The organism is Streptomyces sp. NPDC043861 (assembly GCF_056435905.1).
The window spans coordinates 41,337-153,979 of sequence record NZ_JBWKDP010000011.1 but is presented as its reverse complement, the minus strand read 5'-3'; the positions used below and the strand labels follow the sequence as shown (position 1 = coordinate 153,979).

Below are 112,643 nucleotides of genomic sequence, written 5' to 3'. Positions count from 1 at the left end.
AGCAACCCGCGGGACTCGTAGTAGCGCAGAGTGCGGGTCGTGGTCCCCGCCCGCTCCGCCAGCTCGCCGATGCGCATGTCCTCGACCGTATTCCTTGACGTCGGGGGCAAGGAAAGCCCCCATCGCAGGCGGATTCCCGTCCCCCGGCTCGATTCTGCCGAGGGCTGAGCGCTGAGGGCTGTCCCGCACTCCCTGGTGGATCGGCGCGCGGCGTCGGATGCGTGGGGTCTCTCCGGGCCCGCCAGGGCCGAGGGGAAGCAGCGCAAGGCGAAGGGGTGTCCTCGTACCGGGCGTATTCGGGCACTCCGACAACACGGCGTGGAGGTGCCCCGCGGAGCCGGTGGAGTGCCGTGGCTGTCGTTGTGCGCCTGCCGGGGATCGCGGGACAGCCCTTAGGATCACCTGATGAGATCATCACGGGCGGACGTGCATCACTCGGTCTCGACGTGGCAACAGCCGTGCCCACCGGCGGCTTCGGCCGAGCGCAGCGCGCTCGTCGAGGACGTCGCCAGGCGCATCCAGGCACTCGGCCCGGGCCGACTGCTGGTGGGCATCGACGGCTTCACCGCCGCCGGGAAGACGAGCTTCGGGCACGAACTCGCCGAGTGGCTGGGCCATGCCGGACGTCCGGCACTCCGAGCCACCCTCGACGACTTCAAGAACCCCTGGAAGGACCGGCACCTGTACGACCGGGAGTCGGGCGAGGGCTACTACCGCAACGCCTACGACTACGAGTCGGCCCGGCGTCTGATGCTGGACCCCTGCCGTTCGCCGGATGCGGTGTCCTGTGCCCTGTGCAGCATCGACCCGTTGACACAGCTGGACCATTCCACGGAGACCGCACCGCTCGCCGCGGACACGGTGCTGATCGTGGACGGGATCTTCGCGTTCCGGCCCGGGATCGACGAGTACTGGGACTTCCGCATCTGGCTGCAGATCGACGCCGAACTCTCCGTCCGGCGGGGCGCCGAGCGCGACCAGAACTGGGCCGGGTCCGATGCGGAGTCGATCCACCGGGACAGATATCTCGTGGCGGAGCAGATCTATCTGCGGGAGGTCGACCCGCTGCCCAGGATGGACGTCGTCATCGACAACTCGGACTTCGCCCGTCCGCGCCTGCTGACCTCCTGAAGCGGCGCGGACCGTCCGGTCAGCGCTCCGCCGGCAGCACCGGTTTGTGCCCCACAGGCGACGAGAGCACGATCGACGTCGTCGTGCGCCCGAGCGCAGAGGTCTGTTCCAGGACGCCCTCGAGGTGCTCCGTGTCCGTCACGGCGACCTTGAGGATCCAGCAGTCCTCGCCGACGACATGGTGGGCCTCGATGACCTCCGGGCGGGAGAGCAGCTCCAGGGTCCTGGGGTGCTTCAGGGTGTAGCCGGCGTGCGGGTTCACCCTGATGAAGGCCTGGATGCCGTAGCCGAGCCGGGCCGGGGAGACATGGGCGCCGTAGCCGGTGATCGCGCCGCACGCCTCCAGTCTGCGCACGCGCTCGGCGACGGCGGCGGGACTCAGCCGCACCTGCCGTCCCAGCTCGCTCAGTTTGATCCGGCCGTCGCTCTGGACGAGCTCCAGAATCTGGCGGTCCACCCGGTCGTAGGCGACCGCCGATGTTTCGTCGGCGGCAGTGCGCAGATGCCGTGGTTCTTTCGGTGTGGCGGCCGTAACTCCCATGTCTCCCCCTTCAGCGCGCGGCCCGTCAACGTAACACTGATGGAGCTGACGGGAAGCGCCGGGAATTCGAGAAGGAGTCGGCATGCGTGACGTGTGTGTCATCGGCGGAAACCGCTATTTCGGGAAGAGGCTCATCCAGCGGCTGCTGAATGCGGGAATGCATGTCACCGTCGTCAATCGCGGTTCCTCCGCGGCGCCCGACGGTGCCGTTCATCTCGTTGCCGACCGCGACGACGAGGCGGGCCTGACGGCGGCGCTCGGCTCGCGCACCTTCGACGTGGTGGTCGACCAGGTCTGCTACACCCCGCGTCAGGCGGAGATCGCCCGACGGGTCTTCGCCGGCCGCACGCGCCGCTATGTGATGACGTCGACGGTCGAGGTGTACGAACACGAGGACTCCGAGGGCCTGGTCCGCGAGGAGGCCGTCGATCCGCGTGGCATCGTGGCCGATCCCGGACTGCCGTGGGACGACACGGATTTCCTGGATGCGCACTACGGAGAGGGCAAGCGCCAGGCGGAAGCGGTGTTCGCGCGCGAGCCCGCGTTCCCGTTCGCGGCGGTAAGGGTGGCCCATGTACTGGGCGGTGACGACGACTTCACCGGCAGGCTGGACCACTATGCGGAGCGCATCCGGGCGGGGGAGCCGATCGCGGTGCCTCTCGTGAACCGTTCGGCGACCTATGTGTACGTCGAGGAGATCGCCGCGTTCCTGGAGTGGGCCGCGGGCGCGGAATTCACCGGCCCGGTGAACGCGGCGTCCCACGGGCGGCTCACCACGGCCGACATCTGCGCACAGGTGGTGGCCGTGACCGGCGGCACGGTGGAGTTCCGTCCGGTGGAGTCGGGTGCGCTCTCGCCGTTCTCCTTCGACCGCTCGTACGGAATGGACAATTCCCTGGCCGAGGAACTCGGATTCCGCTTCGGCCGCAGTACGGAGTGGCTGGGGCGGGCCGTTGCCGAGACGGTGGGCGCACGTCACGGCGAGGAGGCACGGTGACGACGGTGACGCGGTCGATCGGTGATGTGCGGGTGGGGGCGATCGGCCTGGGGGCGATGCCTCTGTCCATCGAGGGGCGTCCGGACGAGGCACGGGCGATCGCCACGATCCATGCGGCGCTCGACGCGGGCGTCACGCTGGTCGACACGGCCGACTCGTACCATCCACCCGGCGAGGAGCCGGGCGCGGGCGAGCTGCTCGTTGCGCGGGCCCTCGCCGCGTACGGAGGAGACACCGACGGGATTCTGGTCGCCACCAAGGGAGGACGGGGGCGGACGGCCGACGGTGGGTGGTCCGTCGACGGGGATCCGCGCCACCTCAAGCGCGCCGCCGAGGCGTCCGCCAAGCGGCTCGGAGTCTCTGCCATCGGGCTCTACCAGCTGCACAAGCCGGATCCGGCGGTTCCCTACGCCGATTCGCTGGGTGCGATCCGCGAGTTGCTCGACGCGGGCACCGTCCGGCTGGCGGGGATCTCCAACGCCGACACCACACAGATCGGGCAGGCCAGCGAAATCCTCGGTGACCGCCTGGTGTCGGTGCAGAACCGGTACTCCCCCGCCGTCCGGGACAGTGAGGCGGAGCTGCGCCTCTGCGCGGGACTGGGGCTGGCGTTCCTGCCCTGGAGCCCGCTCGGCGGGATCTCCCGCAGCTCGCTGGACGGGGCTTCGGGGCAGGGCGCGGACCCGGCGTTCGCAGGCTTCCACCGGGTGGCGCGGGAGCTCGGAGTGAGCCCGCAGCGGGTGGCGCTGGCCTGGCTGTTGGCGAAGTCCCCCACGGTGATCCCCATCCCGGGGGCGAGCAGACCGGAGTCGGTGCGCGACTCCGCGGCTGCCGGCGAACTCGTGCTGAACGAGCGGGAGCTGGCGCTGCTCGACGGAGGGTGAGAAGCGGGCGAAGTACCGCCGGGGCGGCACCGGACGACATCGGCCGGTGCCGCCAACTGCGTTGAGCATTCATGAAGTTAAGGATGCCAAGCCATTGACGGCTGCCCTGTCTCCATCTACAAAACCCTTTGAGAGCGCTCTCAAGACCCCCTCGGCACCATCCTCACCGGAGGTGTTCCTTGAGCACGAGCCGCAGCAGAACCTCCCCCCGCACCCGCATCCCCCTGTTCACCGCCCTCCTCGCCGTGACCGTCGCCCTGGCCGGATTCCTTTCCGTCACGGGCGCGGGGACGGCGCGCGGGGCGGTGCCCCCCGCCCCCGGCTGGAACCTGCAGTGGAGCGACGACTTCACCGGTCCGAACCGGGCCCTGCCCTCCGCGGCCGACTGGCAGATCGACACCGGGCACAACTATCCTGGCGGACCTGCCAATTGGGGCACGGGCGAGATCCAGAACTACACGTCCAGCCCCGACAACCTCTCGCTCGACGGCAACGGCAATCTCCGGATCACCCCGCTCCGCGACGGCGCGGGAAACTGGACCTCCGCCCGCGTGGAGACCCGTCGCGCCGACTTCAAGGCCCCGGCCGGCGGCACGCTCCGCATCGAGGGCCGGATCCAGATGCCGAATGTGACCGGTGACGCCGCCCTCGGCTACTGGCCGGCGTTCTGGGCCCTGGGTGCGCCGTACCGGGGCAGCTACTGGAACTGGCCGGGCATCGGCGAGTTCGACATCATGGAGAACGTCAACGGCATCAACTCCGTCTGGGGAGTGCTCCACTGCGGAGTGAACCCCGGCGGCCCCTGCAACGAGACGACGGGCATCGGTGCCAGCCGTACCTGCCCAGGCGCCAGCTGCCAGTCCGCGTTCCACACCTACCGTTTCGAGTGGGACCGGTCCGTGTCCCCCAACGAGCTGCGCTGGTACGTGGACGACCAGCTCTTCCACAGCGTGAACCAGAACCGGGTGGACGCGGGAACCTGGGCGAACATGACGGAGCACGCCGGTTACTTCATCCTCCTCAACGTCGCGATCGGCGGCGCCTTCCCCGACGCGCTGGCCGGGCGGACCCCGACGGCCGCGACCGTGCCCGGCCGCCCCATGCTCGTCGACTACGTCGCCGTCTGGACACGCGGTGGCGGCACTACGCCCCCTCCGGACCCGAGCGAGCCGCCGCCGTCCGGCTCCTCACAGCTGTATCTGCGCACGGGCGGCGGTGCGGGTGACGCGACGGCGTCGGCCTCCACGGTCACACTCGCCCCGGCGGGCGGAGCCAATCACGACGGAACCCCGCACAGTCCGCAGGTCTTCACGTCCGGCCCGGTCACACGTGCCTACAACGGCGGCGCGACACAGTTCGACCTGTTGGTGGACGCGGGGACAACGGTCGCCAACGGGCAGCAGATCAGGGTGAGTTACGACCGCACGGGCGACGGTACCTGGGACCGCACGGAGACCTTCCACTACTTCGCCACCGATCCGGTTCCGGGCTACGAGCACTACACACAGGCGAGAGGCCTGCGGTCGGCCACCGGAACGCACGGCGATCTGACCGGCGGCAAGGTGCGGGTCGAGGTGTGGAACGCGATCGGCAACGGCAGCAGCACGCTGGGAACCGGCAACCAGTCCGTCGTCCGCATCCCGTTCGGCTGACGAGGAGGCAGGACCCATGACACCTCTGTTACGCCGCGTGCTGGCGGGCATGGCCACGGCACTGCTGCTGGCCACGGCGGCGTGCACGACGGACCGCGCCGGCCCGGGCGGCGACGACGGGCACGGCGGCCACGCCCGACCGGCCGGAACCGGCCACGGGGCGCACGCGTACACGTACACCAGGGCCCAGGCGGCGGCGATCGCCGCTCAGGCCGCGGCCCCGCTGCGGGGGAGCGAGTTCCGCGCGGACTGCTTCTCCAGCCACCGGCGCGGCGACGACCCGATCGTCTTCCCCGGCCAGGCGGGACGCTCGCACATCCACGAGTTCTACGGGAACAGGACGGCGAACGCCTCGTCGACACTGCAGTCGCTGAGCGCGGGCACCACCAACTGCACCCCGCAGACGGACCTTTCCTCCTATTGGACACCCACCCTCTTCCAGCACGGAGCCCCCGTGGCCCCCGAGCGGGTCACCGTCTACTACCAGGGCATCACCGACCGCACCCGCGCCGTCGCCCACCCGCGAGGGCTGCGCTATGTCGTCGGCAACGCCCTGGCCACCTCACCCGACCAGAATCCGGCCGCGCGCTGGTCCTGCGTCGGCCGGCCCGAGTCCAGCCGGGACTTCATGAACTGCCCGCCCGGCCACAAGCTCGAGAACTACCTGGACTTCCCGACCTGCTGGGACGGGAAGAACCTGGACAGCACCAACCACCGCGACCACATGGCGTACGCGGTGGGGCAGAGCTGTCCGCCGACCCATCCCGTCGTCGTACCGCGCCTGGAGCTCCTGATCACCTGGCCGGTCACCGGCGGCGGACTCGCCCTCGCGGGCACCCGGGGCGGGGTGAACGTCACGGACGCACCCGGCTACACCTTCCACGGCGACTTCTTCAACGCCTGGGACCAGGCGGAGCTGGAGCGCCGGGTGCGTGACTGCATCGTGGCGGGCTACATCTGCGGGACGGACGGACGACCGATCCAGCAGTGAGTCACGTCCGCGCGGCGGGAGCAGCGCGGCGGGGCGCCGGGCCGGACACCGGACCCGGCGAACTCGCCGCGCTGTGCGCCGCACGGGGTCTGCGGCCCGCCGGCCAGGAGACGGCCGGCGGGGGTCAGGCGCCGGGTTCCCGGAAGTCGACCGGCTTCTTCGTGGCCGCGTCGATGTCCTCCGGGCTGATCAGGGGAACCGCTCTGGAGGTGACCGCTCCGGTGGCGCGCACCGCGATGGACGTGGCGACCATGGAGACCTCGTCGGGCATGTCGACGACGACATAGAGATCGTCGTCACCGAAGGCGAAGTACATCCATTCGAGGGTCCCCCCGCAGGACCTGATGGTCCGTTCCACCGCTTCCCTGCGGCCCGTTCCGCCCTCGGTGAGCAGGCCTTTGGTGCCCTCGGCCGTATAGCTGGCCTGGACCATGTACTTCGGCATGTCCGTCTCCCGTGTCCCGTGCGCCGCCGGGTGCGGCCACGGTTTCACCCTTGGGCACCGGGCGCGGTTCGGCCATCCAGAGGCCGCCGGGCGGGGGCTCGGACGGGTGCGTCGCGGGCGAGGGCTCGGACGTCCCGGGACGGGGGCTCAGCCGCGGCCGCGCAGATCGGTCGCCGTCGTGCCCGTGCGGTTGCGGAGCAGCAGGCGCAGGGTTCCCGGGTTCTCGTAGCCGACGCGTCGGGCGATGACGGGAAGCGGCAGGGAGGTCGTGCGCAGCAGATGGCTCGCCTGCTCGACGCGCAGATCCTGGACGAAACGGACCGGGGTGGTGCCCAGCGTCCGGGACACCGCCCGCTGCAGGGTGCGTTCGCTGATGCCGAGCGCGCGGGCGGCCTCGGACACGACGAGCGGCTCGTGCAGGTGCTCGCGGGCCCAGCGCTCGAAGGCGGAGACGGTCGGGTCGCTCTGGGCGAGCGCGGCGGGGATGGTGTACGCGGCCTGGGACGGGCGGTCGTCGATCACGAGGTACCGCGAGACGAGATCGGCGAGGGCGGGACTGGCCGTGCGGACCACCGAAAGGGCGAGGTCGAGATGGGAGAAGGCCGCACCCGCGGTGGTGATGCCCCCGGACACCGTGACCATGGAGGTCTCGTCGAGACGGACGGCCGGGTAGCGGGCCCGGAAGACGGGCGAGAGCCACCAGCTGGTCGTTGCCCGCTCCCCGTCGAGCACTCCGGACTCGGCGAGCAGGAAGGTGCCCGTACAGGCGGAGGCGATCGGTGTCCGCGCGGCCCGGATCTCGGCGAGGAGACCACGGGCGGGGCGGGTCGCGCTCCCGGAGACGTACGAGATCAGCGCCTCCGGGCGGCGCTCGGTGACGGCGGGCACGATCAGCAGGTCGCTGTCGTCCACGGTGCCGACCGGCTCGGTGGGCACCGTATGACCCACTCCGGTGCTGACACGACGGCGGAAGCCGACCGTGCGGATGTCCCACTCGGGCGGTGGTTGCGGGATTTCCCCCCGCATCGCATTGGCGGAGTGGAGTACGTCGAGGATCGCGGACAGGCCTGAGCCGAATACGCCGTCCAGCGCGAGAACCGCCACCTTCATGTCGGGAATCGTATCAACCGCGTCGGATACGACACTCGCTCCCGTTCGGCCGCCGCTCCTACATTCGGTGCATGAGCACAGACACCAGCCGCGAGCAGACGCATACGGCGACCCGGTCCCGTACGCACACCTGGGGCGCGCCCGTACGTCCGGACGCCGAGATCCTGAGGATGACCGGGCGGGAGATCCTCCAGGCCGCGATCGACGGCCGTTTCCCGGCCGCACCGATCATGAGCACCCTCGGATTCGGCTTCGTGGAGGTCGGCGACGGGCTCGCGGTCTTCGAGACCGAGCACGGTGAGCACCTCTACAACCCGATGGGCAGTGTCCACGGCGGCTATCTCGCGGCGGTGATGGACGCGGCGCTCGGCTCGGCGGTGATGAGCCGGCTGCCCGCCGGCTCCACGTACACGACGACGCAGATCAATCTGAATCTGATCCGGCCGGTCTTCGCGGGGACCCCGCCGCTGCGCGTCATCGGCACGACCCTGCACGTCGGGCGGACGACGGCGACGGCCGAGGCGCGCGCGGTCGGGATCGAGGACGGAAAGCTGTACGCGCACGGGACCACGACATGCGCGGTGTTCTCCTTCCCGGTGGACTGAACACGTGCGGCCCCGGCGGGAGGCCGGGGCCGCACAGCGGCGGTGCTCAGACCTTCACCGCCGCCGTCCCGTCCGCAGCCGTCTCCCGCTGCTCCGGTACGCCGGCGGGGGCACCGCCGGCCGGTGCGTGATCGTCCACGAGGGTCTTCTCGTCGAACGGCACACGGCCCGCGAGGACCTCCGCCACCCGCTTCTTGTCGATCTCCTTCGTCCAGGTGCCGACGAGGACCGTGGCGACCGCGTTGCCCGCGAAGTTGGTGAGGGCGCGGGCCTCGCTCATGAAGCGGTCGATGCCGACGATGAGGCCGACGCCGTCGACCAGTTCGGGACGGTGCGACTGCAGGCCGCCGGCCAGGGTCGCCAGTCCCGCGCCGGTCACGCCCGCCGCACCCTTCGACGCGATGATCATGAAGACGAGGAGCGAGACCTGCTCGCCGAGCGACAGCGGGTTGCCCATCGCCTCGGCGACGAACAGCGAAGCCATCGTCAGATAGATCGCGGTGCCGTCGAGGTTGAAGGAGTAGCCGGTCGGAACCGTGATGCCGACGACGGGCTTCGAGACACCCAGGTGCTCCATCTTGGCGATGAGGCGCGGCAGCGCCGACTCCGACGAGGAGGTGGAGAGGATCAGCAGGAACTCGCGGCCCAGGTACTTCAGCAGCGCGAGCAGGTTCACCCCGGCGACCAGGCGCAGCAGCGTGCCCAGGACGACGAAGACGAAGACGGCACAGGTGATGTAGAAGCCGATCATGATGACCGCGAGCGACTTCAGGGCGTCCAGACCGGTCTCGCCGACCACCGCCGCGATCGCTCCGAAGGCACCGACCGGAGCCACCCACATGATCATGGCGAGGATACGGAAGACCAGTCGCTGAATGTGCCCGATACCGCGCAGCACCGGCTCGCCGGCAGGACCCATCGCCTGCAGCGCGAAGCCCGCCAGCAACGCCACGAGCAGTGTCTGCAGCACCTCGCCCTCGGTGAAGGCGGAGACCAGCGTCGTCGGGATGACACCGAGGAGGAAGTCCGCGGTGCCCTCGCTCGCACCGGCCGCCTGCTTCTCGCCCGCCGCCTTGACCGCCTCGGTGAGCTGCAGTCCCGAGCCCGGGTCGAGGATGTTGCCCACGATCAGTCCGATGGCGAGCGCCACGGTGGACATGACCAGGAAGTAGCCGAGGGCGAGGCCGCCGACCGCGCCGACCTTGGCGGCCTTGCGGACGGAACCGACACCGAGCACGATCGTGCAGAAGATGATCGGCGAGATCATCATCTTGATCAGGTTGACGAAGCCCGTGCCGATCGGCTTGAGCTCGACGGCGACCGAGGGGGCGGCGAAGCCCACGACGATGCCGAGGACGACGGCACCGATGACGGCGAGATACAGATAGTGGGTGCGGTCCCGCCTTGCGGCTGCTGGTGGGGTTGCCACAGGGATTCCTCCTCGGCTGTCGAACGTCCACGTCCCGTGTGGACTGCCGCGACTATCCATCACCCTGTGACGCCGGTCACCCTTGCGTACGTTTCGTTCACACGAAATCGGGCGTGCACACTTACGCCATGCACATACCGCGCCCCCGGAGCCTCGCCGGCCAGCTCTTCACGATGCAGGTCGTGCTGGTCGCCGCGATCGTGGCCGGGTGCGCCGTCTTCGCCTATCTCACCGACCGCTCGCAGGCGGAGGAGACCGCACGGCGGCAGTCGACGGCGACCGCGACCGCGGTGGCGGACTCGCCGTCGGTGGTGGCTGCCGTACGGTCCGAGGACCCGTCGGCGGTGCTGCAGCCGTACGCCGAGCGGCTGCGGAAGGACACGGGCGTCACCTTTGTGGTGATCATGGCGCCGGACGGGACCCGGTGGACTCATCCGGAGCCGGACGAGATCGGGCGTACGTATCTGGGGCACACGGACGAGGCGCTGCGCGGGCGCACGTTCTCGGAGACGCACCTGGGAGTGCTCGGGCCCTCGGTCCGGACGGTGGCCCCGGTGCGGGACGGTGACCGGATCGTGGCACTGGTCAGCGCTGGCATCACCATCGACAGGATCAGCGAACAGGTGCGCAAGCAGGTGACGGCGCTGCTGGGCATGGCGGGAGCGGCACTGCTGCTCGGCGGAGCCGGCACGTATGTGATCAATGCAAGGCTGCGGCGGCACACGCACGGGATGAACGCGGCGGAGCTCAGCCGGATGCACGACTACCACCAGGCCACGCTGCACGCGGTGCGCGAGGGTCTGCTGATGCTCGACGGACGGCGGCGGGTCGCCCTGATCAACGACGGCGCGCGCGCATTGCTGGGGCTGGACACGGAGGTGGTGGGGCGCGGCGCCGACGAACTCGGCCTGCCGCCCGGACTCACCGGCGCCCTGCTGGCGAGCGAGCCGCGGGTGGACGAGCTGCATCTGACCGCGGACCGGGTGCTCGTCGTCTCCACCCAGCCGGTGATCGGCGGCGAACGCCGGGGCACGGTCGTGACCCTGCGCGACCACACCGAACTCCAGTCGCTCACCGGCGAACTCGACTCCGAGCGCGGCTTCACCCAGGCCCTGCGCGCCCAGGCCCACGAGGCCGCGAACCGCCTCCACACCGTGGTCTCCCTCATCGAACTCGGCCGTACCGACGAGGCGGTCCGGTTCGCCACCGCTGAGCTGGAGCTGGCGCAGGCCCTCACGGACCGGGTGGTCACCGCAGTCGCCGAGCCCGTTCTGGCCGCGCTCCTGCTGGGCAAGGCGGCCCAGGCCAACGAGAGCGGTGTGGAGCTGGTCCTGGCGGACGACAGCCGCATCGACGACGGCGTCCTGCCCCCCTGGCTCACGCCGCGCGACCTCGTCACCGTCCTCGGCAATCTGATCGACAACGCGGTCGAGGCCGCTTCGGCGCAGCCGGACGCGAGCGACGAGGTAGCCGGCGCTGGCGCGGCAGTGCCCGCCCCACGGGCCCCGGAGTCCGGACCGCGGGTCACCGTCACCGCCCGCACCGATGAGGGCGAGCTCGTCCTCCGCGTCGGGGACAGCGGCCCCGGGGTGCGCCCGGGGGACGTGCAGGCCGTGTTCGAGCGCGGGTGGTCGACGCGGGGACCCGGCCGGGGTCTGGGGCTGGCGCTGGTCCGGCAGGCCGCGCACCGGGGACGGGGGACCGTGGAAGTGGACCAAGGACCGGACGGCGGCGCCGAGTTCACGGTGCGTCTGCCGCTGCACGCCCCGGAGGTGAGCGCATGACCGCGCCGACCGGACCGCGGGGGCCGGAAGGTCCCCTCCCGGAGAGACGCACGACCGCATGGGCGCGGGCACACACCCGGGAGGTGGGTCCATGACAGCCGCCGACAGTTCCCGCATCCGTGTGCTCGTCGTCGAGGACGACCCCGTCGCCGCCGACGCCCATGCCCTGTACGTCGGTCGCGTGCCCGGGTTCACCGTCGCTTCGGTGGCGCACTCGCGGGCCGCGGCGCACCGGGTCCTGGAGCGCACGCCCGTGGATCTGATCCTGCTGGACCTCTACCTGCCGGACGGGCACGGGCTCCAGCTCCTGCGCTCACTGCGCGCCGCGGGCCACTCGGCGGACGTCATCGCCGTCACATCCGCCCGGGACCTGGCGGTCGTCCGCGAGGGCGTGTCGCTCGGGGTCGTCCAGTACGTCCTGAAGCCCTTCACCTTCGCCACCCTCCGCGACCGCCTTGTCCGCTACGCCGAGTTCCGCGCCACCGCGGGCGAGGCCTCGGGCCAGGACGAAGTGGACCGGGCGCTCGCCACCCTGCGCACGCCCCGGCCCGCGGCCCTGCCGAAGGGCCTCAGCGCGCCCACTCTGGAGGCTGTGACCAGGACGCTCCGTGACGCACCCGGCGGGGTCACCGCGGCCGAGGCCGGGGCCGAGGTCGGGATCTCGCGGATCACCGCGCGCCGCTATCTCGAGCATCTGGTGACGGAGGGCCGAGCCGACCGCAGCCCGCAGTACGGGCAGATCGGACGTCCCGAGCTCCAGTACCGCTGGATCAGCTCGGGCCGCTGACGAAGCCGGCCGCCTGCCGGACGCGTCGCTGGTTGCAGCCGGGCGGGCCGGGCGGGCCGGGCGGGCGAACAATTCGGGACCATGACCGATTCTGGACGTTCCTACGAGGATCACCGTCTGGCGAACGAACCGTAGCCAGAACGGACGATTCACTCCTACCGTGTGCGCGTGCACCCGACCCCGCCTTTCAACGCCCCTGCCGCCCGCCGTCTGCGCGAGGCGCTGGGCATGGCTCCCGGCCATGTCGCCTACGGTCTGCAGGCCCAGTACGGACTCAGCGTCAACGCGGACACGGTGGTCGCCTGGGAACGGGGGCACCGGGCACCGACCTCCCGAGAACTGACGGCATTGGCGGGGGTGCTGTGGTGTGCGCCCGGCGATCTGCTGGGCGTCGCCCGGACCCTGCGCGAGCACCGGATCGCCCGTGCCGTCACCGTGGAGGACCTGGCCCGCCGGGTCGGCATGGAAGCCTCCGCGTACCGCAGGATGGAGGAGTCGGACGACTGGCGCGGCAACGAGCGTCAGACCGCGGCGCTCGCCGTGGCCCTCTCGCTCTCGCCGCGTGAACTGGTCGCCGCCACGGGGCGGAACGACGAATTCGCGGAACTGCTCCGCAGCGCGGCGACGACCCGCTGGCAGGCGTACGTACGTCCGGTCGCCAAGCTGCTTCCGATGCCGAAGCGGCGCCTCGAGTACGTGCTCCAGCAGCTGCACTCGGACTACCAGGCGCGCATGGTCACCACGTCCAGCTGGGGCGCTTCGGGTGGATCGGGCGAGGCGGGCAGGGAGTTCCTGGACGAGGTGGTCGACCGCTTCTGGGAGCTCACGGCGGGACAGCGGTGACCCGGACCCGGAAGCGGTCGTCGGGAAGGTGATCGACCGGACCCCGACCGCGGGAACGGGACAGGCCGACACCGGGCGCGGCTGCCGGGGAAGCGATGCGACCAGGACCCCTCGGTGAAGGCGTTCCGGGTGCGTCGCGACGAACTCCCCGAACGGCTCCGCCGGTTGTCCCGGGACGGTGTGCACGAACGGCGGCACACGGCCATCCGCACCGCTGTGGATCTTCTCGTCGGGACCGGCGCGTACGACGGCTGACTCCGCCGGGATGCCCGGGGTGGTGTTGCGGGATGCGGGTTCGGCAACCTCAGGGACGGGCAGGCGCGTTGCCGATCGCACCGCTCAACTCAACGGTCGCGTCCCGCAATCGCCCGCGCGCAGCGGAGCCGGGGTACCGGCACCGCTGCCGCAGGGGAAGGGGAGCCCTTGATCGTCCAGGGCGGGCCGCCGGGGCTCGCGGCCCCGTCCGGCCCGCGGGCACCGTCCGGCGTCCGCTCAGAAGACCGATTCCGCCTCGGACATCCGGTCCCCCGGCACCGTCTTCAAGCGTGTCACCGCATCCGCCAACGGCACGAGGGTGACCTGTGTGCCCCGCAGCGCCGTCATCTTGCCGAAGTCACCGTCATGGGCGGCCTCCACCGCATGCCAGCCGAAGCGGGTCGCGAGCACGCGGTCGTACGCGGTCGGGACACCACCCCTCTGGACATGACCGAGAATCACCGGCCGGGCCTCCTTGCCGAGCCGGCGCTCGAGTTCCACGGCGAGCTGGTTGCCGATGCCCTGGAAGCGCTCATGGCCGAACTGGTCGATCGCACCCTTCTCGTACGCCATGGATCCCTCGGCGGGGTGCGCGCCCTCTGCGACGCAGATGACCGCGAACTTCTTGCCGCGGGCGAAGCGCTCCTCGACCATCTTCACCAGGTCGTCGACCTGGAAAGGCCGCTCGGGCAGGCAGATGCCATGGGCTCCTCCCGCCATTCCGGACTCCAGGGCGATCCAGCCGGCGTGCCGGCCCATGACCTCCACGACCATGACGCGCTGGTGCGACTCGGCGGTCGTCTTCAGGCGGTCGATCGCTTCGGTGGCCACCGTGACGGCCGTGTCGAAACCGAAGGTGCGATCGGTCGAGGAGATGTCGTTGTCGATGGTCTTCGGTACGCCGACCACGGGCATCCCGGCCTCGGCGAGCAGCCGCGCGGCGGTCAGAGTGCCCTCGCCGCCGATCGGGATGAGCACGTCGATGCCGTAACGGCGCGCCAACTCCTCGCAGTTCTCGGCAGCTTCGCGCAGCCGGGAGCGTTCGAGCCGGGCCGAGCCCAGGATCGTGCCGCCGCGGGCGAGTATGCCGCTCACCGTGTTGAGGTCGAGGGGGCGGTAGTGGCCGTCGAGGAGGCCTTTGAACCCGTCCTCGAAGCCGATGATTTCATCGCCGTAGCCGGTCACGGCCCGGTGCACGACCGACCGGATCACTGCGTTCAGGCCGGGACAGTCGCCGCCTGCGGTGAGAACTCCGATGCGCATCGTGCTGTGTCTCCTGCTCGCCGGTGATACATGTGAGCGATTTCGATTCTCACACGCCGAGCAGGGGCCGCGCCCTTCCGGCAGGTCATTGGTCGCCCTCCGCACGCAGCGGGCGCCCTACCCACGTCCAGAGGTATTGTCAAGGGGGCGGCGTCACCCCGTGGGAGTTTTTTCGGGTACGCGAGATTGACCTTTCGGGTGCCCGAACGCGGCCTCTCGTGCCACCGGCCCGACGGCCCTGTGGCACGGCACGGCACCGACGGACGGCTGGGGGCCGGGACAGGGGGCGACCCCTCGGAGGTCGACTCCGGGGGGCTCGGCACCGGGGGCGCGCCTCGCAGGACGCACCGCACACGACACCGACACACGACAGGGAGAGCACGCGTGGCACGCAGCGTGTACGTGACCGGGATCGACCGTGGAGACGGCCGGCAGGTGGTCGAACTGGGGGTCATGGAGCTCCTGACCCGGCAGGTCGACCGCGTGGGGGTGTTCCGGCCCCTGGTGCACGATGGGCCCGACCGTCTGTTCGACCTTCTGCGTGTGCGCTACCGGCTCGCCCAGGACCCGGCGTCCGTGTACGGCATGCACTACGACGAGGCCGCCGCGCTGCAGGCCGAGAAGGGCCCCGACGAGCTGGTCTCCCGGTTGGTCGAACGCTTCCTCACGGTGGCACGCGAGTACGAGGTCGTCCTCGTGCTCGGCACGGACTTCCATGCCACCCAGCTCCCCGACGAGCTTGCGCTGAACGCCCGGCTGGCCAATGAATTCGGCGCCTCGGTGATACCCGTGGTGGGAGGCAAGGACCAGACCGCCGAGTCCGTGAGGGCGGAGACACGCAACGCCCACCGCGCGTACGAGGTCCTGGGCTGCGACATCCTCGCCATGGTCGTCAACCGGGTGGCTCCGGAGGACCGCGAGGCGATCGCCGAACGGCTCGCGGCCCGTGTTCCCGTTCCCTGTTACGTCCTCCCCGACGAGCCCGCACTCGCCGCGCCCACGGTCGCCCAGGTCACCAACGCCCTGGGGGCCACCGTGCTGCTCGGGGACGACTCGGGGCTCGCGCGGGACGCGCTGAACTTCGTGTTCGGCGGCGCGATGCTGCCGAACCTGCTGAAGGCCCTGACCCCCGGCTGCATGGTGGTCACTCCCGGTGACCGTGCCGATCTCGTGGTCGGCGCGCTCGCCGCGCACTCCGCGGGGACCCCGCCCATCGCCGGCCTGCTGCTCACCCTCGACGAGCGTCCCGCCGACTCGATCCTGGCCCTGGCCGCGCGGCTCGCGCCCGGCACACCGGTGATCTCGGTGCCCGGCGGATCGTTCCCCACGGCGGCGGAACTCTTCGCGATGGAGGGGAAGCTGAACGCAGCAACCCCACGCAAGGCGGAGACCGCCATCGGACTCTTCGAGCGCCATGTCGACGCGGCGGGTCTGCTCGCCCGGGTCGAGGTGGCACGGACCGGCCGCGTCACCCCGATGATGTTCGAGCACGACCTGCTGGAACAGGCCCGTGCGCACCGGCGCCGCGTGGTGCTGCCCGAGGGCACCGAGGAGCGGGTCCTGCGGGCAGCCGACGTACTGCTGCGTCGGGACGTCTGCGACCTCACGCTGCTCGGCGACGCCGACGTGATCCGCAAGAAGGCCGCCGACCTCGGCATCGACCTCGAGGCCGTCCAGCTGATCGACCCTGCCACCTCCGAGCTGCGCCAGCGCTTCGCCGAGCGGTACGCACAGCTGCGGGCCCACCGGGGTGTGACGGTGGAGCTGGCGTACGACGTGGTGGCGGACGTGAACTACTTCGGCACCCTGATGGTGCAGGAGGGCCTGGCCGACGGCATGGTCTCGGGCTCGGTCCACTCCACCGCGGCGACCATCCGTCCGGCCTTCGAGATCATCAAGACCAAACCGGAAGCCTCGATCGTCTCCTCGGTCTTCTTCATGTGCCTGGCCGACAAGGTGCTGGTGTACGGCGACTGTGCGGTCAACCCGGACCCGGACGCCGAGCAGCTCGCGGACATCGCCGTGCAGTCGGCGGCCACGGCGGCCCGCTTCGGCGTCGAGCCGCGGATCGCGATGCTGTCGTACTCCACCGGGACGTCCGGCTCCGGCGCGGACGTGGACAAGGTGCGCGAGGCCACCAAGCTGGTGCGTGAGCGCCGTCCCGAACTGAAGATCGAAGGCCCGATCCAGTACGACGCGGCGGTCGCACCGTCGGTCGCGGCGACCAAGCTGCCGGACTCCGAGGTGGCAGGACAGGCGACCGTGCTGGTCTTCCCGGACCTGAACACCGGCAACAACACCTACAAGGCCGTGCAGCGTTCGGCCGGGGCAGTGGCCGTGGGCCCGGTGCTGCAGGGCCTGCGCAAGCCGGTCAACGACCTCTCGCGCGGCGCACTGGTCAGCGACATCGTCAACACGGTCGCGATCACCGCGATCCAGTCCCAGGGTCAGGAGCTCCCCGTATGACCGCCTCCCGTACCGGTGGCGCCCCGGCCACCGCCACCCGCGTTCTCGTCCTCAACTCCGGTTCCTCGTCGGTGAAGTACCAGCTGCTCGACATGCGCGCCGGCTCCCGGCTCGCCGTGGGCCTCGTCGAACGGATCGGCGAGCGGACGTCACGGCTGGCGCACACACCACTGGCCGGCGGTGCCGGGAAGCGTGAACGCAGCGGCCCCATCGCGGACCATGCCGCGGCCCTCAAGGCGGTCGCCGAGGAGCTGGCCCAGGACGGGCTCGGGCTCGACTCCCCCGAACTGGCCGCGATCGGCCACCGGGTGGTGCACGGCGGGCTGAGGTTCACGGCGCCCACCGTGATCACCGACGAGGTGCTGGCGGAGATCGAGCGCCTGGTCCCGGTCGCACCGCTGCACAATCCGGCGAACATCACCGGCATCCGCACCGCCCGGACGCTGCGCCCCGACCTGCCGCAGGTGGCGGTCTTCGACACGGCGTTCCACACGACCATGCCGGAGTACGCGGCCCGGTACGCGATCGACGTCGAGACGGCGGACGCGCACCGGATCCGCCGATACGGCTTCCACGGCACCTCGCACGCCTACGTCTCGCGCAGGGCCGCCGAGCTGCTGGGCAGGGCGCCCGAGGACGTCAATGTCATCGTGCTCCACCTGGGCAACGGCGCCTCGGCGTCGGCGGTCGCGGGCGGCCGGTGCATCGACACCTCGATGGGACTGACCCCGCTGGAGGGGCTGGTCATGGGTACGCGGTCCGGCGACATCGACCCCGCGGTCACCTTCCATCTCATGCGGGTGGCGGGCATGGACACCGACGAGATCGACGTACTCCTCAACAAGAAGAGCGGCCTGGTCGGGCTGTGCGGCGACAACGACATGCGCGAGATACGGCGGCGCGTCGACGAGGGCGACCGGCAGGCACAGCTCGCCTTCGAGATCTACATCCACCGGCTGAAGAAGTACATCGGTGCCTACTACGCCGTCCTCGGCCGGGTGGACGCGGTCGTGTTCACGGCGGGGGTCGGCGAGAACGCGGCTCCGGTGCGGGAGGCTGCCATCGCCGGTCTGGAGGAGCTGGGCCTGGTGGTGGACGCGGAGCTGAACGCCGTACGGTCGGACGAGCCACGGCTCGTTTCGCCGGACCGTGCGCGGGTGGCGGTCGCGGTGGTGCCGACGGACGAGGAACTGGAGATCGCGCAGCAGACCTTTGCCCTCGTCACGGAGGCGCCCGACGGAGGACCCCACGGAAACTCCGACGAAATATCCGACGAAATATCCACCGAACAGGCTCACGCCTGAGCGCCTGGGCGCCCATTTGTACTTTCCGCCGGACGGAATATTCCGCCGAGAAACAAACCGATAGGATCCGCCTTATGCGCCGTTCCAAAATCGTCTGCACACTGGGCCCCGCCGTCGACTCCTACGAGCAGCTGAAAGCGCTCATCGAGGCCGGCATGAACGTGGCCCGTTTCAACATGAGCCACGGGACCCAGGCAGAGCACCAGGAGCGGTACGACCGTCTCCGCAGGGCGGTGGCGGACACCGGCCGCCCCGTCGGCGTGCTCGCCGACCTCCAGGGCCCCAAGATCCGTCTGGAGACATTCGCCGAGGGGCCGGTCGAACTGGTCCGCGGCGACGAGTTCACGATCACCACAGAGGACGTACCCGGTGACAAGTCCATCTGCGGCACGACGTACAAGGGCCTGCCCGGGGACGTCTCCAAGGGCGACCAGGTCCTGATCAACGACGGCAACGTCGAATTGCGGGTCGTCGAGATCGAGGGCCCGCGGGTGAAGGCGATCGTCGTCGAGGGCGGTGTCATCTCCGACCACAAGGGCATCAACCTGCCCGGTGCGGCCGTCAATGTCCCGGCCCTGTCCGAGAAGGACGTCGAGGACCTGCGCTTCGCGCTGCGGATGGGCTGCGACCTGGTCGCACTGTCCTTCGTGCGCGACGCCAATGACGTCAAGGACGTCCACAAGGTGATGGACGAGGAGGGCCGCCGGGTCCCCGTCATCGCCAAGGTGGAGAAGCCGCAGGCCGTCGAGAACATGGCGGACGTCGTCATGGCCTTCGACGGTGTGATGGTGGCCCGCGGCGACCTGGCCGTCGAGTACCCGCTCGAGAGGGTCCCGATGGTGCAGAAGCGGCTCATCGAGCTGTGCCGCCGCAATGCCAAGCCGGTGATCGTCGCGACCCAGATGATGGAGTCGATGATCACCAACTCGCGTCCGACCCGCGCCGAGGCGTCCGACGTCGCCAATGCGATCCTGGACGGCGCGGACGCGGTGATGCTGTCGGCGGAGTCGAGCGTCGGCGCGTACCCGATCGAGACGGTCAAGACGATGTCCAAGATCGTCACCGCCGCGGAGGAGGAACTCCTCTCCAAGGGCCTCCAGCCCCTGGTCCCCGGCAAGAAGCCGCGCACTCAGGGCGGTTCGGTCGCCCGCGCCGCCTGCGAGATCGCCGACTTCCTCGGCGGCCGGGCACTGGTCGCCTTCACCCAGTCCGGCGACACGGCCCGCCGGCTGTCCCGCTACCGCGCCCAGCAGCCGATCCTGGCCTTCACGACCGAGGAGTCGACCCGGAACCAGCTGACCCTGAGCTGGGGCGTGGAGCCGTTCATCGCCCCGTTCGTGGAGACCACGGACGCGATGGTCGACCTGGTGGACGCGGCACTGCTGCAGCTCCAGCGCTTCAACGAGGGCGACGTCATGATCATCACTGCGGGCTCCCCTCCGGGCGTGCCCGGCACGACGAACATGGTGCGGGTGCACCACCTGGGCGGCGACAAGCGCGGCTGACGTCTCCGAAGCACGACGAGGGCGGTGTCCCGGTTCCCGCGAACCGGGGCACCGCCCTCCGGCCTTCGGTGTGGCCGCGTTTCCCTACGCCAGTTCTCCCGCCGGGTCGATCTCCTGGCCCCGTGAGTCCCGGATCCGCATGACGCCCGGCCCCTCCTGGGTCAGGACCAGCACGCCGATCCGGTGCTCCACCGAGCTCGGCACCTCGGATTCGGCGAACTCGACCTCGATCCAGTCCCCCGGCTCGAGGACGGTCATCCCGCCCCAGATCTCGAAGTAGACCCTCAACTGCTGCTCGCCGGCGTAAAAGCGAAGGGTGTTCATCAGACGGTGCCCCCGTATTCGAGCGGTCGCTCCACAACGACATCCTTATCATCGGAGGACATCCGGCCTGCAGGGAAGGCGCGGAAATCGTCGACGGCAGCCGAGATCTCCCCTGAATTGCGCAGCATGCCGGGGCAGTTGGAACAATGCCTCGGAATGCCGCCCGCCCCGGACCCGATGACGGCCACGTCCGCCGGGACGTCTGCCGGGGCCGAACTCCGCTCGGCACAGGCCCTGCCCCTCCTGCCGAGGGCCGTCACCGAGGAACGGGACGGCGCCCTCGCGTCCGGGCGTTGTGGGCGAAGTCCTCGGACGCGTCCCGGGACCGGAGCGGGATGCCTGGGTCCAGGTCCTCGTCTTCGCCGCCGCGCTCGCACACGCGCCTTCGGCGAGCGCAGGGCGCAGAAGCCGGACGTACTGGAGGCGATCCGGTCCGGCGGCATCACCGCGACCACGATCCCCGGAACGGTCGACGGCTGGACCGACCGGCTTCGGCTGCACGCTGCCGGCGCCTCCCGGAACACCGACGTCCTGCATCTGCTCTCCGAACGCGGCGGGACCGAAACGCGTCAGGCACACGGCCCGTGAAGCACTTCGCCGACGCGAGGCAGCCGTGGGCCGCGTCGCCCGCGCGCGCCAGGGCCGCCGGGGCCGCGAGAACCGGGGGCGCCGCCCGCCGCACCGGGTGCCGGTCGGACGGCGAAGCGCCCGGACACGAAACTGCGGGCCGCACCGCCCCGAAGGTGCGGCCGCCTCGCGGCGACCGGTCGCAACCCGGGAGACGGGCACCCCATGACTGTGGGCCGCACCCCCGACGGGGGTGCGGCCCACAGCCTTCTGCGGCTCCCGGAAAGTCGTTGTGCGCTAGCCGGTGATGAAGTTGCGCAGCCCGGGCACGCTCAGCGTGCCGCCGAACTGGCCGGCCTGGGTGACCTTCACGTCCGTGAAGAACGCGAACGGTACGTTCAGCGGCGGCGGGGTCTTCGGGCTGAAGGTGACCGGGATGAGCCCGAAGAGGTTGCCCTTCAGCTCCTCCGTGTACATCGTCACCGTGCCGTTGCGGATGGTCGACGTCGAGCCCTTGGCCGCCTGGACGTGAGCGGTCTTGCCCTCGGGGTAGACGACCAGCTGGTGCAGGTCCTTGATGTCCACCGACGAGGCGGTGAACTTCAGCACCTTCTTGATCTTGCCGCTGCCCGTCTTGACCTCGACGATGCCCTTGTAGTCGAGCCCGCTCAGGGTGAGCTTGGAGCTCTCCAGCCGCCAGGGGTCGTCCGGCAGCAGCGGGATTCCCGGCTCCAGGTCGGCTGCGGCGAGGGCCTCCGGGTCTGCGGTCGGGCACGGGAAGCGCGGCTTGCCGTCGGCGCCTTCCGGGATGTCCTCGTCCTTGACCGGGTCGAGGCCCTTGACCTTGTCGTCCAGCTCCTCGACCTCGGCACCGGCCTTGTCCGCCGCGTCCTTGATGGCGTCCTTGGCCGTGTCCGTGGTCCCCTCGGCCTTGTCCTCCGTCCCGTCCTCGTCCTTGGACTCGGCGGGCTCGGCCGGGGCATCGCCGGACGGCTTCGAGGGCTCGTCCGAGGGCTCCTCCGAGGGCTTCTCGGCAGGCTCCTCGGCCGGCGCCTCGGAGGGCTCGGCGGCGTCGCCGGACGGCGTGGCCGCCGGCTCCTCGTCGGGGCCGTCGAAGATGTCCTTGATCGCGTCGCCGATACCCAGCGGGTCGAGCGGGTTCCTGGTCTCGCTGGGCTCCGGGGCCGGAGCCTGCTGACCGGCCGCCTCACCGGCGGACCCGGCGTCCGAGTCCGACCCGGACCCGGCGTCGGAGTCGTCCGCGGACTCCGAGGCCGACGGGCTCTCGCCCGGCTCGGGCTTCTGCTCCTCGTCACCCGACGAACCGCTCGCGGACGGGTCCGGCTTCCCGGACTCCTCCTCCGACGGCTTCTCGGACGGCTTCGCCGACTCCGAGGCGGAAGGCTTCTCGGACTCGCTGGGCTCGTCCGAGCGCGTCACACAGGGCCCCGGGGCGAAAGGGAGGTCCTTGCTGTCGTCGGCCAGCGCGAGCTTCGGGGTCAGCCCCATACCGACGAACACAGCGGTGGGCATGGCGGCTATCGCCATCGCCTTGCCGGCGGGTATCTGCAGCTTGGTGAACAGGCCTCTTCGGGGAGCCGCGTGCCGCGGCCCCTTTCTCGCCTGCCGGTCGTGGCTGCCGTCCGTCGCCGGCTGTGATTCGTCACCCCGCACTGTTCCTCCCGCCATCGGCGTGGGCAGTCGTCTTCGTCATGCTCGGGCCGTCCCCGAACTGCGGGCCGGGCACCAGGGGAACGCCGGCCTCTTCCTGCGGGGCCGGAGCCTGGGAAGACTCCGCAGTGCCCTCGGCCGGCTCGGCGGGCTTCCCGGGCGCCCAGGAGATGGAGAGCGCGCCACCGATCAGGGCGAACAGGAAACCGATCACAAAGCCACCGATATTGGAGACCGGGATCGACACCAGTGCCAGCAGAATCGCGGCAACACCGGCGAATACCCTGACAATGTGGTGGAACCACATCGTCAGACCCAGCGTCACCAGCAGTACGCCGATGATCAGCGAACCTGCACCCGCCGTGGTCGCCATGGCCAGCGTGAGATGGCCGATCTTGAGGCTTGCATACGGGAAGTAGGCAATCGGCACTCCGCCGATGATGGTGAACAGGCCGGCCCAGAAGGGCCGCCGGCCCCGCCAGTCGCGGAAGCGGCGTCGGATGACGCGGAGGTAGTGCTCGTTCTGCTGCCCCGGAGACTCGGCGCTCATGGAAAACAGCTCCCTGGAACCGGTGTTGCTGTGAAAAGAAGTTGGGGTCGGGCGAGCGGGGGCGCGAAGGGCGTTCCCCGCCCGCCCGGGCGAGTGCTTAGTAGCACTCCTTGACGCCCTTGTGCAGCTTCATGCTGAGGCCGCTCAGCTTGAAGGTGCCGGCAGTGGTCGCCCACGCCGTCTGCTTGACGTTCGTCAGCTTGGCCTTCTTGGCGCGCTGGGCGAAGCCATAGGGGTTGGCGGGCACCTTGCTGCCGGGCTGGATGCCGGGCTTGTTGGCCGGGTCGCCCGCCGCGACGCCGATGTCGATGTTGCTGAACTCGGCGTCGGCCTCGAGCTCTTCGACGTCCAGGTAAAGGTTTGTCGCATCGACCGGGGTGCCCTTGCCACCGGCACGCAGCTCCAGGCTGACGCTGCCGAAGATCGGCACGTCGGGAGTGACGACCGACTGGCACATGTTGGTGATCGTCGCGTGACTGAACGACGACACGGCGACCGGGTGGGCCGTCTTGTTGCCCTTGAGGTCGGTGCCCGTCGCGAGGCTTCCGTACTGGAAGAAGTCCTCACCGTTCAGCTCACTGGCCGTCACCTTGAAGCTCTGGCCGGAGACGCTGAACGACGCGGCCAGCGCACCCTGCGCCAGGGCGACGCCTATCGCGGCCGTAGCAGCCACGGACGGCACCATGACGACCGCGAACCGCTTCCATCTGGTCCCACCACGAACCTGGGACATATCTGTTCCTCCTTCTCGGACGTACATCTCCGAGTACGGACCGAGGAGGTCCGTCCTGGGATGGGAGAAGTGCTACGTCCTCGGGAAGGAGAGCGCCGTGCGAACAGGCGCGAGCAGCGTCCGAACCACCGGCGTTCACCCCCGAGCGACAACCACTGGCCACGCCTTCGCGCAACCTCGATGGACAGGCCCTGCCGGTCGGGCAGGAACCCCCCTGTCCACGGCCGGCGCCTCTGCCGCCGGCCCACTCGGTGGGGACCCAGGACCGCGAACGCGGCTGGCTGCCGGGCTGGTGCGGTGATGGACCGAGCGTGGCCGATCGTGGTGCATTACGAGCCGGGGCACAAGGGGGTTCGTTACTCGCTAGTAACGGACCGATAACCACGCCACGACACCGCGATGTCACCCGGCCACACAGGGTGCCTCAGTGGTGTGCAAAAGAGGGGGATATTGACGACAAAAACCGGACAGAACAACGAGGTTGATTTACTGCGAGTAACAGCGGCCGCGTTTACCAAGTTTTGGTAAAGCGCGGCCGCACTTTGTCACTCTGTCGCCAAATCGGCGACCTCTCCGGCTCTGCGGGACGGCGCCGTCAGAACAGCACCCGGGCCAGCGCGGTCCGCGCCTTGGCCACCCTCGGGTCGTCCGGACCGATCACCTCGAACAGCTCCAGCAGCCGCAGCCGGGCGGCATCGCGGTCATCGCCCGCCGTGCGACGGACGGTGTCGATCAGCCGGTCGAAGGCGTCCTCGACATGACCGCCGACCAGATCCAGGTCGGCCACGGCGATCTGCGCCTGCACATCGTCCGGCTCGTCCGCGGCGGCCTTGCGCACGACCGCTTGGTCCATGCCCTGCACCCGGGTCAGCAGTTCCGCCTGCGCGAGGCCGAGCTTGGCCTCGGTGTTGCCCGGGTCGTCCGAGAGCACGTTCTTGTACGCCTGCACCGCGCCGCCGAGGTCGCCCGCATCCAGCGCGCGGACGGCGGCTTCGAGCAGTGCGTCGTACGGTCCGGCCGGGACGGCGGCCGGGTCGGCGACGGCCTCGTCGGCATCCTGGTCGACGGAGATCCCGGTGAGCCCGAAGCGCTCCTCGCCGACCTGGATCAGCTGGTCGAGGGTCTGGCGGATCTGCGGCTCGGGCGCGAGGCCCTGGAAGAGCGGCAGCGCCTGACCGGCGACGACCGCGAAGACGGCCGGGATGCCCTGGATCCCGAACTGCTGCATCAGCATCTGGTTGGCTTCGACGTCGATCTTGGCGAGCACGAAGCGGCCGTTGTATTCACGCGCCAGCCGCTCCAGCACCGGGCTCAGCTGCTTGCACGGCTCACACCACTCGGCCCAGAAGTCGATGACGACCGGGACTTCGGCCGAGCGCTGGAGGACGTCGCGCTCGAAGTCCGCCTCACTGACGTCGATCACCAGGCTGGAGGGGGGTACGGCACCAGCGCCGCCCTGACGCGCGGCCGCGGCACGGGCCTGCTCCGCCTTCGCCTTGGCCTCTCCGGCCGCTTTCACCGCGGCGAGGTCGACGACGCCGCTCATGGACATGTTCCTAGGCTGCATGAGTACATCCTCCCCCCTCCGCGCACACGAGTGAAAAGCCCACCGGAGGACACATGTCCGGGGTGGTGCAATGTCACGATTCGTACGGTCGTGCCAGGTCCCCACCCGACACTGTGGTCATCGCTTGGCGGTCATGGGACCGGCCCTCGCCCGCCCCAGATTTCGCTACGAGTCGTAGCGTAACTCGAATACCACGAACCGGGGAAGAAATCTCCGGTGAAGTGGCTCACAGCGATTCACCTACTGGCCGGTATGGTCGCCGTCATGTGCAGCCGCAGCCGTCCGAAAACGACCCGTACCGGCCGCCCGCGCAGCGCCGAGGCGGACGCCGCCATCCTTGATGCGACCAGGGCCGCCCTGGTCGAGCTGGGCTGGTCCAAACTGACGCTCGGCGATGTGGCGACCCGTGCCGGAGTGGCCAAGACGACCCTCTACCGGCGCTGGGCGGGCAAGAACGAACTTGTCGTGGATGCGGTCGCGGTGCTCTTCGACGAGCTGGAGCTCCCCGATCGTGGCTCGCTCGCCGCCGACATCGAGGGCGTGGTGCTGCAGTTCGCGGAGCTGCTCCAGCGCCCCGAGGCCAAAACCGCGATGATGGCCGTGGTCGCCGAGTCGACACGTGACGAGCCGCTGCGCGAGCGGATCCGGGTGTCGATCGTGGACCGCCAGAAGCGGCTGGTCCTGGAGGGCCGCGCGCGGGCCCAGGCACGCGGCGAACTGCCCGTGGAGTCGGACCCCGAGGCGGCCGCCCGGACCGCGGACCTGATCTTCGACGTGATCGCAGGGGCGGTGGTGCACCGGGCCCTGGTGAGCGCCGAACCCGTCGACGAGGACTGGGTCCGGCGCTTCACCGCCGTCCTGCTGGGCGGTCTCGGCGCAGCCGCCCGCATGTGACCGGTGCGGACCGGTCACCGCGACCGGGCGACGGCCGGCCCGCCGCGGTGTCCGCCTGCCGCCGCGGACCCGCCGGTCCTGGCCTGCCCGCGGCCGGTTCCCGCAGGCGGACCCGGTCGGTCCCGGCGGCTCGGACCCGGTCGGCCCCGGCGGCTCGGACCGAGGAGGCGCGGACCCGGGGGCTCGGACCCAGGAGGCGCGGACCCGGTCGGTCCCGGCGGGCTCAGACCTGGTAACGGTCCGCGGCGAAGAGATGCAGGTTCTCCGCGACCCACTCCGACGTGCGCTTCAGCCCCTCCTCCAGCGGGACCTCGGGCTCCCAGCCCGCCCACTCCCGCGCCCGGCGGTTGTCGGAGAGCAGCCGCTCCACCTCACTGCCCGATGGCCGCAGCCGGGCCGGATCGACGACGATCTCGGCGCTGCGGCCGGACGCCGCGATGAGATTCCGGGCCAGCTCACCGACGGAGATCTCCTGCCCGGTACCGAGGTTGACGACCTGTCCGAGGGCCCGGTCGCAGCCGGCCGTCGCCAGGAATCCGCGGGCCGTGTCGGTGACATAGGTGAAGTCCCGGGTCGGGTTCAGCGAGCCGAGCCTGATCTCCCGTGCCCCTGCGTGCAGTTGAGCGAGGATCGTGGGGATCACGGCCCGTGCGGACTGCCTGGGACCATAGGTGTTGAAGGGCCGCACCACCGTGACCGGCAGTTCGAAGGCGTGCCAGTGCGAGAGCGCCATCATGTCCGCGCCGATCTTCGAGGCGGAGTACGGGGACTGCGGCTGGAGCGGATGGTCCTCGGAGATCGGGGCGGTGAGGGCCGTGCCGTACACCTCGCTGGTGGAGGTGTGGACGAGCCGGCGCACCTGGTGCCTGCGGCAGGCCTCCGCGATGTTCTCGGTGCCGTTCACGTTCGTCTGGACGTAGGCGCCGGGTGAGTCGTAGCTGTACGGGATGCCGATGAGCGCGGCGAGATGGAAGACCGTGTCACAGCCGGCGACGGCGTCCATGACCCGGCCCGCGTCGCGCACATCGCCCGCGATCATCTCCACCTCCCCCATGCGGTGGGCGAGATGGCCCTTCTCCGCATACGGCTTGTAGTGGACGAACGCACGGACGCGCGCCCCTTGTTCCACGAGCAGATCGACGAGGGTGGAGCCGATGAAGCCCTCTGCGCCGGTGACGAGCACGGTGCGGTCCTGCCAGTTCATGGTGTGGTTCTGCCGGTTCATACGGAGTACTCCTCGAGGGACGGGGCGAGTTCGGTGGGCGAGGCGAGTTGGAGAACACGGGCGGCCAGCAGATCCGCGGCGCGGGCGTGCGGTCCGGGGTCGGCGGCCGTACTCATCGCCGCCAGCCGCGCCGGGTCGGCGAGCAGCGGTCCGGTGAGCGCGTCGAGCCGTTCGGCGGTGGTTTCGGAGTCCGGGAGGAGCAGTCCCGCCCCGGCGTCGCTCAGCACCCGGGCGTTGTGCGTCTGGTGGTCGCCGGGTGCGTGGGGATACGGGACGAGGACGGCCGGCACCCCGGTGGTGGCGAGCTCGGCGACGGTCGCGGAACCGGCCCGGCAGACGACGAGGTCGGCGGCGGCATAGGCGAGATCCATCCGGTCGAGATACGGCACAGCCGTGGCGACCGGCGAGTCGCCGAGCCGGCGCCGGGTCTCCTCCAGTGCGGCCGGCCCGGTCTTGATCAGCAGATGCACGTCGGTGCGGTCGCGCCACCGGTGTGCGAGCCCGATCGAGGCCGTCGTGAGCCGGGCCGCCCCGAGACTTCCGCCGTTGACCAGCAGCAGCCGCGCCCCGTCGGGGACGCGGAGCGCGCGGCGGGCGCGTTCGCGCAGTGCGCCCCGGTCGAGCCCCGCGAGGGGCGCGGCGATGGGCATCCCCGTGGTCAGGGCGTTCTCCCCGCCGGCGAGGTGGGCACGGCTGCGGTCGAACGCGACGGCGAGATGCGGGGTGAGCCGGGCCGCGAACTGATTGGCCCGACCGGGTACGGCGTTCGACTCGTGGATGAGGCTGGGCAGCCGGGCCAGCCGGGCGCCGAGTATCACCGGGGCGCTGGGATAGCCGCCCATGCCGACGGCGATGTGCGCGCGCTGGTCGCGCAGGATCGTCCGGCACTGGGCGCCGGACCTCAGCAGGGCGGCCGGGAGCAGATAGCGCCTTGCTCCCAGCGACGGGTCGAACGGGATCATGTCCACGGTGTGCAGCCGGTGCCCCGCAGCCGGTATCAGCTCGGTCTCCAGACCACGCGTGGTGCCGACGAAGGAGATCACCGCCTCGGGCACGGCCCGTCGCAGCGCTTCGGCGAGCGCGAGGCCCGGATAGATGTGGCCGCCGGTGCCACCGGCGCCGATCACGACGGACAGCGGTTCCCGGGCGGTCCATGGACCGGGGCCGGGTCGCTCCACGGCACGGGAAATGGGTGGTGTGCGCATGGCCGCCACGGTCCCGAAGCGCCCTAAGAGGGATCTAAGAACGCGGTTTGGCAGGCTTTACCTCATGGGAGCAGCGAAGATCCTGGTCGTCGACGACGATCCGGAAGTACGGTCCGCGGTCGCCGACGGCCTCTGTGTCGAGGGTTACGAGGTCCGGGAAGCGGCGGACGGTCTCGCCGCGCTCTCCGAGGTGGCGGCCTGGCAGCCGGACGCGCTCGTCCTCGATGTGATGATGCCGGTCCTGGACGGGCTGGCCGTGTGCCGGCGGCTGCGCGCGCTGGAGGACCGCACACCGGTCATCGTGCTCACTGCCCTGGACTCGGTGAGCGAGCGTGTCGACGGCCTGGACGCGGGGGCCGACGACTATCTGGTGAAGCCCTTCGCGCTCGACGAGCTGACCGCGCGGGTGAGGGCCCTGCTGCGCCGGGTTGCTCCCGCCGATCCCGACGACCCGGTGGAGCTGCACTTCGCGGATCTGACGGTGGACCCCCTCGCCCGCACCGGAAGCCGGGGCGGACGTGCCCTGGAGTTCAGCCGTACCGAGTGCGCGCTGCTGGAGCTTCTGCTGCGGCATCCGCGGCAGGTGCTCACCCGTGAGCTGATCCACGAAAGGGTCTGGGGCCGTGATTTCGGGCCCGCATCCAACTCTCTTGCCGTGTACGTGGGTTACCTGCGACGCAAACTGGAGGCCGGCGGCGAGCCCCGCCTGGTGCACACGGTCCACGGGGTGGGCTACCGCCTGGACGTCCCATGAGTGGCGTACGCAGGCTCGGTGCACGCTGGCGGCGCCGCAGGCCGGTACGGACGAGGCTCGCCCTCGCCGCCTCGGCGGCCGTCGCGCTGGTGGCGGTCGGGGTGTGCGCCGCCGCGTTCGTCGTGCTGCGCTACGAGATGTACCACCAGCTGGATCTGAATCTGACCCAGTCCGCGACGCAGGTCACGCAGCAGAACCGGGGTGCGGCCCCGGACGTCCTGGCGGGCGAGTGCCGTTTTCTGTCTGCTCCCGCTTGTGCGCAGATCGTCCCCGCGGATCCGGCGGCCGATCCGCCCAAGCCGTATCCGCTGCCGGTCTCGGCCCCGGTCCGTGAGGTTGCGGCCGGTGAACGGCCCCCCTACGTCAGCAACATCACGGTCTCGGGCAGCCCCGCACGCATGCTCACCACCACGTTCGGCGACGGCAGGGCGCTCCAGGTCGCGCTGCGCGCCGACACCGTGGAGCGTGGAGTCCGGCAGGCGGCCTGGCTGTTGTCGCTGGTCGGGGGTGCCGGGGTGCTGCTGGCCTGGGCACTCGGATACGCGGTGTCGCGGGCCGGCCTGGCCCCGGTGGCCAGGCTCACCGCGACGGCGGAGCGTATCGCCGCGACCCGCGATCCCCGGCACCGCATCGAGCTGCCGCCGGGACCACCGGGACGTGAGGACGAGGTGACCCGGCTCGCCGCCACCTTCAACACCATGCTGGGCGAGCTCGAGCAGTCGGTCACCGCTCAGCGCCGGCTGGTGGCGGACGCCTCCCATGAGTTGCGCACGCCGCTCACGGCGCTGCGGACCAACGCCGACCTGCTCGCCCGGGCCGACCGACTCACGGACGCGCAGCGCGACCGGGCGTCCGCGGCGCTCGCCCGGCAGCTGCGCGAGGTGACGGGGCTGGTGAACGATCTGATCGAACTGGCCAGGGACGAGGAGCCTCACCCCCTGCTGGAGGCCGTGGGGGTACGGCAGCTCACCGAGCACGCGGTGGAGACGGCACGGGCGCACTGGCCGCAGACGGAGTTCACCCTCTGTGCCGACGACGCGGCAGCGGCTCTCACCCTGCCGGGTGTGCCGTCGCGGCTGTCGCGGCTGCTGACGAACCTGCTCGACAACGCGGCGAAGTTCAGCCCTCCGGGTGGCCCGGTGGAGGTCACCCTGTCGTCCGGCTCGCTGACGGTGAGGGATCACGGCCGGGGTATCGCGGAGGCCGACCTTCCGTACGTCTTCGACCGGTTCTACCGCGCCGAGTCGTCCCGGGCTCTGCCCGGCTCGGGCCTCGGCCTTGCGATGGCCCGTCAGATCGCCCGGGCGCACCACTGCGAGCTGGCCGCGGAGAACGCCGCGGGTGGTGGTGCGCTGTTCCGGCTCACCTTCGCGGCTGCCGTGGCGGATCGTCCGTGAGCCCGGGCTTGCCCGGCCAGGTCACCTTGGTGAGTTGCTCCGCCTCCTCCGGCGGCAGCAGCCCGGCCCCGATGAGCGCGGCACGTGCCGCCATCCGGCCGGCCAGCTTGAAGCCGTACTCGGAGGAGTCCACTTCATGATGGCGGCCGTCGGTGAGCCGGACGGTGGCGGCCACTCCGTCGAGGCCTTCCAGCAGGCCCGCCCGGATGGCGGGCACATACTCCGCGGGCAGCAGTTCGTCGGGCACCGTGTTCACGACTTCCGTCCCGCCGCCGTCCCCGGGCGGCTCGAAGTCGGCGCTGAGGCGGGCGAAAGGACCGCAGCAGAGGTACTGGAAGGCGACGCGTACGCCGTGCACGGGAACGGGAAGACCGGCCATCCCGCCACGGTAGGGGTGTGAGGGCCGGTCCATCCAACGGTTTGCGGGACGGGTCAGAAGCCGGGCGGCTCCGTGTACGTTCCCCACTCGTCCCGGAGCACACCGCAGATCTCGCCGAGGGTGGCCTCGGCACGGACCGCCTCGAGCATCGGCTCGATCATGTTGGAGCCGTCGCGGGCGGCGACCAGCATCCTGTCCAGCGAGGCCTTGACGACCGCGTCGTCGCGGCGGGACTTGCGCTCGTCCAGGATGCGGACCTGCTCCCACTCGACCTCGTGGCTGACGCGGAGGATCTCGAGGTCACCGGTGACCGAGCCGTGGTGGACATTGACGCCGACCACCCGCTTGTCGCCCTTCTCCAGCGACTGCTGGTAGCGGAACGCGGACTCGGCGATCTCGCCGGTGAACCAGCCGTCCTCGATACCGCGCAGGATGCCGGAGGTGATGGGCCCGATGGGGTGCTTCCCGTCGGGGTGGGCGCGCAGCCCGCGCTCCTTGATCTGCTCGAAGATCTTCTCGGCGTCGGCCTCGATACGGTCGGTGAGCTGCTCGATGTACCAGGAACCGCCCAGCGGGTCGGCCACATTGGCGACACCGGTCTCCTCCATCAGCACCTGCTGGGTGCGCAGGGCGATCTCGGCGGCCTGCTCGGACGGCAGGGCGAGGGTCTCGTCGAGGGCGTTGGTGTGCAGCGAGTTGGTACCGCCGAGCACGGCCGCGAGTGCCTCGACGGCGGTGCGCACGACGTTGTTGTACGGCTGCTGGGCGGTCAGCGAGACCCCGGCGGTCTGGGTGTGGAAGCGCAGCCACTGCGCCTTGTCGGTCTTCGCGCCGTAGACCTCCTTCATCCAGCGGGCCCAGATGCGGCGGGCGGCGCGGAACTTGGCGATCTCCTCGAAGAAGTCGAGATGCGCGTCGAAGAAGAAGGAGAGGCCGGGTGCGAAGACGTCCACGTCCAGGCCCCTGCTGAGGCCGAGCTCGACGTATCCGAAGCCGTCGGCGAGCGTGTACGCCAGCTCCTGCGCGGCCGTCGCTCCCGCCTCGCGGATGTGGTAGCCCGACACGGAAAGCGGCTTGTACGCGGGGATGGTGCGGGCGCAGTACTCCATCAGGTCGCCGATGAGGCGCAGATGGGGCTCGGGCTGGAACAGCCACTCCTTCTGGGCGATGTACTCCTTGAAGATGTCGGTCTGGAGCGTGCCGTTCAGCACCGCCGGGTCGACACCCTGCCGCTCCGCGGCGACGAGGTACATGCAGAAGGCCGGGACTGCGGGGCCGCTGATCGTCATCGAGGTCGTGACATCACCGAGCGGGATGTCCTTGAAGAGGACGTCCATGTCGGCGGCGGAGTCGATCGCGACACCGCAGTGGCCGACCTCGCCGAGCGAGCGCGGGTCGTCGGAGTCGCGGCCCATCAGGGTCGGCATGTCGAAGGCGACGCTGAGCCCGCCGCCTCCGGCGGCCAGGATCATCTTGTACCGCTCGTTGGTCTGCTCGGCGTTGCCGAAGCCTGCGAACTGCCGGATGGTCCAGGTGCGGCCGCGGTAGCCCGTCGGATGGAGACCGCGCGTGAACGGATACTCGCCCGGCCAGCCGATCCGCTCGAAGCCTTCATAGGTGTCCCCGGGCCGCGGCCCGTAGACCGGCTCGACCGGGTCACCGGAGAGCGTGGAGAAATCGGCGTTCCGCTTCTTTGCGGAGTCGTACCGGGCCTGCCAGCGGCGGCGGCCCTCGTCGATGGCGTCAGCGTCCATGCTTCGAATTTACTAGGACGTCCTAGTAAATGTCGATGGCAGACCGCCGTACGCATGCGTACGGCGGTGGGGTTACACCTTGACGGCTGCCGGCGCCGGGCCGCTGACCAGCGGCTCCACCCTGCGTGTGACCTTGCGCTCGACGAAGAAGGCGGCGAACGGAATGGTCCCGGAGACCAGCACCCACAGCAGCCCGCCGAACGACCACTTGGCCTTGGAGCCCAGGTCGAAGGCGAAGATCAGATAGATGATGTAGAGGATGCCGTGGGCCTGCGAGACCGCGAAGGTGATGTCCTCGCCCTTGCCGAAGCCGTACTTGAACACCATGCAGGTGCACAGCACGAGCAGCATGACAGCGGTCACGTAGGCCATCACCCGATAGCGGGTCAGCACGCTCTTCTTCATGCCGATGAGCGTAACCGTCCGCTTTGGGCGATCTTGCAGCGGGTCAGCTCTCGTCGAAGTCGTGCGCGGCGACCCTCAGCGGGCGAAGCAGCGCGAAGATCTCCGCGCACTCCTCCGAGTCGTAGGTCCCCAGCCCGAAGTCCATCTCCATCAGATCGCGGGTGGCCGCCTCGACGACCTCGCGGCCCTTCTCGGTGATGGAGGCGAGCGTGCCGCGGCCGTCGTTGGGGTTGGGCCGCTTGGCCACCAGCCCGGACTTCACCAGCCGGTCCACCGTGTTGGTCACGGACGTCGGGTGCACCATCAGCCGCTCGCCGATCTTGGACATCGGGAGCTCTCCGGCCTTGGAGAACGTGAGCAGCACCAACGCCTCGTACCGCGCGAAGGTGAGTCCGTACGGCTTCACCACGGAGTCGACCTCGGCGAGCAGGATCTGGTGGGCCCGCATGATCGAGGTGATCGCGGCCATCGAGGGCACAGGGCCCCAGCGCTGCTGCCAGAGCTCATCGGCTCGGGCGATGGGGTCGAAGGGGAGGCTGAGCGGCTTCGGCACGGCACGACCTTACCCACTGGTCATATGCTGGTCAGCCCCGTCTCGAACTTCGGTCCGCTTCAGCTCCACGGCCAGCGCCGTCGCACAGACCGCGCCCAGCGCCCCCAGTCCGGCGATCACCTGGTGGACGGCGAAGAACTCGGCCGCCGCACCGGCCAGCGCCATACCGGCCCCCTGAACCGTCATCATGCCCGCGGTCATCAGCGTCATGGCCCGCCCGCGCAGCTCCTCGGGAACCGCGGCCACGAACCAGTGGTCCAGGCCCAGGGAGTACGCGGAGGCGAGAGCGCCCGGAGCCTGGGCCATTCGGGCTCGACGAGCGACTCCCAGGCGCGCTGGAAGCGGATGTGGCGTACCACTCGAGGCGGCTGGCCGAGGTGGGCCTCGAAGGTCTGCTGCGCGAGCTCCATCCACGTCTGGAGTGGGACGGGGAATCGACGCTGACGATCGACACGGTGAGCGATCACAGCCGGGTGCTCGACGGTGCCGGTCTCGTCCTGATGCCCAGTGTGTTCTGCTGGCCGGACGTGGTCAGCGGCTTCGACCCGCCCTGGCAGCCGACGGTCGTCTATCCGGTCCGCGGTATCGGTGGACTGTGGTCGGCCCGCGGGGGCGGTACGCCCGATGCGCTGGCCCGGCTGCTGGGCCGGGTGCGGGCAGGCGTGCTGTGTGCGCTGGACGAGCCGACGGCCACGACCGCGCTCGCGCACCGCATGGGGCTCGCGCCGTCCACGGTGTCGGCGCATCTGTCGGTGCTGCGCGGCGCCGGCCTGCTGCGGTCGCACCGGTACGGGCACCAGGTGCTGTACGAGCGCACTCCCCTGGGAATCGCTCTGGCGGCGGAACAGCCCGACACACCCTGAAGCAACCCGGCCCGGGCCGGGCGGCGCCGTCAGCGGCGGGCTGTGCGGGGCGGCCGGCGGCCGACCGCAGCTGCGCCACCGTGCGCCCTCGAGGGCGGCTGCCGGGACGGTGTGGCCCCCGTGCACCGACGCCCCTGGCCCGGCGGGCCAGGGGCGTCGCACAGCGGAGTGCGGTCAGGCGGACAGATGCCGCTCCACCGTTTCGACCTTGCTGGTCAGCCCATCGGTGACGCCGGGTCTGATGTCCGCCTTGAGGACGAGGGAGACGCGCGGCGCACGCGCCTCGACCGCGGCGACGGCACGCCCGACGACGTCCATCACCTCGTCCCACTCCCCCTCGACGGAGGTGAACATGGCGTCGGTCCGGTTCGGCAGCCCGGATTCACGGACGACCCGCACCGCGTCGGCGACGTACTCCCCGACGTCCTCGCCGACACCGAGCGGGGTCACCGAGAAGGCGACGATCACGCGTTCACCTTGCCCTCGCTGCGGGCGCGGGAGGCGATGACCGCGTCCTCGGCGGCCCGCCTGAGCTTGCGGTCGGCGTAGAAGCCGCCGAACGGCAGCACCGACAGGACGAAGTAGACCGCGGCCGTCTTGACGTCCCACTTCGTACGGTTCCAGGCGTCCAGCCAGAAGATCACGTACAGGACGAAGAGCACACCGTGGATCGCGCCCATGACCGGGACCGCGTTGAAGTCCGTCGTGCGCTTGAGCACCGAGCAGACGAGGAGCAGAAGGAACGACGCGGCCTCCGGTGCGGAGACGAGCCGGAGGCGGTGGAGGGAGGAGGCGGTACTGATGTCCACGAAAGGCACCTTCGGTGGGAGGGTCGATGGTCTTGTGAACGCACGCACAAGCGCACCCATTGTGGCACCGTATTTTTCCCGGCCTTTACCCGGGTCCGGGTGAACCGGACACCGGCGCGGTCGGGCCCGGCACGCGTGGGGGCGAGGCCATCGGGGGCCGCGGGCCCGTAGTGCCGCGGGCGTCACGGCACGCCACGCGGTCCCGCCCGTGCGCCGCCTCGGATGGCCTCGGGGTCGGGTCGGGGTCGGGTTCATTCCGGGGGGCCTGTCCGGGAACGCACCCCGCCCAGTACCTTCACCCCGTGGCAATGTTCCGACTTCAAGGCAGCAAAGTGCTGGCCGTCGACATGACCGGGGACGCCGTCAAGGCGAAGAACGGCTCGATGGTCGCGTACGACGGCCAGATGGCGTTCAAGAAACTGTCCGGCGGCGGTGAGGGCATCCGCGGGATGGTGACCCGCCGCCTCACCGGCGAGCAGATGACCATGATGGAGGTGAAGGGCCAGGGCACCTGTTACTTCGCCGACCGCGCGTCCGAGATCAATCTCGTCTCGCTGAACGGCGACAAGCTGTTCGTCGAATCGAGCAATCTCCTCTGCACGGACGGCGGGCTGCGCACCGGCACCAGCTTCACCGGCCTGCGCGGTGGCGCGACCGGCAACGGACTGTTCACGACGACCGTCGAGGGCACGGGTCAGGCCGCGATCATGTCGGACGGCCCGGCCGTGGTGCTGCGGGTGACACCCCAGTACCCGCTCTCCGTCGACCCCGGCGCGTACGTCGCCCACCAGGGCAACCTCCAGCAGAACTTCCAGTCGGGCGTCACGTTCCGCACGCTCCTGGGCGAGGGCGGCGGCGAGGCGTTCCAGATCCGGTTCGAGGGCGACGGGCTCGTGTACGTGCAGCCGAGCGAGCGGAACACCGTCGGAGGAGACGTCTGATGCCGTTCCGCGAGATCAACTCGAAGATGGTCGAGGCGACAGTCGTTCCCGGCCAGAAGATGTACAGCCAGCGCGGCGCGATGCTCGCCTACAAGGGCGAGGTCTCGTTCACCCCGAACACGGCGGGCGGCCAGGGCGGCCTGATGTCGATGATCGGGCGGCGCGTCGCCGACGAAGCCACCCCCCTGATGACGGTGGAGGGCTCCGGGACCGTGATGTTCGGCCACGGCGGCCACCACATCCAGGTCATCAACCTCACCGGCGAAACCCTCTACGTCGAGGCCGACAGGCTGCTCGCCTTCGACGGGACGCTGCAGCAGGGCACGATGTTCATGGGCTCGCAGGGCGGGGTCATGGGCATGGTGCGCGGCCAGGTGACCGGACAGGGCCTCTTCACGACGACCCTCAAGGGGCACGGCGCGGTCGCCGTCATGGCTCACGGCGGCGTGATCGAGCTCCCGATCACCCCGAGCCGGCCGGTCCACGTCGACCCGCAGGCCTACGTCGCCCACCACGGCGACGTACGGAACAAGCTCTCCACCGCGCTGGGCTGGCGCGACATGGTGGGCCGCGGCTCGGGCGAGGCGTTCCAGCTGGAGCTGAGCGGCAGTGGTGCGGTGTACGTCCAGGCGTCGGAGGAGAAGCTGTGAGCACGCCCGTGGTTTTCGATCCGATGACGCTCCCGAGCGACGACAACGTCAATGCCTACACCTTCTGCGTGGAGCTCAAGGGCTCCCAGTGGTTTCTGCAGAAGGGCAAGATGATCGCCTACTACGGGCAGATCGAGTTCAACGGCATCGGGCACGGCCGGCTGGACCGGCTGATGCGTACGAGCTTCCACACGCCGCTGCACGCCGCCGACTGGGTGGTGGCCGAGGGCAGCGGCAAGATGCTGCTCGCGGACCGGGCCTTCGACGTCAACTCGTTCGACCTCGAGGACGGCAACCTGACCATCCGGGCCGGGAACCTGCTCGCCTACCAGCCCTCGCTGGCGCTGAAGCAGTCGATCGTGCCGGGCTTCCTGACGCTGATCGGCACCGGGAAGTTCGTGGCGGCCTCGAACGGGCCCGTGGTCTTCATGGAGCCGCCGATCCGGGTGGACCCGCAGGCGCTGGTGGGCTGGGCGGACTGTCCTTCGCCGTGCCACCACTACGATCACGGCTACATGAGCGGTGTGATGGGAGGGCTCCGCCAGCTCGCCGGGATCGGCGGGGCCTCGGGCGAGGAGCACCAGTTCGAGTTCGTCGGTGCGGGCACCGTACTTCTCCAGTCGACCGAGACCCTGATGCCCGAGCAGGCCACAGGCACGGTTCCGCATGCCGCGGGTGTGCCGGGCGGGGGCCACGGGGGCCACGCGACGCCTGGTCAACACGGGTCCTCCACGCGCCTTCCCGGCCAGCTTGGGGACCTCCAGCGTCGCTTCGGGCTGTGAGCGGTAGTCTGCGGAGTGTGACGTCGAACGTCTGCACCCTTGCGCGGGGGCCGGGGTGCCCCGGCGTCACACTCCCCGACTTCGTCCGGATTTCAACTTCTTAGGGTTAGTATCCATATATGGAGACCGAAACTGCCACCCGCTGGCTGAGCGACGAGGAGCAGTGCGCCTGGCGCACCTATCTGGACGTCAACCGGCTGCTGACGTACCAGATGGAAAAGGACCTGCAGCCGTTCGGCCTGACCAACAACGACTACGAGATCCTCGTGAACCTCTCGGAGTCGGAGGACAGGCGCATGCGCATGAGTGATCTGGCCGCGGCGACGCTCCAGTCCAAGAGCCGGCTCTCGCATCAGATCACCCGCATGGAGAATGCCGGACTGGTCCGACGGGAGAACTGCGAGTCCGACCGCCGTGGGCTCTTCGCCGTCCTCACCGACCAGGGGATGGAAACCATGCAGAAGGTCGCCCCGCACCACGTCGAGTCCGTGCGTCAGCACTTCATCGACCTGCTGTCGCCGGAGGCACTGGCCGATCTGAGCGAATCGCTGAAGCCGGTCGCCGACCATCTGCGCGGTCGGCGCGGCAAGGTCTGACCGACCTTCACCGCAGATCGCAGCCGCGCAACAAGTCCTCGCCGCGGCCGATGGGCGAAGGCCGACGGGGACCGGGCGAGGATGCGGCCGGGCCCGGCGCGCCCACGCCGTCTCCGCGAAGCCGTGCCGACGGCTGCGGCCCGTTCGCGGTCATGGGCCACCAGGGGACGCGGCCCGGCGGCGTCCGAGCGCCCTGGCAGAAGGACGCGGAGGGCCGCGCCGGCGCCGCCGGCACGACCCTGCCCGAGCGTCCCGGGGCTACTCCCCCGTCAGTCCCGCAACCAGTTCGTCCGCCGCCGCGTACGGGTCGAGCTCGCCGGCCACGATGCGGGCCGCGAGGGAGTCGAGGCGGCGGTCGCCGTGGAGGTCACCGATGCGTTCACGCAGTCGGGTGACCGCGATCGTCTCGACCTCGTGGGCCGCCCGGCGGGTGCGGCGCTCGTCGAGAACGCCGTGCTCCTCCATCCAGGCGCGGTGCTTCTCGAGGGCCTCGACCACCTCGTCGATGCCCTCGGCCCGCGCGGCGACCGTCTTCACGATCGGGGGCCGCCAGTCGCCCGGGGCACGGGATTCGCCCAGACCGAGCATGTGGTTGAGCTCGCGGGCGGTGGCATCGGCGCCGTCGCGGTCGGCCTTGTTGACGACGTACACGTCACCGATCTCCAGAATGCCCGCCTTCGCGGCCTGGATCCCGTCGCCCATTCCGGGAGCGAGCAGCACCATCGAGGTGTCCGCCTGCGAGGCGATCTCGACCTCCGACTGCCCGACACCCACGGTCTCGACGAGGACCACGTCGCAGCCCGCCGCATCCAGCACCCGGATCGCCTGGGGTGCGGCCCACGCAAGACCGCCCAGGTGTCCCCTGGTCGCCATCGAGCGGATGTAGACACCGGGGTCGGACGCGTGCTCCGACATCCGGATGCGGTCGCCGAGCAGGGCCCCTCCCGAGAAGGGCGAGGAGGGGTCGACGGCGAGGACACCGACCCGCTTCCCCGCCCGCCGGTACGCCGTCACCAGCGCGGAGGTGGACGTCGACTTGCCGACACCCGGCGAGCCGGTCAGCCCCACCACATAGGCACCGCCGGTCAGCGGCGCGAGTTCCGCCATGACCTCGCGCAGCTGCGGGGACGCCCCCTCGACGAGTGAGATCAGCCGGGCCACGGCCCGCGGCCGGCCCTCCCGCGCCTGGGCGACGAGCTGAGGGACGTCCACCATCACGCTGCTCCGTTTCTTCGCGTTCCTCGCGCTCCGAAGGACTTACTTGGCCGGTACGCGGACGATCAGCGCGTCACCCTGACCGCCGCCACCGCACAGCGCCGCGGCGCCGACCCCGCCCCCGCGCCGCTTCAGCTCGAGTGCCAGGTGCAGGACGATCCGAGCACCGGACATGCCGATCGGGTGCCCCAGGGCAATCGCGCCACCATTGACGTTCACCTTTTCCGGGGATACCCCGAGGTCCTTCATTGACTGCACCGAGACCGCGGCGAACGCCTCGTTGATCTCGATGAGGTCGAGGTCGGAGGCCTCGAGGCCCTCCTTCTTCAGCGCATGGTTGATCGCGTTGGACGGCTGCGACTGCAGCGAATTGTCCGGTCCCGCCACATTGCCGTGGGCACCGATCTCGGCGATCCACTCCAGGCCCAGCTCCTGTGCCTTGGCCTTGCTCATCACGACGACGGCGGCCGCACCGTCCGAGATCTGCGAGGAGGTGCCCGCGGTGATCGTGCCGTCCTTGGCGAACGCCGGACGCAGCTTGCCCAGCGATTCGACCGTCGTCTCGGCGCGGATGCCCTCGTCCTTGCTGAAGAGGACCGGCTCGCCCTTGCGCTGCGGGATCTCGACGGGCGTGATCTCGGCCTCGAAGAGGCCGTTCTTCTGCGCGGCGGCGGCCCGCTGGTGGGAGAGCGCCGCGATCTCGTCCTGCTCGGCGCGGGCAATGCCGAGCCGCGTGTTGTGCTTCTCCGTCGACTCGCCCATGGCGATGTTCTCGAAGGCGTCGGTGAGGCCGTCGTACGCCATCGCGTCGAGCATCTCGACCGCGCCGTACTTGAAGCCGTCGCGGGACTTCGGCAGCAGGTGCGGCGCGTTCGTCATGGACTCCTGGCCACCGGCGACGATCACGTCGAACTCGCCCGCGCGGATCAACTGGTCCGCGAGCGCGATCGCGTCAAGACCCGAGAGACACACCTTGTTGATGGTCAGCGCGGGCACGTTCATGGGGATGCCGGCCTTCACGGCGGCCTGGCGGGCCGGGATCTGACCCGCCCCGGCCTGGAGCACCTGGCCCATGATCACGTACTGCACCTGGTCGCCGCCGATCCCGGCGCGGTCGAGCGCGGCCTTGATCGCGAAACCGCCCAGATCGGCGCCGGAGAAGGACTTCAGAGAGCCGAGCAGCCGCCCCATGGGGGTACGGGCACCGGCAACGATCACAGAGGTGGTGCTGTTCGTTCCAGACATGAGATGGGGATCCCCTTTCAGCACGGCGGCTGAGGAGTGAACGAGGGTTTACTTGAACTGTACTGAGCGGTATGCGTTCGGGTCACCGGGCAGCCGGTGTGATGGCGCGCACGTTGCGTAACCATCACACGGGCGCTCCACTGGAGCCATGCTGACGCGAATCGACCACATTGGGATCGCCTGTTTCGACCTCGACAAGACCGTCGAGTTCTACCGCGCGACCTACGGCTTCGAGGTCTTCCACACCGAGGTCAACGAGGAGCAGGGCGTCCGCGAGGCCATGCTCAAGATCAATGAGACCTCCGACGGCGGCGCCTCCTACCTCCAGCTCCTGGAGCCCACCCGCGAGGACTCCGCGGTCGGGAAGTGGCTGGCCAAAAACGGTGAGGGCGTGCACCACATCGCCTTCGGCACGGCGGACGTGGACGGCGATGCACAGTCCATCCGCGACAAGGGCGTACGGGTCCTCTACGACGAGCCGCGCATCGGTTCGATGGGCTCCCGGATCACGTTCCTGCACCCCAAGGACTGCCACGGTGTCCTGACGGAACTCGTCACGTCCGCAGACCCGTCCTCGGCGGAGCACTGACCTCCCGATTCCTGGCCCGGTAGAGTGGGCGGCTCCGGGCCGGGGCCGGAACGGGGCCGCGCCACGGCGCTGTCCGCGGGTGACGTCGGATCTGCCACCATTCCCCCGGGGGGCCGTTCACCGAAGAACGGTGCCCGACTGTAGAGAGTTGCGACCAGGGGACGGATGGGACGGCGCAGTGCGGGGCTACGAACGCCAGGAGAGCCACCGAGCTGACGACGACCATCTCTCGCGGTTCGAAGCCGAGATGGAGCGGCTGAAGACCGAGCGGGAGAAGGCCGTCCAGCACGCCGAGGACCTCGGATACCAGGTCGAGGTTCTGCGTGCCAAGCTCCACGAGGCGCGCCGCACACTGGCGACCCGTCCCGCGTACGACAACGCGGACATCGGCTATCAGGCCGAGCAACTGCTCCGCAACGCCCAGATCCAGGCCGATCAGCTCCGCTCGGACGCCGAACGCGAGCTGCGCGAGGCCCGGGCGCAGACCCAGCGCATCCTCCAGGAGCACGCCGAGCACCAGGCCCGCCTCCAGGCCGAACTGCACGCCGAGGCCAACCAACGCCGTCAGCGGCTCGACCAGGAACTGGCCGAGCGACGCCAGACCGTCGAGGCGCATGTCAACGAGAACGTGGCGTGGGCGGAGCAGCTGCGCGCCCGTACCGAATCGCAGGCACGGCGGCTGCTCGACGAGTCTCGTGCGGAAGCCGAGCAGAGCCTGGCCGCCGCCCGTGCCGAGGCCACCCGGGTCGCCGAGGATGCCCGGCAGCGGCTCGGCTCCGAGGCCGAGACTGCCCGGGCCGAAGCCGAAGCGATCCTGCTGCGCGCCCGTAAGGACGCCGAGCGCCTGCTGAACGCCGCCTCCACCCAGGCGCAGGAGGCCACCAGCCACGCCGAGCAACTGCGCTCCTCCACCACCGCCGAGTCCGACCAGGCCCGTCAGCAGGCTGCGGAGCTCAACCGGACCGCCGAGCAGCGGATGCAGGAGGCGGAGGAGAAGCTGCGCGAGGCCCGCGCGGAGGCGGAGAAGCTCGTCACCGAGGCCAAGGAGGCCGCGGGCAAGGCCCTGACGAGCGCCGAGTCGGCCAACGAGCAGCGGGCCCGCACGGCCAAGTCGGAGATCGCCCGGCTGGTCGCCGAGGCGACCAAGGAGGCCGAGGCCACCAAGGCCGAGGCTGAGCAGTCGCTCGCGGATGCCCGTGCCGAGGCCGAGAAGGTACTCGCGGCGGCCTCCGACAAGGCGCGCACCATCGCCGCGGAGGACTCCGCGGCGCAGATCGCCAAGGCCGCCCGCACCGCCGAGGAGGTCCTGAACAAGGCCTCCGAAGAGGCGAAGGCGACCACGCGCAAGGCCACCGAGGAGGCCGAGCGGATCCGCCGTGAGGCCGAGTCGGAGGCGGACCGGCTGCGCGCCGAGGCCCATGACACGGTCGAGGAGCTCAAGGGCGCCGCCAAGGACGACACGAAGGAGTACCGCGCCAAGACGGTCGAGCTGCAGGAGGAGGCACGCCGGCTGCGCGGCGAGGCCGAGCAGCTGCGCAGCGAGGCGGTCTCCGAGGGAGAGCGGATCCGCAGCGAGGCCCGCCGCGAGGCCGTCCAGCAGATCGAGGAGGCGGCCAGATCCGCCGAGGAGCTGCTGACCAAGGCCAAGGTGGATGCGGACGACGTGCGCTCCGGGGCGACGGCGGACAGCGAGCGGGTCCGTACGGAGGCCATCGAGCGCGCCACGACCCTGCGCCGGCAGGCCGAGGAGACGCTGGAGCGCACCCGCGCCGAAGCGGACCGGCTGCGCACGGAGGCAGAGGAGCAGGCGGAGGAGACGAGGGCCGCCGCCGAACGGAACGCCGCCGAGCTCCGCGAGGAAGCGGCGCGTGCCGCCGTCGCCCGTCGCCGGGAGGCCGACGAGGACCTGACCCGGCTGCACACCGAGGCGCAGACGCGCAGCGAGAGCGCCGAGCAGGCGCTGGCCGAGGCCCGCACGGAGGCCGAGCGGATCCGGCGGGAGGCCGCGGAGGAGACCGAGCGGCTGCGCACCGAGGCCGCGGAGCGGATCCGGGTCCTCCAGACGCAGGCCGAGCAGGAGGCCGAGCGGCTGCGCACCGAGGCCGCGTCCGACGCCTCGGCATCACGCGCCGAGGGCGAGTCCGTGGCCGTACGGCTGCGGACCGAGGCCGCCGCGGAGGCCGAGCGGCTCAGGACCGAGGCGCAGGAGACCGCGGACCGGGTCCGCAGCGAGGCCGCTGCCGCCGCCGAACGGGTCGGTCAGGAGGCGACGGAGGCGCTGGCCGCCGCGCAGGAGGAGGCCAACCGGCGCCGCCGGGAGGCCGAGGAGATCCTCGTCGCGGCCCGTACCGAGGCGGACCAGGAGCGCGAACAGGCCCGCGAGCAGAGCGAGGAGCTGCTGGCTTCGGCCCGGAAGAGGGTCGAGGAGGCGCAGACCGAGGCGCAGCGGCTGGTCGAGGAGGCGGACCGGCGGGCCACCGAGATGGTGTCGGCCGCCGAGCAGACCGCCCAGCAGGTGCGGGACTCCGTGTCCGGTCTCCAGGAGCAGGCCGAGCAGGAGATCACCGGGCTGCGCAGCGCCGCCGAGCACGCCGCGGAGCGGACGAGGACGGAGGCGCAGGAGGAGGCCGACCGGGTACGCGCGGACGCGTACGCGGAGCGGGAGCGGGCCACCGAGGACGCCAACCGGATCAGGGCCAGGGCCGACGAGGAGTCGGAGGCCGCCAAGGCTCTCGCCGAGCGCACCATGGCCGACGCGATCACCGAGAGCGACCGGCTCCGCGCGGACACCGCCGAGTATGTGCAGCGGATGCGTACCGATGCGTCGGACGCGGTCGCGTCCGCCGACCAGGATGCGTCGCGGACCCGTGCCGAGGCCCGGGACGACGCGAACCGCATCCGCTCCGAGGCCGCCGCACAGGCCGACCGTCTGGTGAGCGAGGCGACGAGCGAGTCCGACCGGCTCACGACCGAGGCGGCCGAGCTGCTGTCGGTCACCGAGGAGGACGCGGCACGGCTGCGTGCCGAGGCCGAGCAGGTCAAGGCCGAGGGCGAGTCCCAGGCGGAGGACCTGCGTGCGGCTGCCCGTACGGACGGCGAGAAGGTGCTGGACGAGGCCCGCAAGGCCGCCGACAAGCGCCGGGCGGACGCGGCCGAGCAGGCCGACCAGCTCATGGCCGAGGCGGCCGGGGAGGCCGAGCGGCTCCGGGCGGAGGCGGCCGAGACCGTCGGCTCCGCCCAGCAGGCCGCCGAGCGCATCCGGGCCGAGGCGGAGCGGCTGCGCGTGGACGCCGAGGAAGCGTCCGAGCAGATCCGTGCCAAGGCCCAGGAAGAGGCGGACCGGGCGCTCGACGAGGCCCGCCGGAGCGTGGCGAAGCGCCGTGCGGACGCGGCCGAGCAGGTCGATCAGCTCGTTGCCAAGGCCCAGGAGGAGGCGCTGCGCGCCACCACCGAGGCCGAGGAGCAGGCCGACACCATGGTGGGCGCCGCCCGCAAGGAAGCCGCGCGGCTGGTCTCCGAGGCGAAGGTCGAGGGCAACTCGCTGGTGGAGAAGGCCCGCACGGACGCCGACGAGCTGCTGGTGGGCGCGCGACGCGACGCGACCGCCATCAGGGAGCGCGCGGACGAGCTGCGTGATCGTGTCGAGAGCGAGATCGAGGAGCTGCACGAGCGGGCACGCCGGGAGTCCGCCGAACAGATGAAGGCCGCCGGCGAGCGCTGCGACCAGCTCGTCAAGGCCGCGACCGAGCAGCAGAGCGAGGCAGCGGCCAAGGCCAAGGAGCTGGTGTCGGAGGCCAATTCGGAGGCCGGCAAGGTGCGGATCGCCGCGGTGAAGAAGGCCGAGGCACTCCTGAAGGAGGCCGAGCAGAAGAAGGCCGGGCTGATCCGTGAGGCCGAGCAGATCAAGGCGGAGGCGGACCGCGAGGCCGACCGCATGATCGCGGACGGCAAGCGGGAGCTCGATGTGCTCGTCCGCAGACGCGAGGACATCCAGGCCGAGATCTCCCGGGTCCAGGACGTTCTGGAGGCGCTGGAGTCCTTCGAGACTCCGGGCGGCGGCAAGGACGGCGTGGTCAAGGCGGGGGCGACAGCAGGGGCTACACGTTCGAGTGGCAAGTCCTCGGAGAGCTGACCACTCAAAAGGCTGGACATTCTCCATATCAAACGGGCATCTGCTCGATGACACGCCGCCTGGGCGCCTAGGATTCCCTCTAACACCTCACCGGTCTCATTCGACAGGAACCCCATGAGCGACACTTCCTCCCCCTTCGGCTTCGAGCTCGTGCGGCGTGGGTACGACCGCGGTCAGGTGGATGACCGCATTACCAAACTCGTCGCCGATCGTGACAGTGCACTCGCACGGATCACTTCTCTGGAAAAGCGCATCGAGGAGCTCCACCTCGAGACGCAGAATGCCCAGGCCCAGGTCAACGACGCCGAACCGTCGTACGCGGGACTCGGGGCGCGTGTCGAGAAGATCCTCCGCCTCGCCGAGGAGGAGGCGAAGGACCTGCGTGAGGAGGCCCGTCGCGCCGCCGAGCAGCACCGTGAGCTCGCCGAGTCGGCCGCACAGCAGGTGCGCAACGACGCGGAGTCGTTCGCGGCCGAGCGCAAGGCGAAGGCCGAGGACGAGGGCGTCCGGATCGTCGAGAAGGCCCAGGGCGAGGCGAACACGCTGCGCTCGGAGGCGCAGAAGGACGCTCAGTCCAAGCGCGAGGAGGCGGACGCCCTCTTCGAGGAGACCCGTGCGAAGGCGGCCCAGGCGGCCGCTGACTTCGAGACCAACCTGGCGAAGCGCCGCGAGCAGTCCGAGCGGGACCTGGCGTCGCGTCAGGCGAAGGCCGAGAAGCGTCTGGCGGAGATCGAGCACCGGGCGGAGCAGCTGCGCCTGGAGGCCGAGAAGCTGCGCACCGACGCCGAGCGCCGCGCCCGTCAGACGGTCGAGACCGCTCAGCGCCAGGCCGAGGACATCGTCGCGGACGCGAACGCCAAGGCGGACCGGATCCGCAGCGAATCGGAGCGCGAGCTGGCGGCGCTGACGAACCGTCGCGACTCCATCAACGCCCAGCTGACCAACGTCCGCGAGATGCTGGCCACCCTGACGGGTGCGGCGGTTGCGGCGACGAGCACCCCGGCCGAGGACGAGCCGATCTCCCGCGGTGTCCCGGCCCAGCAGACGCGCTGACGCCTCTGCACTCCTCCCGGACCTTCACCCGTGCCCGGTGCCCACAAGGCACCGGGCACGGGTGTTTGCGTTGCGGGCAAGGGTGTTTGCCGGTGCGGACAGGACGTTCGCACCGGTCTGCGGAGGCGGGTACGGCCCCGGAGGGCGAGGTCGCTTTCACGCCACCCGGCAGTGGCGGATTCGTCCACGATTGTTGGCCGCATGCGGTGGCGAAGGCCATCCCACGCTCGTAGCGTGAACGCATGATCGAGCTCGAGGGTCTCACCAAGCGCTTCGGCGCCAAGGTCGCGGTCGACCGTCTCTCGTTCCAGGTCCGGCCCGGCGTCGTGACCGGCTTCCTCGGGCCCAACGGCGCGGGCAAGTCGACGACGATGCGCATGATGCTGGATCTGGACAGTCCCACCAGCGGGACCGTTCGGATCGACGGCAAGCACTACCGGGACCTTCAGGAGCCGCTCACGTACATCGGTGCGCTGCTGGACGCCAAGGCGATGCACGGCGGCCGGTCCGCGTACAACAACCTGCTCTGTCTGGCTCAGGCGAACCGGATTCCGGAGAGCCGGGTCTCCGAGGTCCTCGATCTGGTCGGCCTCACCGCGGTCGCCAGGAAGAAGTCCAAGAGTTTCTCGCTCGGTATGGAACAGCGGCTGGGAATCGCATCTGCGCTGCTCGGCGACCCTCGGGTGCTGCTCTTCGACGAGCCGGTCAACGGGCTTGACCCGGAGGGAATTCACTGGATCCGCAATCTGATGAAACTGCTCGCGTCCGAGGGGCGGACGATCTTCGTCTCCTCGCATCTGATGAGCGAAATGGCCCTCACCGCGGATCACTTGATCGTGATCGGCCAGGGCAGGCTTCTCGCGGACACATCGATGGCCGAATTCATTCACCGGAACTCCAGAAGTTTTGTCCGGCTCCGCTCCCCTCAGCAGGAGCGGCTGCGCGATGTTCTCCATGAGCAGGGGCTTTCGGCGATCGAGTCGGGCAACGGCACGCTGGAGATCGACGACGCCACGACCGAGCAGATCGGTGAGCTGGCCGCACAGCACCGGATCGTGCTGCATGAGCTGAGCGCCCAGCGGGCCTCGCTGGAGGAAGCGTTCATGCAGATGACGGCGGGCGCGGTCGAGTACCACGCGCATTCCACCGAACCCGGTGCCCCGCAGTGGGCCCCGCGCGACAAGGGAGCCTGACCCATGGCATCGGTACCCGCCGTGCTCCGGTCCGAGTGGACCAAGATCCGTACGGTCTCGTCGACCACATGGACCCTGGTCAGCGCGTTGGTCGTGACGGTCGCCCTGAGCGCCGCGCTCTGCGGACTGATGGCGGCGACCTTCGACGATCTGCCGGACGCCGAACGGGCCACTTTCGATCCGACACTGATCAGCTTCTCCGGGATGGTGCTCGGCCAGCTGGCGATGGTCGTCTTCGGTGTGCTGGTGGTCGGCACGGAGTACAGCTCCGGGATGATCCGCACCTCACTCGCGGCCGTGCCCCAGCGCGCCACGTTCCTGTTCAGCAAGATCACGGTGGCCGGACTGCTCGCACTGGTGGTGGGTCTGGCGACGAGCTTCCTGACCTTCTTCCTCGGGCAGGCGCTCCTCGGCGATCACGGTACGACCGTCGGCGAGGCGAACGTCCTGCGCGCCGTGATCGGCGCCGGGCTCTACATGGGCCTGATCGCGGTCTTCTCGATGGGCGTGGCGGCGATGCTGCGCAGCTCGATGCTGTCGCTCGGCATCCTGATGCCGTTCTTCTTCTTGGTCTCCCAGATCCTGTCCGCGGTGCCGCACGCGAAGGACGTCGCCCGGTACTTCCCCGACCAGGCCGGATCGAAGATCATGCAGGTTCTCCCCGACGCGATGAACAGCGACCCGGCGCCCTACGGGCCGTGGGGCGGCCTCGGCATCATGCTGCTCTGGGTCGTGGCGGTGCTGCTCGGCGGATACGTGGTGCTCAAGCATCGGGACGCATGACCGCGTCGTCGGGAGACGCGGACCGCGGGGGACACGCATCCAGGACGCGGGCCGGCGGCGGAGTGGGTATCGAAACGCACGCCGTGGCCGGAACCATCGTGCGCTGGATATCCTCCTAACTCTTACGGGGGCGTGCGGCCCGATTGCGGTCCGAGCCCCGACGACCTGACCTGTCGATGGGGCTGGACGAATGATCGAGGCAGTCGGCCTGACAAAGCGCTACGGCGCGAAAACGGCCGTACACAACCTTTCCTTCCAGGTACGGCCCGGTGCCGTCACCGGCTTCCTCGGCCCCAACGGCTCGGGCAAATCGACGACCATGCGTATGATCCTCGGTCTCGACCAGCCGACTTCCGGCCATGTGACGATCGGCGGTCATCCCTTCCGGCAGCTGCCGAACGCGCCGCGCCAGGTCGGGGCGCTCCTCGACGCCAAGGCTGTGCACGGCGGGCGGAGCGCACGGAACCATCTGCTGTCGCTCGCCCAGCTCTCCGGCATTCCGGCCCGCCGGGTCGACGAGGTGCTCGGTGTCGTCGGCCTGCAGGACGTCGCAAAGCGGCGCTCCAGCGGCTTCTCACTGGGCATGGGGCAGCGGCTGGGCATCGCCGCGGCACTGCTCGGCGACCCTCAGGTGCTGCTCTTCGACGAGCCCGTCAACGGCCTCGACCCGGAGGGCATCCTGTGGGTCCGCACGCTGATGAAGGCGCTGGCCGCAGAGGGCCGCACGGTCTTCGTCTCCTCGCACCTGATGAGCGAGATGGCCCTCACCGCCGACCATCTGATCGTGATCGGGCGGGGTCAGCTCCTCGCCGACATGAGCGTCAGGGACTTCATCGCGGCGAATTCGGCCGGCTTCGCGCGGGTGCGCACCCCGTCCGACGACCCCCAGCAGCGGGAGAAGCTGACGTCCGTCCTCACCGAGGCCGGCGGGCAGGTGATGCCCGAGCAGGACGGTGCCCTGCGGGTCACCGGTCTCGCGCTGCCCTCGATCAGCGACCTGGCGCATGACGCGGACGTCCGGCTGTGGGAGCTGTCTCCGCACCAGGCCTCCCTGGAGGAGGCCTACATGCGGATGACGCAGAGCGCCGTGGACTACCGCTCGACGGACGACCTGAGGGCCGGGTTGATGGAACTGCCGCCGGCGGGCCACGACCCGTCCGTTCCGCCCGTCGTCCCCGATGTGCCGCTGCAGGGCTGGTACGTCCCGCCGCCGCCCGGACAGAACCCGTACGCCACCGAGCCCCCGGCTCCAGCCGCGCCCGCCGCCGACCCGAACAAGCCCGAGGACGCCCGATGACCGCCCCCGCCCCCCATCAGCAGCCGGGCGCCATGTACGCCTCGCCGATCCCGGTGCGCAGGGCGCACCTCGGCGACGCCCTCGCCTCCGAGTGGACCAAGATCCGTTCCGTGCGCTCCACGATGTGGACGCTGGGCACCTTGATCCTGCTGATGACCGGCATCGGTCTGGCCATCGCCGCGCTCATCGCGACCGTCGACGACGGCGACACGCAGGGGACACCTGCCCTCGGCCTCGGCTTCTTCGGAGTGCTGCTCGGATCGGTCTGCGTCATCACCCTCGGCGTGCTCACGATCGCGTCCGAGTACGGCACGGGCATGATCCGTACGACCCTGACGGCGTGCCCCAGCCGGGCCAGGGTGCTGACGGCGAAGGCGATCGTCTTCTTCCTGCTCGTCTTCACGATCACCACGGTGACCGCCGCGCTCGTCGCCGCCGCGCAGTCGGCGATCGTGAACGCCCCCTCCGCCTCGGTCTCCGACTGGCTGCGCGCAACCGTGGGCATCGGTGTCTTCATGGGGCTTCTCGGGCTGCTGGCGCTGTCCATCGGGGCGATCATCCGCCACTCCGCCGGCGCGATCACCATCATGATCGGCGTCATGCTGCTGCCGCTGGTTGCCGCCATCTTCATGCCGACGTCGCTGGTCGACGTACAGGAAGCCCTGCTCAACTACGCGATCCCGAGCCAGATCATCTCCCTCTACGGCGAAGGGCTCGAGGCGAACGGCCCGACGGGCTGGAGTTCGCTGCTGATCATGCTCGGCATCTCGTCGGTCGCGATGGGCTGCGCCTACTTCGCACTGCACAGCCGCGACGTCTGACCTCGAGACAGACGACGGGCAGCTCCACCAGGCGCTGCCTGGCGCGGCATTCGGCTCTCAGTACCGCGGTGCGTTACGGGACCGCTGCACCCTCGAGGTGCGGCGGTCCTTCGCGTTCCAGCACGCCTTGTGCCAGTGGCGGCGGTCGTCCACGCCTCCGAACTCCGGCCAGGCCACCACATGAGGGGTCCCGGCGGGGATCTCCTGGTCGCAGCCGGGGCAGCGGTACCGCTTTCCGACGGTGCTCGCTCCGGCGACGTGGCGCACCGCCCAGTCCTCGCCCTGCCAGCTCTCGGTCCGCTGCACACCGCCGTAGCGGTCGCCCGCCACACCTGCAGGGTCGGTCGGCTTCTCGCCGCCACGGGGGCGGTTGCGACGCGGGGACACGTAACACCTCACGGGGCACAGACCGGACTGTTCCCTCCCAGCCTACGGGCCGCGACGGTGGGTAGCCGTCCCACACGGAGCGGTACTCCCGCACCCACAGGGGCCAGTTACCGGAAAATCGCAACAACTTCACGAATGGCCGTGCCTTTGGCACGTGTCAGACGTTGTTGCCTGTGTGGGGGGAATGCCGCGTCGGCCGCAAGGAGGCATAAGGCGATGCGCGTTGGAGCTTTTGTACTGGCGGCCCAGTTCCCGGGCCAGGGCCAAGGGGAGGCGTTGCACCGGGCGGTCCGGTCGGCGGAGGCCGCGGAGGCCGCGGGGCTCGACTCGGTCTGGCTGGCCGAGCACCACTTCGTGCCGTACGGGGTGTGTCCGTCGGCCGTGACCCTGGCCGCGCTGCTGCTCGGCCGGACCGAGCGGATCCGGGTCGGCACGGCGGTGAGCGTGCTGCCGACCGTCCACCCGGTGGCGCTCGGCGAACAGGCGGCCCTGCTGCACCTCACCTCCGGGGGGCGGTTCTCGCTGGGCGTCGGCCGGGGCGGGCCCTGGGTCGATCTCGAGGTCTTCGGCTCAGGGCTCGCGTCGTACGAGAAGGGCTTCCCCGAATCGCTCGATCTGCTGCTGCGCTGGCTTCGTGAACCGCGGGTGTCGGCCCGGGGCGAGCGGTTCACGTTCCGCGAGGTCCCCGTCGTGCCGAGGCCGGACGAGCTGCTCGACGGCGGCGACGGCCGAAGCGGAAGCTGTGCGGGCCCGGAGGTCGTCGTGGCCTGCACGTCCCCCGCGAGCGTCCGGCTCGCCGCCGAGCGCGGCCTGCCGATGCTCCTCGGCATGCACTGCGGCGACGAGGAGAAGGCGGAGATGGTCGCGCTCTGGCGCAGGCACGCGCTCGCGTCGGGCCACGCGCCGGACGACATCGCGGACGCCGGGCATGTGTCGGCCGGAGTGGTGCAGATCGCGGACGGCCGGGCGGAGGCCGAGGAGACCCTGGTGAAGGCGATGCCGGGGTGGCTGAAGAAGGGGCTCGACGCCCATGTCACCGTCGACGGACGCCAGCGCTCGATGCGTGATCCCGTGGCGTACACGGAGCTGCTGTGCGAGCTGCATCCGGTGGGCCCGCCACGGCTCGCGGCCGACCGGCTCGCGGCGACCTCGGAGCGCACGGGCATCAACCGCTTCGCCCTGCTCGTCGAGGGTTCCGGTGATCTTGCCGCGACGGAGGAGAACGTCCAACGGCTGGGCGCCGAGGTGCTTCCGCTGCTCCCCTGAGTCCGAGTGTGCGGGCCGTACCTCACGGACGGCCCGCACACCCCGCGCCGGCCCGTCGTTCCGGCGAATGCTGCCGCCCCGGCATCCATGGCCGTTCGGTGTTTCCGGTGATGCGGAGCGGCAGCAAAAGACATCAGCAGTCGCGCATTTCGGGCGACTGATTGAGCAGCTGGGCCCTTACGGAAGTAAAGCGGGCGAGCCGCTCATCCACCGAGGGGTCCAGCGGGAACACCGCGACGCGGTGGCAGTTCTGGAAGGCGAGCCGCACACCGAAGTGCCGCTGCAGGGCCCCACGGATGGCGTCGCTCGCGAGCGCGCGCAACAGCTGACCACGTGCCTGCTCGTCCGGCGGCGGCGTCTGGTTGTCGGCGAAGTCCCCGCCGTCCACCTTCAGCTGAGCCACCAGAGAACTGATCATCTCCCATGCAAAGGGCAGGGAGGTCCGGACGCAGTCGACGAATGCAGCTTCGTCGACCTCGCCTCGCTCGGCCTGTTCCAACAGCGCCGGTGAGACGTCGAGCGACATGGGTTCTCCTCTCGCGACCCCGGAGCGACCGGGGTCTTACGGGCAGGGAAGGAGACCGACCGACAGTGACCACGCGCGGCCGATCATGACGACGCAGAGTGCACGGCCGGCGACCTCCTGCTTCCACGTTAGGCGCGCTGTCAGGTCCGCACCAGGAGAATGGGAACACAACCGGCCAATAACGTAAGGGGACAAGAGGGGCGACCTGTGGATTCCCGAGCGAGGGTGGCTCGGGCTACGGCTGAGAAAATCGCGCGAAGCCCGGTACGTCGAGTAGCGTTGCCGACCATGCGTCTCGTCATCGCCCGCTGTTCTGTGGACTACGCGGGCCGGCTCACCGCCCACCTGCCCTCCGCTCCCCGGCTCATCCTGGTCAAGGCCGACGGCAGCGTCTCCATCCACGCCGACGACCGGGCGTACAAACCACTGAACTGGATGTCTCCTCCATGCACCTTGAAGGAGGGCGGAGGCGGGGCAGAGGACGTCTGGACCGTGGTGAACAAAGCGGGCGAGAAATTGATCATCACGATGGAGGAGATCCTCCATGACTCGTCCCATGAGCTGGGCGTGGACCCCGGCCTCATCAAGGACGGTGTGGAGGCGCACCTCCAGGAACTCCTCGCGGACCGCATCGAGACCCTCGGCGAGGGCTACAGCCTGATCCGCCGCGAGTACCCCACGGCGATCGGGCCGGTGGACATTCTGTGCCGTGATGCGGACGGCACGACCGTGGCGGTCGAGATCAAGCGCCGTGGCGAGATCGACGGTGTCGAACAGCTCACGCGCTACCTGGAACTCCTCAACCGGGACCCCCATCTGGCCCCGGTCCGCGGCGTGTTCGCGGCCCAGGAGATCAAGCCCCAGGCCCGCGTCCTGGCGACGGACCGCGGAATCGGGTGCGTGGTCCTGGACTACAACGCGATGCGCGGCATCGAGGACGACAAGCTCCGTCTGTTCTGACGGAGCGGTGGCGTCGGTCGGCCCCCTGGGATCCGGCGCACCAGGACCGGGGCATCCCGCTCCGCCACCGGCCTCCCCGGGCCGTGCGAGTGGGTCGCGGGTACGGGCGGGCCCGGATCGCACGGAATGCGCTGCCCCGCGCCAGGTGAGAACCCGGCGCACCGGCCCGGCACCGGGGCGTGGCCACCACTCCGGTCGGCTCGGGTGCCGGCCCGTCCGGCCGCCGGTGCCCCCGGGGACACGCCGCCGGGCGTCCCGTGCCGGCTCCCGTCAGCCGGAGCCGCTCGGGCCGGGGATGCTGCTGCTGGGGCTGGTGTCGCCCTGCGTGCCGCCGCCCGAGCCGGTGGTCGTCGCTCCGTCGGTGGCGCCGTCCGTGGTGCCGTCGGAGACGCCCCCTTCCGCACCGTCCGACGTGGTGCCGTCGTTCGTGCCGGCCGTCGCCGTGCCCGTCGTCGACGACGAGCCGCTGGGCGTACCCGGCGAGCTGCTGCCACCGGCGGTCGGGGAGGGCGAGGTCGTCCCGCCGTCCGACGGCGAGGGCGAGCTGCTGCCGCCGTTCGACGGCGAGGGCGACGAACTCCCACCGCTCGAAGGCGAGGAGCTGCCACCGGTGCTCGGCCGGCCCGTGGTCGAGCCGCCAGAGCCGGACGTCCCACCACTGCCGGGGGAGGACGGCCTGCCGCCCGGCTCGGACGTGCGGGAGGGCGAGCGGCTCTCGCCGGGGCGGGCACCGCCCGACGGGTCCGGGTCGGCGGGCTCGGACGCACCGGCCGTCTCGTCGGGACGGTGGGTCGAGTCGTCGGCCGGTTCGTCGGCGTTCAGACCGTCGCCGGTGGTGTCGTCCTCGTTCGCCGAATGCTCATTCGTCACTCGGTTCGCAGGTTCGTCCTTGTCGGAGGTGGCGCCCAGCGTCACCACGGTGCCGAGGACGACCGCCAGCAGCACACCGGCACCTGCGGCGACCATGTTGCGGCGGGCGCCGGTGAGGATCGAACTGCGGATGCCCGCACCCGCAGGGGACGGTGTGTCATGACGGGTGACCAGGGTCTCGTCCGGCGACGACACCATCGGAACGCCCCGGGGCGGCGACGCGGACTCCTCGTAGCGCGCGGCCGGAACCTCCTCACCGGCCGGACTGCGTCCGCCGGGTACGAGCTCTCCGCCGTGGCCCTCGGGCCGGGGGATGCTTCCGGCGCGGTCGGTGACCAGCGCCAGGGCCCGCCGCCCGGCCACCGTCCCCTGTTTGTCGGAGAGCGCTCCGCGCATCGCTATGGAGGCCTCGAGTTCTGCACGTGCCCGGTCCAGGTTCCCCGTGCACAGCGCGAGCACACCTAGCTCGTGGTGGAAGTAGGCCTCCTCCGCCACGTCACCCGCGCGCCGGGCCGCCTCCTGCCCGCCCCGCAGCATCCGCTCCCAGGCCGCCCAGTGCAGCCCCGACGCGAAGGCGGGTGCCGCGCTGCGGGCGAGGAGCACCACCGCGCCGATGTGATCCGTGTCGTCGCTCACCGGTACCAGTGCGGTCACGGCCGCGAGGATGGCATCCGCCTCGGCCACCGCCCGCCCGGGTGCGACCGAGGGGTGGCTTGTCCACCAGGCGTAGTGCCGAGCGGCGGTGTGGGCACGGTCCACCGCGCCCTCGCCGTATCCGGCGGCCTCCAGTTGCGCCGCGACACCGGCAGCCAGCCGGTAGCGCGAGCCGACGGGAGTGAGCAGCCCACAGCTCGTCAGCTCGCCGAGCGCGGCATCCGCGTGGGTGTCGCCCACGAGCGCCGGCAGATGGGCCTGATGCGGGACCTCTCCGCCGAGCGCGACGGCGAACCGCAGCGTCGCCCGCGCCGATTCGCTGAGCCGTGAGGCGAGCAACGCGGCCGGGGCGGCCCCCTCCCCCAGGGTCGGCAGCGGCACGCCGTGGACATCGGCGAAGACGTTGTCACCGTCCTCGTCGTCGGGATCGGCCACGGGTGTCCGCAGCGCGTCACGCTGCCGCAGCAACGCCCCCGCCTGTACGAAACGCAGCGGCCGGCCTTCGGACTCGAACCACAGGTCACCGGCCCAGTTCGCCTCGTCGTCCGTGAGAGGCCGGTCGACCGCCCGCTCCAGCAGGTCGAGCGCGGCGCTGCGGCCGAGCCCCCGGAGGAACACCTCCTCGAGGTGGGAGTCCGGTGACGGCGCAGCGACGTCGGGCGTCGCCGCGAGCAGGAAGGCGCACTCGGGGGTCGCGTCGAGCAGTTCGTCCAGCGCGCTGCCGCCGAACTCGAGGTCGTCGAGGACGACCACGGCCCCGATGTCGCGGACCAGTTCGAGCAGCCGGGTCCGGTCGGGGCGTTGGAGCGGCGCGTGGTGGACGGCGGCGAAGAGGTCGTACAGCAGCTCGGCGGGCGTGCGGTGGAAGCCGGACAGGCGTACGACGCCGTCGGGTGCGAGACCGGCGCAGTCGGCCGCCACGGCGTCCAGGAGGGTGGTCCGACCGGAGCCCGCGGGACCCGTCAGCCTGACGGATCGGCCGCGGCCGAGCAGCCGTACCAGCCGGTCGCGTTCCTCGTCGCGCTCCAGCAGCGGCAGCGGTGGGGCAGCCGGGCCGGGCGGCACCGGCGGATGGGCGGCGCGCCGTACGTCTTCTCGCTCCTCGGCACCGTGCCGGGGCGGCTCGACGGGCTGCTCTCCCGGCGGGCAGGGCTCTACCTCGCTGCCGTCCACCGGGTTGACGGTGAGGAGGAGGTCCCCGGAGACCACCTGCACGGTGCGCACCGGCGTCTTCTGCCCGAACTCGGGAGGGATCGCGTCACGCGGCGGGCGCTGTGCGCCGACGCCTTCCCGTTCGCCGTCCTCGAAGGGGTCCCCGCCGTGATCGCGGTCGCCGTCCTCGAAGCGGTCGTTGTTGTGGCCGTGGCCGTACTCACCCGGTTCCCGGTTCATCGGGTCCATGGTCAAAGCCCCCAGATGGCGTCTCGTGCGGAAGTCCCTCCCGGCCTGTCTGCACGCTCCGCTGCCGCTTCCGGTCGGTGCCCGCCGCAGGGGTTCGTCCATCGGCAGGCGACCGAACCCTAGACCTTCGAGCAGTATCCAGGAACAGCCGGGGTGCCGGGCCGCCCGGGACATCACAGTCTCGTGAGGATTCTGCGTGCCCTGCCGGGGCGCGGCGGGTCACGCGCGCGGCAGGGACTCCGCGGCGATTCCGCCCTCGATGGCCAGGATCCGGTGCAGCCGGGTGGCCACCAGGAGGCGCTGCATCTGCGGTGGCACGCCGCGCAGGACGAGCCGTCGCCCGCAGCGGCCGGCCCTCCTGTGCGCGCCCATGATGACCCCGAGTCCGGTCGCGTCCCAGGAGTCGAGGTCGCTCAGGTCGAGCACCAGGTCGCCGACACCGTGGTCGACGGCCGAGTGCAGGACCGTACGGGCGTCCGCCGCGCTGCGGACGTCGAGGCGGCCCCCGACGACCAGCTCGGTGTGGTCGCCCCTGATGTGCATATGCGCTCCCCGAGAGTGCGTTTGTCCGTCAGATCTCTCTGCTGTCCGCGTGTTTCTTTCCAACAACTGACTGCCCCCGGGGCAGAGAAGTTGCCGCCTGTAAGCGAACCGATACCGAATTCACCCGAGAGGGTGATGGTGCGCAGGCGCGTGCGGCCAGTGGTCGATCAGTGCTTGTAGAAGCCCTGCCCGCTCTTGCGCCCGATGTCACCGGCGTCCACCATCCGGCGCATCAGCTCCGGGGGCGCGAACTTCTCGTCCTGCGACTCGGTGTAGATGTTGTTGGTGGCGTGGAGCAGGATGTCGACGCCGGTCAGGTCCGCGGTGGCCAGCGGGCCCATGGCGTGGCCGAAGCCCAGCTTGCAGGCGATGTCGATGTCCTCGGCGGTCGCGACGCCCGACTCGTACAGCTTTGCGGCCTCGACGATGAGCGCCGAGATGAGACGGGTCGTGACGAAACCGGCGACGTCGCGGTTGACGACGATGCAGGTCTTGCCGACGGACTCGGCGAATTCACGGATGGTTGCGAGGGTTTCGTCGCTGGTCTTGTAGCCGCGGACGAGTTCGCAGAGCTGCATCATCGGGACGGGCGAGAAGAAGTGGGCGCCGACGACCCGCTCCGGACGCTCCGTCACGGCCGCGATCTTCGTGATCGGGATGGCGGAGGTGTTGGAGGCGAGGACCGCGTCGTCCCGTACCAACTTGTCGAGCGTGCGGAAGATCTCGTGCTTGACCTCGAGCTTCTCGAAGACCGCCTCGACGACGATGTCCACGTCGGCGACGGCGTCGAGATCCGTGGTCGTGGTGATGCGCGCCAACGCCGCCTCGGCGTCCGCGGCTTCGAGCTTGCCCTTGGCGACGAACCTGTCGTACGACGCCTTGATCCCATCGGTGCCGCGCGTCAGCGCCGCGTCGGTGACGTCACGCAGAACGACGTCCCACCCCGCCTGGGCGGAGACCTGCGCGATTCCGGACCCCATGAGTCCCGCTCCGATGACGGCGAGCTTCCCGGCCACTGCTGCACCCCTTAACACACGTTTACTTTTCTTCTCTCCGGCGGAGGTTAGCGCCCGTGAGGGGCCGTGTGGCGGTGAAGAGATGCGCGTCACGTCTCGGATGACGGACATCACACCGGACCGGGTCGTCCGGCCGGCCGAACCGCACACTCCAGCACCTTGCGCCCCAGCAGTCCCTCCCTGTCGTCGAGGAGGTCCAGGGCTTCGCGAGGGACAACTGCGGCACGTCGCTCACCGGTACGGCCGGCCTCACGGACGGGCCCCCGGCTGCTGTTCCTCGACATCGACGCCGGGCCTCGCCCCCCTGCAGGGCGGGCGGGTCCGCACGTCCACGACGATGCTGTACGGAGTGCTCGGGGCGGCGATGCGCGGCGCCAGGCGTGACCGTGGGCACAGACGCCTTCCGGAAGGCCGGCGCGTGATGGGAGCCTGCCCGGCCCACGGCCTCTCGTTTGGATCTTGCCGGGCTCGCGTGCCCCGGCACGCACGCTCGCCGCGTTGTCGTCAGTCGACCACGCTCCGCGTGGACTCCTTCCTCCGCCTTGCGATCGCACGCACCGGACCCCGCTCACCGATCCAGCCCGATCCAAACGAAAGACCCTAGGCTTGCAGCATGGTCAATCTGACGCGCATCTACACCCGCACCGGCGACAAGGGCACGACGGCACTCGGCGACATGAGCCGCACCGCCAAGACCGATCTGAGGATCTCGGCCTATGCCGACGCCAACGAGGCCAACGCGGTCATCGGCACGGCCGTCGCGCTCGGACAACTCCCGGAGGAGGTCGTGAAGGTCCTCGTCCGGGTCCAGAACGACCTCTTCGACGTCGGCGCGGACCTGTCCACACCCGTCGTGGAGAACCCCGAGTACCCGCCGCTGCGCGTGGAGCAGTCCTACATCGACAAGCTGGAGACCGACTGCGACCGATTCCTGGAGGACCTGGAGAAGCTCCGCTCCTTCATCCTGCCGGGAGGCACGCCCGGTGCGGCACTGCTGCACCAGGCGTGCACGGTGGTGAGGCGCGCCGAGCGCTCGACCTGGGCCGCGATCGAGGTGCACGGCGAGACGATGAACCCTCTGACGGCGACCTACCTCAACCGGTTGTCGGACCTACTGTTCATTCTTGCCCGTACGGCCAACAAGGAGATCGGGGACGTGCTCTGGGTCCCGGGCGGGGAGCGCTGACGAGGGCTCCCCGCCGGCCGGCGCCTTCTTCGGCCAGACCGCGTAGCAGAGTGCGACCAGACCGTGGAACAGCACCGCCCGCCAGGCGACGCCCGCCCAGTCCTGCAGCGAGGTGGTCCTGGACGCGTCGCCGACGTACCACCCGGCGATCAGCAGCAGTGCGGAGGCGACGGCAGCGGCCACGAGAGTGCCCAGCCACACCTTGCCCTCGTACTTGGCGCGGCTCATTCCGTACCGCGGCGGCTTCACCGGCGGCGGCCCGCCGGCGAAGCGGTGCGCGGCGTGTCCGTCGAGCCACTTGATGGTGCGATGGCCGTGGCCGACGGTGTATCCGATGTAGAGCGCCGCAATTCCGTGTTTCGCGGTGGGGTCGGCGCCGTTCTTGAGGTCGAGCGCCGTCACGACGAGGAGCACGAGCTCCAGCAGCGGCTCGCACAGAAGGATGGCGAGACCGGTCCGCGGCATCTTGAGCAAGTAGCGCGCCGAGAGGCCGGCGGCCAGCAGCACCCAGAATCCGACCTCACAGATCACGATCAGCGTGACGATCACAGCTGCGCTCCCTTCGTTCGGATCCAGACTCCCGGCCCGGAAGCGCGCAATCGTCGTCGTGAGTGACGAACCACCACTGCATCCTTCGATGTACCCCGCTTCACCCCGCACGGGGAGGCAGGCAGCCTCCCCCTGCGTGTTTGATGAAGGGGTGACCTTCCCCCGACCCCATCGCGAAGATGTCGCCATCGCCGTCACCGGGCTGGCCGGCGGCCTGCTGCTGTGGTCGCTCGGGCTGCAGACCAACGCCGGCGTCCGCCCGTTCACCGCGTCCTGGGTGATCCTGGTTCCGCTCGCCGTCATGTCCGCCCTGGAGCTGCTGCGGCGGACCATGCCGCGCACCGCGCTGGCCGTCGGCACCCTCGCGCTGGTGCTCGATCTGCTCACACCGGGCAACATCGTGACGCTGCTGATGTTCACGGACATCGTGTACGCAGCCGTCGTCTACGGAAAGCCCGAGACGGCCCGCCGGCTCCCCTATCTGACGGGGCTGATCACGGTCGCGGCGACGATCGCGCTCGTGGCGTGGTACCAGGAGCCGTACGCCCTGCTGCTCGGGCTGATCATCGGACTGGTGTCGTTCGCGCCCGCCACCACCGGGGCCCTGGTGCGCAACCACCGCGATGCCGCCGACGCGGCTCGGCTGCGCGCCGAGCAGACCGCGCTGCTCGCCGAGATGGACCGTACGCAGGCGGTGACCGCCGAGCGCGCCCGGATGGCCAGGGAGCTGCACGACATGGTCGCCAACCATCTCTCGGCGATCGCCATCCACTCCACCGCCGCGCTCTCCCTCGACGAACCGGCCACCACTCGTCAGGCCCTCACCGTCATCCGGGAGAACAGCGTGGCCGGCCTCACCGAGATGCGCAGGCTGATCGGGCTGCTGCGCGACAGCAGCGGCGACGGCGAACCGGCGGCCGCGCCCACCCTCGCCGCGCTGGACACCCTGCTCGCCCAGGCCCGGACGAACGGCGGGGCGAGCGGGCTCCTGTTCGAGCTGGACGATGCCCGGGAGGAGGGTGCGGCGCTGCCCGCGCCGGTGGAGCTGGCGGCGTACCGGATCGTGCAGGAGTCGCTGACGAACGCGCTGAAGCACGCGGATCCCGGCGACGTCTCGGTGAGCCTCACGGGGGCGCCGGGAGATGCGCTGACCGTACAGGTGACCAGCCCGTTCGGCGGCAGACCCGGGCCTCGCGCCCCCGGTTCCGGCGCCGGTCTGGTCGGCATGCGGGAGCGGGTGGCGCTGCTGGGCGGGGAGTTCGAGGCCGGTCCGGTCGAAGGTCCGCCGGGCGGCCCGGCAAAGGTGTGGCGGGTACGGGCGGTACTGCCCATGGAGAAGGACAAGGAGCCGTCGGCGTGAGCAGTGCGATCCGGGTGGTGGTTGCGGAGGACCAGAGCGCCGTACGGGCGGGGCTGGTGCTGATCCTGGGCAGCGCCCCGGACATCGACGTGGTCGGCGAGGCCGGGGACGGCGAGGAGGCGGTGCGGCTCGCCCGGGAACTGCGCCCGGATCTGGTGCTCATGGATGTGCAGATGCCCAGGCTGGACGGGGTGTCGGCAACGAGGCAGGTGGTCGGCGAAGGCCTGGCCGATGTCCTCGTGCTGACGACGTTCGACCTCGACGAGTACGTCTTCGGCGCGCTGCGCGCGGGGGCCGCGGGCTTCCTGCTGAAGAACACCGATGCCAACGGTCTGATCGACGCCGTACGGACGGTGGGACGCGGCGAGGGACTGATCGCCCCGGCCGTGACCCGTCGGCTGATCGCGGAGTTCGCCTCCCCGTCTCCCGTGCGCGCGGCGGACGCGCCGGATCCCGCCGTGCTCGACGTGCTGACGCGACGCGAGCGGGAGGTGCTGGCCTGTCTGGGCGAGGGGCTGTCGAACGCCGAGATCGCGGTACGGCTGCAGATGGCGGAGGCCACGGTGAAGACACATGTGAGCCGGTTGCTGGGAAAGCTGGAACTGCGCAGCAGGGTCCAAGCCGCTGTACTGGCACAGGAGTTGGGGATCTGAGCGGATCGGGACACAGCCGCGCCCCGACTATGGTCTGGACCTCTTGACGATTGGTCCAGACCTTCCTACTCTCACCGCACGGCACACCGCGGTGAGCCCCGCGGAGTGCTCTGCACGGACCGACCCCCGCTTTGTCGTCCGCAACTCGAGGAGCACCCCTTGAGCACGAGTACGTCCCCCACCAGAAGCAGATTCAGGTCCAGAGCGGCGGCGGGACTCACCGCGCTGCTCCTCCCCCTCGCCGCGATGGTCGGCCTCGCCACTCCCGCCGAGGCGGCCGCATCGGCCACCGCCACCTACGCCAAGGTCCAGGACTGGGGCAGCGGATTCGAGGGCAAGTGGACGGTGAAGAACACCGGCACCACCTCGATCGCCTCCTGGACCGTCGAGTGGGACTTCCCCTCCGGCACGTCGGTCACCTCGGCATGGGACGCCGACGTGACCGGCTCCGGCACCCACTGGACCGCCAAGAACAAGAGCTGGAACGGCAGCCTCGCCCCCGGCGCCTCCGTGTCCTTCGGCTTCAACGGCGCAGGTCCCGGCGCCCCGTCCAACTGCAGGATCAGCGGCGGCTCCTGCGACGGCAGCACCGTACCCGGCGACAACCCGCCGTCCGCCCCGGGCACCCCGTCGGCAAGCGCCATCACCAACACCTCGGTCGCGCTGAGCTGGACCGCGGCCACCGACGACAAGGGGATCAAGAACTACGACGTTCTCCGCGACGGCGCGAAGATCGCGACGGTCACCGGTCTCACGTACACCAACACCGGGCTCACCGCCGGCACGGACTACTCGTACACCGTGCAGGCCCGTGACACCGCCGACCAGACAGGACCGGTCAGCGGCGCGCGTGCCGTCCGCACCACCGGAGGCGGCGGCCCGGACCCACAGCCCGGCAGCAAGGTCAAGCTCGGCTACTTCACCGAGTGGGGCGTCTACGGTCGCAACTACCACGTGAAGAACCTGGTGACCTCCGGCTCCGCATCGAAGATCACCCACATCAACTACGCGTTCGGCAATGTCCAGGGCGGTCGCTGCACCATCGGTGACGCCTACGCCGACTACGACAAGGCCTACACCGCCGACCAGTCGGTCGACGGAGTCGCGGACACCTGGGACCAGCCGCTGCGCGGCAACTTCAACCAACTGCGCAAGCTGAAGAAGGCGTACCCGCACATCAAGGTGCTCTGGTCCTTCGGGGGCTGGACCTGGTCCGGCGGCTTCCCGCAGGCCGCAGCGAACCCGGCCGCCTTCGCCGATTCCTGCTACCAGCTGGTCGAGGACCCGCGTTGGGCGGATGTCTTCGACGGCATCGACCTGGACTGGGAGTACCCGAACGCCTGCGGTCTGTCGTGCGACACCAGCGGCCCGGCCACGTTCAAGAACATGATGCAGGCCATGCGCGCCAGGTTCGGTACGAACAACCTGGTCACCGCCGCCATCACGGCGGACGCGAGCAGCGGCGGCAAGATCGACGCCGCCGACTACGCGGGCGGCTCGCAGTACGCCGACTGGTACAACGTGATGACGTACGACTTCTTCGGCGCCTGGGCGGCGCAGGGCCCCACCGCCCCGCACTCCCCGCTCACCTCCTACGCAGGTATCCCGCAGGCCGGCTTCAACTCCGCCGAAGCCATCGCCAAGCTCAAGGCGAAGGGTGTGCCGTCCGCCAAGCTGCTGCTCGGCATCGGCTTCTACGGGCGCGGCTGGACGGGTGTGACCCAGGCGGCACCCGGTGGCACGGCGACCGGCCCGGCGCCCGGCACCTACGAGCAGGGCATCGAGGACTACAAGGTCCTCAAGAACTCGTGCCCGGCGAACGGCACGGTCGCCGGCACCGCGTACGCGCACTGCGGCTCCAACTGGTGGAGCTACGACACCCCGTCGACGATCAACGGAAAGATGAGCTGGGCGAAGAACCAGAACCTGGGAGGCGCGTTCTTCTGGGAGTTCTCCGGTGACACGGCGAACGGCGAACTGGTCAGCGCCATCAACAGCGGCCTCGGCTAGGGACTTTCGTTTCGATCGGGCCGGACCCCGCGAGCCCGGCAAGATCCGAACGAGAGGCCCCAGGTCCTGCCCGGGCAATCCTCTCGGACCGACAGGACCCGGCACACGCGGGTCTCAGCGGACCCAAACGTCCGAGTGCTGCACCACCTGTACGCGGTCGCCGTCCCCCACGACGGCGACCGCCGCCCGGTAGTCCTCACCGGCGTCAAGATCCTCGAGCCGCACCGGCAGGTGCGGCTCGGGGCGTTCCCGCCACTGCAGCAGCCCCGCGGGCTCGTCCGGTGCGGTCACCGTCAGCGTGGCGGGGTCGACCATCAGTCCGTCGCCGGTGGCCTTGAGGACGGCCTCCTTGCGGGCCCAGAAGCGCGTGAAGGCGGGCACCCGCTCCGACGCGGACAGCCCGTCCAGCGCCGCCAGCTCGGACACCGAGAGCACGTCGAGCGGCAGGTCCTCGCGCACGGTGACGACCTCGATGTCCACGCCGACGGGCCCGGCGGCCGTCAGGGCGACCATCACCCGGTGCCCCGAGTGGGACAGCGAAAGCTCCAGTGGGGTACCCGGCAGGGTCGGTTTGCCGTGCGGCCTGTCCTGGGCGTCGCAGTGCTTGCACACCGGTACGACGACCACGTCACGCGGATCGATGGACAGCTGTGCGGCGACGACCCGGCGGGCCAGGACGTGGGCGGTCAGATACAGCGCCCGGTCCTCGTTGCGGCGGAACTGCGCACAGCGGCTGCGTTCGTCCGCGTCGAGCACATCGAGCAGTTCGGGCACCCATAGGGCCTCGGCGGACCAGACGTGGCACTCCCCCGGGCCCACCACCGGAATCACCGCCGTGTCGTCGGTGCTCACGCGACGTTCACACGCTGCCCGGGAGGCGCCGCCTCGAGCCAGGCGAGAAAGCCGGTGAGCGCGTCCTCGCTCATGGCCAGCTCCAGACGGGTCCCGCGGTGCAGACAGCCGAGAACGATCGAGTCGGAGAGCAACGCCAGCTCCTCCTCGCCGTCCGGCATCCGTCGCGCCAGCACCTCGATCGCCGACCGTTCCAGGATGCGACGGGGACGGGGTGCGTACGAGAAGACACGGAACCACTCGATCCGGTCACCGCTGTAGCGGGCGACTCCGTACACCCACCCCTTGCCGGAGTGGTCGTCCTTCTCCGGTACGTTCCAGCGCAGGCTGCAGTCGAAGGTCCCGCCGGAGCGCTGGATCAGTCTGCGGCGCAAGCCGAAGACGAAGAGCCCGATCACCAGCAGTGCGACGACCAGACCGCTCACAAGCAGAGCGAGGAACATCTCCACCGACCTCCTCGCTTCGTCCCGTAGCGGAATACATCCTGCACGTGCACCTGCATCGCCTCAGCCGCGACCCGGTCTGGAGAAGTCCAGCCAGGGCCGCGGCTGAGGGTGGTCCATGGGCGCGGTGCGCTAGTGCACCGCGACCGCGCGCAGCCGGACCTCGGCGCGCCGCTCGGCTGCGGCGTCGTCGTCAGCCTTCGCGCGCTCCAGCGCGCGCTCTGCGCGCTGCTGGTCGATCTCGTCCGCAAGCTCGGCGATTTCCGCGAGCAGCGACAGCTTGTTGTCGGCGAACGAGATGAAACCGCCGTGCACAGCGGCAACGACCGTTCCCTCGCTCGTACGGATGGTCACCGGGCCCGATTCCAGCACACCGAGCAGCGGCTGGTGACCGGGCATGACGCCGATGTCGCCGGACGTGGTGCGCGCGACGACCAGGGTGGCCTCGCCGGACCAGACCTGGCGGTCGGCGGCGACCAGCTCGACGTGCAGCTCAGCAGCCAAGGGTGGCTCCTCGGGTCACCACCCGGCGGTTCAGCCGGGTGTTGGGTCATAAGTCTAATAGGGCTCCGGACGACGGAACGCCGGGGCCCGTCCGGGGTCACCCCCGGGGTGGGCGTGCAGAGGGGGGCGGGTGGGCACCCGCCCCCCTCTACGAGTCAGCCGACTCAGGAGACGCCGAGCTCCTTGGCGTTGGCCTTGAGGTCCTCGAGGCCACCGCACATGAAGAACGCCTGCTCAGGGAAGTGGTCGTAGTCGCCGTCGCAGATCGCGTTGAACGCGGCGATCGACTCGTCCAGCGGAACGTCCGAACCGTCCACACCGGTGAACTGCTTCGCCGCGTGGGTGTTCTGGGACAGGAAGCGCTCGACACGACGGGCACGGTGGACAACGAGCTTGTCCTCCTCGCCCAGCTCGTCGATACCGAGGATCGCGATGATGTCCTGGAGGTCCTTGTACTTCTGCAGGATCCCCTTGACGCGGGTGGCCGCGTTGTAGTGCTCCTGGGAGATGTAACGCGGGTCCAGGATGCGGGACGAGGAGTCCAGCGGGTCCACCGCGGGGTAGATGCCCTTCTCCGAGATCGGACGGGACAGAACCGTCGTCGCGTCGAGGTGGGCGAAGGTGGTGGCCGGCGCCGGGTCGGTCAGGTCGTCCGCGGGGACGTAGATCGCCTGCATCGAGGTGATCGAGTGACCACGGGTCGAGGTGATGCGCTCCTGCAGGAGGCCCATCTCGTCCGCCAGGTTCGGCTGGTAACCCACCGCGGACGGCATACGGCCGAGCAGGGTGGACACCTCGGAACCGGCCTGGGTGAAGCGGAAGATGTTGTCGATGAAGAACAGCACGTCCTGCTTCTGCACATCGCGGAAGTACTCCGCCATGGTCAGACCGGCCAGGGCGACGCGCAGACGGGTGCCCGGGGGCTCGTCCATCTGGCCGAAGACCAGCGCGGTCTTGTCGAGAACGCCGGACTCCTCCATCTCCGCGATGAGGTCGTTGCCCTCACGCGTGCGCTCACCGACACCGGCGAACACGGAAACGCCCTCGTGCAGCTTGGCCACACGCATGATCATTTCCTGGATGAGGACCGTCTTGCCGACACCCGCGCCACCGAACAGGCCGATCTTTCCACCCTTGACGTACGGGGTGAGAAGGTCGACGACCTTCAGGCCGGTCTCGAACATCTCGGTCTTCGACTCGAGGTCCTCGAACTTCGGGGCCCTGCGGTGGATCGCCCAGCGCTCGGTCTCCTGGCCGTTGGCCTCGGGCTCGTTCAGCACCTCACCGAGGGTGTTGAACACCTTGCCCTTGGTGAAGTCACCGACCGGGACGGTGATGCCCGCACCCGTGTCGGTCACCGCGGCCTGGCGGACCAGACCATCGGTGGGCTGCATCGAGATCGTGCGGACCACGCCCTCACCGAGGTGCTGGGACACCTCGAGGGTCAGCGTCCGGGTGGTGCCCGGGTTCGCCGGGTCCGGGACGTCGACGTTCAGGGCGTTGTAGATCTCCGGCATCGCGTCGACGGGGAACTCCACGTCGACGACCGGGCCGATGACGCGCGTGACGCGGCCGGCGGCCACGCCCGACGCTGCGGTCGGCTCAACAGTCGTGGTCATTAGTAGTCACTCCCCGCGGTCGCGTCGGCCAGTGCGCTCGCGCCACCGACGATCTCGCTGATTTCCTGGGTAATGTCGGCCTGGCGGGCCGCGTTGGCAAGTCGGGTGTACGTGTTGATGAGATCACCCGCGTTGTCGGTCGCCGACTTCATCGCCTTGCGCCGGGACGCGTGCTCCGAGGCAGCCGCCTGGAGCAGGGCGTTGTAGATACGGCTCTCCACGTAGCGCGGAAGAAGGGCGTCGAGGACGTCCTCCGCCGACGGCTCGAAGTCGAACAGCGGCAGGATGTCGCTCTTCGTGCCCTCCGCCTTCTCGGCCTCCCCGGACTCGGCGAGACTGAGCGGCAGCAGCCGGTTCTCGATCGGCGTCTGCGTCAGCATCGAGACGAACTCGGTGAACACGATGTGGAGCTCGTCCACGCCGCCTTCGGCCGTTTCCTTCTCGATCACCTCGATCAGGGGCGCCGCGATCTCCTTGGCGTTCGCGTACGAGGGGTTGTCGGTGAAGCCGGTCCACGCGTCCGCGACCTTGAGATCACGGAAGCCGTAGTAGGCCACGCCCTTGCGGCCGACGATGTACGTGTCGACCTCCTTGCCCTCGCCACGCAGACGCTCGGTGAGCCGCGCGGCCGCCTTGATGGCGTTGGAGGAGTAGCCGCCGGCCAGACCACGGTCGCTCGTGAGGAGCAGGATCGCGGCACGGGCCGGAGTGTCCGCCTCCGTCGTGAGCGGGTGCTTGGTGTTCGAACCGGTCGCCACCGCCGTGACCGCGCGGGTCAGCTCGGTCGCGTACGGCGTGGAGGCCGCCACCTTGCGCTGCGCCTTGACGATGCGCGAGGCGGAGATCATCTCCATTGCCTTGGTGATCTTCTTCGTCGCGGTGACCGACTTGATACGACGCTTGTAGACCCGGAGCTGGGCTCCCATGAGTCAGGTCCCTTCCGTCGTCACTTCGAGGCGTTGACGGCAGCCGGAGCTTCCTCGCCGAGCAGCTTGCCGTCGGAGGTCTCGAACTGCTTCTTGAAGGTGTCGATCTGCTCCGCGATCTTCCCGATCGTGTCGTCGGACATCTTGCCGCCCTCGACGATGGAGTCCATCAGCGGCTTCTGCTCCCGGTGCAGGTACTCAAGGAGCTCGGCCTCGAAGCGACGGATGTCCTCGACCGGGACGTCGTCCATCTTGCCGTTGGTGCCGGCCCAGATGGAGACGACCTGGTTCTCGGTGGCGTACGGCGCGTACTGGGCCTGCTTCAGCAGCTCGACCATGCGCTTACCGCGCTCCAGAGCGGCCTTCGACGCGGCGTCCAGGTCGGAACCGAAGGCGGCGAACGCCTCGAGCTCACGGAACTGGGCGAGGTCCACGCGGAGACGGCCGGAGACCTGGCGCATCGCCTTGTGCTGGGCGGAGCCACCGACTCGGGAGACCGAGATACCGACGTTCAGGGCCGGCCGCTGACCGGCGTTGAACAGGTCGGACTCCAGGAAGCACTGGCCGTCGGTGATGGAGATGACGTTGGTCGGGATGAACGCCGAGACGTCGTTCGCCTTGGTCTCGACGATCGGCAGACCGGTCATCGAACCGGCGCCCATGTCGTCGGAGAGCTTGGCGCAGCGCTCCAGCAGGCGGGAGTGCAGGTAGAAGACGTCACCCGGGTAGGCCTCACGGCCCGGCGGGCGGCGCAGCAGCAGCGAAACGGCACGGTAGGCGTCGGCCTGCTTCGAGAGGTCGTCGAAGATGATGAGGACGTGCTTGCCCTCGTACATCCACTGCTGGCCGATGGCCGAGCCGGTGTACGGCGCCAGGTACTTGAAGCCGGCCGGGTCGGACGCCGGGGCGGCGACGATCGTCGTGTACTCGAGGGCGCCGGCCTCCTCCAGGGCACCGCGCACGGACGCGATGGTGGAGCCCTTCTGGCCGATGGCGACGTAGATGCAGCGAACCTGCTTGTTCACGTCGCCCGAGCGCCAGTTGTCGCGCTGGTTGATGATCGTGTCGACGGCCAGGGCGGTCTTGCCGGTCTGACGGTCACCGATGATCAGCTGACGCTGGCCACGGCCGATCGGGGTCATCGCGTCGACGGCCTTGTAGCCCGTCTCCATGGGCTCGTGCACCGACTTGCGCTGCATGACCGTGGGGGCCTGCAGTTCAAGGGCACGGCGACCCGAGGTCTCGATCTCGCCGAGGCCGTCGATCGGGGTGCCGAGCGGGTCGACAACGCGGCCGAGGTAGCCCTCGCCGACGGCGACGGACAGGACCTCGCCGGTGCGCTGGACCGACTGGCCCTCCTCGATACCGCTGAACTCACCGAGGACGATGGCACCGATCTCGCGCTCCTCGAGGTTGAGGGCGAGACCGAGGGTGCCGTCCTCGAACCTCAGCAGTTCGTTGGCCATGGTCGAGGGAAGACCCTCGACCTTCGCGATGCCGTCGCCGGCAAGGCTGACCGTACCGACCTCCTCGCGCGAGGCCGCGTCCGGCTTGTACGACTGGACAAAGTTCTCCAGCGCATCCCGGATCTCCTCCGGCCGGATCGTGAGCTCCGCCATCTGGGTTCCCTGCTCTCCTTGTTGGGCCCGAAGTTTCTTTGGGGGTCTGGGGTTCGACCCCCAGGAATCCTCTGCGGCCCAACCGGGCCGCCTTAGCAATGCTTGTTGAGTTGTGGCCTGTCAGCCGGCGATGCGGCGGTTCGCCTCGGCGATCCGGTCCGCGATCGTGCCGTCGATGACCTCGTCGCCGACCTGCACCGAGATACCGCCGAGGGCCTCGGGGTCCACGTCCAGGTTCAGGTGCATCTCGCGGCCGTACAGCTTCGACAGTACGGCTCCGAGGCGCTGCTTCTGCTGGTCGCTCAGCGGCACCGCGGAGGTGACCACGGCGACCATCCGGTTGCGGCGCGCCGCAGCGAGCTTGGAGAGGGACTCGAGTCCCGCATCCAGGCTACGTCCCCGGGGCGCGGTCACAAGACGGACCACAAGACGCTCGGTGACCGGGTTGGCCTTGCCGCCGAGCAGCCTGCGCAGCAGCTCGCCCTTGGCGGAGACCGCCGCGGAGCGGTCGGTCAGCGCGGCGCGCAGCTCCGGGGCGGAGCCGACGATCCGGCCGAACCGGAACAGCTCGTCCTCCACGTCGTCCAGTGCACCGGCCCGCTGGGCGGCGATGAGGTCGGCGTTGGCCGCCAGCTCCTCGACGCCGTCCACCAGGTCACGCGACTGCGACCAGCGGGAACGGACCATGCCGGAGACCAGGTCGACGGTCTCGCCGCCCACCTGACCGCTCAGCAGTCGCCCTGCCAGTTCGGCCTTGGCCTCACCGGCCTGCGCCGGGTCGGTCAGGACCCGACGCAGCGACACCTCGCGGTCGAGCAGCGCTGTGACGGCGGCCAGCTCCTCGGCGAGCTTCGCCGCGTCGACCGACGTGTTGTCGGTCAGCGCGTCGAGACGCTCACGTGCGGCAGCCAGTGCCTCGCGGCTCGCTCCGTTCATCGGGCGGCCCCAGTCGACTCCGCCTTGGCCTCGAGCTCGTCGAGGAAGCGATCGATCGTGCGGCTCTGGCGGGCGTGGTCCTCGAGGGACTCACCGACCAGCTTGCCGGCCAGATCGGTGGCGAGCTGGCCGACGTCCTGGCGCAGCGCCGTGGCCGCGGCCTTGCGGTCGGCCTCGATCTGGGCGTGGCCGGCAGCGACGATCTCCTCGCGCTGCCGCTGGCCTTCCGCCCTCATCTCCTGGATGATCGCGGCGCCCTGCTCCGTCGCCTCCTGGCGCAGACGCGCGGCCTCGTGGCGGGCCTCGGCCAGCTGAGCCTTGTACTGCTCGAGGACACTCTGGGCCTCGACCTGGGCCGACTCGGCCTTCTCGATGCCGCCCTCAATGGCCTCGCGGCGCTGCTCCAGAACCTTGTTGATGTTCGGGAGGAGCTTCTTGGCGAGGAAGCCGAAGACGATGACGAAGGCGATCAGGCCGATGACGAGCTCGTCGAGATGCGGGACGAGAGGATTCTGAGGCTCCTCCGCCTGCGCAAGGAACAGAGCGTTCACATCAGTGCCTTCCGTGAAAGGGGTTGGGCTGTCGGTCCGATTTACCTGTAGACGAAGCCCATGACGATGCCGATGAGGGCGAGCGCCTCACAGAAGGCGAAACCCATGATCTGGTTGGTGCGGATCAGGCCGGCCGCCTCGGGCTGGCGGGCGAGGGCCTGGGTGCCGTTACCGAAGATGATGCCGACGCCGACGCCGGGGCCGATCGCGGCGAGGCCGTAGCCGATGGAGGCTACGTTGCCGACGACGTTCTCCTTGGCGCCGGCGGCGAGGTTGACCATCTCGAGAGCAGCGGACATGCCGTTACTTCCTTCTCTTTCAATGACCCGGTGGGGGTTGGCCACCGGACGTCTGCTGGGTGTGGACGGGGCTGGGCCGAAGCCCCTGGCTCAGTGGTGCTCGGCGAGCGCGCCCTGGATGTAGCTGGAGGCCAGGAGCACGAAGACGTACGCCTGGACCGCCTGGATGAAGAGCTCGAAGGCAGTCATCACGATGACCATGACGAACGAGGCACCGGCGTACACGAAGCCGATTCCGTTCATCAGGTACCAGGTCCCGAGCGAGAACATCACGATCAGCAGGTGACCGGCGAACATGTTCGCGAACAGCCGGACTGCGTGGGTGAAGGGCCGGATGATCAGGTTCGAGAGGAACTCGAGGACCATGATCACCGGGAGGACCGGGCCGAGCGACTTGTCGTAGCCCAGGATGTTCTTCCAGCCGCCGACGAAGCCGTGCTTCCTGAAGGTGAGGCTGACCCACATCACGTACACGATCAGCGCCAGGATCGCCGGGAAGGCGATCAACGACGTGACCGGGAACTGGGCGAGCGGGATGATGGACCAGAGGTTCATGATCCATACGAAGAAGAACAGCGAGACCATGAACGGCACGTACTTCTCGCCGTCCCTCTTGCCGATGATCTCGTAGACGATGCCGCGGCGGACGAAGTCGTAACCGGCCTCACCGACCATCTGCAGCTTGCCCGGAACCATCTTGGGCTTGCCGAAGGCGGCCCAGAAGAACCCGACGACCACGATCGAGCCCAGCAGTGCAAGCAGCATCGGCTTGCTGAACTCGAAGCTACCCACGGTGAAGATGGGCTCGTACAGGAAGGTGTGCAGGCCCGGAGCTGGGAATCCACACCCGGAGAAGATGTGGCAGCTCGCGTCGAAGGCAAGCGTCTGGTCAGCACTCACCGCGGGCTCCTTCAGCGTGGCGCATAGGTACGGCAACCTCGTTGTGTCGGCGCGGCACGCAGCCGCGGGTCGGCACTGGACTGGTCTTACGGATAAGGGGGCGGCGGTTCGGCATCGAGCCTCGCGCTGGGACAGGCGTCAGCTCGGATGCCCGCGCCCGCAGTGCCGCAGTTGGCACCGGACGATAGCAGGATCCCGAACGGGCATTTATCCCGGCCCTACCCCTCATGCTGACGACCCCGTCTTCTCGGGCCTTTCGGCCTTCGAGGAGTCGGGGTCGACGTAAAGGATCTTGGCCTTCATGTAGGCACGGGCCTGCGCGGACACCCAGGCAATGGTCACCGCGAGCAGAGTGAAGGCCATGGCCTTCGCATGGAACAACGTCGTGTCACGGAACGCGGCCATGAACACGAAAAGCAGCAGCAACTGACTGGTGTAGAGCAGCAGCCCCATCGCCTGGAACAGGTGCGGCATGGACTTGGCGGTGCGCTGGAGCACCACCAGCCCGAGCCCCATGAAGAGAAGGACCACCAAGGTGCCGACGACCGAACCGATCGCCCCCTTGCCGCCGGCGACCACTCCACTGATCACGGCGGCGATCGCGCCGACGGCAGTGGCTGGCAGGGCAGTCTGAAGGAGAGTGCGGACGTCGTTGGACGGCATGGCGGCAGCTCCGCTTACGTGGTGGGGGCAGTGGTGTCGTCATGGACGAGCGTAGAGCCGGTTGGAGGTGGGTCTCACGGCCGATGGACCGTCGCACCAACGGTCTCTCAGCTCTGTATCCGGTTCTCGTGAACCGTATCACAAACTATTTGAATAGGTCTTTACCCAGGGGTGTGCCAACCATCACACATGAGAGTGACCCCGCGCGTGTGTGCACTCTGGTGAGGCGCTTTGTCTGGTATTGGCCGTGAATGCGACTACGTTGCCCGTGCGGTCGTCAACTCGGGGTTCCCGCCTTACGCCGGTCCGTGAAGCGCGAACGGGCGCCGATCGCGGTCGCTCCGTTGATTCCCGCGGGCACCCGGACCGGCTCCTGGACCGTCTCGCCGGCCGTGTTCTCGTCGTTCGCCGGCGTCGGCGTCAGCGTCGACATGGGCTGTGGACGCCTGCGGTAGCGCGGCGGGACGAATGCCTCCGCCCAGCGCGGGGCACGCGGTGTGAAGCGCGGCAGGAGCAGCAGCACCAGGCCGACGGCGCTCAGCACCACGATCGCGAAGACGATCCACATGGACGCGCTGTGCACCGAATAGAGCACGACGCCGAAGGCGATGAGGGCGGACCAGAAGTACATGATGAGCACGGCCCGGCTGTGGGAGTGCCCGATCTCGAGCAGACGGTGGTGCAGATGCCCCCGGTCGGCCGCGAACGGCGACTTTCCGCTCCAGGTGCGCCGGACCACCGCCAGCAACAGATCGGCGACCGGGATCGCGATGATCGTCAGCGGCAGCAGCAGCGGGATGAAGACCGGCAGTGCCGCGTGTGTGGCCTCGCGGGTGCCGCCCTCGAACAGCTTCAGCGCATCGGGGTCGACCTGGCCGGTCAACGAGATGGCGGAGGCGGCCAGCACCAGGCCGATCAGCATCGAGCCCGAGTCACCCATGAAGATCCGCGCCGGGTGCATGTTGTGCGGCAGGAAGCCCAGGCACATGCCCATGAGGATGGCGGCGAAGAGGGTCGCGGGCGCGGCGGCCTCGATGGTGTAGCCGTACCAGATGCGGTACGCGTACAGGAAGAACGCGGCGGTGGCGATGCAGACCATGCCGGCGGCGAGTCCGTCCAGACCGTCCACGAAATTCACCGCATTGATCGTGATGACCACCAGGGCGACGGTGAGCAGCGTGCCCTGCCACTGTGTGAGCGCGACCGTGCCGACGCCCGGGATCGGCAGCCACAGGATCGTCAGACCCTGCACGACCATCACACCCGCGGCAATCATCTGCGCACCGAGCTTGATCAGCGCGTCGATCTCGAACTTGTCGTCCAGGACGCCGATCAGCCAGATGAGTGCGGCGCCGGAGAGCAGCGCACGGGGCTCGTTCGAGAGCTCGAAGACACTGTTGAGATTCGACAGATGGTCAGCCACGAGCAGCCCTGCGCACATGCCGAAGAACATGGCGATGCCGCCGAGTCGCGGAGTCGGTTCTCGGTGCACGTCGCGGGCACGGATCTCCGGCATCGCTCCCGTCGCGATGGCGAACTTCCGCACCGGACCGGTGAGCAGATAGGTCACCGCGGCCGTGACACAGAGCGTCAGCAGGTAATCACGCACGGGCTGCCCCACAGGAATCGCTGGCCATCTCAGCCCCACACCCTAGCTTTGTTGGCCACATGCTTGAGGACATACGTACGGCTCGGACGGTTCCACGCCGTCGCGTCTGCCCTCAATACGGCGGAAATCTCCCCGCCAGATCCCTCACCTCTTCGCGTACGCGTCTGGTGGCATCGCCCTCACCTCGCAGTGCCGCGGTGAACAGCACGGCGATCCGGGCCATCTCCGCCTCGCCCATGCCCTGGGTGGTGGCGGCGGCCGTGCCGAGCCTGATGCCACGTCCGTCGCCGTACGGCAGCGCGCAGGTGTCGAGAACCATGCCGGCGGCGGCGAGCCGGCCGCGGGCGGTGCGTCCGTCCAGGCCCAGCGGCGTGGGGTCCGCGGTGATGAGGTGGGTGTCGGTGCCGCCCGTGGTGACGGCGAAGCCCTCCGCCGCCAGCGCGTCCGCGAGCACCTTGGCGTTGGCGACCACCTGCTGGGCGTACGACGTGAAGGAGGGCGTGGAGGCCTCACCGAAGGCCACGGCCTTGGCGGCGATCGTGTGCATCTGGGCACCGCCCTGGGTGAACGGGAAGACCGCGCGGTCGATCCGCTCGGCCAGATGGCTGCCGCACAGGATCATTCCGCCGCGGGGACCCCGGAGCACCTTGTGGGTCGTCGCGCAGACGACGTCCGCGTGAGGCACCGGGCTCGGTGCCACACCTGCGGCGATCAGGCCCATCGGATGCGCCGAGTCGGCGATGAGATAGGCGCCGACCTCGTCGGCGATCTCACGGAACTCGGCGTAGTCGGGGTGGCGGGGATAGGAGATCGAGCCGCAGACGATGGCTTTCGGCCTTTTCTCACGGGCCAGCCTGCGCACCTGGTCGTAGTCGAGGAGACCGGTCTCGGCGTCGACACCGTAGGGGACGAACTCGAACCAGCGCCCGGAGAAGTTGGCGGGCGAGCCGTGGGTGAGGTGTCCGCCGAACGCAAGCCCCATCGCGAGGACGGTGTCGCCGGGACGCAGCAGCGCCGCGTACGCCGCGAGCACGGCGGACGAGCCGGAATGCGGCTGCACATTGGCGTGCTCGGCGCCGAACAGAGCGGTCGCCCGCTCCACAGCGATCCGCTCGGCCGCGTCCACCAGCTCGCAGCCGCCGTGGTGCCGGGCACCGGGATAGCCCTCCGCGTACTTGTTGGCGAGCCGGGAGCCGAGTGCGGCGAGGACCGCGGGCGAGGTGAAGTTCTCGGCGGCGATGAGCTGCAGGCTGTCGGACTGCCGCACCATCTCGCCGAGGATCACCTCGGCGATCTCCGGATCCTGCCGGCGCAGCGCCATGAGTTCCGGCGCATGGGCAGCGGCCGATGCGACTGACGCGGCTGACGCTGGTGCTTCACTGCTGCGGACCGGCATCTCGGGCTCCGGGCATCGAAACGGGTGCGTGCGATCCAATGTAGGCCGCTGTGGCCCCGGCTGCGCGCCGATCGGCCGCGTTGGCCCGGTGCGTTTCCCGCAACGCCCACGGACAGGTCCTGCACGCCCGGCCGGCAGCTCCCGGGCCGGCCGTCAGGTGCGGGAGCCGACACCCGTCAGCGCCGTGACCACCGGCTCCAGCGCCTGATTGATCTCGTCGCCGATCGAACGGAAGAACGTGATCGGCGCACCGTACGGGTCGTACACCTCGTCCGCCTCCGCACTCGGCGCCAGCAGCCACCCGCGCAGCGCCGCCGCCGCGCGCACCAGAGCGCGCGCACGCTCGACCACGCCGTCGGTCAGGGGGTCCGGCAGTGTGGCGGGGTCTATCGCGCGGACGAGGCGGGTGAACTCCTTCAGCGTGAAGGTGCGCAGGCCCGCGGAGTGGCCCATGGAGATGACCTGGGCGCGGTGGTCACGGGTCGCGGTCAGCACCAGGTCGGCACGGATGACGTGCTCGTCGAGCAGCTCCCTGCCGACGAAGCCGCTCGCGTCCGCGCCGAAGTCGCACAGGACCGCCTCGGCGTTGGCCTCCATCGGGGCACCCTCGTGGCCCCAGGTGCCCGCGCTCTCCACGATCAGCCCGCCGATGGGGTTCCCCCCTGCACAGCCGGGACGAAGGTCGCCGAGGCGGTGGCTCAGGGCATGCCGGGTCAGCCGCTCGGTGATCGGCGAGCGGCAGACGTTGCCGGTGCTGACGTGGAGGATTCTGAACGTGTCGCCGGTGGCGGCTGCACCTATGCCACGCCCCTCAGGGGCAGTCAACTGGCCACCTCGAGGTCGGGTACGACCTTGCGGAGTTCGTCCGCGTCGAGCGCACCCGCGCGCAGCAGGACCGGGACTTTGCCGGTGACGTCGACGATCGAGGAGGGCACGATGCCGGGCGTCGGGCCGCCGTCGAGATAGACGGAGACCGAGTCGCCGAGCATGTCCTGAGCGGCGTCGCAGTCCTCGGGTGCGGGGTGCCCCGTCAGGTTCGCGGACGACACCGCCATCGGGCCGACCTCCGTCAGCAGCTCGATCGCCACCGGGTGCAGGGGCATGCGGATCGCGACCGTGCCACGGGTGTCCCCCAGGTCCCACTGCAGCGAGGGCTGGTGCTTGGCCACCAGCGTCAGCGCGCCCGGCCAGAACGCGTCCACCAGCTCCCACGCCTGCTCGGAGAAGTCCGTCACCAGGCCGTGCAGAGTGTTCGGGGAGCCGATGAGGACCGGCGTGGGCATGTTGCGGCCGCGCCCCTTCGCCTGGAGCAGATCGGCGACGGCCTCCGAGCTGAACGCGTCCGCCCCGATGCCGTACACGGTGTCGGTGGGCAGGACGACCAGCTCGCCGCGGCGGACGGCGGATGCGGCTTCGCGCAGACCGGTGGTGCGATCCGTCGCGTCGTTGCAGTCGTATCGCCGAGCCATCAGCGGGCCTCCTTCTTTGCGAGCACTCGGTTGGCCTCCGAGGCGCTCAAGCGTGCGTCGACAGTCGATCGTGCTCGGTCCTCCCCTTGCCTGCGGCGGGGGGACCCCCATGTTCCTCGGGACCTGCGCGCGGCCCCGAATCCGACGCCCGCGCGCCTCTGCGGCCCACTCGTGCCGGGACGGTACGACGCCCTCACGGCATGGCCTTGCGGGCGGTCGCGAAGCGCGGCCGGTTGTTCAGGTCGGGGTGGTCGGCGGCGTCGGCCCACCCCGCCTCCTCGTTGAAGATCCACGGGACCTGGCCGCCCTGGGTGTCGGCGTGCTCGACGACGACGAGGCCGCCGGGGCGCAGCAGCCGGTGGGCGGTGCGTTCGATGCCGCGGATGGTGTCGAGGCCGTCCTCACCGGAGAAGAGGGCCATTTCCGGGTCGTGGTCACGGGCCTCGGGGGCGACGTACTCCCACTCGGTGAGCGGGATGTACGGCGGGTTGGAGATGACCAGGTCGACCTGACCGTCGAGCTCCGGGAGGGCGCTCAGGGCATCGCCCTGGTGGACGGTCACCCTCGACCCTTCGGCGTTCTTGCGCGTCCAGCCGATCGCGGCGTCGGACAGTTCCACGGCGTGCACGCGCGAGCGCGGGACCTCCTGCGCGATGGCCAGGGCGATGGCCCCGGAGCCGGAGCACAGGTCGACCACCAGCGGCTCGACCACGTCCATCGCGCGTACCGCGTCTATGGCCCAGCCGACGACCGACTCGGTCTCGGGACGCGGCACGAAGACGCCCGGACCGACCTGCAGCTCCAGATAGCGGAAGAACGCCCGGCCGGTGATGTGCTGCAGCGGCTCCCGGGCCTCACGGCGGGCGATGGTCTCCCAGTAGCGCGCGTCGAAGTCCGCGTCCTTCACCAGGTGCAACTCGCCGCGCTTGACGCCGTGCACGAAGGCGGCGAGTTCCTCCGCGTCGAAGCGGGGTGAGGGTACGCCGGCGTCGGCCAGTCGCTGGGTGGCCTGTGCCACCTCGGCAAGCAGCAAGGAGCGGGGGTGCGGGGGTCGACCCCCGGGGAGCGACTGCACGCTGGTCCTCCGGGCTGGGCTGTTCGGTCTTACACGGCTTGCACGCCTCGTGCCGCTTATGCGGCGGCGAGCTTCGCGGCGGAGTCGGCGTCCACGCAGGCCTGGATCACGGCGTCCAGTTCTCCGTCGAGCACCTGGTCCAAGTTGTACGCCTTGAAGCCGACCCGGTGGTCCGAGATCCGGTTTTCCGGGAAGTTGTACGTACGGATCTTCTCGGAGCGGTCGACCGTACGGACCTGGCTGCGTCGCGCGTCCGCAGCCTCCTGCTCGGCCGCCTCCTGGGCTGCGGCGAGAAGCCTGGAGCGCAGGATACGCATCGCCTGCTCCTTGTTCTGGAGCTGGCTCTTCTCGTTCTGGCAGGAGGCGACGACACCGGTCGGCAGGTGCGTGATGCGCACCGCGGAGTCGGTCGTGTTCACGGACTGGCCGCCGGGGCCCGAGGAACGGTAGACGTCGATGCGCAGATCGTTCTGGTTGATCTCGACGTCGATCTCCTCGGCCTCCGGGGTCACGAGGACACCCGCGGCGGAGGTGTGGATCCGGCCCTGGGATTCGGTGGCGGGCACCCGCTGGACACGGTGCACACCGCCTTCGTACTTCAGCCGTGCCCAGACGCCCTGGCCGGGTTCCGGCGTCGCGTTGCCCTTCAGCTTCACCGCGACCTGGACGTCCTTGTAGCCGCCCAGCTCCGACTCCGTGGAGTCGATGATCTCCGTCTTCCAGCCGACCCGCTCGGCGTAGCGCAGATACATCCGCAGCAGATCGCCGGCGAAGAGCGCCGACTCGTCGCCGCCCGCACCCGCCTTGATCTCCAGGATGACGTCCTTCTCGTCGCTGGGGTCGCGCGGGACGAGCAGCAGCCGCAGCTTCTCCGTGAGCCCCTCGCGCTGCTTCTCCAGCTCCTTCACCTCGGCGGCGAAGTCCGGGTCGTCGGCGGCGAATTCCCGGGCCGTGTCGATGTCGTCACCGGTCCGCTTCCAGGATCGGTACGTGCCGACGATCGGGGTGAGCTCGGCGTACCGCTTGTTGAGCTTGCGCGCGTTCGCCTGGTCGGCGTGGACCGAAGGGTCGGCGAGCTTCTTCTCGAGATCGGCGTGCTCGCCGATCAGTTCCTCGACCGCCTCGAACATCGGGGGCTCCTGGTTTCGTACACGAAGGTGGCTGCGGGGGTGCGGGAGACGAAAGCGCCGGTCCCGGCCGCCCGCACAGGGGCAGCCGAAGACCGGCGCAGTGGCTCGCTACTTCTTGGAGCCGGCAGCCTTGCCGAAGCGGGCCTCGAAGCGGGCCACACGGCCACCGGTGTCGAGGATCTTCTGCTTGCCCGTGTAGAACGGGTGGCACTCGGAGCAGACCTCGGCACGGATGGTGCCGGCCTCGATCGTGCTGCGGGTCGTGAACGACGCGCCACAGGTGCAGCTCACCTGGGTCTCGACGTACTCGGGGTGGATGTCGCGCTTCAAGGTGTCTCCTAGTTTCGGGAGGGCACCGGGTCGCACGCACGGGATGCGCGTACGTGAACCGGGGCCGACGTACCAGTCTGCCAGGACCGGCCGTATCTCCCAAAACCGGGGGCCGCCCTCGGGTATTCCCGGCCGCCCGCCGGGGCGCCGCGGTCGCCGGACGGCTACTGGACCAGGCCCTCGGCCTGGCCGTCCGCGGTGCCCTTCGTCGCGGAGGCGGGTATCGGGAGGTCCTTCTCGAGAGCGCCCCAGACCTGCTCGGACTGCTTCTCCAGCGGCACCACGCGGTTGGGGTTGATCTTGTCGTAGTCGACCGGCAGCGTGATCATGTCGACGTCGTCGGCGCCGAGGCTCTTGAGGCCGTTCGCGAAGCCGACGAGCTCCTTGACCGAGTCGAGCTCGGAGTCGGGCGTGATCGCCCTGGTGGCGGTGTCGGCGAGGTCGTAGAGCTTCTTCGGGTCGGTGAACACACCGACGTCCTTGACCTGCTGGATCAGCGCCTTGATGAAGGCCTGCTGGAGCTGGATCCGGCCGAGGTCGCTGCCGTCGCCGACGGACTTGCGGGTGCGCACGAGGCCGAGGGCCTGTTCGCCGGTGAGGGTGTGGGGTCCGGGATCGAGGGCGAGACGGCTCTTCTTGTCGTTGATGGCCTTGGTGGTGGTGATGTCGACGCCGCCGAGCTCGTCTATGAGCTTCTTGAAGCCCGTGAAGTCGACCTCTATGTAGTGGTCCATGCGGATGCCGGACATCTTCTCGACGGTCTTGACGGCGCAGGCGGGGCCGCCGACCTCGTACGCCGTGTTGAACATGGCGCGGGTCCGCCCGTCGACCGTCTTCCCGTCACTGTCGGCGCACTGCGGCCGGTCTATGAGGGTGTCGCGCGGCACCGATACGACCGCGGCCTTCTTGTGGCCCTCGTATATGTGCACGATCATCGCCGTGTCGGAGCGGGCGCCGCCTTCGTCGGTCCCGTACTCGGCATTGGCCCCGGAGCGGGAATCGGAGCCGAGGACGAGGATGTCCATGGAGCCGTTGTCGACGTTGTCCGGGCGGTCGGTGCCCAGCTGGGCGTTGATGTCGACGCCCTCGATGTTGCCGTTGAGCTTGAAGTAGACGTAGCCGAGGCCCGTTCCGCCCGCGAGCACCAGACCGGCGGCTGACCAGGCGGCGACCTTCACGGCGCGGCGCCCCGCGGTGGGCGGCTTGCGACGCCTTCCCGTGGCGCGTATTCGACTGGTGCCCTTGGTCTGGTCGGCCATATCTCCTCGAGCCCTCGTAGGTGCAGTTGCCCCGCGGCCGTGGCGTTCAGGCACGGTTTATCCACCCTGTCAAGCTTTGTTACGCCAAGTGAGACGGCGGAGCGGCAAGAAGGGTTGCACAGGGTCATGAGAAGTGGGTGAGAAAAGGGATGCGCCCACCGTGCGTGGCACGGTGGGCGCATCCCTTCTTCACCTGCTGTTTTGTCCCGGCAGCCGGACCGCCCTCACGGGCTGTGACTGTGACCGAGATCTCCCGGGTAGTCCTCGACCCTTCCGGGCCGGGGCACCGGCCCCTGCCCGGTGGATCAGCCGAAGAGGTTGTAGCCGGAGAAGCCGGTGCCGGCCTGGACCGGCGCCCGCAGCGTTCCCGTGGTGGTGCCGTTGCCCCGGTGCAGCTGGAGCGCACCACTGGAGGTGCGGGTCACCACGTCGGGCTTGCCGTCGCCGGAGACGTCACCGGGCGTGACGATGGCGTTGTACGTGCCCCACGACGAGGCCAGGAGGACCGGCGTGCCGAACGGCGCGGACGCGTTGCCCGTGCCGGGGACCAGGTACAGCGCGGTGCTGCTGCTGTTGCGGACGAGAAGGTCGGTGCGGCTGTCGCCGTTGAAGTCGCCGTGACCGCGGACCGCGTTGTACTTCTGGTAGCCGGAGCCGATGACCTTGAGGGTGCCGACACCGCCGGCGCCGTTGCCCGGCAGGACCACGAGCGCACCGGACGAGGAGACGCCGACGATGTCCAGGTTGGCGTCGCCGGTCACATCGCCCGGGGCGAGGATCGCGCGGTAGGTACCGAAGCCGGAAGCGATCTTGCCGGAGACGTACGTGGACGAGGTGGCGCTGCGGCGGACCCAGCGGAGCTCGCCGTTGGAGGTCTGGCGGGCCACGAAGTCCTGGTAGCCGTCCCGGTTCAGGTCGGTCTGCGCCACGATGTTGTAGCCCGAGTAGGTGCCGGAGAACGCGGCCTTGTTGGCGAAACCGACGCCGTTGGAGGTGAAGCTGTAGTCCGATCCGGCGGAGGTGCGGACGAACAGGTCGGCGCGGCCGTCACGGCTGAGGTCCGTGTCGTCGATCCGCGGCTGGACCGCCGGCTTCAGGTTGGCCACGTGGGCGAACGCCTCGTAGGCACCGGCGACGTTGCAGAGCTGCTTGCCGTCCGCCGAGTTGATGCCCCACGAGACGACACCGACGACCTTGCCCTTGACCAGGATCGGACCGCCGGAGTCACCGGGACAGGTGGTCTTGCCGGTGGCGTCGCTGCCCGTGCCGGGCTGACCCGCGCAGAACATGGTGCCGTTGTCCTGGAAGAACGGGTTGAGGTTCTCCACGCACTCCTGGTTCGAGTGCAGCGGCAGCGCGACCTGCTGGAGCGTGCTCGCCAGGGTGGCGGTGTCGGCATCGGAGGAGGTCAGACCCCAGCCTAGCGTGACGCCGTTGGTGCCCGCGTTGTAGGCCGCGAGGTCGTCGGGACCGGCGAGCGGGAGCGGCTTGTACGGCAGCGGCTTGCTGAGCGTCAGGACCGCGATGTCATTGCTGAACGTCTCGGTGTTGTAGCTGGGGTGCACCCACTGGCGGCTGACCTTGACGTCGGTGCCCTCGGTGTTCGAGGTGCCGCCGACCAGCTTGGACGTACCGGCGAGGACCAGGCCGTCCTTGGCGAAGTTCAGCGGCTTGCCGAGGTCGTCGGTGACGCAGTGCGCGGCGGTGAGGACCTTGTTGGGGGCAACCAGCGTGCCGCCGCAGTTGAAGTAGTAGTAGCCGTCGCCGTCGAAGGCGTACAGCAGCTGCACCATGTACGGCGCGGTGCTGATCGAGGTGTTCGTCCCGCCGATGATGCGCGGCGAGGGCTTTCCGGTCGTGGAGGACGCCTCCGTGACCTTGAAGCCCTTCGGGGGCAGGAACTTCGGCTCGGCGTCGTCGGCCTGGGCGCTGAAGGCGAAGGCACCGGCAGCGAGGGAGAGTGCGGCCACACCGGCCGCTATGAACTTGCGGACCCGGCGAACGGGTCTGCCATGGCGCGATGCGCGCACGCGTGTCTCCATGAGTATGGGTGAGTCGACAAAGGAGGCCGCGTGGGGGACGGCGAGTGAAGGCGGGGTGTCCGTGTGGGGGAACGGCTGACCGATATTACAAACAGAGGGCCCGTTCCGTCACTCGCGTAACGGAACGGGCCCTCAACTGTGAGGAATTGTCCAGATTAGTCGTTGCCGTTGCCCGGCATCGGCGTCGTCTTCTGGATCTGCAGCAGGAACTCGGCGTTCGACTTCGTCTGCTTCATCTTGTCGAGCAGCAGCTCGATCGCCTGCTGCGAGTCGAGCGCGTGCAGCACCCGGCGCAGCTTCCAGACGATGGCGAGCTCATCGCTGCCGAGCAGGATCTCTTCCTTGCGGGTGCCGGACGCGTCCACGTCCACCGCCGGGAAGATGCGCTTGTCGGCGAGCTTCCGGTCGAGCTTGAGCTCCATGTTGCCGGTGCCCTTGAACTCCTCGAAGATCACCTCGTCCATGCGCGAGCCCGTGTCGACGAGCGCGGTGGCCAGGATGGTCAGCGAGCCGCCGTCCTCGATGTTGCGCGCAGCACCGAAGAAGCGCTTCGGCGGGTAGAGCGCGGTGGAGTCGACACCACCGGACAGGATGCGGCCGGAGGCCGGGGCCGCCAGGTTGTACGCACGGCCCAGTCGGGTGATCGAGTCCAGCAGGACGACCACGTCGTGACCCAGCTCGACGAGACGCTTGGCGCGCTCGATGGCCAGCTCGGCGACCGTGGTGTGGTCCTCGGCCGGGCGGTCGAAGGTCGAGGAGATGACCTCGCCCTTGACCGACCGCTGCATGTCGGTGACCTCTTCCGGACGCTCGTCGACAAGGACGACCATCAGGTGGCACTCGGGGTTGTTGTGGGTGATCGCGTTGGCGACCGCCTGCATGATCATGGTCTTGCCGGTCTTCGGCGGGGCCACGATCAGGCCTCGCTGGCCCTTGCCGATCGGCGACACGAGGTCGATGATGCGGGTGGTCAGCACCCCCGGGTCGGTCTCCAGACGGAGCCGGTCCTGCGGGTAGAGCGGGGTCAGCTTGTTGAACTCCGGGCGGCCACGGCCGGATTCGGGCGCCATGCCGTTGACGGAGTCCAGGCGGACCAGCGCGTTGAACTTCTCGCGGCGCTCGCCCTCCTTGGGCTGCCGGACCGCGCCGGTGACGTGGTCACCCTTGCGCAGACCGTTCTTGCGGACCTGGGCCAGCGACACATACACATCGTTCGGGCCGGGCAGGTAGCCCGACGTCCGGATGAAGGCGTAGTTGTCCAGGATGTCCAGGATGCCCGCAACGGGGATCAGCACGTCGTCGTCGGCCACCTGCGGCTCGGCGCCGAACTCGTCACGGCCACGGCGGCCACGGCGGTCGCGGTAGCGGCCGCGGCGTCCGCGACGTCCGCCCTCGTCGTCGAAGTCGTCCTGCGGGCCGGCGCCCTGCCGCTGCTGCTGGCCGCCCTGCTGCTGGCGCCCGCCGCCCTGCTGGTCGTCGCCCTTGCCGCCGCGGCGGTCGCGCTGGCGGTCGCGGCGGTCACCACGGTCGCCGCGGTCACCACGGTCGCCGCGGTCACGCTGACGGTCGCCGCGCCGGCCCTCGGCCGTGTCGGTGGCCGCCTCGGCCTTAGCCTCTGGCTGCGCCTCGGTGCGGGTTTCCGCCTTGGACTCGGCACGGACCTCGGTCTTGACGTCACCCTTCGGCTCGGCCTTGGCGACCTCGCCCTCGGGGCTGCCTGCGGGGGCGGTGGCCCGGCGCCGACGACGCTCGCCCGACGGGGCGTCGTCGCTGGCCGGCTGGCCGGGGATGTCGATCTGCTGCTGGGCGACGGCCTTCTCGGCCTTCGGCTCGGCGGCCGCGGTGCCCTCGCCCGTACGGGCCTTGGAGGTGGCACGCCGCTTCGGCTTGGCCTCGGCCGCGCCCGCGTCGGCGCTCTTCGCCGGTGCGGAGCCTCCGCCGGCCTGCGCCTCCTTGATGACCTCGATCAGCTGGCTCTTGCGCATGCGCGCGGTGCCCCTGATGCCGAGGCCGGACGCGACCTGCTGCAGCTCGGCCAGGACCATGCCCTCGAGGCCGGTGCCGGAGCGGCGGCGCCGTGAGGTGGTGCCAGTGGCAGCACCTGCGGCGGGCGCGTTGGTGTCGACGCTGCTGTCGGCAGTCACGCCCATCAGATCGGTGGTGTCGCTCACGAAGGGTCCTTCCCTGGAGCGGACGTCGGCCTTCTGGCTCGGCGACCGGTTGTGCTGTCCGACGTCGGTCCGTGATTGCGGACCGATGTCGGGGCGGTGGTCCCGCCGGGTACGGCGGAAGGGATGTACGTGCAAGGCCCGGCCCGAGTTCCCCCTGCTCGGCCCTCTCCTTGGGAAAAGCGAGGGGTGTCGTGCCGTCTCCGGAGCGTGCTCGAAACTGCTCAGGCAGGCTGCTCAGGCAGTTGGGGAGGCTCCCGGAAGAATGGGTGGTCCCGGATGGGGACACAAAGCACCGCACCACAAGAATGTGGGCTGCGTACTTGAGGTTAACACTACCGGCTCCAACAAACATTCCCCCTCTCCATCACCGGCAATCCCGTGTCGCTACGAGGCGAGCGGCAGAACACTCGCTCCCTCGGCGTCGAGAGCCAGCCGGTTCGCGGCCCAGCCCTCACCCGCCAGCCGTGCGACCTTGTCGGCCGCACCGTCCTCGACCAGTGCAAGCACCGTGGGGCCCGCGCCGGAGATGACCGCAGGGACGCCGTCCGCGCGCAGTCGGTTGACCAGGGCCACGCTCTCCGGCATCGCCGGGGCTCGGTACTCCTGGTGGAGACGGTCCTCGGTGGCGGGCAGCAGCAGCTCGGGACGCCTGGTCAGGGCCTCGACGAGCAGTGCGGCACGGCCCGCGTTGGCAGCGGCGTCGACATGCGGGACCGTGCGCGGCAGCAGTCCGCGTGCGGTTTCGGTGAGCACCGGCTTCGACGGTACGAAAACCACCGGAACGATGGAATCCGAAGGATCCATTCTGATCGCGCGCGCCGCACCGGCGTCGGTCCAGGCGAGCGTGAAGCCGCCGAGGAGACAGGCGGCCACATTGTCCGGGTGCCCCTCGATCTCGGTGGCGAGCTCGAGCAGCGCCGCATCGTCGAGCCGGGCGTCGGCCCCTATGGTCACCGCGCGGGCGGCGACGATGCCTGCGCAGATGGCGGCGGAGGAGGATCCGAGGCCCCGGCCGTGCGGGATGCGATTGGCGCAGACGACCTCGAGGCCGCGCGGCTGCCCGCCGAGCAGATCGAATGCCGTGCGCAGCGAGCGTACGAGCAGGTGACTCTCGTCGCGCGGCAGCGTCTCGGCGCCCTCACCCGCGATGTCGATGTGCAGACCGGAGTCGGCCACCCGGACGACGACGTCGTCGTACAGCCCCAGCGACAGGCCGAAGGCATCGAAGCCAGGCCCCAGATTGGCGCTGGTGGCGGGGACGCGCACCCGGACGGCGGCGGCTCGGAATGCGGGACCGGCCATCGCTCGACGACACTCCTTGGTTCTGATCCGTGTGATCTGTTCTGATCGGCGGGGTGGGGTTTCTGACGCATGTGCGAAGACCCATGGGCCGTTGGACGGCAGCAACACCGCGGCATATGCGGCGGGGCGGGTCTGCACAGCCTAGCGAAGGAAGGTTCAGCGGCGACATAGGGCGCAGGGGAGGCGCACGATGCGTGTCGCGCGCCACCCGCTTCCGCAGCCGCCCTGCCCGCGCGCTGTGCGCGCCCCGGGGCCCTACGCGAGCCCGAGACGCTCCGCAGCCGCGGCCGCGTCCACCGGCACGGTGACCGGCTGGGGCGCCCCGGCGACGGCCCAGTCCGGGTCCTTGAGACCGTTTCCGGTGACCGTGCAGACGACCTTCTGACCGCGGTCGAGCCTGCCCTCCTCGGCCGCCTTCAGCAGACCGGCGACCGACGCGGCCGACGCCGGCTCCACGAAGACACCCTCGCGCGCGGCCAGCAGCCTGTAGGCACGCAGGATCTGACGGTCGGTCACCTCGTCGATGAACCCGCCCGACTCGTCCCTGGCAGCGAGCGCGAACTTCCAGGACGCCGGATTGCCGATCCGGATCGCGGTGGCGATGGTCGACGGATCCTTGACGACCTCGCCGCGCACGATCGGCGCGGAGCCGGAGGCCTGGAAGCCCCACATCCGCGGCGTGTGCGTGGCGAGACGGTCCGCGGCGTACTCCTTGTAACCCTTCCAGTACGCCGTGATGTTGCCGGCGTTGCCGACGGGCAGCACATGGATGTCCGGCGCGTCGCCGAGCGCGTCGACGATCTCGAAGGCCGCGGTCTTCTGGCCCTCGATACGGACCGGGTTCACCGAATTGACCAGTGCCACCGGGTAGTTCTCGGAAAGGCTGCGGGCCAGCACCAGGCAGTCGTCGAAGTTGCCGTCGACCTGGAGGATCTTCGCCCCGTGGACCAGCGCCTGGCCCAGCTTGCCCATCGCGATCTTGCCCTGCGGGACCAGAACGGCGGGGACCATTCCGGCGCGGCCGCCGTAGGCCGCGGCGGAGGCGGAGGTGTTTCCGGTGGAGGCGCAGATGACGGCCTTCGCGCCCTCCTCCTTGGCCTTGGTGATCGCCATGGTCATACCGCGGTCCTTGAAGGACCCGGTCGGGTTGGCGCCCTCGACCTTGAGATACACCTCGCAGCCGGTGGCCTCGGAGAGTGTCCCGGCGTGCACGAGCGGCGTGCCGCCCTCGCCGAGCGTGACGATGGGCGTCGTGTCCGTGACCGGGAGGCGGTCCCGGTACTCCTCGATGATGCCGCGCCACTGGTGAGTGCGAGTGCTCATGGGTGCTTACTCTCCTTCAACCCGCATGATGCTGGCGACACCACGCACGGTGTCGAGATTGCGCAGCGCCTCGACGGTGCCCGTCAGGGCGGCGTCGGGCGCACGGTGGGTCACGACGACGAGCGATGCCTCGCCGTCCTTGCCCGTCTGGCGCACCGTGTCGATGGATACGCCGTGCTCGGCGAAGACCGTCGCGACCTGGGCGAGAACGCCCGGCTTGTCGGCCACGTCGAGGCTGATGTGGTACCGCGTCACGACCTCGCCCATGGGGCTGACGGGCAGCTGCGTGTACACGGACTCGCCGGGGCCGGTGGCCTCGGCGAGCTTGTTGCGACAGACCGCGACCAGGTCGCCGAGGACTGCGGAGGCGGTCGGGGAGCCGCCGGCGCCGGGGCCGTAGAACATCAGCCGCCCGGCGGCCTCGGCCTCGACGAAGACCGCGTTGTACGCCTCGCGGACGGAGGCCAGCGGGTGGCTGAGCGGGATCATCGCGGGGTGGACGCGGGCCGTCACCGACTTCCCGTCCGCCGCACGCTCACAGATCGCCAGCAGCTTGATGGTGCAGCCCATCTGCCGGGCGGAGGCGAAGTCGGCGGCGGTGACCTCGGTCATCCCCTCGCGGTAGACATCGTCGAGACGCACCCGGGTGTGGAAGGAGATTCCGGCGAGGATCGCGGCCTTGGCGGCGGCGTCGAAGCCCTCGACATCGGCGGTCGGGTCGGCTTCCGCGTATCCGAGGGCCGTGGCCTCGTCCAGCGCCTCCGAGTAGCCGGCGCCGGAGGTGTCCATCTTGTCGAGGATGAAGTTCGTGGTGCCGTTGACGATGCCCAGGACACGGTTGACCTTGTCGCCCGCGAGCGATTCGCGCAACGGCCTGATCAGCGGGATCGCCCCGGCCACGGCGGCCTCGAAGTAGAGGTCGCGGCCGTGTTTCTCGGCTGCGGCGTACAGCGTGGCGCCGTCCTCGGCGAGCAGCGCCTTGTTGGCGGAGACCACCGACGCGCCGTTCTCGAAGGCGGTGGTGATGAGGGTGCGGGCGGGCTCGATGCCGCCGATCACCTCGACGACGACGTCGATGTCGCCACGCTCGACGAGGCCCTTGGCGTCGGTGGTGACGAGCTCCTGGGAGATGCCCTCACGGACCTTGGAGGGACGGCGGACGGCGACCCCGGCGAGCTCCACCGGGGCGCCGATCCGAGCGGCGAGGTCGTCGGCGTGCGTCGTCATGATGCGCGCCACCTCTGAGCCGACCACTCCACAGCCCAGCAGCGCCACCTTCAGCGGACGCGTACGCATCATCCGACCTCTTTCATTCCATCAAGCAGAGTGCGAACCAGTCTCACTCACCGCACGGGGGTTTCTGCCCCTTGTCCGGATCCTGAGACACATATTTCATCACCCGACATCGAGACGCAGGAGATCCTCCTCCGTCTCACGCCGGACGATCACCCGAGCCTCGCCGTCCTTGATCGCGACGACAGGCGGGCGCAGTGCGTGGTTGTAGTTGCTGGCCATGGAGCGGCAGTACGCCCCGGTGGCCGGTACGGCGAGAAGGTCCCCCGGCGCCAGATCGGCGGGCAGGAACGCGTCCCGTACGACGATGTCACCGCTCTCGCAGTGCTTGCCGACGACGCGGACCAGCATCGGCCCGGCCGTCGACGTACGCGAGGCGAGCGCAACGCTGTACTCGGCGTCGTACAGCGCGGTGCGGATGTTGTCGGACATACCGCCGTCGACGCTGACGTAGGTCCGCAGCCCGTCCAGCGGCTTGATCGTGCCCACCTCGTAGAGCGTGAAGGCGGTCGGCCCGACGATGGCACGCCCGGGCTCGACCGAGATGCGGGGCGTCCGCAGCCCGGCCGCCTCGCACTCGCGCCTGACGATCTCGCCGAGGGCCTTGGCGATCTCGTGGGGCTCTCGCGGGTCGTCGTCGGACGTGTACGCGATACCGAGGCCGCCACCGAGGTCGATCTCCGGCAGCTCGACGCCGTGCTCGTCCCGCACCTGTGCCAGCAGTTGCACCACACGCCGCGCGGACACCTCGAATCCCGCCATGTCGAAGATCTGGGATCCGATGTGCGAGTGGATGCCGACGAGCTCCAGCCCGTCGAGGTTCAGTGCCCGGCGGACCGCCTCGGCCGCCTGCCCGCCGGCCAGCGCGATGCCGAACTTCTGGTCCTCGTGGGCGGTGGCGATGAACTCGTGGGTGTGTGCCTCGACGCCGACCGTGACGCGGATCTGGACCCGCTGGCGCCTGCCGAGGGACCGGGCGATGTGCGCGACGCGGACGATCTCCTGGAAGGAGTCGAGGACGATACGCCCGACGCCGGCCCGCACCGCCCGCTCGATCTCCTCGGGAGACTTGTTGTTCCCGTGGAAGGCGATGCGCTCGGCGGGCATCCCGGCATCGAGCGCGGTCACGAGCTCGCCTCCGGAGCACACATCGAGATTGAGCCCCTCCTCCTCGAGCCAGCGCACCACGGCGCGGCTCAGGAAGGCCTTCCCGGCGTAGAACACGTCCGCGTCCTGGCCGAAGGCCTCGGCCCAGGCACGGCAGCGGGCGCGGAAGTCGCTCTCGTCGAGGAAGTAGGCCGGCGTACCGAACTCCTCTGCGAGCCTCGTGACTTCCAGCCCGCCCACCGTGACGATCCCGTCCGTGTTCCTGGTGACGGTGCGGGCCCAGACCTTCTCGTCGAGGGCGTTGAGATCGGCGGGCGGGGCGGTGTAGTGGCCCTCGGGCAGGACGTCTCCGTGACGGGGGCCTGCGGGGTGCGCGGAACGGCTCATGCTGTCTCTCTCACGTCTTTCACAAGTATTCGGGCGCGCTGATGCCGAGCAGGGACAGGCCGCCGGCCAGCACCGTCCCGGCGGCTTCGGCGAGCGCGAGCCGGGCCCGGTGGGCGGCCGAGGGTTTCTCGTCGCCGAGGGGCAGCACGGTGTGCTGGAAGCCGAGGAACGCGTCGGCGGTGGCCTCGAGATGCCGTGCGAGCCGGTCGGGCGCGCGATGGCGGGCGGCGGAGGCCAGGACGGAGGGGTGGTCGCCGAGGCGGAGGAGAAGAGCCGTCGTACCGGCACCGGTCTCCCCCTCGTACCGGGCGGCCAGGCCGAGCGGGCCGGCGTTGCGAAGCAGGGCGCGGCTGCGGGAGTACGCGTACCGGACCCTGAAGAGCGTATTGGCCTCGCTCTGCACGAGCAGACGCTCGTCGGCCACGGGGCGGTCGTGGGCGGCAGCGCGAAGCAGCGCCCAGCGGGCGGCGTCCTGTCCGAGCCGCTCGAACAGCCCGTCCTCACGGACCGGGACGGTGGTGATCCGCTCCATGCCTCCGGGCGTCACATCCGCGACGGCTCCCTGAGTACGCAGCAGCCGTACGACCGTGTGGGTGAGGACGCCGGCTCTGAGCTCTTCGGCGGGCGCGAAGGAGAGGCACAGCCCGGCGAGGCCGTCGCCGTGCCCGAACCGCGGGCCCTGCTCGATCACGGCACGGACGAGGGATGCACCGGATTCCGGAACGAGGGTGAAGTTCAGGAAGCCGGGACCGGTGATGTCGACCTGCGCGATGCCGGGGACACCGTCCATCCGCGACCGCAGGATCTCGGCGACCTCATGGGGGCCCCGCCCCGCGGGACCGGCCAGCCGCAGGGCAACGCCCGTGGCGTAGTCCCCGCGCCCACCGGGCCTGGGCCGTTCGACCTTCACCTGCTCCGGCACGGCCACCCCGAGGGCACCCTCCTCGACGGCACGGCGCACGGCGCCCAGCACGGTACGGGAGAGCTCAGCGGGGGTCACGGGACCAGCGTATGGGAGGAAGGGGGTGTGATCGCGAACCGGTTTCGCCATCCGGTCAGCCCCGCGCGCTCCCCGCCCGCCCGGCCTCGTGCCTGTCATCCACCGACGGCGGACCTTCCCGGTCCCTGTGGTCCCGGTGCTCGCCGTACATCAACCGCCGCACCAGCCGAACCAGCTCGGCCGGCTCGAAGGGCTTGGCAAGGAAGGCATCGACCCCGGCGGCGATTCCGGTCTCCACCTCGTACTGCGTGCACGCGCTGATGATCGCCACCGGTACGTTCCGCGTCCGCGGATCGGACCGCAGCCTCGAAGCGGTCCGCAGCCCGTCGAGCCTCGGCATCACCACGTCCAGGGTGATCACATCCGGCGCGACGTGGTGCACGACCTCCAGGCACTCGGCACCATCGGCCGCGGTCACGACCTCGAAGCCCTCCAGCTCGAGGTTGACCCTGATCAGCTGCCGAATGACCCTGTTGTCGTCAACAACGAGCACCCGGCCGGACACGCCTGACACAACTCGAGAGTAGGTGCCGGGGAAGGGCCGCGTCCGGGTTTTCCCCACTTCCGCCCCCGCCCGCACGGGGGCGGAAGGCGCACAGGGACCTGCCGGCCCCGCGCGGGGTATGCGCCGACCTGCGCCGGTCCGGCGGTGGACCCGCGCCCCGTCACTGCCCGGAAATACCTGTTCACAGGCACCCCGTGGGAGCTGGTAGGGTTCTACCCGTCGCCGCCGAGAGCGGCGGACGCCCCCGTAGCTCAGGGGATAGAGCAACGGCCTCCGGAGCCGTGTGCGCAGGTTCGAATCCTGCCGGGGGCACCCTTGATGAGGTGCCCAAAGACCCCGCCATCAGCGCTTTAGCTGAGGACGGGGTCTTCGCGTATGTGCAGCCAACTGCCACGCTGTGCAGCCGTATGACAGCCTCTGCGGCCTATTCGCGGCCTGGTTCCTGTCAGAACCTCGCAGGTCAGCCCCAGCAATGCGAAGACCCCCGGGGTTCACCCGGGGCCTCGGACCGCAGCGGCTCCACTCTCACTCGTACTCGCGGAGCAGCTCCTCGATGCGGCGGTTACCGACCTCCTGCCGGCCGTCCAGGCACTTCGCGTACCGACCCAGGAGGACCTCCACGCTGTTGCCTGCTCGTGCGGCGACCTCAGTCGGGTCCACACCGGCGTTGAGCCACGTGGAGAGGGCCGAGTGCCTCAGGTCGTGCGGACGCCGCGCCAGCGGCGAAGCGACCACGGCCGGCGGCAGCGCGAGGACTCGAGCCTCCTGCCATGCCCGGTAGTAGGTGGACGACGACACCACTCCCCCGCCCTCGCTGAAGAAGAGCCGCCCGTCCTCGGCGGTCCCGAAGGTGTCGACGTGGTCCTGCAGCACGGCAACCAGCTGCGGCGGAATCGGCACCCGGCGGACCTCTTCGGCAGGCCGGTTCTTCAGCCCGCGGTCGTCGTGGCTCTCGCCGGAATCGGTCCACTGCTTGCCGACGCTTGGCCGGGACCGGTGCAGCACCGCCTCACCCCAGCCGGTAGAAGGGAGCGTGAGGTCCGGCAGCGCCAAGCCAACGGCTTCAGCCGGACGGAATCCCCCGAAATACATACCTGCGAAGAGCCCGACCAGGCGCCTACCACGTGCCCTTCGGTATCCGCCGACGTAGGAAACCGCGCAGAGCAGCGAACGCGCCTGGTCGGGATTAGCCACCACCCGCGGATCCACATCATTGGCGACCTTTGGCTTCTGCCACCGCACGGCAGACAGCGGGTTTTCCTGGAACTCACCAAGGTCGACGGCGTAGTGCATGGCATTGACCAAGGTCCGCCTCTTCCGACGAACCGTCTCCGCCGCTGCGGCAGCACCATCCATTTTGATCTTCAGAGAATCGAGCACGGCCCTTGCCGCAACGGGGTCGGCCAGATCCGCAAGGGGACGGGAAGCCTTGCCGACCCAATGCAACGCGTAGGCGATCTCGTCGGGCAGGTCGCGGTCATCCGGTCCAGGCAGGACAAAGGCCCAGTTACGCAGAGCCTTCCGCAGGAGGGCATCCGCAGGTCGACCAGGGCACTCATCCAGGAGTGCGAGGGTCACGAAGGTCAACGACTCGTTGATCCCATCCCGGGTGTTCGGAGCGGCATGAGGCCACTTCATGGCGAGGTACCGCAGCGCGAAGCTGAACCAGCTCAGGCTCGCCGTTCGCTCCGCCATGGAATCCGGAAGGCCGGACGCCGTGTCGAATTCCTCCCCGTCGCGCGTGGCACGGAGCAGCTTCGACCGAAAGCTGTCAGCGAGCGCTTTCGTCTTTCGTGTCTCAGAAAAGGGCTGTCCGGCGACCTTCCAGCGCACTTGATACGAGGGGCGTTTCCCGGGCTTCACGCGGATGGACCAAACCCTCACGTCCGTCGACTTCACGCGGCAGCCCCTTCCCGCGCTCGCAGCCAAGCCTGAAAGTCGGACCGCCATACCCTCAGCTCACCGTTCGGGAGCGTGAAGGCCTTGGGAGCCTTGCCGAGTTCACGCCACCGGTAGAAGGTTCGCCGCGAGATCCCCTTCAGCTCGGAGAGGACGTCCGCCGTGGTCATCAGCTCGTCCTTCACGTCGCAGCTCCTTCCAGGGCGAGTTGGTCGCGCAGGGCTTCGCGGGCGGTCTCGCGATTGATTTGGATGTCGCGGGCGATGCCGGCGGCGAGGGCGGATTCGCCGGGGGTGTGGCCGTGTCCGGCGTACTGCCAGGAGGCGAGGACGAGCACGGTGTCCGGGGCCCCGAGGACCTCTTCCTCCTGGGCAGCGCGGTAGTCGGCGCGGATCTGGCGGAGGGCGCCGAGGGTGGTGGAGTAGCGGCGGGACTTGGTGGAGAAGTGGCCGCGGAAGCCGAGCATGTGCGCCCAGGCGCCCAGCTTCCGGTCCGGGTAGAGCGGGTCGAGGTCGAGGCAGGCTTCGATGAGGCGGCGGGGGTGGTCGGGCACGTCCAGGAGGTGGAGGACTTCACGGTTCCCGATGCGGCGGTCGAGGCTGCCGGTCGATTCGGCGGCTTTGGTGGCGTACTTGGCGACGTAGGAGGCGACGGCCTGTTCGGTGATGTCGGAGCCGTCGCCGAAGGCTTTGACCGGGCGGATGTCGAGCTGTCGGCCCCAGCGGAAAGGCCGGCGGGGCTGGTCCCCGGCGGCCGGGACGGTGATCGAGGTGTAGGAGTGGGCGACGGCGGCGCGGATGGAGTCGGTGAGCAGCTGCACGGTGGCCCAGGAGGGCGGTGCCGTGTCCGGTCCGTCCGGGCCGTCGAGGCGGATAACGGCGTGGAAGTGGATCGCGCCGCGCTTCTGGAACTCGGCGACCTTGCCGTAGGAGAGGCGCAGCTGCTGAGCCAGTACGCGTTGGGTGAGTCCGGCGCGGGCGGCAACTTCGCGGCGGAGCCGGGTGGTGAAGCGCTGCCACAGCTGTCCGGCGTGGTTGTTGAACAGCACGGTCCCGGCGTAGTCGTAGGTGTCCGGGTCGAGGGCGGTGCCGAGGGTGGAATCATCTTCGGCGTGCCGGGTACCGCAGCGGCAGATGCCGCGGTCGGGGCGGTTGTGGACCGCGCCGAACGACGGGGCGGTGAGGGTGGCGAAGACCCGGGGGTGATCCCGGACGGTGGCGGGGATGTTCTTGGACTCGTCACCGGCGAGCCCGGCGCGGATCAGGTGGTACGTGTCTCCGGCGTAGGTGTAGGCGCAGGCCGGGCAGCGGGAGGCGCGGCGGTTGCCGCAGGCGACCCGGAGCCGTCCATCCGGCTCGGAGTCGGTCGAGTAGCGGCGCAGCGTCTCCCCGGTGGTCTTGTCCTTGGCGAGAGTCCAGCCGGTCAGGTGGATGGGGTCGGCGCAGCCGCCGGTGCGGCGGATCTGGTCCTGCCAGCGGTCGAAGCCGGTGGACCCGGCCGCCTTGAGGATGTCCCCAAGGGTGGCCGGGTCCAGGCCCGCCAAGGTGGCGGTGTCGGTCACGCGGCCACCTCGATGCGGGACGAGGCAGGGCGGCGGACCGGGCGTGTGCCGGTGCCGTGGCAGGCCGGGCAGCAGACCGTGATGGTGCGCAGGTTTCCGTGTCGGTCGCGGCCGCCGAGGGTGACCCTCACGGTGGGGAAGCCGTCGCAGTTCGAGCAGACCCGCACGGCGTGCGTGGTGGGCTGAGCCATGATGGACGTTCCTTCCGGATCGGTTGGTTCGGGCAGGGGCACGGCTCCGGGGCGGCGGTGACTTGGCGGTTGACGACCGCCCCGGGGCCGGTCAGCACTGCTTGCGCTGGTCGTTGAGGAGCGAGCGGAGGACGACGGCACAGACCGCGAGCGAGGCGGCGGTGATGGCGACCGCGAGGAGCATGGAGACCAGGACGGCGCCGACGACCAGGACGATCCCGGCGCCACCGGCGACGGCAGCAACGAGACCGGTCGGGGTCAGCCGCACGGCCGGAACCTGGACCCGCGGCGTGGCCGGGGCGCGAGCCGGGGTGTGGTGGCAGTCGCAGGCCGGCGGGGCGGTGTGGTGCGGCTGGATGTCGCCCGGGGTGTGCTGGACGAGCGGGGTCACGATGCCGGTCGGCAGTGGCATGGTCGGGATCTTCGGGCGGAACATGGTCTTCTCCTTTCTGGGATGGACTACTTGGTGATGGCGGTGTCGATGACGGGGGCGAGCAGACTGTCGGCGAGGAGGTAGCCGCCGAGGAGGAGCACGGCGACGAGCCACCAGGGCGGGCGTATGAGCTTGATGCCGAGGGCGCCGACGACGATCAGGGCAAGCCAGAGCGGAACATCCATGACGAGACCTCCCGTTCAGTCGGCGAGGCGGCAGCGGTGGGTACGGGCGGCGAGCTGTGCGGCGGACTGGCTGGTGTAGTCGGCGGACCAGCCGCAGCGGTCGGCGGTGCATACGGCGGCGTGCTTGGTGCGGCCATGGCGGTCGCGGTGGGTGCCGATCTGTACGGGGCCGATCCGCATCACGGAGTGGAAGAAGTCGCGGGCTGGCATGGTCGGGTCTCCCTTCTGGTCAGGTGAGTTGGGCGGCGATCGCGTCGGCCATCGGGGCCGGGACGCCAAGGCGGGCGCGCAGGGTGTCGGTGTCGATCGGAGAACCGGTACGGGCGTGGTGGTCGTCGGCGACCTTGCGGGCGTGGTCGACCAGCGCGGCCGGGACCGGCGAAGCCGGGGCGGGAGCGTGCTCGGGCGCTGCGGGCAGGGCCGGAGCAGGCTCCGGCTCGGCGACGGGAAGCGGCTCGGGGGCAGGCTCCGGTTCTGCTGGCACAACCTCGGCCGGTTCCGGTTCGGGGGCGTGGTCGACGGCGGGTGAGTGGGCGAGGAGCGTGCCGCCGAGGAAGGCGAGCGCGGGCCATCCGGCGATGCCGAAGCGCAGCCAGGCGGGCGGGTGCTGGAGGTCGAGGAAACCGGCGGTGGCGACGTTCGCGCCGAGCGAGGCGACCAGTGCGATCAGGAACCAGCACCAGGCCAGCCGGGAGGGTCCGTCGTTGCGGAGCCGACGCCAGGCGGCGACCAGGAGCAGGTCGACACTGACCGGGTAGGCCCATGCCTTCCATCCGGTCTGCCCGGCAGCGGCGGCGAGGTCGTGCAGGTGGGCGAAGGACAGGGCCCCGGCGATCACGGCTTGCACCAGGACGGCGTCGACGCGGAGTGAGCGGGTCATGTCTTCACCTCCTTTGCGGGGCGTTTTGGGCATGGCGGGGGTAGGGACTTGGCGCGAGGCGGTCGCGCCGACCGGGATGCGGGTGGGTCAGACGGAGCAGGGTGCCTCGGACTGGGCCGGGATCTTGACGAGGGAGACCGTGGGCGGCAGCTCAGGCCGGAAGGCGGCGAGACCGGGCAGCTCGGGGGTCCGTTGGGCGTGCCGGTTGCAGGCGTTCACGGCCTGACGCATCGAGGTGTGCGGGGTGCGGATGCGGGCCCAGCCACCGGAGGAGTCGCCGGTGACGGCGAGGCCGGGGGTCTCGGTCGGGATGGAGATGGCGGCCAGTACGGCGTCGGGCGCGATATCGCCGAAGGCCATGTTCGCGGAGGTTTCGTCGTTGACGCGGTGCGCTGTGCGGCCGGTGAGCTGGGCGCGGAGCATCGTGATGCCCTTGCCGAGTTCGGAGCCGAAGCGCTGCCCGCAGATCTCCAGATAGATGCCGGCAGCGCGGCCGAGCTGGGCGAGCCGGGCGAGCGCGGTGATGATCCGGTCCCGGCGCTTCTCCTCGTCCTTCGTGGCGAACAGGGCGAGTTCGGCGACTTCGTCGACGAGGAGGACGATCGGGGTCGGACGGAGGTGCTCGGGCAGGTCCCAGATGTCGGCGGCTATCTCCGCGTCGGGGATGTCGCCGGTGATGCGCTGTTCGGCTCGGATCAGGTGGTAGACGCCCTCCATATGCGTGACGAGAGCGTCGAGGAGGTCGGCGGCGGTGTCGGGGTTGTCGGCCAGCGCGGAGAACCGGCGAGCCAGCGGGAACAGCTCCACACCTTGCTTGCAGTCGATGCCGATCAAGGCAACGTCCTGTGCGGCGAGTTCGGCGACAAGGTTGCGCTGGTAGACGGACTTTCCGGACTTCGTGGCGCCCAGGGTCAGGGCGTGCGGGGTGCTGCGGTAGTCGCGGTAGTGGACGGATCCGTCCTCGCGCAGGGCGACGGGGACGCGCATCGGGGCGGTGTCGACCTTGGCGGGCATCTGCACCCGGGCGAGGACGTCGTAGCCGGTCATCCGCAACTCGACGACACCCGAGCGCAGTTCCCGGGACGTGACGCCATACATCGCGAACGAATGCCGCAGCCGATCACACGCGGCCGCCACGTCGAACGCGTCCTGACCAGGCCGGAGCCCCAGCCGTAAGACGAGACCAGTCCGGGTCAGGCGGAGCCGCAGAATGCGCGGCGGACGCGATTCGGGAGCGGGCCGGTTGGCCATCCGGGCGATGGCCAGCCGCCAGCGCGGCGGAGGGACGGTCAGCCCGCACGCCTCCATGACCGAGCTGTAGCGGACCAGAACCCGCAGCGTGGCCAGGACGACCCCGAAAGTCAGCCAGCACCAGGCGGGGCGCCGCCACCGCAGAAGACCCGCGGTGACGACGACCAGCGCCAGGAGGCCGGTCAGCCACGACATGATCAGGCCGCCTTGGGCTTCGTGACACCGGCCGCGAGCGACGTGACGGCGACCGCGCGGAACGCGATGCCGTGACGGCGCTGGCCGTTGAACTCGTTCTCCCACGGCCGGGCGATCAAGCCCGTGAGAGCGACCGGGGTGCCCATGGCCAGATCACCGGAGATACCGGTCTCAGGCACGGTCACCGAAAGAATCTCCACCTCACCGTTCGCCGCGAACATCACGTCCACGGTCGACAGCGCGGCACCGGTCTCGGCATCCATCGCCCGCTCGCCTGTACGGCGGTCCTTCACCTTGGGCTGAGGGGGCTGGGCCACCATCACGGTGGCGGCGGAGGTGTCGACGGGGATCTGACGCATAGGGTGCGCTCCTTCGATCAACTTGACGTACTTAGTACGCTGACTGACATCGAGGCTGTACCTAACACACTTAGTATGTCAAGTGATTCTCGACTCTTGTCTGTTCTGTGTGCTCCACTTAGTGCGACAACCACTGAGAGGGGCTATGGCCGACTTCACCGGGCGTGCGAGGTACTTGGAGATCGCCGACGACTTCAAGCGGCGGATCCGAGACGGGGAGCTATCCCCGGACGACAAGCTGCCGTCCGAGACAGAGCTGATGGCCGAGCACGGCGTTTCCCGCACTGTCGCCAGGCAGGCGATCTCTCGCCTCCGGGAGGACGGCTACGCGTACTCCCACCAGGGCAAGGGCAGCTTTGCAACCCTCCCCAGCGAGGACCGTCCGCCCAAGCACAGCTCGGAGTTCGAGCAGATCACCGCGTACCTGGCGGAAGTCCGCCGGGACGTACGCCGCCTCGCGGATCGGATGGACCAGCTTGAGCAGTTGGTTCGGAAGCATCCGCAAGACGGTTGACCATTTCGTCAGCGCGCCTCGCAAGATCGGCCACCGCCTCTCCAAGTGCCCTGACGTCTCGGATCAGTTCCACCACTTCGGCCGGGGTCAGCGCCATCGTGGCCCCTTCGTTGTAGTTCGATCTGACAGCCCCTCGGGTTGTCAGCAACGCTAGGACCAGACCGGCGCAGCACCCCGGAAAATCTCTCCGGGGTCGCATAGAGAGACGGGTGGACGCTCTCCCCATGCGAGGAATGACGACGAACCTGACGATCGGCGAACGAGTCGCGTGGTACCGCCGGAGGCGCGGGATGTCCCAGGAAGTGCTGGCCGGACTCGTCGGCCGCACCGTCGACTGGCTGAGCAAGGCCGAGAACAACCGGTTGGAGCTGGACAGGCTCTCAGTCATCAAGTCGCTCGCCGACGCCCTGGACGTCACCCTTGGCGACCTGCTCGCCGAGCCGACGCTCATGGACTGGAGTGCCGACAGCGGTACTCAAACCGTGCCAGCACTTCGTACAGCCCTGATGAACTACCGCCAGCTCACTCCCCTGTTACAAGTCACTACCGAAGGCGAACCGACGTCTCTCAACGAGCTGCGCAGTAACGTCGGCGAAGTCTGGGACGCCTACCAAGACTCCCGGTACGGGTTCGCCACCAGGCGTCTGCCCCTCCTGCTCGCGGACGCCTTCATCTCGACCCAGGCCTACGCCGGCCACGAGCGCGAGAAGGCACACGGACTGATGGCGATGACCTACCAAGGTGCTGCCATGGTGCTGACGAAGCTAGGCGAAACTGACCTTGCATGGATCGCGGCCGACCGAGGCCTGACGGCAGCTCAGCAGTCCGACGACAACGTCGTGACCGGCTCACTGTTCCGGTCCGTGGCGCACTGCCTCCTGTCGAACGGAAGATTCGACGCTGCCGTGCAGCTTGTAGGCGACGCTGGGGAGTACCTCCGACCGGGACTCGCCGAGCCCACCCCCGAGTTCCTGTCGATCTACGGGACTCTGTTCCTGGCAGGATCCATGGCGGCGGCTCGCGCGGAGGACCGCGCCACGACTCGGATGTTCCTCGGAGAAGCCGATCAGGCGGCGCGACGGCTCGGGCACGATGCCAACCATGTCTGGACCGCCTTCGGACCGACGAACGTCGCGATTCACCGCGTCGCCACTGCGGCCGAGCTGGGCGACATGCAGGTAGCCGTAGACCTCGGGCCGCAGATCGACACAGCTGCGTTGCCGACAGAACGGCGCACACGCCACAACCTCGAAGTTGCTCGGGCTCTCAGCGCGCACAATCGGATCGACGATGCCCTAGCCAAGATCCTTGAAGCGGAGAGCTGGGCGCCCGAGCAGGTACGGAGCCACTACCTCGCGCGCGAGCTCGTGCTTACCTGGGTCCGGAACCAGCGCGGGCGACCGAGTCCCACTCTGGCAGGCCTGGCCGACCGGCTGCATGTGGTCTGAGCTGGGTACCCTCGGCTGCATGGCAGCGAATGCACATGAAGCAAAGATGGCGCATCCGCGCATGGCTGCGGGTGCGCTCTTTTTCGATGACACCGGACGGGTCCTCATGGTGGAGCCGACCTACAAGGACTACTGGGAGATCCCCGGCGGGTACGTCGAAACTGGTGAGTCGCCACTGCGCGCTGCCATCCGCGAGGTTCAGGAAGAGCTAGGGATCACCCCGCCACTCGGGCGCCTGCTTGCCGTCGACTGGGCGCCGAGCGAGGCGGAGGGCGACAAGGTCCTGTACCTCTTCGACGGCGGCCAGCTCACCCCAGAGCAGCTGGCCGGCATCACTCTGCAGCCCGATGAGCTTCGAAGCTACGCCTTTCTTGCCCCGGACGAAATCCCAGATCGCACCATTCCCCGACTGGCCCGCCGCATCTTGGCCGCGGCAGAAGCCCGCGACAAGGCCGTGCCTGTCTACCTCGAACACGGGCATAAGCCAGCCAACGCGGCCGCGTGACCGGGACAGAGACGGCTCTTTCCGCTGCCCGCTTGTGTGGCGGTCGCCGTTCAGGCCGCCACCCAGGCTTGCCGGTGACGGGCAATCCTGTAGATCTCCTCCACCTGATCAGCAGTGAACACCCCGGAGAGCGGTGCCAAGGCGGATACCTCGCGCTCACGGTAGACGCGTACCTTGAGTTGGGTGGCCACGACCTTTAGGTCGGTTACACCGACGAAGACGAGAACCGGCTCTACCGGCACGGGAAAGTCGCAGTACCGCTCGAGCACACGCTGCACACGTGCGGCCTCTGACCGGCTCTTGCGTACGTGAGGTACAGGTCGGCCACGGTTGACCTTGACCACATCGTCCCCGACCCATACCGACTTCTCGGGGTAGTGCTTGGTGTTGATGCTGAACACCCCACCAGTCCCGATCAGCAGGTGATCAACATCGACATCATGCGGCAACGGTATGGAGTGCAGAACGCGCCAACCCTGCCGCTCGAGTCGACTGAGCTCGGAGCCCACGCGCCGCTCACCGGCGATGCCCTTGCGCCACGAGTCGCCGTCGACCGGTCGCCGTAGCAACCACGCGACAGCCCGCTGCAGCAGGCCGGGCTCTGACTCAGCAAGCCGCGGTTCCAGGCTCGCCCCAGGCAAGGTCGCAGCGAGATCGTCCGCTGGTGTCAACGGAGGGAGACGGACAGGCTCAGAACTCTGCACCGGCTCGGGTGACCGAGCATGATCAACGTCCGGTAAGCGCCCCTCCAGCATTGCTAAGACTTCTGCACGATAGCCAGCGACCAAGATCGTGACGGCACCTGTCTTGCAGTCCGCCCAGCCAACGGCAGTGCCATCGGGCAAGTTCACGTACAAGCGATCATGCCCGAATCGCTTCCAACTGACGACCTTCAGCTCAGCCACGAGCCCCCCTCGGAACTTAGACCACGGTTCCGCCATGGCAGCAGGAGCTAGACAGAGCCACAAGACCGCACCCGCGGTAAGAGTTTCTCTACTTCATCAAGGCTCGCTGCGCTCGCTGCCCGACCGGCGTTCGGCAGTGAGCGGATCATTGCGAACCCAGCCGCCACCCGCACCCGCAGCTCAGCCACACGGACCAGCCTCGTCCCAGGCCCGCCATGCGCCCGAGTGGCCCCCGCAGACGACAAAGACACCAGCGCACCAGGCCCAAAGGAAGAGGTGGATGCTCGGGAGAACACCACATTTGACGCTCGGGCGTCTGCTTTCCCGGCCTCCTGAACTGCGGTTGCAGTCTGATCAGGGATCAGAGGTGCCGCGCACAGCGCGGCGGCGCCGGCCGGACGCCGCCGCGCTTGCCCCTCAATGTCTACGCCACCGGGGCCGCACGTCGTCGCCCGCCCGCGCCCACAAGGGGACGAAAGAACCAGGCCGGGGGTGGGGACGGACGGCTCCACGGCTTTACCCACACTCCCCGATCCGGGTCCCGCGTCGAGCAAGACCAGGGGGCCACTCGGACACATTGCGGGCAGGGGACAAGCCTGCCCGAGTAGCCGGCAAGCGTACGGCCCCCTGATCATGCACGACCCCAAACCGGGCAGGACACCGGCCAAACCCGCTCCGCCGCCCTCAGACGACGAACGAACCGGCGCAGCCGCGAAGCCTAAATCTGCGACTTTCGTGGTTTGGGAATATCTCGCTTCGTAATACACATTGGCGCATTCAATTGCGCGATCCAATCTCGATGCGCCTCAGCCTCTGGATCGACCTTGATCTCTCCGCCCACTGCCCGCACGCGGACCGACCCAGCGCAGCACGTACCTGATGCCCGCCCGGAAGCGGGATGCATAGTCAGATGCACCCGACCGGTCTGCGCCGGCACGCTGGGGTGACACTGCCGAGATAGTTGTGTGCAAGCAAGTCGTATAGATGGAAATGAGTCCCTGATCTGCTCCACAACCTCACGCAGGGGATTTTCATAGTTCCCGCGCCCCATCGAGAAAACGACCACTTCAGGCTTCAGAGTGGTGCACAGCTCATCAGCAAACTCGGACTCCAAAGGAGACCCACTGTGCCCGCCATGATGCGGATAGACCAAAACTGGGGCGGCCCGTAGCTCTGCGCGTGCAACAATTTGCCGAAAACCCACAGCGTCCACGTCTCCCGGCAAAAAGAGAGCTGGACTACCGTCTAGGTTCACCTGCAGGACGACAGACATGCCATTAGTCGTAATTTCCGGCCTGACCTTGCCTGCAACGCCTGGACCATGCCCAATGTCTCGAAGCGTTGGATGCAAGATTTGAATTCCTACACGTTCAAGTGAAAGATCATCACGATCTGCGCTGCTAATTCCAATCCGAACCCTACAAACGCCAGAGTCGGACAGGTCTGTAAGCAGAGCGAGCAGTTCGCTCCACTTTCTTGAGTCCTTGGTGCTATCAGCGTTTGCCCATACCGTGCCGACTTCAAACTCCCGATTCGGAAGGATGCGAAGTGCACCCGCTATGTGATCCGTGTCAGCATGAGACAAAACCAGGTGCTCAATTCTCCGAACACCAGAGTCAACAAGCGCCTGATACAGCATCTTGTCTGTCTTGGCATCAACAACTACACAGCGGTCACCCTCGCGCAGAATGGCAGAGTTGCCATGACCCACATCGAGAATTAAGGCTTCGACATCGCCTGAAGCTAGAGGCGGGAGCTGAAGATCTTGTTGAATCGACGTCACAACGCTCCCCACTCCGGAGGTGGAACCGGAGCTGGCCGTAGCTGGTGGAAGAATAGATCAGACTCATGGTCGGCATAATAATTTACCTCGCCAAGAAAGATCTTCCCAACGAGTGCAGATGATTGAACGCGATAGCCGGGAGGGAGGAGTGCGATTGGTATCGTCACAGCAACGTCAGGTTTCCAGGCAGTGACCGTGACATCCAACGTCGGCCGGCCAACGTGGTCATGGACATCAACCACCCTGATAGGCGTGACGAACCCCTTGCGTTCCAGCGAACGTTTCCCGGCTACTTCCTCTTGAGCTACGCGCAATGCATCCGCGATCGCATCTGTAGAGCCAGGCCCCTTCTTGACAATGCTGGGGATTCCGTATCGCCAGGTTCGAATACTCGTTGCTTCATCATCCTCGACATAAGCACTGTAGAGGATCGCAGGCAGACCACGCTCGTTCGCCCGGGCTACAAGTTTTGCACCGTCGAAATCGACGCCGCCACGCGGATGAAGCCGGTGGTCAGAGATGAGCGCACTACAACCCCCCTGCAGGACCTCATCCAACAGATGATCTATACCCTTGGGTCCTCGCAGCAGGAAGGACATGACCGACAAATTGAGATCCTCGACCTGGTCGCACGCGCGGGCTAGATCATCCTCTCTGTCGTCAAGTACAGCTACGGGCGAGCTCTTATCGCCAAGCATTATTCACCTCCCTCACTGCTACTGGGGGTCTGCTTGACGCGGAAGGATGATCTTGAATGATGCCCCACCAAGTTCGCCATTTTTCTCGACGGTAAGTTCACCGTCCTCAAGAACCGTCTTCTTTCCATGCAAATCTGCAACGATGTCCTTGACAATGGTGAGCCCAAGCCCTGTTCCGTCCGCAGTGCTGCCCTCCCCAGGGAGCCAAATATCCTTCAGTGAGATACCGGAGATGCCAGGTCCAGAATCAGCGACATTTATTGAAACACTGGCCTCATCCGCGCGGGTGCGGATGAGAACAACCCTGTCGCGTGTCGCATCTGTGGCTCGGCTGAAAGATCTTGCAGCGTTGATCACCAGGTTGGCGTAGATAGACTCGATGTCCGCTGCTGGTGTGAGGACCCGTGCCGGCTCCCCACAGAGGTCCAAATCAAGCTGGATATGCCAGTCCGCTAGATAGCCACCGAACATCTCCGCGAACTCTCTGCACGTATCGTTAATATCAACAACCTTGGCTCGTCGCTTACTCCTACGCAGCATTCTCAGCGGAAGTTTCGCAAATGAGTGGATGGAAGTCGCAGTATTGCGAGCCCGTGTCAGTACCTTCTCTATGCGATCGCCGTACGTTTCACTGCCGAGAATAGAACGAGCTCGACGCTCAATGGTCTCAAGATCCTGTCCGAGACCCCCCGCTGACCCAATGGACTCGTGCGCGAAAACCGCAGTGCTGATGCCAACCGTCGCCAAGGATCGATACAGCAGACGGTCCCGTTCCAGTTCCTTGATCAGACGGTCCTGGGTACTAACCAATTCAGACACTTTTTGACGCTGAATCGGGGGCAGTGATTGCAGCACGTCGTCAACCTTGCGATCAGCCTCCTGCTTTTCCTTTCGCGCTGTCGCGGCCCCGCCAGTGCGGTGCGTTTCCCGCAAACTCAGACGTGCCCGAGCAGCCCAGTCAGTTGCGCGGGCGGCAAAGTCGCGCAGTTCCAGGAACGCCATATTTTCCTGAAATCCTTGACGATCAGTCTTAGGTACCAACATGTTTTCGGGATCGTCTATGCTCACACGCCCCACACTGGTGTTGGTGGAAGGGCGATGTTCCGGACTCCGAACCCGCAGAAGATTAAGATCCAGCCAGTCGAATCCCGGGTCACCATAGGGGTGAACGCGCAATCCACGATGGAAGAGGTGAACACCACCCACGATTCGAAGCCACGGGCGCAAATCTGAATGCTTTCTCAGGGAATGTCGCTGGTCAAAGGATTCTTTATTAAGCGTGAACATCCACAGCTCGAACGAAGCGGCTGGCGCGTGGTACATCATCGGAACTTGGAAGTGGCCCTGACTCTTGGTCAGAGCGACCTCCCCGTGGTCGCCTTGAGCTATGACTTCGCCCTTCCAGTTATACAGACTGGCGTAGGCCTGGCCATTCTCATCGAGCTGAGCTACAAGTTTGTACTCATGTTCGTCGAAGAATCCCTTACTGACCGCTTCAGAAATCCGCTTGAACTGAGGTGCATGCAAAACTGCGTCAAAGCCGCTATCTTCGTCATCGAAGAAGCCCGTAAGGAGCCGCATCGCCCGACCCAGTCGTTCCATTTCCGACTCTGCGAAGCCTTGGCGTAGGCGATGGACGGTGATGCTGGTTCCTGGCCCTTGTTCGGAGGGCTTCGTCTCCACAGTGAGTTCGACTGCGTCGATGGAGGAGGCTGACTCGTAGGCAGCCCAGTCGATATGCAGCACGTGCGCCACGCCGGGTTGGCTCCGCGGGCGAGTGACCAGCTCGACCTGATGCCCCAGACGAAGCGCAGCAAGGCGTCCCAGGCCTTTCTCGCCAACCTTGCGCCGTCCGCCTTCGGTTAGCGGCCGGGCGATCTTCGGCGATCGCCCGATCAGCAGGAAGCCTTCTCGGATGTCGTCCGCCGTCATCCCGTCTCCGTCATCCTCAACGACCAGTGTCCCCCCGGGTGTCGTTGCGTTGTGCAGGGTGACAGTGCACCGAGAAGCATCGGCGTCGTAGGCGTTGCGGACGAGCTCGATGACACCCAAGTCTGGGTGCGGAATGAGCTCCTCGCCGAGGCGAGACAAGATCTCCGTGGCAAAGCGCAGGTGAGTGCTCAAGAGTCCCCCTCCGAGCTGGGACGGCCCCCGGGTTCCGTCCGCCGTCCAGTCTGCTGCAGAATAGCTGCCAACTGATCGTCACTGCCAGTGTGCGGAAGGGTAGTTGACGCCACCGAGAGGGGTCCCCCTTGCGAACCGCTGGCTACGTGGCCTTCACCCACCAGCTGCAAGTGCTGGCCGCGGATGTCGGGCGTGGTGCCTGGAACCGCGTCGAGCAGGACGTGCACTTGGCCCTGAACGGCCAGGCAGCAGAGCGGCTGCGCGCACTCGTACCCCTTACGGTCCGCCGCGAGGAGGGAGCATTCTTCACGGGCGGTCACGTCAAGGAACGGTTCACATCTCTACTGGCCGAACCAAGTCCTGGGGAGCAGGCCGAGTATTGGGACCCGTCATGTGGTGCTGGCGACCTGCTGCTAGCTGCCACGGAGCATCTCCCTCTATGCCAGACACTAGAAGGGACCCTTGGGCAATGGGGAGCTCTCCTACGCGGATGTGATCTGCAAGCACCCTTCGTTGAAGTGGCTCGGCTACGGCTCTTCCTCGCGGCTGCAGCTCGACATCACCAACAGGGCCGGCCCGGTAAGGTTGCATCCGACGCGGGCGTGAGAGCGTTCAAACGCGTGAGAATCGCGGATGGGCTCGCAGCTCTAAGCGCTGCACGCGGGTATCAAGGTCACCTTCTGTTGAATCCTCCCTACGGGTCGGTACCGAGCGAGGGAATCCACGACTGGTCGGCGGGGTCGGTCTCCCAGGCCGCAGTATTTCTTCTCGCAGGTGCCCGTGCCCTAGCTGTGGGACGCCGACTCTATGCGGTGCTGCCAGACGTACTCCGTAGCGGCAGTCGTTACGCTACGTGGCGGGCGCGCACTGAAGAATACGTGAATGTAAAAAGCATAGATCTCCACGGCCAGTTTGACGCATACACAGACATTGACGTCTTTCTCCTTGAAGGCGAACGCCGCCGAAAAGGGGTCGTGAAATCTGCTGGACCCTTGTGGTGGCGGGACCCTCCAGCCGATCAACGCTTGGAAGATGTATTTGAGGTTCGCGTGGGCGCGGTAGTAGATAACAGGGACCCACATATCGGCCCTAAATCACCCTTCCTCACAGCCAGAGACCTCGCTGTCGTTGATAACGGAAACCCAATTCCGCGTACTCGGAGATTCGCCGGGCGCTTGCTGAGCCCGCCTTTTGTCGCCGTTCGACGGACCTCGCGCCCTGGCCCAGGGGCCCGTGGTGGTGCGCGAGCGGCTGGTGTTCTGGTGACCGGAAGCCAGCCCATAGCGGTGGACAATCACTTGATCACAATCAAGCCGTGGTCTGCTGCTGAGCAGGACTGCAAGGAGGTGCTCCAAGTCCTCTCGTCCGACGCGGTTTCCGAATGGCTTGATCAGCGCATCCGCTGTCGACATCTGACGGTCGGGGCAGTACGAGCCATACCATGGATGGGCCGCTCGGCTCCCGATGCCGAATTCACAAGCCCAGTCACATAGGCAAACAGTAGGTGCCGACCAGGCCACTCCCTCCGTTCCATCCGTGAGCTGCGGCCTATTCGTGGACAGCACAGGTCGAACCAAGTACCTAAAGGTGCCTGACCTGCTGAAACTGCCGTAGCCGAACCGGCCTCCGGAGCCGTGTGCGCAGGTTCGAATCCTGCCGGGGGCACAGAAGCCGGACCAGCGTGATCAAGCCGCTGACCAGCAGACGTGCCAGAGTCAAAGAGTCGGACTCAGTCCCACTGAGTCCGACTCTTTGTCGTTGTCTCTCACTGATCCCGTGTGAGTAGCGTGTGAGCTCTCGCGGCCCTCACTGGGCGCCCGGAGCCCACCCCATGGCCTTTTCGATCTTCTTGTTGTTCAGCTCCTCGTGGCCGTCGATGCAGCCCTCGTACCGGCGGTGGATGACCTCAGGCGAGTTGCCGGCGCGGCGGGCCACTTCGGCGACGGGGACGCCCGCGTTCAGCCAATTGGTGATGCAGGTGTGCCGTAGGTCGTACGGGCGGTGCGCGAGCGGGGATTCCACCTTGTCCGGCGGCGCCCGTCTTGCGCCGCGCCGAACTCCGCTATGTGCGAGCGGAGCATGGCGACCAGCGGCGGAGGAATGGGGACCCGGCCGGTCTGCCTTGGGCTCCCGGGACTTGAGCCCGCGCTTGTCGTGACGCTGCCCCGAGTCCGTCCACCTTTTGCCGGACACAGGCCGGGTCTCCTTGAGGGTGAGCGTCCCCCATCCCTTGTCCGGGAGATAGCAGTCCCTCTTCCGCAACCCCACCGCCTCGGCCGGCCGCATCGCCGCGTACAGCTGGCAGGCGAAGAAGGCGACGAGTCGCCGCCCGCGGTTCCGGTGGACCGACCCCACGTACGAGACGGCCGTGAGGAGCTGCCCACGCGCAGGCGGCCGCTAGCTCCTCCGGAGGCTCCTCGCCCTTATGTGCGGGGACGACCGCCCAGCGCATCGCCAGCCGCGTCTCCTCGGGCTAGAAAGGATCAAAGATCCACTTGATCACCGAGCGGACCGGTCTGCCCCTGTCCATCGGCATCTCCGGCGCCAACCTCCACGACGGCCAGGCCCTCGAACCCCTCGTCCGCGGCATACCACCCATCCGCTCCCGACGAGGACCCCGCCGGCTGCGCCCCGCCAAACTGCACGCGGACAAGGGCTACGACTACGACCACCTGCGGCGATGGTTACGCCAGCGCGGGATCACCCACCGGATCGCCCGCAAGGGCATCGAGTCGTCGCAGCGTCTGGGGCGGCATCACTGGACCATCGAACGCACCACGGCCTGATTCGCCGGCTGCCGCCGACTCCACCGACGCTACGAACGCAAAGCCGACCACTTCCTGGCCTTCACCAGCATCGCCTGCACCCTCATCTGCTACCGAAGACTCACCAAATGAGAGGACGTCTACCTGATCTTTTCGTAAGTTCGGTGGGTGTGGTGGTCTCGCGGGTGGGAGGCCGTCGGGGTGGCTTATCGACCTTCGTCCTCTGTGGCTGGTTCTTCTGTTTCCCCTTTGACGCGGCCGCAGTTGGCGGAGGCGCGTCGGGTGCGGGCGGTCGAGTTGTTCGAGGAGGGTGGCGCGAACGCGGAGATCGCGCGGGCGGTGGGGGTGTGCTCGGAGAGCGTGCGGCGGTGGAGACGGGTGTGGGAGGAGGGCGGCGCCCAGGCGTTGCGCCGGCGCACGGCCACCGGTCGCCCGCCCAAGCTGGACGATGCCCAGGTCGAAACGGTGAGGGCCGAGTTGGAGCGAGGCGCCCAAGCGCATGGTTTCGAGGCCGACCTGTGGACCCTGGAACGAGTCGGCTTGGTCGTCGAACGCGTCACGGGCGTGTCGCTGTCGAGGGCCTCGGTCTGGCGACTGTTGACCGGCCGACTCGGATGGAGCCTGCAGCGGCCCGAACGACGAGCGGTCGAGCGGAACGAGTCCGAGATCGCCCGCTGGATCACCCACGAGTGGCCGCGCGTCAAAAAGGGGCGGTGAACACACGGGCCTGGATCGTGTTCCTCGACGAATCAGGCGTCTCCTTGCTTCCGCAGGTCCGCCGCACCTACTCGCCTCGGGGCAGCACACCTCTCCTGCGGCACCGGCTGAACTGGAAGCGCGCCTCGATGGCGGCGGCACTGGGCTACCACTCCACCGACCCCGATCGCGGTCCCCGTCTCTGCTGCCACCTCAAACCCGGCAGCTACGACACCACTGCCCTCATCGAGGTCCTGGAACAGCTCAAGGTGTTCTACCGCGGAGAGAGGGTGATCCTCGTGTGGGACGGACTGTCCGCCCACTGGAGCCGGGCGATGCGCGCCTGGGTCGCCGAACAGGACTGCTCACCCTCGAGCGATTACCCGCCTACGCACCCGAGCTGAACCGGTGGAACTGCTGTGGCCATCACTCAAGAAGCGGGAACTCGCCAACCTCGCCGGCGACCACCTCGCCGACGTCGCCGAACAAGGCATCCACCGCATCAACCACAACCCAACACTGCCATGACCATCCACCCACCGCACCCACCGCACTTACGAAAAGATCAGTAAGCGGCACAAGAGCTCAGCGAGCCCTCACGCTTCATCAGCAAGCTGACGGTGGCCCGTACCCACGCCGCAGGTAGCGACAGTTGCCCACGAGTCTTCGGTCCGAGCTGGCAGACGTTTACCTGAGATACTGCTATCGAGTGATATTGAGGAAAATGCTGCGAGGATTCACCCCTTTCCCATATGCCTCCATCAAGCTCCTTGAACCAGGGCCGGATCTTGCCGGGCGTGGTTGACGTGAGGAGACACGACGCGTGAGCTACAAAAAGGGGATGTACCCGACGTTGGGGCCGGTTGCGCGAGGCGGATTCAGGAAGATCGGCTCAGTGGCGTCGCTCATGTTGATTATGGCGACAGGTCTGGCCGGTCCTGCAGTGGCCGGTGCGCGAAGCGCGACGGACCCTGGGACCAAGGCTCATCACGGCGGTACGGATCGGTGCAAGCCCTCGTACAACCCCGTTGAACACCGCAAGACCTCACCCGGTGGTGGGCAAGGCAACTGCCGGGGTGCCACGGGTCCTACCGGACCTACGGGGGCGACCGGTGCCACCGGTTCTACCGGACCTACGGGGGCGACCGGTGCCACCGGTTCTACCGGACCTACGGGGGCGACCGGTGCCACCGGTTCTACCGGACCTACGGGGGCGACCGG

Annotated in this window: 108 protein-coding genes, 2 tRNA genes and 4 pseudogenes (1 of these 114 only partly in view); 44 read left to right on the top strand and 70 right to left on the bottom strand. The window is 69.1% G+C overall.

The genetic code is table 11. The features are described 5' to 3' along the window. On the bottom strand, nt 1-77 hold the beginning of the coding sequence (locus AC068D_RS24625) for a MerR family transcriptional regulator (protein ID WP_478825203.1). It extends 316 nt beyond the left edge of the window; 77 of the gene's 393 nt are visible here — the first part of the coding sequence; the start codon lies at nt 75-77; the stop codon falls past the left edge of the window. A 328-nt stretch (nt 78-405) separates the two neighbouring features. On the opposite strand from AC068D_RS24625, the gene AC068D_RS24620 reads away from it, so the two are divergent. Then, nucleotides 406-1,131, top strand: a complete 726-nt coding sequence (locus AC068D_RS24620; RefSeq protein WP_478825202.1) for a nucleoside/nucleotide kinase family protein — start codon at nt 406-408, stop codon at nt 1,129-1,131. A 19-nt stretch (nt 1,132-1,150) separates the two neighbouring features. Here the strand turns inward: AC068D_RS24620 and AC068D_RS24615 are convergent, their stop codons facing one another. Next, nucleotides 1,151-1,672, bottom strand: a complete 522-nt coding sequence (locus AC068D_RS24615; protein ID WP_478825201.1) for an Lrp/AsnC family transcriptional regulator — start codon at nt 1,670-1,672, stop codon at nt 1,151-1,153. An 82-nt stretch (nt 1,673-1,754) separates the two neighbouring features. On the opposite strand from AC068D_RS24615, the gene AC068D_RS24610 reads away from it, so the two are divergent. From AC068D_RS24610 to AC068D_RS24595, 4 genes are all read left to right on the top strand, one after another. Next, nucleotides 1,755-2,669, top strand: coding sequence for an NAD-dependent epimerase/dehydratase family protein (locus AC068D_RS24610; protein WP_478825200.1), 915 nt, complete (start codon nt 1,755-1,757; stop codon nt 2,667-2,669). Next, complete coding sequence (locus tag AC068D_RS24605) at nt 2,666-3,553, top strand: aldo/keto reductase (RefSeq protein WP_478825199.1); 888 nt, start codon at nt 2,666-2,668, stop codon at nt 3,551-3,553. The genes AC068D_RS24610 and AC068D_RS24605 overlap by 4 nt, the downstream gene beginning before the upstream one ends. Before the next feature lie 179 nt (nt 3,554-3,732). Beyond that, nucleotides 3,733-5,205, top strand: a complete 1,473-nt coding sequence (locus AC068D_RS24600) for a glycoside hydrolase family 16 protein (RefSeq protein WP_478825198.1) — start codon at nt 3,733-3,735, stop codon at nt 5,203-5,205. Between the two features lie 16 nt (nt 5,206-5,221). Continuing rightward, on the top strand, nt 5,222-6,196 hold the full coding sequence (locus AC068D_RS24595) for a DUF1996 domain-containing protein (RefSeq protein ID WP_478825197.1): 975 nt from the start codon (nt 5,222-5,224) through the stop codon (nt 6,194-6,196). A 124-nt stretch (nt 6,197-6,320) separates the two neighbouring features. On the opposite strand, the gene AC068D_RS24590 is transcribed toward AC068D_RS24595, so the two are convergent. After that, on the bottom strand, nt 6,321-6,641 hold the full coding sequence (locus AC068D_RS24590; protein WP_478825196.1) for a GYD domain-containing protein: 321 nt from the start codon (nt 6,639-6,641) through the stop codon (nt 6,321-6,323). Between the two features lie 147 nt (nt 6,642-6,788). Further along, nucleotides 6,789-7,751 carry a GlxA family transcriptional regulator gene (locus AC068D_RS24585; protein ID WP_478825195.1) on the bottom strand — a complete coding sequence of 321 codons (963 nt, stop codon included), beginning with the start codon at nt 7,749-7,751 and terminating at the stop codon, nt 6,789-6,791. A 71-nt stretch (nt 7,752-7,822) separates the two neighbouring features. Between AC068D_RS24585 and AC068D_RS24580 the strand changes: the two genes are divergently transcribed. Then, a complete protein-coding gene (locus AC068D_RS24580) occupies nt 7,823-8,356 on the top strand; it encodes a PaaI family thioesterase (RefSeq protein ID WP_478825194.1) in 534 nt (177 codons plus the stop codon). 46 nt (nt 8,357-8,402) lie between these two features. On the opposite strand, the gene AC068D_RS24575 is transcribed toward AC068D_RS24580, so the two are convergent. Beyond that, nucleotides 8,403-9,785, bottom strand: a complete 1,383-nt coding sequence (locus AC068D_RS24575) for a cation:dicarboxylate symporter family transporter (protein ID WP_478825193.1) — start codon at nt 9,783-9,785, stop codon at nt 8,403-8,405. A 128-nt stretch (nt 9,786-9,913) separates the two neighbouring features. Between AC068D_RS24575 and AC068D_RS24570 the strand changes: the two genes are divergently transcribed. The 4 genes from AC068D_RS24570 to AC068D_RS24555 all read left to right on the top strand — a co-directional run bounded on the left by AC068D_RS24570 (nt 9,914) and on the right by AC068D_RS24555 (nt 13,454). Beyond that, the gene (locus AC068D_RS24570; RefSeq protein WP_478825192.1) at nt 9,914-11,569 is read left to right on the top strand and encodes a sensor histidine kinase; all 1,656 of its coding nucleotides are present in this window, start codon (nt 9,914-9,916) and stop codon (nt 11,567-11,569) included. Between the two features lie 91 nt (nt 11,570-11,660). Continuing rightward, the gene (locus AC068D_RS24565) at nt 11,661-12,356 is read left to right on the top strand and encodes a response regulator (protein ID WP_478825191.1); all 696 of its coding nucleotides are present in this window, start codon (nt 11,661-11,663) and stop codon (nt 12,354-12,356) included. A gap of 228 nt (nt 12,357-12,584) precedes the next feature. Further along, a complete protein-coding gene (locus tag AC068D_RS24560) occupies nt 12,585-13,199 on the top strand; it encodes a helix-turn-helix domain-containing protein (RefSeq protein WP_478825318.1) in 615 nt (204 codons plus the stop codon). A 114-nt stretch (nt 13,200-13,313) separates the two neighbouring features. Further along, nucleotides 13,314-13,454 carry a hypothetical protein gene (locus AC068D_RS24555; RefSeq protein ID WP_478825190.1) on the top strand — a complete coding sequence of 47 codons (141 nt, stop codon included), beginning with the start codon at nt 13,314-13,316 and terminating at the stop codon, nt 13,452-13,454. Nucleotides 13,455-13,691: 237 nt separating this feature from the next. Here AC068D_RS24555 and AC068D_RS24550 read toward each other — a convergent pair whose 3' ends face one another. Continuing rightward, nucleotides 13,692-14,717, bottom strand: coding sequence for an ATP-dependent 6-phosphofructokinase (locus AC068D_RS24550; RefSeq protein WP_478825189.1), 1,026 nt, complete (start codon nt 14,715-14,717; stop codon nt 13,692-13,694). Nucleotides 14,718-15,101: 384 nt separating this feature from the next. On the opposite strand from AC068D_RS24550, the gene pta reads away from it, so the two are divergent. From pta to pyk, 3 genes are all read left to right on the top strand, one after another. Continuing rightward, entirely contained in the window at nt 15,102-17,183 is a 2,082-nt protein-coding gene (pta, locus tag AC068D_RS24545; protein WP_478825188.1) for a phosphate acetyltransferase, read from the top strand. Then, a complete protein-coding gene (locus tag AC068D_RS24540) occupies nt 17,180-18,487 on the top strand; it encodes an acetate kinase (RefSeq protein ID WP_478825187.1) in 1,308 nt (435 codons plus the stop codon). The genes pta and AC068D_RS24540 overlap by 4 nt, the downstream gene beginning before the upstream one ends. 74 nt (nt 18,488-18,561) lie before the next feature. After that, nucleotides 18,562-19,992: a pyruvate kinase gene (pyk, locus tag AC068D_RS24535; protein ID WP_478825186.1), complete on the top strand. Its 1,431-nt coding sequence runs from the start codon at nt 18,562-18,564 to the stop codon at nt 19,990-19,992. Between the two features lie 84 nt (nt 19,993-20,076). Here the strand turns inward: pyk and AC068D_RS24530 are convergent, their stop codons facing one another. Beyond that, nucleotides 20,077-20,316, bottom strand: coding sequence for a hypothetical protein (locus tag AC068D_RS24530; protein WP_478825185.1), 240 nt, complete (start codon nt 20,314-20,316; stop codon nt 20,077-20,079). 156 nt (nt 20,317-20,472) lie between these two features. Here AC068D_RS24530 and AC068D_RS24525 point away from each other — a divergent pair, with 156 nt between their 5' ends. Continuing rightward, nucleotides 20,473-20,904 (top strand): hypothetical protein, encoded by a 432-nt coding sequence (locus tag AC068D_RS24525; RefSeq protein ID WP_478825184.1) that lies wholly within the window; start codon nt 20,473-20,475, stop codon nt 20,902-20,904. Between the two features lie 276 nt (nt 20,905-21,180). Here the strand turns inward: AC068D_RS24525 and AC068D_RS24520 are convergent, their stop codons facing one another. From AC068D_RS24520 to AC068D_RS24505, 4 genes are all read right to left on the bottom strand, one after another. Then, complete coding sequence (locus AC068D_RS24520; RefSeq protein ID WP_478825183.1) at nt 21,181-22,557, bottom strand: ICP22 family protein; 1,377 nt, start codon at nt 22,555-22,557, stop codon at nt 21,181-21,183. Beyond that, complete coding sequence (locus AC068D_RS24515; RefSeq protein ID WP_478825182.1) at nt 22,547-23,104, bottom strand: DUF6114 domain-containing protein; 558 nt, start codon at nt 23,102-23,104, stop codon at nt 22,547-22,549. Before AC068D_RS24515 ends, AC068D_RS24520 begins: the two co-directional genes overlap by 11 nt. A 97-nt stretch (nt 23,105-23,201) precedes the next feature. Next, on the bottom strand, nt 23,202-23,837 hold the full coding sequence (locus AC068D_RS24510; RefSeq protein WP_478825181.1) for a DUF6230 family protein: 636 nt from the start codon (nt 23,835-23,837) through the stop codon (nt 23,202-23,204). A 595-nt stretch (nt 23,838-24,432) separates the two neighbouring features. Continuing rightward, nucleotides 24,433-25,404 (bottom strand): tetratricopeptide repeat protein, encoded by a 972-nt coding sequence (locus AC068D_RS24505; RefSeq protein WP_478825180.1) that lies wholly within the window; start codon nt 25,402-25,404, stop codon nt 24,433-24,435. Between the two features lie 264 nt (nt 25,405-25,668). Here AC068D_RS24505 and AC068D_RS24500 point away from each other — a divergent pair, with 264 nt between their 5' ends. Next, complete coding sequence (locus AC068D_RS24500; RefSeq protein ID WP_478825179.1) at nt 25,669-26,298, top strand: TetR/AcrR family transcriptional regulator; 630 nt, start codon at nt 25,669-25,671, stop codon at nt 26,296-26,298. 223 nt (nt 26,299-26,521) lie between these two features. Here the strand turns inward: AC068D_RS24500 and AC068D_RS24495 are convergent, their stop codons facing one another. Next, complete coding sequence (locus AC068D_RS24495; RefSeq protein WP_478825178.1) at nt 26,522-27,523, bottom strand: SDR family NAD(P)-dependent oxidoreductase; 1,002 nt, start codon at nt 27,521-27,523, stop codon at nt 26,522-26,524. Continuing rightward, nucleotides 27,520-28,728 (bottom strand): UDP-N-acetylglucosamine--N-acetylmuramyl-(pentapeptide) pyrophosphoryl-undecaprenol N-acetylglucosamine transferase, encoded by a 1,209-nt coding sequence (locus AC068D_RS24490; RefSeq protein ID WP_478825177.1) that lies wholly within the window; start codon nt 28,726-28,728, stop codon nt 27,520-27,522. Before AC068D_RS24490 ends, AC068D_RS24495 begins: the two co-directional genes overlap by 4 nt. A 64-nt stretch (nt 28,729-28,792) precedes the next feature. On the opposite strand from AC068D_RS24490, the gene AC068D_RS24485 reads away from it, so the two are divergent. Beyond that, nucleotides 28,793-29,482, top strand: a complete 690-nt coding sequence (locus tag AC068D_RS24485) for a response regulator transcription factor (protein ID WP_478825176.1) — start codon at nt 28,793-28,795, stop codon at nt 29,480-29,482. Further along, nucleotides 29,479-30,879, top strand: a complete 1,401-nt coding sequence (locus tag AC068D_RS24480) for a sensor histidine kinase (protein ID WP_478825175.1) — start codon at nt 29,479-29,481, stop codon at nt 30,877-30,879. The genes AC068D_RS24485 and AC068D_RS24480 overlap by 4 nt, the downstream gene beginning before the upstream one ends. Here the strand turns inward: AC068D_RS24480 and AC068D_RS24475 are convergent. The 5 genes and pseudogenes from AC068D_RS24475 to AC068D_RS24455 form a co-directional block, all read right to left on the bottom strand. Beyond that, nucleotides 30,845-31,258, bottom strand: a complete 414-nt coding sequence (locus tag AC068D_RS24475) for a hypothetical protein (protein ID WP_478825174.1) — start codon at nt 31,256-31,258, stop codon at nt 30,845-30,847. The two genes, AC068D_RS24480 and AC068D_RS24475, sit on opposite strands and share 35 nt — an antisense overlap. A 53-nt stretch (nt 31,259-31,311) precedes the next feature. Beyond that, complete coding sequence (locus AC068D_RS24470; RefSeq protein ID WP_478825173.1) at nt 31,312-33,012, bottom strand: acyl-CoA mutase large subunit family protein; 1,701 nt, start codon at nt 33,010-33,012, stop codon at nt 31,312-31,314. A 72-nt stretch (nt 33,013-33,084) separates the two neighbouring features. Beyond that, nucleotides 33,085-33,417, bottom strand: a complete 333-nt coding sequence (locus AC068D_RS24465; protein ID WP_478825172.1) for a DUF3817 domain-containing protein — start codon at nt 33,415-33,417, stop codon at nt 33,085-33,087. Nucleotides 33,418-33,460: 43 nt separating this feature from the next. Then, nucleotides 33,461-33,970, bottom strand: a complete 510-nt coding sequence (locus AC068D_RS24460; RefSeq protein ID WP_478825171.1) for a MarR family winged helix-turn-helix transcriptional regulator — start codon at nt 33,968-33,970, stop codon at nt 33,461-33,463. A gap of 9 nt (nt 33,971-33,979) precedes the next feature. Further along, a pseudogene (locus tag AC068D_RS24455) lies at nt 33,980-34,282 on the bottom strand (MFS transporter); the annotation flags it as partial. 8 nt (nt 34,283-34,290) lie between these two features. On the opposite strand from AC068D_RS24455, the pseudogene AC068D_RS24450 reads away from it, so the two are divergent. Further along, nucleotides 34,291-34,833 (top strand): annotated as a pseudogene (locus tag AC068D_RS24450) (ArsR/SmtB family transcription factor); the annotation flags it as partial. A 174-nt stretch (nt 34,834-35,007) separates the two neighbouring features. On the opposite strand, the gene AC068D_RS24445 reads toward AC068D_RS24450, so the two are convergent. Continuing rightward, nucleotides 35,008-35,301, bottom strand: a complete 294-nt coding sequence (locus AC068D_RS24445) for an MTH1187 family thiamine-binding protein (protein WP_478825170.1) — start codon at nt 35,299-35,301, stop codon at nt 35,008-35,010. Next, nucleotides 35,298-35,642: a DUF3817 domain-containing protein gene (locus tag AC068D_RS24440; RefSeq protein WP_478825169.1), complete on the bottom strand. Its 345-nt coding sequence runs from the start codon at nt 35,640-35,642 to the stop codon at nt 35,298-35,300. The genes AC068D_RS24445 and AC068D_RS24440 overlap by 4 nt, the downstream gene beginning before the upstream one ends. Nucleotides 35,643-35,950: 308 nt before the next feature. Here AC068D_RS24440 and AC068D_RS24435 point away from each other — a divergent pair, with 308 nt between their 5' ends. The 4 genes from AC068D_RS24435 to AC068D_RS24420 all read left to right on the top strand — a co-directional run bounded on the left by AC068D_RS24435 (nt 35,951) and on the right by AC068D_RS24420 (nt 38,611). Then, nucleotides 35,951-36,583 (top strand): AIM24 family protein, encoded by a 633-nt coding sequence (locus AC068D_RS24435; protein ID WP_478825317.1) that lies wholly within the window; start codon nt 35,951-35,953, stop codon nt 36,581-36,583. Then, complete coding sequence (locus AC068D_RS24430; RefSeq protein WP_478825168.1) at nt 36,583-37,233, top strand: AIM24 family protein; 651 nt, start codon at nt 36,583-36,585, stop codon at nt 37,231-37,233. The genes AC068D_RS24435 and AC068D_RS24430 overlap by 1 nt, the downstream gene beginning before the upstream one ends. Next, nucleotides 37,230-38,015 (top strand): AIM24 family protein, encoded by a 786-nt coding sequence (locus AC068D_RS24425; RefSeq protein ID WP_478825167.1) that lies wholly within the window; start codon nt 37,230-37,232, stop codon nt 38,013-38,015. Before AC068D_RS24430 ends, AC068D_RS24425 begins: the two co-directional genes overlap by 4 nt. A 119-nt stretch (nt 38,016-38,134) precedes the next feature. Then, entirely contained in the window at nt 38,135-38,611 is a 477-nt protein-coding gene (locus AC068D_RS24420; RefSeq protein WP_478825166.1) for a MarR family winged helix-turn-helix transcriptional regulator, read from the top strand. A gap of 258 nt (nt 38,612-38,869) precedes the next feature. Here AC068D_RS24420 and meaB read toward each other — a convergent pair whose 3' ends face one another. Together meaB and AC068D_RS24410 are read right to left on the bottom strand one after the other, a co-directional pair. Then, nucleotides 38,870-39,826 (bottom strand): methylmalonyl Co-A mutase-associated GTPase MeaB, encoded by a 957-nt coding sequence (gene meaB / locus AC068D_RS24415; protein ID WP_478825165.1) that lies wholly within the window; start codon nt 39,824-39,826, stop codon nt 38,870-38,872. Nucleotides 39,827-39,868: 42 nt separating this feature from the next. Continuing rightward, a complete protein-coding gene (locus tag AC068D_RS24410; RefSeq protein WP_478825164.1) occupies nt 39,869-41,071 on the bottom strand; it encodes an acetyl-CoA C-acetyltransferase in 1,203 nt (400 codons plus the stop codon). Between the two features lie 148 nt (nt 41,072-41,219). Here AC068D_RS24410 and mce point away from each other — a divergent pair, with 148 nt between their 5' ends. From mce to AC068D_RS24375, 7 genes are all read left to right on the top strand, one after another. Continuing rightward, nucleotides 41,220-41,660, top strand: coding sequence for a methylmalonyl-CoA epimerase (gene mce, locus AC068D_RS24405; protein ID WP_478825163.1), 441 nt, complete (start codon nt 41,220-41,222; stop codon nt 41,658-41,660). A gap of 178 nt (nt 41,661-41,838) precedes the next feature. After that, nucleotides 41,839-45,792: a polarized growth protein Scy gene (scy, locus tag AC068D_RS24400; RefSeq protein ID WP_478825316.1), complete on the top strand. Its 3,954-nt coding sequence runs from the start codon at nt 41,839-41,841 to the stop codon at nt 45,790-45,792. A gap of 114 nt (nt 45,793-45,906) precedes the next feature. Further along, entirely contained in the window at nt 45,907-46,845 is a 939-nt protein-coding gene (locus AC068D_RS24395) for a cellulose-binding protein (RefSeq protein ID WP_478825162.1), read from the top strand. A 242-nt stretch (nt 46,846-47,087) separates the two neighbouring features. Next, nucleotides 47,088-48,038 (top strand): ABC transporter ATP-binding protein, encoded by a 951-nt coding sequence (locus AC068D_RS24390; RefSeq protein ID WP_478825161.1) that lies wholly within the window; start codon nt 47,088-47,090, stop codon nt 48,036-48,038. A 3-nt stretch (nt 48,039-48,041) separates the two neighbouring features. Next, the gene (locus AC068D_RS24385; RefSeq protein WP_478825160.1) at nt 48,042-48,821 is read left to right on the top strand and encodes an ABC transporter permease; all 780 of its coding nucleotides are present in this window, start codon (nt 48,042-48,044) and stop codon (nt 48,819-48,821) included. A 190-nt stretch (nt 48,822-49,011) separates the two neighbouring features. Beyond that, complete coding sequence (locus tag AC068D_RS24380) at nt 49,012-50,118, top strand: ABC transporter ATP-binding protein (protein WP_478825159.1); 1,107 nt, start codon at nt 49,012-49,014, stop codon at nt 50,116-50,118. Then, nucleotides 50,115-50,939, top strand: a complete 825-nt coding sequence (locus AC068D_RS24375) for an ABC transporter permease (RefSeq protein ID WP_478825158.1) — start codon at nt 50,115-50,117, stop codon at nt 50,937-50,939. Before AC068D_RS24380 ends, AC068D_RS24375 begins: the two co-directional genes overlap by 4 nt. A gap of 57 nt (nt 50,940-50,996) precedes the next feature. Here the strand turns inward: AC068D_RS24375 and AC068D_RS24370 are convergent, their stop codons facing one another. After that, nucleotides 50,997-51,326: an ATP/GTP-binding protein gene (locus tag AC068D_RS24370; RefSeq protein ID WP_478825157.1), complete on the bottom strand. Its 330-nt coding sequence runs from the start codon at nt 51,324-51,326 to the stop codon at nt 50,997-50,999. Nucleotides 51,327-51,542: 216 nt separating this feature from the next. Between AC068D_RS24370 and AC068D_RS24365 the strand changes: the two genes are divergently transcribed. After that, on the top strand, nt 51,543-52,592 hold the full coding sequence (locus AC068D_RS24365; RefSeq protein WP_478825156.1) for an LLM class flavin-dependent oxidoreductase: 1,050 nt from the start codon (nt 51,543-51,545) through the stop codon (nt 52,590-52,592). A gap of 133 nt (nt 52,593-52,725) precedes the next feature. Here AC068D_RS24365 and AC068D_RS24360 read toward each other — a convergent pair whose 3' ends face one another. Further along, on the bottom strand, nt 52,726-53,118 hold the full coding sequence (locus AC068D_RS24360) for an SCO5389 family protein (protein ID WP_451705503.1): 393 nt from the start codon (nt 53,116-53,118) through the stop codon (nt 52,726-52,728). A 288-nt stretch (nt 53,119-53,406) separates the two neighbouring features. Between AC068D_RS24360 and nucS the strand changes: the two genes are divergently transcribed. Continuing rightward, on the top strand, nt 53,407-54,078 hold the full coding sequence (gene nucS, locus AC068D_RS24355) for an endonuclease NucS (RefSeq protein WP_478825155.1): 672 nt from the start codon (nt 53,407-53,409) through the stop codon (nt 54,076-54,078). A gap of 270 nt (nt 54,079-54,348) precedes the next feature. Here nucS and AC068D_RS24350 read toward each other — a convergent pair whose 3' ends face one another. From AC068D_RS24350 to AC068D_RS24340, 3 genes are all read right to left on the bottom strand, one after another. After that, on the bottom strand, nt 54,349-57,003 hold the full coding sequence (locus tag AC068D_RS24350) for an ATP-binding protein (RefSeq protein WP_478825154.1): 2,655 nt from the start codon (nt 57,001-57,003) through the stop codon (nt 54,349-54,351). A gap of 219 nt (nt 57,004-57,222) precedes the next feature. After that, nucleotides 57,223-57,546 carry an STAS domain-containing protein gene (locus AC068D_RS24345; RefSeq protein WP_478825153.1) on the bottom strand — a complete coding sequence of 108 codons (324 nt, stop codon included), beginning with the start codon at nt 57,544-57,546 and terminating at the stop codon, nt 57,223-57,225. 167 nt (nt 57,547-57,713) lie between these two features. After that, on the bottom strand, nt 57,714-58,562 hold the full coding sequence (locus AC068D_RS24340; protein ID WP_478825152.1) for a 3-hydroxyacyl-CoA dehydrogenase family protein: 849 nt from the start codon (nt 58,560-58,562) through the stop codon (nt 57,714-57,716). A gap of 613 nt (nt 58,563-59,175) precedes the next feature. On the opposite strand from AC068D_RS24340, the gene AC068D_RS24335 reads away from it, so the two are divergent. Further along, entirely contained in the window at nt 59,176-59,748 is a 573-nt protein-coding gene (locus AC068D_RS24335; protein WP_478825151.1) for a cob(I)yrinic acid a,c-diamide adenosyltransferase, read from the top strand. Here the strand turns inward: AC068D_RS24335 and AC068D_RS24330 are convergent. Beyond that, entirely contained in the window at nt 59,674-60,297 is a 624-nt protein-coding gene (locus AC068D_RS24330) for a hypothetical protein (RefSeq protein WP_478825150.1), read from the bottom strand. The genes AC068D_RS24335 and AC068D_RS24330 overlap by 75 nt on opposite strands. A gap of 151 nt (nt 60,298-60,448) precedes the next feature. Between AC068D_RS24330 and AC068D_RS24325 the strand changes: the two genes are divergently transcribed. From AC068D_RS24325 to AC068D_RS24315, 3 genes are all read left to right on the top strand, one after another. Further along, nucleotides 60,449-61,657, top strand: coding sequence for a sensor histidine kinase (locus AC068D_RS24325; RefSeq protein WP_478825149.1), 1,209 nt, complete (start codon nt 60,449-60,451; stop codon nt 61,655-61,657). Beyond that, a complete protein-coding gene (locus tag AC068D_RS24320) occupies nt 61,654-62,310 on the top strand; it encodes a response regulator (protein WP_478825148.1) in 657 nt (218 codons plus the stop codon). Before AC068D_RS24325 ends, AC068D_RS24320 begins: the two co-directional genes overlap by 4 nt. A gap of 159 nt (nt 62,311-62,469) precedes the next feature. Beyond that, nucleotides 62,470-64,320 carry a glycosyl hydrolase family 18 protein gene (locus AC068D_RS24315; RefSeq protein WP_478825147.1) on the top strand — a complete coding sequence of 617 codons (1,851 nt, stop codon included), beginning with the start codon at nt 62,470-62,472 and terminating at the stop codon, nt 64,318-64,320. Between the two features lie 114 nt (nt 64,321-64,434). Here AC068D_RS24315 and AC068D_RS24310 read toward each other — a convergent pair whose 3' ends face one another. The 27 genes from AC068D_RS24310 to AC068D_RS24180 form a co-directional block, all read right to left on the bottom strand. Continuing rightward, complete coding sequence (locus AC068D_RS24310) at nt 64,435-65,172, bottom strand: 4'-phosphopantetheinyl transferase family protein (protein ID WP_478825146.1); 738 nt, start codon at nt 65,170-65,172, stop codon at nt 64,435-64,437. Beyond that, the gene (locus AC068D_RS24305; RefSeq protein ID WP_478825145.1) at nt 65,169-65,615 is read right to left on the bottom strand and encodes a DUF2550 domain-containing protein; all 447 of its coding nucleotides are present in this window, start codon (nt 65,613-65,615) and stop codon (nt 65,169-65,171) included. The genes AC068D_RS24310 and AC068D_RS24305 overlap by 4 nt, the downstream gene beginning before the upstream one ends. Nucleotides 65,616-65,747: 132 nt before the next feature. Continuing rightward, a complete protein-coding gene (locus AC068D_RS24300; protein ID WP_478825144.1) occupies nt 65,748-66,119 on the bottom strand; it encodes a F0F1 ATP synthase subunit epsilon in 372 nt (123 codons plus the stop codon). Between the two features lie 164 nt (nt 66,120-66,283). Then, entirely contained in the window at nt 66,284-67,738 is a 1,455-nt protein-coding gene (atpD, locus tag AC068D_RS24295; protein WP_478825143.1) for a F0F1 ATP synthase subunit beta, read from the bottom strand. Continuing rightward, a complete protein-coding gene (locus AC068D_RS24290) occupies nt 67,738-68,664 on the bottom strand; it encodes a F0F1 ATP synthase subunit gamma (protein WP_478825142.1) in 927 nt (308 codons plus the stop codon). The genes atpD and AC068D_RS24290 overlap by 1 nt, the downstream gene beginning before the upstream one ends. A gap of 20 nt (nt 68,665-68,684) precedes the next feature. After that, the gene (gene atpA / locus AC068D_RS24285) at nt 68,685-70,283 is read right to left on the bottom strand and encodes a F0F1 ATP synthase subunit alpha (protein WP_478825141.1); all 1,599 of its coding nucleotides are present in this window, start codon (nt 70,281-70,283) and stop codon (nt 68,685-68,687) included. Nucleotides 70,284-70,403: 120 nt separating this feature from the next. Further along, the gene (locus AC068D_RS24280) at nt 70,404-71,219 is read right to left on the bottom strand and encodes a F0F1 ATP synthase subunit delta (RefSeq protein ID WP_478825140.1); all 816 of its coding nucleotides are present in this window, start codon (nt 71,217-71,219) and stop codon (nt 70,404-70,406) included. Further along, nucleotides 71,216-71,770: a F0F1 ATP synthase subunit B gene (locus AC068D_RS24275; protein ID WP_478825139.1), complete on the bottom strand. Its 555-nt coding sequence runs from the start codon at nt 71,768-71,770 to the stop codon at nt 71,216-71,218. Before AC068D_RS24275 ends, AC068D_RS24280 begins: the two co-directional genes overlap by 4 nt. Before the next feature lie 41 nt (nt 71,771-71,811). Continuing rightward, nucleotides 71,812-72,069, bottom strand: a complete 258-nt coding sequence (gene atpE, locus AC068D_RS24270) for an ATP synthase F0 subunit C (protein WP_478825138.1) — start codon at nt 72,067-72,069, stop codon at nt 71,812-71,814. 90 nt (nt 72,070-72,159) lie between these two features. Then, a complete protein-coding gene (atpB, locus tag AC068D_RS24265) occupies nt 72,160-72,969 on the bottom strand; it encodes a F0F1 ATP synthase subunit A (protein WP_478825137.1) in 810 nt (269 codons plus the stop codon). 225 nt (nt 72,970-73,194) lie between these two features. Then, nucleotides 73,195-73,632, bottom strand: a complete 438-nt coding sequence (locus AC068D_RS24260; protein WP_478825136.1) for a hypothetical protein — start codon at nt 73,630-73,632, stop codon at nt 73,195-73,197. 277 nt (nt 73,633-73,909) lie between these two features. Next, complete coding sequence (locus AC068D_RS24255; RefSeq protein WP_478825135.1) at nt 73,910-75,241, bottom strand: MraY family glycosyltransferase; 1,332 nt, start codon at nt 75,239-75,241, stop codon at nt 73,910-73,912. Nucleotides 75,242-75,353: 112 nt separating this feature from the next. After that, nucleotides 75,354-76,637, bottom strand: coding sequence for a serine hydroxymethyltransferase (locus AC068D_RS24250; RefSeq protein WP_478825134.1), 1,284 nt, complete (start codon nt 76,635-76,637; stop codon nt 75,354-75,356). A gap of 153 nt (nt 76,638-76,790) precedes the next feature. Then, nucleotides 76,791-77,462 (bottom strand): arsenate reductase/protein-tyrosine-phosphatase family protein, encoded by a 672-nt coding sequence (locus AC068D_RS24245; RefSeq protein ID WP_478825133.1) that lies wholly within the window; start codon nt 77,460-77,462, stop codon nt 76,791-76,793. Further along, a complete protein-coding gene (locus AC068D_RS24240; protein WP_478825132.1) occupies nt 77,459-78,106 on the bottom strand; it encodes an L-threonylcarbamoyladenylate synthase in 648 nt (215 codons plus the stop codon). The genes AC068D_RS24245 and AC068D_RS24240 overlap by 4 nt, the downstream gene beginning before the upstream one ends. Before the next feature lie 193 nt (nt 78,107-78,299). Beyond that, nucleotides 78,300-79,181 carry a peptide chain release factor N(5)-glutamine methyltransferase gene (gene prmC, locus AC068D_RS24235; RefSeq protein WP_478825131.1) on the bottom strand — a complete coding sequence of 294 codons (882 nt, stop codon included), beginning with the start codon at nt 79,179-79,181 and terminating at the stop codon, nt 78,300-78,302. A 56-nt stretch (nt 79,182-79,237) separates the two neighbouring features. Continuing rightward, nucleotides 79,238-80,311: a peptide chain release factor 1 gene (gene prfA, locus AC068D_RS24230; RefSeq protein ID WP_478825130.1), complete on the bottom strand. Its 1,074-nt coding sequence runs from the start codon at nt 80,309-80,311 to the stop codon at nt 79,238-79,240. A 108-nt stretch (nt 80,312-80,419) separates the two neighbouring features. Continuing rightward, nucleotides 80,420-80,641 carry a 50S ribosomal protein L31 gene (gene rpmE, locus AC068D_RS24225; protein WP_031136586.1) on the bottom strand — a complete coding sequence of 74 codons (222 nt, stop codon included), beginning with the start codon at nt 80,639-80,641 and terminating at the stop codon, nt 80,420-80,422. A 164-nt stretch (nt 80,642-80,805) separates the two neighbouring features. Further along, the gene (locus AC068D_RS24220) at nt 80,806-81,900 is read right to left on the bottom strand and encodes an LCP family protein (RefSeq protein WP_478825129.1); all 1,095 of its coding nucleotides are present in this window, start codon (nt 81,898-81,900) and stop codon (nt 80,806-80,808) included. A gap of 305 nt (nt 81,901-82,205) precedes the next feature. Continuing rightward, entirely contained in the window at nt 82,206-83,930 is a 1,725-nt protein-coding gene (locus AC068D_RS24215) for a trypsin-like serine protease (protein ID WP_478825128.1), read from the bottom strand. Between the two features lie 167 nt (nt 83,931-84,097). Next, nucleotides 84,098-86,113, bottom strand: a complete 2,016-nt coding sequence (rho, locus tag AC068D_RS24210) for a transcription termination factor Rho (RefSeq protein ID WP_478825127.1) — start codon at nt 86,111-86,113, stop codon at nt 84,098-84,100. A 384-nt stretch (nt 86,114-86,497) separates the two neighbouring features. Continuing rightward, a complete protein-coding gene (thrB, locus tag AC068D_RS24205; RefSeq protein WP_478825126.1) occupies nt 86,498-87,415 on the bottom strand; it encodes a homoserine kinase in 918 nt (305 codons plus the stop codon). 255 nt (nt 87,416-87,670) lie between these two features. Next, entirely contained in the window at nt 87,671-88,738 is a 1,068-nt protein-coding gene (thrC, locus tag AC068D_RS24200; RefSeq protein ID WP_478825125.1) for a threonine synthase, read from the bottom strand. Nucleotides 88,739-88,744: 6 nt separating this feature from the next. After that, a complete protein-coding gene (locus tag AC068D_RS24195; protein WP_478825315.1) occupies nt 88,745-90,034 on the bottom strand; it encodes a homoserine dehydrogenase in 1,290 nt (429 codons plus the stop codon). Nucleotides 90,035-90,133: 99 nt separating this feature from the next. Next, the gene (gene lysA, locus AC068D_RS24190) at nt 90,134-91,525 is read right to left on the bottom strand and encodes a diaminopimelate decarboxylase (protein WP_478825124.1); all 1,392 of its coding nucleotides are present in this window, start codon (nt 91,523-91,525) and stop codon (nt 90,134-90,136) included. A gap of 19 nt (nt 91,526-91,544) precedes the next feature. Further along, entirely contained in the window at nt 91,545-92,525 is a 981-nt protein-coding gene (nrtL, locus tag AC068D_RS24185; protein WP_478825123.1) for an ArgS-related anticodon-binding protein NrtL, read from the bottom strand. A 55-nt stretch (nt 92,526-92,580) separates the two neighbouring features. Beyond that, nucleotides 92,581-93,030 (bottom strand): response regulator, encoded by a 450-nt coding sequence (locus AC068D_RS24180; RefSeq protein ID WP_478825314.1) that lies wholly within the window; start codon nt 93,028-93,030, stop codon nt 92,581-92,583. A 240-nt stretch (nt 93,031-93,270) separates the two neighbouring features. On the opposite strand from AC068D_RS24180, the gene AC068D_RS24175 reads away from it, so the two are divergent. After that, nucleotides 93,271-93,342 (top strand) — tRNA-Arg (locus tag AC068D_RS24175). Between the two features lie 213 nt (nt 93,343-93,555). Here the strand turns inward: AC068D_RS24175 and AC068D_RS24170 are convergent. From AC068D_RS24170 to AC068D_RS24125, 10 genes are all read right to left on the bottom strand, one after another. Continuing rightward, nucleotides 93,556-94,929 (bottom strand): tyrosine-type recombinase/integrase, encoded by a 1,374-nt coding sequence (locus AC068D_RS24170; protein ID WP_478825122.1) that lies wholly within the window; start codon nt 94,927-94,929, stop codon nt 93,556-93,558. After that, the gene (locus AC068D_RS24165) at nt 94,926-95,099 is read right to left on the bottom strand and encodes a helix-turn-helix transcriptional regulator (RefSeq protein WP_478825313.1); all 174 of its coding nucleotides are present in this window, start codon (nt 95,097-95,099) and stop codon (nt 94,926-94,928) included. Before AC068D_RS24165 ends, AC068D_RS24170 begins: the two co-directional genes overlap by 4 nt. Before the next feature lie 11 nt (nt 95,100-95,110). Beyond that, nucleotides 95,111-96,490 carry a replication initiator protein RepSA gene (repSA, locus tag AC068D_RS24160; RefSeq protein WP_478825121.1) on the bottom strand — a complete coding sequence of 460 codons (1,380 nt, stop codon included), beginning with the start codon at nt 96,488-96,490 and terminating at the stop codon, nt 95,111-95,113. Beyond that, nucleotides 96,487-96,681: a hypothetical protein gene (locus tag AC068D_RS24155; protein ID WP_478825120.1), complete on the bottom strand. Its 195-nt coding sequence runs from the start codon at nt 96,679-96,681 to the stop codon at nt 96,487-96,489. The genes repSA and AC068D_RS24155 overlap by 4 nt, the downstream gene beginning before the upstream one ends. A 91-nt stretch (nt 96,682-96,772) precedes the next feature. Then, nucleotides 96,773-97,117, bottom strand: coding sequence for a SpdD-like protein (locus tag AC068D_RS24150; RefSeq protein ID WP_478825119.1), 345 nt, complete (start codon nt 97,115-97,117; stop codon nt 96,773-96,775). A gap of 23 nt (nt 97,118-97,140) precedes the next feature. Continuing rightward, nucleotides 97,141-97,299, bottom strand: coding sequence for a hypothetical protein (locus AC068D_RS24145; RefSeq protein WP_469768961.1), 159 nt, complete (start codon nt 97,297-97,299; stop codon nt 97,141-97,143). 15 nt (nt 97,300-97,314) lie between these two features. Then, nucleotides 97,315-97,509, bottom strand: a complete 195-nt coding sequence (locus tag AC068D_RS24140; protein WP_478825118.1) for a mobile element transfer protein — start codon at nt 97,507-97,509, stop codon at nt 97,315-97,317. A gap of 19 nt (nt 97,510-97,528) precedes the next feature. Then, a complete protein-coding gene (locus AC068D_RS24135) occupies nt 97,529-98,179 on the bottom strand; it encodes a DUF2637 domain-containing protein (protein ID WP_478825117.1) in 651 nt (216 codons plus the stop codon). A gap of 87 nt (nt 98,180-98,266) precedes the next feature. After that, nucleotides 98,267-99,625 (bottom strand): FtsK/SpoIIIE domain-containing protein, encoded by a 1,359-nt coding sequence (locus tag AC068D_RS24130; protein ID WP_478825116.1) that lies wholly within the window; start codon nt 99,623-99,625, stop codon nt 98,267-98,269. Nucleotides 99,626-99,627: 2 nt separating this feature from the next. Then, nucleotides 99,628-99,984 carry an SCO3933 family regulatory protein gene (locus tag AC068D_RS24125; RefSeq protein WP_478825115.1) on the bottom strand — a complete coding sequence of 119 codons (357 nt, stop codon included), beginning with the start codon at nt 99,982-99,984 and terminating at the stop codon, nt 99,628-99,630. A 145-nt stretch (nt 99,985-100,129) separates the two neighbouring features. Here AC068D_RS24125 and AC068D_RS24120 point away from each other — a divergent pair, with 145 nt between their 5' ends. From AC068D_RS24120 to AC068D_RS24110, 3 genes are all read left to right on the top strand, one after another. Next, nucleotides 100,130-100,498, top strand: a complete 369-nt coding sequence (locus AC068D_RS24120) for a winged helix-turn-helix domain-containing protein (protein WP_478825114.1) — start codon at nt 100,130-100,132, stop codon at nt 100,496-100,498. A 233-nt stretch (nt 100,499-100,731) separates the two neighbouring features. Further along, nucleotides 100,732-101,946: a helix-turn-helix domain-containing protein gene (locus AC068D_RS24115; protein ID WP_478825113.1), complete on the top strand. Its 1,215-nt coding sequence runs from the start codon at nt 100,732-100,734 to the stop codon at nt 101,944-101,946. 19 nt (nt 101,947-101,965) lie between these two features. Then, a complete protein-coding gene (locus tag AC068D_RS24110; protein ID WP_478825112.1) occupies nt 101,966-102,451 on the top strand; it encodes an NUDIX domain-containing protein in 486 nt (161 codons plus the stop codon). Between the two features lie 50 nt (nt 102,452-102,501). On the opposite strand, the gene AC068D_RS24105 is transcribed toward AC068D_RS24110, so the two are convergent. The 4 genes from AC068D_RS24105 to AC068D_RS24090 form a co-directional block, all read right to left on the bottom strand. Beyond that, complete coding sequence (locus tag AC068D_RS24105) at nt 102,502-103,392, bottom strand: nuclease-related domain-containing protein (protein ID WP_478825111.1); 891 nt, start codon at nt 103,390-103,392, stop codon at nt 102,502-102,504. Nucleotides 103,393-104,074: 682 nt separating this feature from the next. Next, nucleotides 104,075-105,139: a ComEC/Rec2 family competence protein gene (locus AC068D_RS24100; protein WP_478825110.1), complete on the bottom strand. Its 1,065-nt coding sequence runs from the start codon at nt 105,137-105,139 to the stop codon at nt 104,075-104,077. Then, complete coding sequence (locus AC068D_RS24095) at nt 105,136-105,837, bottom strand: hypothetical protein (RefSeq protein ID WP_478825109.1); 702 nt, start codon at nt 105,835-105,837, stop codon at nt 105,136-105,138. The genes AC068D_RS24100 and AC068D_RS24095 overlap by 4 nt, the downstream gene beginning before the upstream one ends. Nucleotides 105,838-105,855: 18 nt before the next feature. Beyond that, the gene (locus AC068D_RS24090; RefSeq protein WP_478825108.1) at nt 105,856-107,961 is read right to left on the bottom strand and encodes a sensor histidine kinase; all 2,106 of its coding nucleotides are present in this window, start codon (nt 107,959-107,961) and stop codon (nt 105,856-105,858) included. Between the two features lie 462 nt (nt 107,962-108,423). Between AC068D_RS24090 and AC068D_RS24085 the strand changes: the two genes are divergently transcribed. Together AC068D_RS24085 and AC068D_RS24080 are read left to right on the top strand one after the other, a co-directional pair. Then, nucleotides 108,424-108,567, top strand: coding sequence for a hypothetical protein (locus AC068D_RS24085; protein ID WP_478825107.1), 144 nt, complete (start codon nt 108,424-108,426; stop codon nt 108,565-108,567). A 1,001-nt stretch (nt 108,568-109,568) separates the two neighbouring features. Further along, a tRNA-Ser gene (locus AC068D_RS24080) sits at nt 109,569-109,626 on the top strand. 141 nt (nt 109,627-109,767) lie between these two features. Here the strand turns inward: AC068D_RS24080 and AC068D_RS24075 are convergent. Continuing rightward, nucleotides 109,768-110,340: pseudogene (locus tag AC068D_RS24075) on the bottom strand (site-specific integrase); the annotation flags it as partial. A 98-nt stretch (nt 110,341-110,438) separates the two neighbouring features. On the opposite strand from AC068D_RS24075, the pseudogene AC068D_RS24070 reads away from it, so the two are divergent. From AC068D_RS24070 to AC068D_RS24060, 3 genes and pseudogenes are all read left to right on the top strand, one after another. After that, nucleotides 110,439-110,858: pseudogene (locus AC068D_RS24070) on the top strand (IS5 family transposase); the annotation flags it as partial. Nucleotides 110,859-110,990: 132 nt separating this feature from the next. Further along, on the top strand, nt 110,991-111,443 hold the full coding sequence (locus tag AC068D_RS24065) for a winged helix-turn-helix domain-containing protein (protein WP_478825106.1): 453 nt from the start codon (nt 110,991-110,993) through the stop codon (nt 111,441-111,443). After that, on the top strand, nt 111,440-111,826 hold the full coding sequence (locus AC068D_RS24060) for a transposase (protein ID WP_478825105.1): 387 nt from the start codon (nt 111,440-111,442) through the stop codon (nt 111,824-111,826). Before AC068D_RS24065 ends, AC068D_RS24060 begins: the two co-directional genes overlap by 4 nt. Nucleotides 111,827-112,643 lie beyond the last annotated feature (817 nt).

Excerpts from the sequence above, each read along its gene's own strand:
- AC068D_RS24620 (WP_478825202.1), top strand. The coding sequence starts at position 406 with ATGAGATCATCACGGGCGGACGTGCATCACTCGGTCTCGACGTGGCAA.
- AC068D_RS24615 (WP_478825201.1), bottom strand. The coding sequence starts at position 1,672 with ATGGGAGTTACGGCCGCCACACCGAAAGAACCACGGCATCTGCGCACT.
- AC068D_RS24610 (WP_478825200.1), top strand. The coding sequence starts at position 1,755 with ATGCGTGACGTGTGTGTCATCGGCGGAAACCGCTATTTCGGGAAGAGG.
- AC068D_RS24595 (WP_478825197.1), top strand. The coding sequence starts at position 5,222 with ATGACACCTCTGTTACGCCGCGTGCTGGCGGGCATGGCCACGGCACTG.
- AC068D_RS24590 (WP_478825196.1), bottom strand. The coding sequence starts at position 6,641 with ATGCCGAAGTACATGGTCCAGGCCAGCTATACGGCCGAGGGCACCAAA.
- AC068D_RS24585 (WP_478825195.1), bottom strand. The coding sequence starts at position 7,751 with ATGAAGGTGGCGGTTCTCGCGCTGGACGGCGTATTCGGCTCAGGCCTG.
- AC068D_RS24580 (WP_478825194.1), top strand. The coding sequence starts at position 7,823 with ATGAGCACAGACACCAGCCGCGAGCAGACGCATACGGCGACCCGGTCC.
- AC068D_RS24570 (WP_478825192.1), top strand. The coding sequence starts at position 9,914 with ATGCACATACCGCGCCCCCGGAGCCTCGCCGGCCAGCTCTTCACGATG.
- AC068D_RS24565 (WP_478825191.1), top strand. The coding sequence starts at position 11,661 with ATGACAGCCGCCGACAGTTCCCGCATCCGTGTGCTCGTCGTCGAGGAC.
- AC068D_RS24560 (WP_478825318.1), top strand. The coding sequence starts at position 12,585 with ATGGCTCCCGGCCATGTCGCCTACGGTCTGCAGGCCCAGTACGGACTC.
- AC068D_RS24550 (WP_478825189.1), bottom strand. The coding sequence starts at position 14,717 with ATGCGCATCGGAGTTCTCACCGCAGGCGGCGACTGTCCCGGCCTGAAC.
- AC068D_RS24540 (WP_478825187.1), top strand. The coding sequence starts at position 17,180 with ATGACCGCCTCCCGTACCGGTGGCGCCCCGGCCACCGCCACCCGCGTT.
- pyk (WP_478825186.1), top strand. The coding sequence starts at position 18,562 with ATGCGCCGTTCCAAAATCGTCTGCACACTGGGCCCCGCCGTCGACTCC.
- AC068D_RS24530 (WP_478825185.1), bottom strand. The coding sequence starts at position 20,316 with ATGAACACCCTTCGCTTTTACGCCGGCGAGCAGCAGTTGAGGGTCTAC.
- AC068D_RS24525 (WP_478825184.1), top strand. The coding sequence starts at position 20,473 with ATGCCGCCCGCCCCGGACCCGATGACGGCCACGTCCGCCGGGACGTCT.
- AC068D_RS24515 (WP_478825182.1), bottom strand. The coding sequence starts at position 23,104 with ATGAGCGCCGAGTCTCCGGGGCAGCAGAACGAGCACTACCTCCGCGTC.
- AC068D_RS24510 (WP_478825181.1), bottom strand. The coding sequence starts at position 23,837 with ATGTCCCAGGTTCGTGGTGGGACCAGATGGAAGCGGTTCGCGGTCGTC.
- AC068D_RS24505 (WP_478825180.1), bottom strand. The coding sequence starts at position 25,404 with ATGCAGCCTAGGAACATGTCCATGAGCGGCGTCGTCGACCTCGCCGCG.
- AC068D_RS24500 (WP_478825179.1), top strand. The coding sequence starts at position 25,669 with ATGTGCAGCCGCAGCCGTCCGAAAACGACCCGTACCGGCCGCCCGCGC.
- AC068D_RS24495 (WP_478825178.1), bottom strand. The coding sequence starts at position 27,523 with ATGAACCGGCAGAACCACACCATGAACTGGCAGGACCGCACCGTGCTC.
- AC068D_RS24490 (WP_478825177.1), bottom strand. The coding sequence starts at position 28,728 with ATGCGCACACCACCCATTTCCCGTGCCGTGGAGCGACCCGGCCCCGGT.
- AC068D_RS24485 (WP_478825176.1), top strand. The coding sequence starts at position 28,793 with ATGGGAGCAGCGAAGATCCTGGTCGTCGACGACGATCCGGAAGTACGG.
- AC068D_RS24480 (WP_478825175.1), top strand. The coding sequence starts at position 29,479 with ATGAGTGGCGTACGCAGGCTCGGTGCACGCTGGCGGCGCCGCAGGCCG.
- AC068D_RS24475 (WP_478825174.1), bottom strand. The coding sequence starts at position 31,258 with ATGGCCGGTCTTCCCGTTCCCGTGCACGGCGTACGCGTCGCCTTCCAG.
- AC068D_RS24470 (WP_478825173.1), bottom strand. The coding sequence starts at position 33,012 with ATGGACGCTGACGCCATCGACGAGGGCCGCCGCCGCTGGCAGGCCCGG.
- AC068D_RS24465 (WP_478825172.1), bottom strand. The coding sequence starts at position 33,417 with ATGAAGAAGAGCGTGCTGACCCGCTATCGGGTGATGGCCTACGTGACC.
- AC068D_RS24435 (WP_478825317.1), top strand. The coding sequence starts at position 35,951 with ATGTTCCGACTTCAAGGCAGCAAAGTGCTGGCCGTCGACATGACCGGG.
- AC068D_RS24430 (WP_478825168.1), top strand. The coding sequence starts at position 36,583 with ATGCCGTTCCGCGAGATCAACTCGAAGATGGTCGAGGCGACAGTCGTT.
- AC068D_RS24420 (WP_478825166.1), top strand. The coding sequence starts at position 38,135 with ATGGAGACCGAAACTGCCACCCGCTGGCTGAGCGACGAGGAGCAGTGC.
- meaB (WP_478825165.1), bottom strand. The coding sequence starts at position 39,826 with ATGGTGGACGTCCCTCAGCTCGTCGCCCAGGCGCGGGAGGGCCGGCCG.
- AC068D_RS24410 (WP_478825164.1), bottom strand. The coding sequence starts at position 41,071 with ATGTCTGGAACGAACAGCACCACCTCTGTGATCGTTGCCGGTGCCCGT.
- mce (WP_478825163.1), top strand. The coding sequence starts at position 41,220 with ATGCTGACGCGAATCGACCACATTGGGATCGCCTGTTTCGACCTCGAC.
- AC068D_RS24395 (WP_478825162.1), top strand. The coding sequence starts at position 45,907 with ATGAGCGACACTTCCTCCCCCTTCGGCTTCGAGCTCGTGCGGCGTGGG.
- AC068D_RS24390 (WP_478825161.1), top strand. The coding sequence starts at position 47,088 with ATGATCGAGCTCGAGGGTCTCACCAAGCGCTTCGGCGCCAAGGTCGCG.
- AC068D_RS24385 (WP_478825160.1), top strand. The coding sequence starts at position 48,042 with ATGGCATCGGTACCCGCCGTGCTCCGGTCCGAGTGGACCAAGATCCGT.
- AC068D_RS24380 (WP_478825159.1), top strand. The coding sequence starts at position 49,012 with ATGATCGAGGCAGTCGGCCTGACAAAGCGCTACGGCGCGAAAACGGCC.
- AC068D_RS24375 (WP_478825158.1), top strand. The coding sequence starts at position 50,115 with ATGACCGCCCCCGCCCCCCATCAGCAGCCGGGCGCCATGTACGCCTCG.
- AC068D_RS24365 (WP_478825156.1), top strand. The coding sequence starts at position 51,543 with ATGCGCGTTGGAGCTTTTGTACTGGCGGCCCAGTTCCCGGGCCAGGGC.
- AC068D_RS24360 (WP_451705503.1), bottom strand. The coding sequence starts at position 53,118 with ATGTCGCTCGACGTCTCACCGGCGCTGTTGGAACAGGCCGAGCGAGGC.
- nucS (WP_478825155.1), top strand. The coding sequence starts at position 53,407 with ATGCGTCTCGTCATCGCCCGCTGTTCTGTGGACTACGCGGGCCGGCTC.
- AC068D_RS24350 (WP_478825154.1), bottom strand. The coding sequence starts at position 57,003 with ATGGACCCGATGAACCGGGAACCGGGTGAGTACGGCCACGGCCACAAC.
- AC068D_RS24345 (WP_478825153.1), bottom strand. The coding sequence starts at position 57,546 with ATGCACATCAGGGGCGACCACACCGAGCTGGTCGTCGGGGGCCGCCTC.
- AC068D_RS24335 (WP_478825151.1), top strand. The coding sequence starts at position 59,176 with ATGGTCAATCTGACGCGCATCTACACCCGCACCGGCGACAAGGGCACG.
- AC068D_RS24305 (WP_478825145.1), bottom strand. The coding sequence starts at position 65,615 with ATGTTCCTCGCTCTGCTTGTGAGCGGTCTGGTCGTCGCACTGCTGGTG.
- atpD (WP_478825143.1), bottom strand. The coding sequence starts at position 67,738 with ATGACCACGACTGTTGAGCCGACCGCAGCGTCGGGCGTGGCCGCCGGC.
- AC068D_RS24290 (WP_478825142.1), bottom strand. The coding sequence starts at position 68,664 with ATGGGAGCCCAGCTCCGGGTCTACAAGCGTCGTATCAAGTCGGTCACC.
- atpA (WP_478825141.1), bottom strand. The coding sequence starts at position 70,283 with ATGGCGGAGCTCACGATCCGGCCGGAGGAGATCCGGGATGCGCTGGAG.
- AC068D_RS24280 (WP_478825140.1), bottom strand. The coding sequence starts at position 71,219 with ATGAACGGAGCGAGCCGCGAGGCACTGGCTGCCGCACGTGAGCGTCTC.
- atpE (WP_478825138.1), bottom strand. The coding sequence starts at position 72,069 with ATGTCCGCTGCTCTCGAGATGGTCAACCTCGCCGCCGGCGCCAAGGAG.
- AC068D_RS24260 (WP_478825136.1), bottom strand. The coding sequence starts at position 73,632 with ATGCCGTCCAACGACGTCCGCACTCTCCTTCAGACTGCCCTGCCAGCC.
- AC068D_RS24250 (WP_478825134.1), bottom strand. The coding sequence starts at position 76,637 with ATGCCGGTCCGCAGCAGTGAAGCACCAGCGTCAGCCGCGTCAGTCGCA.
- AC068D_RS24240 (WP_478825132.1), bottom strand. The coding sequence starts at position 78,106 with ATGGCTCGGCGATACGACTGCAACGACGCGACGGATCGCACCACCGGT.
- prfA (WP_478825130.1), bottom strand. The coding sequence starts at position 80,311 with ATGTTCGAGGCGGTCGAGGAACTGATCGGCGAGCACGCCGATCTCGAG.
- AC068D_RS24220 (WP_478825129.1), bottom strand. The coding sequence starts at position 81,900 with ATGGCCGACCAGACCAAGGGCACCAGTCGAATACGCGCCACGGGAAGG.
- thrB (WP_478825126.1), bottom strand. The coding sequence starts at position 87,415 with ATGGCCGGTCCCGCATTCCGAGCCGCCGCCGTCCGGGTGCGCGTCCCC.
- thrC (WP_478825125.1), bottom strand. The coding sequence starts at position 88,738 with ATGAGCACTCGCACTCACCAGTGGCGCGGCATCATCGAGGAGTACCGG.
- AC068D_RS24195 (WP_478825315.1), bottom strand. The coding sequence starts at position 90,034 with ATGCGTACGCGTCCGCTGAAGGTGGCGCTGCTGGGCTGTGGAGTGGTC.
- lysA (WP_478825124.1), bottom strand. The coding sequence starts at position 91,525 with ATGAGCCGTTCCGCGCACCCCGCAGGCCCCCGTCACGGAGACGTCCTG.
- AC068D_RS24165 (WP_478825313.1), bottom strand. The coding sequence starts at position 95,099 with ATGACCACGGCGGACGTCCTCTCCGAGCTGAAGGGGATCTCGCGGCGA.
- AC068D_RS24155 (WP_478825120.1), bottom strand. The coding sequence starts at position 96,681 with ATGGCTCAGCCCACCACGCACGCCGTGCGGGTCTGCTCGAACTGCGAC.
- AC068D_RS24150 (WP_478825119.1), bottom strand. The coding sequence starts at position 97,117 with ATGTTCCGCCCGAAGATCCCGACCATGCCACTGCCGACCGGCATCGTG.
- AC068D_RS24145 (WP_469768961.1), bottom strand. The coding sequence starts at position 97,299 with ATGGATGTTCCGCTCTGGCTTGCCCTGATCGTCGTCGGCGCCCTCGGC.
- AC068D_RS24140 (WP_478825118.1), bottom strand. The coding sequence starts at position 97,509 with ATGCCAGCCCGCGACTTCTTCCACTCCGTGATGCGGATCGGCCCCGTA.
- AC068D_RS24135 (WP_478825117.1), bottom strand. The coding sequence starts at position 98,179 with ATGACCCGCTCACTCCGCGTCGACGCCGTCCTGGTGCAAGCCGTGATC.
- AC068D_RS24130 (WP_478825116.1), bottom strand. The coding sequence starts at position 99,625 with ATGTCGTGGCTGACCGGCCTCCTGGCGCTGGTCGTCGTCACCGCGGGT.
- AC068D_RS24125 (WP_478825115.1), bottom strand. The coding sequence starts at position 99,984 with ATGCGTCAGATCCCCGTCGACACCTCCGCCGCCACCGTGATGGTGGCC.
- AC068D_RS24120 (WP_478825114.1), top strand. The coding sequence starts at position 100,130 with ATGGCCGACTTCACCGGGCGTGCGAGGTACTTGGAGATCGCCGACGAC.
- AC068D_RS24115 (WP_478825113.1), top strand. The coding sequence starts at position 100,732 with ATGACGACGAACCTGACGATCGGCGAACGAGTCGCGTGGTACCGCCGG.
- AC068D_RS24110 (WP_478825112.1), top strand. The coding sequence starts at position 101,966 with ATGGCAGCGAATGCACATGAAGCAAAGATGGCGCATCCGCGCATGGCT.
- AC068D_RS24105 (WP_478825111.1), bottom strand. The coding sequence starts at position 103,392 with ATGGCGGAACCGTGGTCTAAGTTCCGAGGGGGGCTCGTGGCTGAGCTG.
- AC068D_RS24095 (WP_478825109.1), bottom strand. The coding sequence starts at position 105,837 with ATGCTTGGCGATAAGAGCTCGCCCGTAGCTGTACTTGACGACAGAGAG.